Source organism: Methanomassiliicoccales archaeon, from assembly GCA_036504055.1.
GTDB lineage: Archaea > Thermoplasmatota > Thermoplasmata > Methanomassiliicoccales > UBA472 > DASXVU01.
Genome location: DASXVU010000047.1, coordinates 56,893 through 149,896, shown reverse-complemented (window position 1 = coordinate 149,896; position 93,004 = coordinate 56,893). Strand labels below are relative to the sequence as shown.

Sequence of the window (93,004 nt, the reverse complement as noted above, 5' to 3'; positions counted from 1 at the left end):
AACGCGACTCTGATATTCGGTTCTCTGGCGCTCCTGTTCTTGTCGTTGGCCCTGGTCTCCTTCATGATCGGGTACGCGTTCCTGAAGGGTCGATCGTGGGCGTGGGTCGTTGGGATAATCTTTGCGCTCGTCTCGATCTTGTCAGCTTTCGTCAACCCACTGCTCAGAGGTTTCTCGGATCCCGCCTGGATGATCGATCTAGCCGCCAATCTGGTCTTCCCTTGGCTGGTCATAATCTACCTGAACCGGCCCAATGTGAAGGAGTTCTTCAACCGGCATTAGATCATCGGAACGGGACGGGCGATCACTGGATCGATATCGGGGCACGGTCATGAGCGGCTTTCCTAAGGACCTCTTCCAACTTTTCCAGGGTCGGTACCCCGCCGAACAAGGCAAGCTTCTCATCCACGAATAACGCCGGTGCCACCGCCGAACCGTATTTCTGGAACATCGGCTGGATCTCCGCCATGAACAGGTACCTCAGTGACATCTGGGCTTCGGTCACCGTCACCAGGTCGATCTCCGCGTCCACGCCGGTGTTCTTGATCGCCTCTTTGATCCGGTCGACATACTGTTTGTCATAAACTGCCATCTTGGGATGGCAGCAGGAGAATGATAGCAGGGTCAGTCGGACCTTATTCGCCATACAGCCCCCTCCCGACCCGCCTCAGGCGGTCCAGTCCGTAAATGTCCGTCTCAAAAAGTGGCACCTGCACTCTCAGTTTGCTGCCGAAGCGCTCGTCTATCTCCTGCAGGTAGCGGTCCTGGGTGGCTCTCCTCTTTTCCAGGAACCAGTTGCCCTTCAGCACGTCCTGGGGGATCACCCCGTTGATGATCAACGAAGGCACTTGGATACCGAAACCTGACAGGTCCTCTATGGCCCGGGCGGTCTCCTCGATCGGCAGTTTCTCCGGCAGAAGGACCAGGTTGAAGGCCGAGACGGAACTGTCAGAAAGGCCTTTGACAGAGTTGTCGTAGCGCTGCTTCTCCAGCTTTAGGTCGTCGAGCATGTTGTCGTCATAGACGAAGCCCAGGGCCTCTGACAGCTCTTTCCGGTTCTTGATCTGGTTGGCAATATATCCTGACCAGTCGAAGGGCATGGACAGTTCTCGCAACGTGTGCCCCGTCGGTGCCGTGTCGAACACGATCTTGTCATGCTCCTCGTCGTCGAAGAAGGAGACGAACTGGTCGAAAGCGGCGATCTCCTCCGTGCACGGCGTGGACAACAGCTCCGAGCCGAAAAGGGTGGAGAACCCTTCCAGGGTCCCTTCCAGGCGCGTTTGGAACACGCCCATCGCCTTCTTGGGATTGATGTTGAGGCCGCACAGATGGCGTTCCGTTCCGATCTTGGTGATCTCTGTCTCGCTGATGTGCTGGCCATAGATCGCTGACAGGCTGACGGTGGGATCGGTCGCCACTATCAGGGTGTTGTAACCATGGTCTGATAGCCAGGTAGCGGTGGTGGCAGCCATGGTGGTCTTGCCGACGCCCCCTTTACCCCCAAAGAACAGGAACTTGCGGTCCTCGATGATCTCTCTGATGGATTCAGTAGTCATTCCAACCATCAATCGTATCTGCCGGCTAGTGCATTAAGGCTTCCCTAGTCCGCTTCGGTCAGGTCTGATGAAATATGTGCCCACAGGCCAGTAATTGGGCCATGATCGATCAGGTCTGCGATTCCAGGCTCCTGCGCCGGTACCTTTCCACCTTGCCATGTGTTCTAAGCTTTCCGGATTCCAGGACACAGATCGCTCCGTGACCTCCACAGATGAGGCACCTTTTACCCGCAGGAGCAAGTTTCGCATCCATCTCTGCCGCCAATGCCAGCAGCCCCTTCCTTTCCCGGCTGGCCTTCTCGCTGTCCACGTTCACCGAGGTCATCAGGTTCTTGGCCAGGATGTTGAACTCCTCTCTTTCAGGGGTGAGCGATTCAAAACCGATAAGCGAATCCGCCGAGAACAGCAGCCCTTCTTCCTCAAACAGCAGGAAGATCTGTCCATGCAGATGCCCTCCCAGGCTCTCCAGGACCTCGAAGTCCATTCCCGCGAACCGGTCATGGGCCACGATCCGGAAGGGTCCTCTTGTCCCGAGGTCTCCATCCAGAAGGCTGAACTTGGCCGGTGGCCGGAAATTGGAGAACATGTTGATGAGCCGTGTATACACCTCTTCAAGCACCGACGACTGGAGCTTTGAACCGTAGGCCCGGTTCGACCGCTCCACTATGTCCACGGTCCCTGGGTGCGCAAATGATTCGGCCTCGAACAGTCCCGCCCCACCGGAGTGATCGGCATCGGCATGACTGATGAACATTCTCTTGATCGATGAGAGATCGTTTATGCCGTGATCGGCCAGCATATGGACCACGTCGTCGTGGTAGACGCCATAACCGGTGTCGATGAGCATGACCTCCTCCGGAGACACCATTGCAAAGATGCTTCCCCCGCAGGGCAGCTGAAAGCAGTACAGTTCCGCTCCGTCCCCCAGTTCCAGATGCTGCACATCTGCATAGAACCCCTTGCCGGTGGTGGCCTTGAGGGTCCTTCCTGTCTGCAGGACGCTGTTGAACACGAGCTTCGGGTCCTCTCCCAGGTTATGCAGCTCCTGCACAATGTGGTTGATGTCAGAGAGCAGCCGCAATAGGAACTGGTCCTCGGCGTCCCCGATCAGCAGACGGAGCTCCTGGGCGAACCGGATATAGAAGACGGTGTCGTCCAGGTGTTTCCCGGTGGTGTCGTACTCGAGGATCTCCAATGGATACTTCGACTTCAGCTCATCGAGGAGGCCTTGGACCCGAGAGCTGTCCCCGATCGTCAGGCTGATCGTTACCCTTTCCGGGTACTTGCTCACGTCGTCGAAATCGAGAAAGGCGATGTTGCATGCGGCCGAGGTGGTGCTGTGCAGGAACTCGAACAGAGCCCCGGGCCGGTTTGGCAGGTACACGTTGAACTTGAGGAAACTGGGAACGGCAAGCGAGTCCTGGAGGTACCCGAGCAGCTCCAGCTCCTTCTTGATCCGCTCATAGGCGGCATCGTCGCACCTTATCTCGAAGAACACCGTATACGGGTCTATCCGCCGGTCGTAGTGGATCCGGTCCACATTGCCCTGGTATCGGGTCACGATCTCCGCCGCTTTGTGCAGCGCCCCCGGCTCGTCTGGCATGTGCGCCACGAAGTAGAACACCTTTTGCATCACGAACCCCCGGGCACGATGGCTGCATCTCAGCTTAATATCTTGGGCGGTCTCAGCGAACGAAATACGACAGGAGCCGATATTGAGATGCCGCATCACTGTCTTCTGTCACAGGGGGGATGGATAGTTACTAAAAGACCGGGACCGATACGATCAGGGGAATTGGAGATGAAGTGCCGGGTATGTGGTGAGGCCAGGGATTCGAGGCTAAAGCATTGTAGTAGCTGTGGATCGCGTCAGATCAGTGTCGTTGGCGCCGTCGATCTATACCTGATCCTGTGGTTTGTCATTCTGCTAATGGTTTATCTTGTCGAATCGGTCATTGGCCCGTCCGGAAGAGCCGCCGACTTTCTTTGGATCGCTAACTATCTCATCATCGCCGGGGTCGATGCTATCGTCGTGATAACGATCTATCTGTACGGCGGAAGGATCGCGGACCGTTTGGGGAGAGCCATGCTCTAACGAGATAATTGGACGAGCGTTTCGGATGCACTCTTGCAGATCCTTAAATTGTATTTACTGTTCCTTGGCGGCCTGACCGTTCTCTGTGGCTGCGACAATCGGGCGATTTCGTTAAATCGTTCCGCGTCATGCCTGGTCCGATGTGCCGCATCTTCGCCATGGCCGCCCCTCAGAGCGTCCCTCCAGTGATCAAATCGAGATTGCTCAGGGAATTCTTTCAATCCTCGGCGGAGACCTATTCCGGAGGATGGGGCATAGGATACTTCACAGACCATGGTCCCATGGTAATGAAGGAGCCGATCAAGGCCACGGACAGCTTTGCCTTGCCCGGCGCCATGCGCAGGACGGAACCGGGTTTTGTCATGGCCCACGTAAGGAACCCCACTTCAGGCGAAAGGAATCTGCTCAACACCCACCCCTTCCAGAAGGACGGGTGGCTTTTCTCCCACAATGGTACCCTGGGTGACCCGCACTCCTTCAGGGCCAGGCTGCTTGAGCGTTATGCGGACACTCTCCAAGGTGACACCGACTCCGAGGTCATGTTCCATTATCTCCTGCAGAGGATCGAGCAAGCGGGCCAAGCCGAGACCGGGGTGCTTTCGGCGGTTCAGGACATGTGCCGGGACCAGTCGGAAGGGACATCCTCGCTGAACTTTGCGCTGACTGATGGGGCCGTCCTTTTCGTGCTCAGGAAGGCCTTCATCAATGATGAGAAATATCCGATGAACTTCGCCAACCTGCAGACCCTGGATATGACGGGTAGAGGGGAAGCACTGCGCGGTCATGACCTATCGAGCGCCGTCGTGGTCTCGTCGGAACCATTCACGCCGGGAGAATGGAGCAGTCTGGAGATGGGAGAGATGCTGATCGCCAAGGCCGATGGTCATCGCGTGGTCAAGGTCTGAAAATCACTTCTTGGACGCTGTCTTCACCGCGATCTTCAATGAGTTGAGCATGCACGGTTCGGCATACGACCCTTTCATCGAACGCAGTTCCTCGTACATCCGTTCCGGGTCCTTTCCGATCAGATCCTCCTTCGACCTGATCCCCAGCCGATACAATGCCTCCGCCGCGTTCTCTCCTACTCCAGGCAACATTCTGAGCTCTGATATAACATCGTTCTTGGCCCTTTCCGTCATGGGATCATTCCTTTATAAAGGATGAAGAGCCAGTCATGAAGTAATAAAGGGATTGGTGGGATGCACGCATCCTAAAAGTGCCTACGGCCGGAACCTGGACGCCCTGCGGATGACCCCTCTGATCCCGATGGCGATGTCCATGAAGTTGATCCTTCCCACCAGCATGTAAGCGATGGTGAACGAGAAATAAGGCAGGATATAGATCCAGTCGAACATACCCAAGCCGATCATCCCGAACAGGGCGAAATCGCTGAACGGGCGGTAATGGCAGAACTTCTCGGCCACGAATCCAAGCTTGTGCTTGTGGGCGAAACCGTCCACCACTTCATCCACGAATCCGGCCAGCAAGAACAATGCGATCGGGATCCAAAGCAACGTAACGCTGGCATCCAGCATGAACACGCCCATGACCACGAATGCTATGCATGAGCCGGCAGCGAACGCGACGTTGTCGATCTTCTTCGCCAGCACCAGGCTGATGATCATTGCGATGAAGAACGCCGTGGAGAAAGGGCTGTCGAAGGCCATCAGGGTACCCATCAGAATACCCGCGGTGATCGCGACCAAGTTCGCGGACCGGATCGAGAACTCGTGTTCGTCGTATGCCTGGTCTATGTATTTTATGGCATATCCTAGAAAAGCGAATGTGACGATGAGTATGATCGGATCCATCTGATGACCTTTTTGATCTTTATCGAGCTCTGCCCCTTGACCGAACGGCCTCCGGCCAGAATTTCTGGTCCGAGGGTCTTGCCCGAGGCGTGCAAATCCGTTCCATATGAGCGGTGGACGCCGGAACCTTGATTGCCTAGGCATGCCCCATTCCGATATTAACACCTTGCGATGTGACTATCTCTGTTGCAAGAATCCAGCAATGTCAGCGGTCGACCTCGTATGATCCACCTCTGCACCATGAGTCCTACAGTCGGCCTCTAACTGTGAAGGACGACAAAGGGTCAATATGTGGAATAGGAGGTCATCGCTCGTCATTCTCTTAACCGGACCACTTTACCGTTATTCAATACCAGAGCGCTGACCTTAGCTGCGAAACCATAAATATGCCGGGCGGATTGGCAATCCCAAAGCGATCTGGGGAACATGGCTGTCGCTTCAGCGTTTACATCATCGGTCTGTCATGTCAGGCTGGTCCTTGGGGGTGTTCTAGATTGAGGACGCTTGGGATCTTTGTGGACCGGCAGGCATTGAGCTATTCGCGCAAGCTGACGTTACTGATCAAATGTCGTGATACGGCGGAAGGGATGGGATACCTTTCCTACTTCATATTCCCGGTCGAGATCAAGAAGGTCCTAAAGACCGATGCTTTGTTCATTCGCAGTCGGACCGATCCGCTGAACATCTCCTTCATAGCCTCCAAGATGGCCGAGATGCACGATATACCGGTCATAGACGATTCGAGATCGATCCAGATATGCTCGGACAAGGTCAACATGTACCTGCATCTGATCAAAGCCAGGGTGCCTGTTCCCAGGACGGAGTTCGTCAAGAAGGACGACTTCAGAGAAGATGGCATCAGAAACCTTCTGGAATCCATGGGTGGGTCGATGATATTGAAGGAGCCATCCACGACCCTAGGGAACCGGGTGAAGAAGGTGACGTCGCCAACGGATGCGCACCGCATCGCCGGAAGCTATCTGAAGATGTCGGACTGGATCGTGGCCCAGGAGTACATCGAGAGCGATGAGGACTGGAAGATCGGAGTATTGGACGGCAGATTGCTGTACGCCTGCCGATACGTTCTCCCCACAGAGTCAGAGAAGATCGTAGCCAGCGAAGAGGGCGAGATACCCGACTATGCCTCGGAATCGGTCCCGCCGGATCAGGTTCCCCGGGAAACGATCGACCTGGCGATCAAGGCGGCCAGCGCCATCGGGAAGGGGTTATACAGTGTCGACATCAAACAGCGTGGCGGGAGACAATTTGTAATAGAGGTCAATGATAACCCTTCTCTCGAGAGCGGTGAGGATGAATATTATCCTCAAATATACAACGAAATCATCTCGAACCTGATGGAAAGGTAATGGTATGAGCGACGAATGGTATGAAAAGGCCACCGAGGTTTGCAAACAGTGCGGTGGCCATTGCTGCAAGGACGCCCACCCGCCGCTGACGGATGAGCGTATCAATATAATGACCGAGAACGGGGTGTCTGGGGACAAAATAGAGTTCGCCGGGTACAAGAGACTGAAGGTCAAGGAGGACAGCATGTGCGTCATGTTCAACGAGAACGGACTATGCGCCATACAGGCCTTCAAACCAGAGACCTGTGTTGCCGGTCCATTCACCTTTGACGTAAAGGATGGGGTCATCGAGATCTACCTCAAGAAAGAATCCATATGCCCGTTGGTGGCGGTTCTCAAACAGGACCGCAAGGAGTACGACGAGCAATACAAAACGGCCGTCGAGAAGATCATCCGGGTCATTGCTTTCCTGCCCGAGGACGAACTTTGGACGGTTTGCGGTATAGAAGAGCCGGAAACCGAAAAAGTGGCTGACCTGACCATCGAGTGAGAGCACATGACCATCGGCACCGAGCATGAGTATTCGATCAACGACCGCGACTTTCGACCGCTGCCCATCAACGACGTTCTGATCGAAGAGCTGAACGGGGAGGTCGTCAACGAGTTCCAGTTCGGGGAGGTGAATCTTTCCAAAGAGCTGCAGAAGAACGTCATAGAGATCGTTCCCACCTTGCCCGGGACATCGGTCCAGGGACTGGAAAGGACTCTGTATGGCGGCCTGGAACGTCTGTATCAGGCGACCCAGGACCGGTACCGGTTCCTGGGGTTGGGGATGCATCCCCTGCTGAAGCTGGACCAGACATCGGTATGGGACCATGAGGACAAGGAGATCTACGAGGTCTACGACCGTCTTTTCGACATCAGGCAGCACGGCTGGCTCAACATTCAGGCGATCCAGATAAACGTCCCCTTCACGAACGATGAGGAGATGGTGCGCCTGTTCAACCGCACCCGGGCCATAATCCCTTACCTGGTGGCGATCGGTGCCAGCTCACCCTATGTGGAAGGCCGGCTGACCGGAAGCGAGGACAATCGCCTTATCTTCTATCGGGATAACCAGCGCAGGATGCCGATCATCGCCCATGGGGTGATACCGGAGATGCTGCGCTCGAAGCAGGATTACCTCGATATCCAGCAGGAAATGTACCGGGAGCTTAGAAAACATGACGCGGAGATGCTATGCCACGAATGGGTCGATTCTCGCGGCGTGATCGTCAGGTTCTCCCGGAACTGCGTGGAGATCAAGGCCATCGACGAGCAGGAGTGCCTGCATTCCGACATGGCGATCACCGCCCTGTCCCTGGCCCTATTGCGCTCGAAGGATTTTCATCTCACCGAGGATGACGAGGACCTGCGTTCGCTGACCGAGGCTGCCATCAAGAGCGGGACCGGACAGCTCAGGCAGGAATTGCGCCAGGTCCTGGCCATCGCGTCGAAGAGCGCCAATCAGGATGAGAGGCCGTACCTTGGGCTGATCGAGGAACGCATCGAGAACGGGAGCCTGGCCGAGCTGATGAGAGCAAGGGCCGATGAAGGGATCCGCGCGACATTGGAGGACATGGCAGAGTGCCTCCGGACGAACCTCCCCTATCATGGATGAAGGCGGAGAACCGTCGTTTTATTCGGACAAAGAGGCGTATCCCTAATCTTTTAGATCACAGGATATCGATGGGGACTCCCGGGACCGGCAGAGCCACCTTCCTGTCCAGTTCCTGGAAGAATTCCGGACGGAAGGTGTGCACCGGGATGACCAGGCCGGGGTCTATCGCCTCCACTACCTTTTCCAGGTCATCTGCCGAAGCATGCCCTGATGCGTGATAGCCGGGTTCGAACGTGATATTTCCTTTCTTTTCCTGGAACCCGCGCACCTCCATCCCGAACCTGGATATCCACCGATGCAACCGTACGAAATCGAATACTTGGTCCTCCGAATGGGCCTCCGAGGACGAATAGATGTACCGGCCCCCCTTCGGCCTTATGTCCAGCAGATTTCCCATATCGTAGGAGGAAAAGCAAAGGATGTGCTCCCAGGGATGCATCGATATCTCCATCGGATCCACCAGGCGGCCGATCTGCTCCTCGACGGAGTCCTTGACCTTGCTCCCCCTGCTTTTCAGTTCTCCGTAGACCAGCACCTTGGATAGCCGGTCCACGCCATCGACCAATCGCATCGCATCCAGGAAATAGGCGTCCTTGATCGTCACCACGAGCGACCTGCCCGTTCCCTTGGCTATCTCCATGAACGCATCCAGCCTTTCGAAGTTGCGCGCGGAGAAATCGGCGATCATGAGTCCGTCCACATCCTCTGCGGCGGCCCGGCACCTGCTCGCCACGTCCGCTTCCGAAAGCTGATAATGCGCGTCCTCACGGCTGGTCCTGGTACCTTCGACTATCAATGCCGCCGGTGAGAGCGCCTTGGCGTCCGCCATGAACTTCCTGGTCTTGTCTCCGCAGACACCGTGAAGCCGTATGTCGCCGCTATACACGATCCACCCGGCCGGCGTTTCCACCGCGTAGGCGGTCGCGCCATAGATGGAATGGTCCACCTCCATCGCCTTGATCTCCAGGTCGATGGAGGCCATGGCCCCCAGCTCTCCCGGCTCCAAGCCCTTGGTCTTGCCCTTGCTCCTGGCCCAGAAGTCACCGAGCCCGTTCGTGTGGCCCCCGGTCAGGAAGAAATCCCTGGCAACATATGATCCCTTTCCGGCGACAACGGTGCGGCGGTCCGTCCCTGGTCCTTTCACCGTGCAATACGCGCACTCAGCGCCAGGGTCGGCCCTCCCGCAGTCGTTCATCGCCTTTATCAAAGCGGCCGTCATCGGCGTGGAAACGAAAGGTATGTCCAGATCGAGGAAGCCCGCACAGCCGAAATGATCGATGTGCGCGTGTGAGATAAGGAGCGCGTCCACTGGGAGGTCGGGCGCACCGGAAAGGTCCACATCGTCAGGTACCAGATCCTCCCGGTACCAGTTCACCTTCGGGATCAGGCCCATGTCCAGGTGGTCATGGATGCCCCTCGAGGCGCGTGGCTGGAGGAACTCATCGTAATACAGGTTCATCTGGTTGAAGTTGGTGCCAAAATCGAAAAGAACGCCGCGGTCATCGAACCCAAGATGGATCTTGTTCCCGCCAATGCAGCCCGCCCCATCAAAAACCGTGACCTTGACCGGCATCCTTCCCACGCAGTTCGATACCATCGTGGCATGATAAACATGTCGAGATACCATTCAGGTGTTCCATGGAAATAAATTTTCAATCTGGGCAAACTTGATTTAGCCAACTATCGATATCTTTCCGGTTGGCCGATAAGAAGGAAAGGACCGTATGGACCAGAATGAGAAAACAGATTGTTTCCGTTGCGGAAGTGAAATGCCATCAGAATATGCCTTCTGCCCCCAATGCGGTGCGCCACGGAAGGACTTCTCACCCTCTGGTACGGATCCCGGAGAATGGACATGCATGACATGCGGCCGGAAGGTTTCCAATGAATTCAGATTCTGCCCCAACTGCGGGCGACCCGCGATCATCCCTTACTATGCATATCCCTTTCCGGTACAGCAGACGGAATACCCGGATGATCCCACAGTCGTCCATTACCTCCTTTTTGCCCTCTCGCTGCTTGTGCCTCTACTGGGATTCCTATTGGGATTCCTGCTCACCCGGTCGGACCAATCCCCCGAGGACCGGCACGTTGGCAAGATATGTATAATGATGGCATTCTTCTGGCCGTTGATCATATTCCTGTTCATCGTCAGGATACTGGTCTTTGTTTCAGTATATTGATTTCCTTATCACAATATTGATAATGCCATAGGGTCTTTGTCCTTCTATAGTTCCATCGTATTCTGAGGGATTTGAAAATGAGTTTGTTCAACAAAGATCAAGGAACGGCCTGTCCCGGATGCGGCAACCGGATCCAGCCCACAGACAGATTCTGCAAGTACTGCGGCCGAGCGGCGGCCCAGGCAGCACCGTCACCGACTCCCTCTTCGGACCAGAAGATGAGGCAGTGTACCGGATGCGGGAGGGAGGTCCCTGAAGGGCTGAATTTCTGTCCGTTCTGCGGGAAACCGACCCCTGGTGCCGCACCGGCCGAAGCTGCCCCCGCTGTGCAGTCGGCTTCGATCCAGCCACAACCCGTCCAGATGCCTCAATCGGCCCCCGGCCTCATCCCTCAAGCTCCAGCCCCTGCTCAAAATCCCATGCCTAGATGCGTCGGATGCAATCGAGAGATACCGGAAGGACTCAAGTTCTGTCCTTACTGTGCACGCCCGAATCCCTATGCGTTCTCGGCACCGGCTGCACCTGAACCTCCATACGCCTCCCAGGCAGCGGCTCCACAATCCATGGCCCAATCTTCAGGAATGGAGAAGTGCACGGCCTGTGGCAAGGAGATCCCCTCAGGCCTGAAATATTGTCCATACTGCGGAAGATTGGCCTCTGTCGAGCAGCCGGTCCAAAAGCAGGCCCCGGCACCCTCGCCCATGGCACCGCCCCAGGGACCCGCACCACTGCCACAGCCGACCCCCCTGCCTGAACCTACCCCCATGCCGACACCTGTTGCACCGACATCAACGCAGTCCACTTCCGTGCCGTCCACTGCTCCAGTAATTCAGTCGGCTACCAAGCGTTGCGTGGGCTGCGGCAGGGAGATCAATTCAGCGATGAAGTTCTGTCCGTTCTGCGGTACGGCGGACTCAGCTCCAACGCAAGCACCTCCATCACCACCGGGCGGGACCAGAATTTGTCCAGGCTGCGGCAAGGAGATATCGATAACCCATGATTTCTGTCCCGCATGTGGTTATCCGAAGAATCCTCGCTTCTATTGAACGAAGGCGGCCATTTCCGGCCCCTCGCTTTTCATTTCTTATTGAACAATATTTATCTGGGATTGAACACATGCTAAGGTCTGGCTCAACAACATTTAAGTATTGAATATGATAATAACAAACCACATTCCAATCAGGCTCATGCCTGGGTGGGAATACTAGGAGGATGAATTAATTTGACAGACCAGGAAATGAGGATGTGTCCCGGATGCGGCCGCCAGATATCAGCGGCCTATAATGTCTGTCCGCACTGCGGTCGGCCCGCTAACGCACCGCCACAGTATGGACCGCAGCCAGCCTATGGCCCGCAGCCCTACGGTCAGCCATACCCACCACAGGAGCCACTGGGAGCGCTGAAGTACATACTCTACATCATATCGTTCTTCAGCATCATCATCGGATTCATAATGTTCATCGTATGGAACAACGATCCGAACCCGGAGAAGCGCCATGTGGGTAAGAACTGTCTGCTCCTGGCCATCGCCGGAATCGTGCTCAGCGTCCTGTGCTGGGTCATCGCGGCAGTAATCTGGAGCGCGGCATTCTGGTGATCGCGCATCGGTTCTGACACGCAAACCCCTTACCTTTTATCCATTCATGTTCTTATCTGTAAAGAATGGGTCCGCCCACCGACGTTTTCGGTTCCATACTCTGGAATGTTGGCTATTCACTCTGCCACCAGTTACCTGAAAGGTCGTTCTTTCTCGGCGGACTGCAGATGCCGGTCTGCGCTCGTGACACCGGCATATACCTAGGATTCCTTTCCGCGCTAGGATTGTTCATCCTGGGCAGGCGGTATGAGAGCGCGAAGGCACCCGACCGCTGGGTGATCGGTTTCGCGGCCGTGGGTCTTTGTCTATATGCGTTTGACGCGTTGAGCTCTTACCTCGGATTCCGTTCCACGACAAACGATATCCGGTTGCTTGCTGGCTTGGCCTTCGGGACGGGCATTGCTTTTTTACTGCTGTCCGTGGCCTCCACGGTCATGTTCAAGGGGAACGTTCAAAGGAGGGCGTTCACCTGGCGCGATATTGCGATCATTTTGCCGGTCCTGGCGATCGTCTCTGTACCATTTCTTACAGACCTGGGCCCAGTGGCGTATTACATCATGGCGGCCGCAGTGATCGCCGGGTACCTCCTCATGCTGTTCCTGATGCTTGTATTGCTGGTCTCGATCCTACGCTCGTGGAGCCTGGTGGACTCAAACCGCTACAAATTGTTGCTGACAACCGTAGGTCTCGAGATCGTCATGGTATCGGTCCTTTGGATATCCAAGCATTATGCCTGGGCCGCGATCACGATACCGGACTAAGTTAATATTAGCCTATAACCCATGGAGCTCCCGTGGACGGGCTCGGGGAGGAGATCAGGACCGACAAGGACATCGACAGGGTTTTGGCATTGGCCTTTGCCAGTCTCGTGGCGGTATCCCTTTACAGCGCCCTGATCTCTGACGGATTTCTATTGAAGATCGAAGTGGCCTCGTCGATCCCGCTGAACGCCCTGCCGGCGGTGTTTTTCTGGACCCGGGAGCCAGCACGTGAATCTACCCGCAGGGGTGAGATCATCATTCCGGCCATGTCCGCTGTGTTGCCCTTCCTGGCGATGAACAACGCCACTGTCCTGGGGACTCCATACACGTTCTCCTTCGGGTTCGCCATAGCGCTCTTGGGGGCTGCGCTCAGTATCTACTCTTTCCTGCACCTTCGGCGGTCGTTCGCGATCATGCCGGCGGTAAGGACCGTGGTCACGTCCGGTCCGTACGGGATCATCAGGCACCCGCTTTACCTGGGCGAGCTGATTTACGCAACCGGTATGGTGATGTTGGCGTTCAATCTCCTGAGCGTGCTGCTTCTCGCGCTTTCAGTCGTGGTCCTAGGGTTGCGCATCAATATCGAAGAGCGGAAATTGATGCGTTATCCAGAGTATGAGAGATATGCCGGGAAGGTCCGGTTCCGGATGATCCCGCCGCTCTTCTGAACGGCCGACAGGCACTAAGTAATGACCGATACCGATATATCCAGTATCGGCATTCGAAGGGACATGGCGGCAATGACCTTCGCGGAGAAGGTGCTTACCCGGGCCAGCGGAAGAACGGTCGTTCCTGGCGACATCGTCAACGCCAAGATCGATCTGGCAATGTCCCATGAGAACGCCGCTCTGGTCCTGAGGTCTTTCCATGAGATCGGGGCGGAACACGTGTGGGACCGGGATAGGATCGTCCTGCTGTTCGACCATCGCATCCCCGCCAACACCACCAAGGCCGCTGAAGGCCACAAGACGGTCCGGGAATTCGTGAAAAAGGAGAAGATACCTAATTTCTACGATCTCCGCGAGGGGGTCTGCCATCAGGTGCTTCCGGAAAAGGGGCATGTCAGGCCTGGCATGCTCATCGTCGGTTCTGATTCGCATACCACCACCTACGGCGCCTTCGGTGCCTTCTCCACCGGCATAGGCGCCACCGAGATGGCCTCCGTCTGGGCGACCGGGGAGCTGTGGCTCAAGGTCCCGCAGACGATGCGGCTCAAGCTGAACGGGGTGCTCCATAAGGCGGTGGAGCCCAAGGACGTCATCCTGTTCCTGATCGGCCAGCTGACCGCCGATGGTGCCGACTACATGTCGGTGGAATTCACCGGACCGATCGTCGACGAGATGTCCATATCCGGCCGTATGGTCCTTGCGAACATGAGCATGGAGATGGGGGCCAAGAACGGCGTCTGTTTCCCGGACAAGAAGACCATGGATTATCTGGAAAGGCGGGTCAAGCAGGCCATGTATCCGGTGGTCTCCGACCAGGAGGCGCAGGTGGCAAAGGAGCTCGAGTTCAACCTCACCGACCTGGAGCCGCAGGTGGCCTGCCCTCATCAGGTGGACAATGTGAAGCCGGTATCCGAAGTGGCTGGACTGGTCATAGATCAGGCCGTCATAGGCTCGTGCACCAACGGAAGGCTGGAGGACCTGATGGCGGCGGAAGCGGTGCTGCGCGGAAAGAAGGTGTGCGATTCGGTCAGGCTCATCATCGTCCCTGCGTCCCGCGAGGTCTATCTGGACGCGGCCGACAAGGGCATACTTTCATCACTGGTCCGTTCTGGAGCGATCATCACCAACCCCGGGTGCGGTCCTTGCCTGGGAGCGCATCAGGGCATATTGGCACCGGGCGAGAGGTGCATCTCCACCACCAACCGCAACTTCCGGGGCAGGATGGGCTCTCCAGAGTCAGAGGTCTATCTGGCCTCACCGGCGACGGTGGCGGCGTCCGCGTTGGCCGGCAGGATCGCCGATCCAAGGGAGGTGCGGAGATGAGGGGCAGGGTGTGGAGGTACGGTGATCATGTCAACACCGACCTGATCATACCGGGAAGGTATCTGGACGACTATGACCCGAAGAACCTGGCCAAGCATGCCATGGAGGACATTGACCCCGGATTCGCCGGTAAGGTCGCCTTCGGCGACATCATTGTGGCCGGCCGCAACTTCGGATGCGGTTCCAGCCGGGAGCAGGCCCCGGTGGCGCTCAAGGGGGCCGGAGTTGGCGCGGTCGTCGCCGGGAGCTTCGCCAGGATATTCTACCGCAATGCCATCAACATTGGGTTGCCGGTGATCGAATGTCCAGAGGCGCACGACCTCTTCAAGACCGGCGACGTGGCGCTGATCAACGCCGACAAGGGCATCATCGTGAACGAGACGACCGGGAAGAGCGTCCGTTTCGAACCGATGCCGGAGTTCTTGAGGGACATTCTAAAGAAGGGCGGATTGGTCCAATACACACAGGAAAAAATGCGCAGGCGATAGGGAACGTTCTTGTACATGTTCCGCTTTTGATGCATTCGTTAAGGGACGCCCGGCGTCCGGTAGGAAAAGGCGAAAAAACACGCTGGCCTACTGGCTAATGATGCTTACAACGATAAATAAATTTATAAGCATCTCGCTAATATGGGGGTACTCCCTGCATGGTGATTTCATGAAATATACCAGATTCGAGAAGGCGCGCATTATCGGTGCAAGAGCACTGCAGGTCTCGCTGGGTGCGCCAGTCCTTCTGGAAATCCCTGAAAAAATGATCGATCCCATCCAGATCGCGATGTTGGAGTTCGAGAAGGGAGTTATCCCTATTACAGTCAAACGAGACACATGAGGTTGTTGAAATGAGCGACGAAGCGAAAACGGATCTTCTCGTACCAGAGGACGTATACCTTACTTCCGGCGTGCACATCGGAACTCAGCAGAAGAGCGCCGACATGAAGGAGTTCATATTCAAGGTCAGATCGGACGGCCTGTATGTTCTCGACGTCAAGCAGACGGACAACAGGATCAGGGCCGTAGCATCCTTCCTGGCCAGATACAAGCCCGACCGCATCCTGGTGGTCTCGGCCCGTCAGTATGGCCAGAAGCCGGTCCGGATGTTCTCCAAGACCATCGGGGCCATGTCCTTCGCGGACAGGCTTATCCCCGGATCACTCACAAACCCGAGGCTCGAGAAGTTCATCGAGCCCGAGGTCATCGTCGTCACCGACCCTGCCGCCGACCAGCAGGCAGTCGCCGAGGCGCTCAACATCGGAATCCCGATCGTTGCCCTGTGCGATGCGAACAACGAGACCAGGAACGTGGACCTGGTCATCCCGACGAACAACAAGGGACGCCGTGCATTGGCCTGCGTCTACTGGCTGCTCACCAGGGAAGTTCTCAAGTCCCGCGGCCAGCTGACCAGGGACGAGGACTACAAGCTGACCATCGACGACTTCGAAGCTTCGCTATAAGCTCGTTGTCGGTGCGCAAATCTCAATAAACCCCTTCCTTCTATTCATTTTCTGTATGGTAAGATATCCCGCCGTCGCTGGACAGTTCTATGCCGGGAAGGAAGCGTCATTGCGCCGCGAGGTCGAGGCTTGCTTCAATTCTCCGATAGGTCCAGGTCATCTGCCTAAATTGGAGTCCGGGCCGAGGAAGATCGTCGGGGCGGTCGTGCCGCATGCTGGTCTGGTCTATTCAGGTCCGGTCGCAGCCCATGTCTATGACGCGATGGCCAGGGATGGGTTTCCCGATACTTTTGTGATCATAGGGCCCAACCACAACGGGATCGGGGCCGGCGTGGCCACCACCGGCGAGGACTTCGAGACCCCTCTGGGTGTTGTGAGCATAGACCATGAGATCACATCCAAGTTGAAGGGTGTCATTTGCGACGATCCGATCCCGCACCGTTTCGAACATTCGATCGAGGTCCAGCTCCCATTCCTGCAGTACATTAAGCCGGACATCAAGATCGTCCCCATATCGATGGGCTTTCAGGACTATGAGACCGCCGTGGAAACGGCAAAGGCAATAAGGGAAGCCATCGCCGGCAAGGACGTCACCGTCATTGCCTCCTCCGACTTCTCACATTATATCCCGCCAGAAAAGGCCCGGCAACTGGACACGAAAGTGATCGAGAAGATATTGGCCTTGGATGCCAAGGGAATGTACGGTGCGGTCACATCCAACGACGTGACCATGTGCGGTTACGGTCCAGTAATGACCATGTTGCTCACCTGCGATGGCAGGGAGGCCAAGCTCCTCAGGTACGCAAATTCCGGTGACGTCCATCCAATGGACACGGTCGTCGGTTATGCCGGCGTGATAGTCACCAGGTAGGGCGGAATTATCAACCGTCGTAAATCGGAGGGCATGGGAAATATATCGGGTAACGACCTAGACCCGGTTCCGGGAAGGAGAGGTTCATGGAAGCGGGAAGAGCCTGCAGATTCTGCGGCAAAGGGGTCCAGTTAGATGCCATATGGTGCGCATACTGTGGGAGGAGCGTCTCTGGTCCGACCGAAACCGCCGCATCCCAACCGAGGACTGTCGAGATCGCATCGAACGTCCGTTCCCCCCAGGTCTCTAACCCCAAGCGGTGGCTAGCCACTTCCCTGGAGCTGAGGAGGAGCACGGACAAGATGATCGAGCATCGATGGCTCTTCATGCCATTGGTCGGGACCTCGATCGTCATGGCCGGACTGCTGGTCATGTTCTTTGGCCTGATGGGCAAGAGCATGGCCCTGGAGATAGGGGTTGTTGTCTACCTGTTCGGGGTCGTGGTGACCGGTGGGATATTGGCCCAGCTGAACTTCCGTATGCTGGAAAGGCAGGACGGTCACGCACGCAGGGAACGCGTTCTGCGCGACGGAGTACTGGCTTACATGAAGGATCAGGCCGTCCTCAAGAACTCGGTCCAGGCGATCCAGCCCCAGCTGAGCGTTATCGAGAACCTCAACGCCGAGTCAAGGGCCACCGAGAGGGACATGCCCACGCTGAAATGGACCTTGTTCTCCTATGTACCGTTCCTGCAGCTGTACGTGACACAGCGATTGACCCGGTTCACCGTCGAACACGACCGGCGCTGGACGGTATTCATTCAGCAAGTACAGTCGGGCGGGTCCGGGATCGGATTCAAGCCCACCTTGCCATCATGGAAGGCGACCGCACCTAAACCCGCAGCGGTATACCTCGTGATCTCCTTAGTCTTCCTTCCTTTCATCACCTACTGGTACACAGACCTGATCAAGGACCTCGAGGAGCATTTCAGGCTGCAGTGGCAGTTCGAGGACCAGCTAAGGGCCCATATGAAGTGAGAAAGAAGATCGGAAAATGTTTTCCGGGCTCAGATGACCTTCATCTTGCCCAGCACCGGTTCGTAGACCAGGCCCTTGTCCAGGAGTGAGTTCGAGATCTCGTCCAGTTCCTCCCGTTCGATGCCCGACTTCTTTGCCTCGGCCACGATCTCATCCCAAGGCGCGCCCTTGCCGCCCTTGTCCAGCTGCTCCACCAGGGCCAGGACGACCTTCTCCTTGTCCTCCTGGGTCTGCTGGGCTTCCGGGTCGGTGACCACCTCGTCGTCGATCTCCTCCGGTGCATCGCTGTTCATATCCGGCAGGTCCACGCCGGTGTGTTGCTCCGGCATCAGGAACTTGAGCGCGTCGACCGCCATGTTGCGGTAGTTCGCCAGGTCTACCTCGCCGTAGGCCTCGATGCTCTTGACCACGCCTTCTGCCAGCGCCTGTCCATAGCCAAGTTTGACCAGCTCGTCGACGGACGGTGTGGACATTTTTTTCGCTTCCTCCATGGCCGAGATGCGGCGAAGGGTCGCCTTGCAGGTCTCCATCACCCAGTAGTCCCTAAGTGCAATGTCCACCACGGTGACCTTCTCCGGACGTATCGAAACATACATCGTCCCCTCCTCCGGCGAATATGTCCGGATCTTGCCGACGACGGCCACGAACTTAGGGGGTTGGATCTTCGACAGCGCCATGGTCGCCTCGGGCTGGTACTGTCCCGAGGACAGGTAGAACGTGCCCGTCGGGTCCGATATCCTGGCCCGCCAAAACGGTTCGTTGGAGCCGATGTTCTCGATGTCGGTCAGAACGCCCACCACGAACACCCGGTTCATCATGGCGCCCAACGGAGAGACGACGTACGACGGCATCTTCTCGCCCTCTCCCTTTATCTCCACGCGTGAAGAGCTGAACTCTCCGGCGAACACCCTCCAGGCAACTTCCCTGTTCTTCACTGGAATCCCTCCATTTCCACCAGGAGATGAGTGGCCTCTTCCTTCACATCGATGGGGGCGATCTTGGCGTCGTTCACGATCATCATAAGACCGAACTCGTCGCTCATCACGTTGCCCCGTACCAGGAGCGGTTTGGCGAACAGCTTCTCGTCCATGTGTTCCTTGACGACCTCCATGTTCATCGCCTCACGCGCCTCGCGCATGCTGGCTTCAAGGGTGGTGTCCATCAGGGCCTCGGTGATCCCGCGCCCCATGACCGCCGTGATCGCCGATGTTCCGTCGTCGATCACCGCCTTGATCCTCAGGTCGGGGATCCCTTCCACCTTTCCATGGATGCGGCATGCTCCCTTCTGGACCACCCGCTTGCACTGGGGGCAGCGGAATATCAGCCCGCTCCCTTCCTTGATGTCGACGATAGTGCCTTCGACCAGCACGTCGGTCGCTCCGCCCACATGTTCGATGTCCTCGAGCGTGCGCTTCTTGGGGCGGGACGCCTCCACGTCCGGGAACAGGTCCTCTCTTAGCCTCATGACGCCAGAACGCTCACCGAAATTCAACTTTGGCACGCCCCTCCAGCCTTTCACGTACGCCCTGCTGATGGTCACCACCTCGTTGGGTTTCAGCCCGAAATCATGCCAAGCGGAATACTCGACCTTGCCCGTTTCATCCGCGAGCATGCCGGAGAAGACCACTTTCTTGGCTCCGCTGGCCTCGACCTCCTTGCTAACCACGGAAAGTATCTTCCCGGTCACTGTGACATTGTTCATGCCGTCCTGCAGCCCTGCCACCTTGACCGTCTCTCCACCTGCCGATGCTGCAGTCTGGATTATGCCAGCGTCGACGACCACCTCGTCCTGTCGGCGCATCTCGGCCGAGGCACGGTTGCCCAGGTTAACCTGCACCTTGCCGCCGAACTCTTTGGTGTAGGCATTGTGCAGCATGAAGACCTCTCCCACCTTGAGCGAGACCCGTTCCATGTCCCACAGCGTGTATGGTACTGCTCCCGACTCATCGGCCAGCATACCATAGACGATCTGTTTCTTGCCATTGTCCGTCTCTACCTCCTTGGGGTTGGCGGACATGACCTTGACCAGGAGGTCGACACTGCCTTCCGAGGGGCCGAGTTCGGCCACCTTCTTGCGCACGCCGCCTCTGGACAGGGCGTTCGGGTCTCCGCCGAAGTTCTTGACGATACTGCGTTTAGCAGTCTCCATCGAGACTCGGTAGACCTTGAGATAGGTCTCCATCTCTTCCGCGATCTTTGACTCTTCCACTTTGTTTCCAAGCACCCGGGCTACTTCTTTGACGTGGGGTGCGATATCTTCGTTTTCCATCGAATGACCTCCGTTACGGACAGTACCGAACTATTCCGGTGTCCCGACATCGCGGTTTCCCTTAATTGCATTATTCATCGGTGCATTGAAAGTGTCGAGGTAAAAAATCGGGAAAAATGATGTCCAGTAAATAAAACCGAAAATAAGGGATGATAAAAAGTGGTTTGCTTAAAGGGCGGAGTTCACTCGGTGAACGTCTCGCCCTTTTCGTAGGCGTTCTTGAGATGGTTGATGAGGGTCTCGCGGTTGTTCCGGAGATGGGACTCGAACCACGCCGTCACGACGTCTGCCAATCCCCCATGCATCTTGTCCATGTCGAAATCGGCCAGGGGAGCGTCATAGATCACGAACTGACCGAAGATCCTCTTCCAACCGTTGTACTTGTAGTAATGCTCGCCCTCACAGTAGACGAAGACCATGCGGACGTGCGGGGTGGAGTCAACATTGTAGTACCAGACCTTGATGGAGTCTCCCATCCGGCCTTGGTTCTGGGTCATGTCGACGATCTGCATCGCCCCGACCGCCTCGAGATCGAACGCTGGATTGAACTTCCAGACATCCGGGAACTTGTCCTGTTCGAACTTAGCGAACTCACTGTATGAAGGCTCCATGTTCAGCTGGACGTTTATCTTGCCGAACCGGTTGACGATGTTCCAGAAATCCTGGATTAGCGCCTTGTTGATGTTTGTCTTCTGGTAGGTAATCTCCTCGCGGTCCTTGGAGATGGCCTCTGTCTTCCTCTGTAGTTCGGCATCTAGTTGTGCGAACCATTCGTCCTTATCAGCAGGCGCCATAAGTGAATCCCTGAGACCGATAATTACCCTACCATGATAAAAAGATATCTCCCTCCGTTGGAAATCTGGATAGCATCGGGAGCACCGCTGGGAGGATTAATATTCTGTGGTTCTAACACAAACCTTTTTTAACGCATATCCGTGTCATGCCCGTCAATGGGAATCGTCGAAGACTTTAGCTCAATCCTTTCTGGACTGGCCGGCGATCCCGTTCTATATTCGATTATCTTCTTCCTCTATGCGGTCGCCGCGGCGATCATCCTGCCGATACCGGTAGAGATCGGTCTGATCCTAAGCCCACACACTCCATGGTATGTTCTGGCCATAGTCCTTGGCACCGGCAAGGCGGTGGGGTCGCTGCTGGTGTTCAAGATTGGCATGGAGATAGAGGGCCCCGTTCGCCGTTGGTCCAAGCGCATAAAGTGGTTCGGCAAGTTCATCGACCTGTGCGAGCGGTTCGTGGCCCGCTTCGGCTATTACGCTCTATACCTGTTGCTGAGCATCCCGTTCATGAGCGACACCGCCGTCCTTTATATCTTCTCCATCGTTAACAAGGACGGGGAGGCGATGAAGCTCAAATGGTTCGCCGTGGTGAACTTCCTGGCCGGGGTAACGAGGGCGGTCTTCCTGGTCACATTGCTGTACATTTTCAACATCAACCTGTTCAATTAGCCGCCGAAAGTTCGGCTGGTCTGATGTACAGTCTGAGCCGTAGGTAATGGAAATGTTTATATGAATAAGACAAATTCTAAGTTAATGGTTCCCAAGAACAAGATTCACAAGATTCTCAGCGAGTACGACAAGGACAAGATCACCATTGCTACCTTGTGCTCACACTCCTCTCTCCAAATTTTCAACGGGGCGAAAAAGGAGGGATTCAAGACCCTTGGCCTGGCCATCCGGGACAATAACCGATTCTACGACGCCTTCCCGCTCGCCAAGCCAGACGAGATCCTCAAGCTCAACAGCTACAGCGAGCTGGTGGACAATTACGATGAGTTCCTGGCCAGGAACGTCATCGTGGTCCCGCACGGTTCGTTCGTCGAGTATATGAGCGCAAACAAGTTCGAGGAGATGCCCATCCCCACGTTCGGTAACCGGAAGGTGCTTGCCTGGGAATCGGACCGGACCAAGATGAGGGAATGGCTGGAGTCAGCCGGAATTTCCATGCCCCGGGTCATCGAGGACCCCAAGATGATCGACCGGCCGGTGTTGGTGAAGTACAACGGTGCCAAGGGAGGTCGCGGTTTCTTCATCGCCAAGGATTACCCCGACTTCAAGCTGGGCATCGACATGGAGCAGCCCTACACCATCCAGGAGTACGTCCTGGGCACCAGGTATTACCTGCACTTCTTCTACTCCCCGATCAAGACCGACGGATACCGCGTTTCGGAAGGCTCGGTCGAGCTGATGTCGATGGACCGCCGTGACGAATCCAACGTGGATGAAATGTACAAGCTGGGCGCCGCCGAGGAGCTGAAGCGGCTCGGTTACTATCCGACGTTCGTGGTCACGGGCAACGTGTCGGTGGTGCTGCGCGAGTCCCTGCTGCCGAAAGTGTTCGAGATGGGCGAAAGGGTCATCCAGCGCTCCTACGAGCTGTTCGGCGGCATGATCGGTCCGTTCTGTCTGGAATCGATCGTCACGGACAAGCTGGAGTTCAAGGTGTTCGAGATATCATCCCGAATAGTGGCTGGCTCGAACCCGTTCGTATCCGGATCGCCCTACTCGGACCTGGTCGAGCCGGAGATGAGCACCGGCAGGCGCATCAGCCGTGAGATAAAGGTGGCCAGGGACACCGGGACTCTCGAAAAAGTGATCTCATGAGGGTAACGATCGTATTGGTCGATTCAGAGCTGGAGCGGATACCCGAGGGCGTCCGGGTCGAGCCGCGCTGCGACATCAACACGAAGGTACTGGAGTCGTATCTACACAGGGACGTGCTGGCCAAGATGCCTGAGGGCAGCCGGAGAGGGCGCCCGGATATGGTCCATGGTTTCCTCAACCTGTGCCAGAGCTCCATCGCCAACAGACGGGGCCATCTGCGCGTTTTCGTCCACACCAGGAACGACGAGATCCTGACCATCGGACGCAAGGCGCATGTGCCGCAGAACTACCTCGAGTGCCTGGCCTTCATCGATGAGCTTCTTGAGAAAGGTAAGATCGGTTCCGGAGAGGAGGAGATATCCATTTCGAAGGGGACCTACCTGGAGCTCATGGACCGGATCAATGTCGATGTCACAGTGGTCATGTCCCCCGAGGGTCGGCTCACGCCGCTGAGGGATCTGCTTACGGCGACCGGAGCGGAAGAGGTCGCGGTGGTGATCGGCGGTTTTCCCGAGGGTACCTTCAAGAGCCCGGTATTCGACCTGGCCGATTACGAGATCTCCCTCGGTCCGGAACTGCTCACCATAACCGCCGTGGGAAGCGAGGTTCTGGCCAGCATTCCACGCTGATCGTTTCCTAAAGAGGGGACCTGTAGATCCCTGGATTCACTGATCGATACGAGCTCTAGAATTAATAAGAAGTTTTTAAAGCGGGGCCTTACCAGCCCCGCTCCTGCATTCTATCTTCCGGCTTGATGGTGGAGATCTCGATGCCTTTCATCGCCTCCCCCAGTCCCTTCGACACCTCTGCGATGACCTTTGGGTCGTCGAAGTTGGTGACCGCATCCACGATCGCCTTCGCCCTTTCCGTCGGGTTGTTCGACTTGAATATGCCCGATCCGACGAAGACACCGTCGGTCCCGAGCTGCATCATCAATGCAGCGTCGGCCGGAGTAGCGATACCGCCAGCGGCGAAGTTGATGACCGGCAGCCTCTGTATCGCGGCGACCTCTTTCACCAGGTAGATCGGCGCCTCTATCTTGCGGGCGACGGCCACCATTTCGGTCTCGTCCTTTCCCCTCAGCTCCCGTATCTGGCCCATTACCATGCGCTGGTGACGGACGGCCTCGATGACGTTACCGGTGCCGGGCTCGCCCTTGGTGCGGATCATAGCCGCGCCCTCATCGATGCGCCTCAAGGCCTCGCCCAGGTCCCTGGCCCCGCAAACGAATGGTACAGTGAACTTCTTCTTGTCGACATGGTAGAACGGGTCAGCAGGCGTGAGCACTTCCGATTCGTCGATCATGTCGACGTTGAGCGTCTCGAGCACCTGTGCCTCAACGAAATGTCCGATACGGCACTTGGCCATGACCGGGATGGTGACCGCTTCCATGATCTCCTCTATCTTGACCGGGTCTGCCATGCGGGCCACTCCTCCTTGAGCACGGATATCCGCAGGAACGCGCTCGAGCGCCATAACGGCCACTGCGCCAGCTTCCTCGGCGATCCCCGCCTGCTCGGCGTTCGTCACGTCCATGACGACCCCGCCCTGTTGCATCTTCGCGAATCCTCTCTTGACCAGCTCCGTGCCGAACCGGAGCTTGCTGAGGTCCAAATCGAATACCATTTTATCTCACTAAGGCGGCTTAGTATTGGGACCTTATATATGCCTTATTGTCCCTTTTATTCACAATCGTTACATTTGTTCTGGGTCACAAAATGTTTCCGAATTGCTCGAGAAAAGGATATAGCCCTCATGCGCATTTGACGGTCAATGGTAGCCAAAAGGATGAGCAACGTCCCTGAGTCCGGAACGGTCAAGATGGGCAATCTGGTCAGCAGGTTGAAGGCGGAGGGGGCGGACATCATCTCATTCAACATGGGCGAACCCGATTTTCATACGCCATCTAACATCACCGAGGCATGCGTGAGAGGGCTGGAAGAACACTTCACCCATTATACTCCTTCTGCCGGCATCCCTGAGCTTCGTAAGGCGGTGGCCGAACGGTTGAACAGGATCAACCACATCCCTTGTAAGGACAGGCATGTATTGATCACTCCGACCAAGCAGGCCATATTCATGACCATGCTGGCAATGGTGGAGGAGGGGGACGAGGTCATCGTACCCGACCCTGAGTGGGGAACGTTCGATGCCTGCGCCAGACTGGCCGGTGCGACGGTAAAATACGCTACGTTAGACCCGGACGAACAATACCGGATGACCCCGGAGAGGGTGATGGCCATGGTCTCGCCGAGGACCAAGCTCATCGTCATCAATTCCCCGTCCAATCCATGCGGTGCCGTTCTGGAGGAATCCGACGTCAAAGGCATCGCGGACATAGCCAAGGACCACAACATCTCCGTCCTGACGGACGAGATCTATGAAAGGCTCGTCTTCGAGGGGAGTAACCATTCGATAGCCTCTCTCCCGGGCATGTTCGAACGGACCATCACCATCGGCGGCATGTCCAAGACCTATGCGATGACCGGCTGGCGCCTGGGATGGGCCATCGCTCCAGATCCGATCTTCAAAGAGCTGAACAAGCTCCAGACCCAATCCATAACCTGCGTGACGTCGTTCGTTCAATACGCCGGCGTCGAGGCCCTGAACGGACCGCAGGATTCGGTCGAGGAGATGATCCATGAGTTCAAGGCCCGCCGGGACCTGATCTACGAGCTCATGTCGGATATCCCATCTCTGCACTGCGATAAGCCCAGAGGTGCTTTCTACCTCTTCCCATCATTCGACCAGAACATGAGCTCCGAGGAAATGGCCACCTATCTGCTGGAGAAAGCACACGTGGCGGTCACTCCAGGAATAGCGTTCGGACCGGCCGGTGAGGGAAAGATAAGGATCTCCTACGCCGCCAGCAGGGATGAGATCACAGAGGGTATGAACCGGATAAGGAAGGCGCTGGCAAAGCTCTGAAAATGACTAATCCTTGACCAGCATGTTCGGGATCGATCTCTCGATAGGGTAGGTCCTCCCGCATTTGGGGCACTTCAACTTGCCTTGCACGATCTCCTTTCCTTCCTCTTTCTCGACGGTCAGTTCGAGCGGGTGCGCCTTGCAGGCGGGGCAGGCCAATATGTCCAGCAGGTCTCGCTTCATGAGAATCCGATATCTCATGTCGAATTGAGTATATTTTACTCGTCACTGGAATCGGACATGTTTAATAAATCGGACGCTTTTGCACCAGCCATGATGAAGGTCGGGGTCATCGGCGTGGGGGCCATGGGCCAGAACCACGCCCGGGTCTATTCGGAGATCGCTGAGCTGGTCGGTGTAACGGACGCGATCTCGGAGCAGGCCACCAAGGTGGCGGCCCGGCTTGGAACGAGATCATATTCGAGCGTTGACGCCCTCCTTGAGGATGTCGACGCGGTCAGCATCTGCACTCCCACCTCTTATCATTTTGACACCGCCATGAAGGCGATCCACAAAGGAAAGCACCTGCTGGTGGAAAAACCGTTCACCGGTGATTCGGTGAAGGCCGCTGAGATATGCAAGGTCGCAGAAGAGAAGAATGTCACCATCGCCTCCGGTTTCATCGAACGCTGCAACCCGATAGTGGCGGTGGCAAAGGAGACCCTGGAAGCGGGCAAGATCGGGAAGATCATCTCGCTGGCTTCCCGTCGGGTCTCGTCCTTCCCGGCCAGGATCAGGGACGTGGGAGTGGTCATGGACCTCGGGATCCATGATGTCGATGTCATGAGGCACATAACTTCCTCGGACGTCAGGTCCGTCTATGCCGTCGGCGGGAAGTTCGCCAATCCTCTGTTCGAGGACTATGCCAACCTGCTCATGGAGTTCGAGAACGGTGCGGTTGGATTTCTGGAGGTCAACTGGCTTACCCCGATGAAGGTCCGTAAGGTATCATTCACCTGTTCCGGGGGATTTGTGCAGATGGACTATACCGATCAGAGCCTTGAGGTCTCAACGTCCAAGGTCGGCAACATGGACCAGAGCGACATGTTCCGTATCCCTCTGGAATATGATGTGAGGAAGATCAGTGTCAAGAAGGAAGAGCCATTGAAGACCGAATTGACACGCTTCCTGGAAGCGGCCCTATCCGGCGGGATACCGGCCGCAGGCGGTGTCGACGCCGTACAGAACCTGAAGGTATGCGAAGCGGCCCTGGAGTCGCTGAAGACTCACGGAAAAGTGATGGTCTGAACTATTGTTAACTCCATTATCGCTTATTCCGCTAGATATAAATCGGCCATCGTGATGGTCAGCCGAGCGCTATGAAGACCATAGACCTGCGGAGCGATACGGTCACCCTGCCTACGAAGGAAATGATAGATTCAATATCCATCGATGGACTGGGAGACGACGTCGAACGCGAGGACTCGATCGTAAACGAGCTTCAGGACATTGCTGCCAAGATGTTCGGGGCGGAGGACGCTCTGCTGGTGCCGTCCGGCACCGGAGGCAATCTGATCGCCATGCTGGCGCATTGCCAGCGGGGTGATGAGATCATCCTTGAGCAGGATGCTCACATGTATTATTACGAGGTAGGCGGAATGTCCGCCCTCGTGGGCGCGATCCCCCGGCTTGTGAAGGGTCACCATGGGGTTTTCACCGGGGACCAGGTACGTGAGGCGGTCCGCTCTCCAGATCCGCTCCATTATCCGCCCTCCAAGCTGGTGGAGATCGAGAACACCCATAACCGGGCTGGCGGTTGCGTCTGGACACCGCGTCAGATGGAGGATGTGGCCAGAGCAGCCCATGAGCTGGGAATGAAAGTACACGTCGACGGTGCTCGCATATTCAACGCCGCGATCGCGCTGGATATAGACCCCAAAGAGTTCATGAGGCATGCGGACAGCCTCGACTTCTGTCTATCAAAGGGATTGGCATCCCCGGTGGGCTCCATCATGCTGGGCAGCAAGGAGTATATCGAAAGCTGCCGCCGCTTCCGAAAGATGGTGGGCGGGGGGATGAGGCAGGCCGGCATAATCGCAGCGCCGGGCATAGTCGCGCTGACCAAGATGGTGTCCCGATTGAAGGAGGACCACGTCAACGCGAAAAGACTGGCTCTGGCCTTGATCGGGTTTGACGGCATCGACATAGACATGGAATCGGTGCAGACCAACATTGTGATCGCGGACGTATCCGGCACCGGAATGAATGCCGAGGAGTTCGTGGAGAAATGCAGGAAGAACGGCATCCTGATATTCTCATTCGGTCCCCAGAGCGTCCGGTTCGTGACCCACTACGGGATCGAATCCAACGACATCAATGAAACGGTCTTGCGGTTGGAAGCGATGCTCAGATAGGACCCTTTCCAACCCCGGCGTAGACGAGGCCGTTGCGCTGCGCATCGTTCTGGTTGAAAATGTTTCGGCCGTCTACGATGGCTGGAGTGCGCATCAGCCTTTTCACTTTTTGCAGATCGAGCGTACGATAGGCGGTGTGGTCGGTCACGAACACAGCGCAGTCCGCTCCCCCCAGCGCCGCCTCCAGGTCCCTGGTCATTTCTACCTTGTACGGGTTCTTGACGAACGGGTCATGCACGATGAGCTCGAACTCACCCACCAGGTCATCGATGATCTTGATCGCCGGAGATTCCCTCACATCATCGGAGTCACGCAGGAATGCCAGCCCCATGATCGCCACCCTCGGCCTGGCCGCGGTGACCTTCGCCTTGGTCATCACTCCTTTGGCCAGCTCGGCGACGTGGTGCGGCATCGATTCGTTGACCTCCCTGGCATAAGGGATGACCCTTGCAGTGTTGTCAGGAGCTCCGCTCAGCAGCAGCCAGGAGTCCTTTGGAAGGCAGTGGCCGCCCACCCCGGAACCGGGGATGTGCATATCCCGGGAAGGGCATGTGTTGACCAATCGGCGTACCTCGAAGGCATCCGCACCAAGCTTCTCGCAGAGCAGAGCAACTTCGTTCGCGAACGCGATCTGAACGTCACGGTAGGCATTCTCTGAGGTCTTGGAGATCTCTGCCGATAGAAGGTCTGAAGGGTGTATCTCCGCTTGGACGATGCGGGAATAGAAGTAAGCCCCTCTCTTGATCGATTCCGAATCAAACCCGCCCAGGACCCGCTCCACCTTTCTCATGTTGTTTAGCAGCTTTCCCGGCATGACCCTTTCGGGGCAGTGGCACAGGAGGAAATCCCTGCCGACGCGCAGGCCGGATTCCTTCTCCAGGATGGGGATCACGACGTTCTTCATCGTTCCAGGGGGCAATGTCGATTCAATGGAGATGAGCGATCCCTTCTTCATCGAACGGCCAACGGTGGTGACGGCTGACCTTAGTATTTCCAGCCTTGGTTTCTTGTCCTTGTCGATGGGTGTATCCACGCAGACGAACACCGCATCGCACCCTGCCAGGTCCTCGGGCTTCGACGATGCTTTGAGACTGCCGGCAAGGATGACCTTCTTAAGGAGTTCTGGCAATCCCGGTTCCTCTCCCACTATGGGGCATTTTCCGGAGTTGACCAGGTCAACGCGATCCTTGTCAACGTCGATCCCGGTCGTCCTGAAACCGCTCTCCGCCAGAACACAAGCCAGCGGTAGACCGACATACCCGATTCCGACCACCGCGACCTTTTCGTTAACCATCGGGGGACGAAACATAACTGTTGACTTAAGGATTCCGACATGAACATAAGAATGACCAAACCAGTCCCTGGTGTTACATTCACCACAACGTTGATAATCGAACACATGAATCCTCACCACCTGGAAGGGCATGTTTTGACATCGATAGGGGTCTATGTTCTATCATACAACCGGCCACAGTACCTCCGGGAGGCGATCGATTCCGTGTTGGCACAACAAAGGCCAGCGGACAGGATCGTCGTCCTGGACAATGGGAGCGATCCGGGTGTGAAAGAATCGATATCGGCTGAACTGGACAAAGGTGTCATCTGGGTGGGGGCGGACCATAATCATTCGTCCATATGGAACCATGCCCGGGTGTTTGAGCTTGCCCAAGAGGACCTCTTCTACCTGATGCACGACGACGACCGGCTTCTACCCAATTTCCTTTCCACCCAGGTGGATTATATGGAGAGAAACCCTGAGGTCATCGCCTCCGGCTGCAACGGTTTTCGCATCGGTCCTGAAGGGAACAGGGATGGCAGGTATGTCCGAGAAAAGGGCGGGAAATCGGTCGAAAGATATCCGGACTCCGCTTCGATGGCCGAGCTCTATTCCCGTTCTTACATACCTTTTCCCTCGATCGTTTATCGGAACGGGTTCCCTCAGAAAATTGGATTGGAAGAACGATACGGTCAGTTGGCGGACGCGGTCTTCTTGGTTCTATTGGCCGGTCAAGGTCCGGTAGTATTCCTGGATGAGGAGCTGATGGAGTACCGGATGCATGCCAGTCAGGACTCGAAGGAGCTTAATGAGGATCAGTATCGGATGAAGGAAGCGTTCTTGATCGATTGCACGAAAGACCACCCACAATACTCCGGAAAGGTGGTTAAAAGGGTCAGGTCGAACCAGACGAGAAGGTGGATGGAAAGAATCCTGTCAGCCGCCATAGTGCACCGTTCTCTCAAGGCGGCCAAGTTACAATTGATCAGCTCCAAACCATCCAGAATAGATATCCTGACCCTGGTCAGCATCGTATTGTTCCCGGAGCGTTATCTAAGAAAGGTCCTTGACCGCCGTGACCGATGCTATTGAATCAATTTCCACGGAGCTCGGTGATTATGTATCTCCACATCTTCTTGAGGTTAATGACCTCTAGGATGTAATCCAGATCTTTCTTTGAGAATTCCTTGAATATTGCCAGAAATCCAAAAAAGAATCCGAAGCTCAACAGGCTGTACACTATGAGCTCAAGAATATGATTTACCGGCAAGACGGCATAGCTGAGCGACCATAAGAGCAGTCCAGATAGAATGGCCGCACTGATGTGTATCAATATTCTGGGATTGGAACGGGTATGGGTAAGTCTCCTTACTGTAGCTCTAGTGAAGGCCACTACCGTTATCGTTGTCACCAGGCCAGCATAGGCAGCCCCCATGTATGATAGGCCGAATAGACCGACGCCTAAGATACTACTGGGCACCAATATGGCAAGCAGCACTGAATTGAGCACAAGGCTGATTATGGTTATCCTCAGGTACATATCGTTCCTATTGATGGCGCTCAGCTGGCTTGTGTATGCCTGGGTCATCAGTCCCAACGTGGTCGATATTACGACAATTTGCAGAGGGCCCCCGGCTAAGGTGAAGTTACTTCCGAGCAATATCGAAGCAACTGCAAATGGGAAGACAATCACCACAGTGGCCAGCGGCATGACTATCATGGAGATGTATCGCTCCGCTTCCGCAGTCTTTTCCCTTATCAAGTCCAAACGACCTTCAGAGAAATGCTTCGAAAAGAGAGGGAATGTGACTATTCCAACTCCCGCACCCACACTGGTCAGAATGGTCATTAGGGAGAGGCCCGAGTTGTAAAGTGCCAGGTCCACCTTTGTTCCGAAGAATCCTAGTATGATCTTGTCGACATTGCCCCACACCACTGACAGAATCGAGGCTATCGCAAGTGGTGCTGCAAAGATGATGTATTGGCGAAAGAGAGTAGGCCTCTTCCATTTTATTCCAGAGCGAAGAAGCAAGAAGACCGAACCAACAAATACCGCGGCTGCCCCGATCAGAAACGCAATGGCAAGAGAATAGACGCTCATGCGATTCAGCGCAACGAATAAGACGATAGGAACACGAATTATCGGGTCCATCAACTGGATAATTTGGGATTTTGCCGTCTCCATTCTTGCATCAAATGTATATATGGCAATCCCAGCGAGGTCATAGAGGACATAATAACCAATGAAGATCAAAAGGAGCTGAACGGAGGTATCCGAGAGACCTCTCCCAAGAAATGTGGTATAAATGAGAACTATAACCAGGGTCAATAATGCCATCAACCCAGTCATGACAACTTTGATCACCGCAAAAGTGCTGAAACAATCATCAACATCCTTACCTTCCGAAATGCGTTTGGTGTTCGCGGCATTGAACCCCAGGTCCGACACGCAGTTGAATGTGGCAACGATCGCAAAACTAAAAGTGATGCTTCCATAAACGTCGGTACCGAGGTATCTCGTTATGAAAAGGAGAGCGATGAAGGACAACACTTGGGATGTAAGCCTTACCATCAGGATCAGCAAAGATTTCCTTGCAAGCACTCTAATCACCAAGGTTCCCTTTCAATGATAATGATGTGCCGATGAGATTTCTGGCCATTGTCGTCCGAGCATCTGATAGTTCTTGCAGGCATTTCTGAATGATGTAAATGAATATCCATCCCGGACGTTCATCATCGGTTCATCGTCAGCCCAGAAGCTATCGTTTATTTATTAATACTTGAGGTCCTCGGGAGAACAAGAAACGCGCTTGAGCATGACAATTTGAGCAGATCAAGCCGATATGTTGGTTTTCTGACCCATTCGCCCCGAAATGCGCGTCCTTAATCAGAAGGTCAAGGATCACCGGAAGATCTTCCGGTACAATGTTTGACCCATACGGATGGAGTTCAACGGCAGGATCAACAGCGGCATGTCAACGAGCCAGAATCGGGGAATCTTAGAAAATCTTCCAGTGAATTCTCTCAGCAAAGTCCCATCAACTTTCAGACCAACCATTCTTGCACGAGGAATGTTCATGTAATAGGGATCCTCGATCGCGTGCAGGGCCGAATCACTAACACTCTTGTGGTATCCCAGCGCCGTCATTCCTTTGAAGATGTCGACGTACTTGAATCCATAATAGATGAATTCTCCTCTGTCTCCCCAGGTGGAGGCGCCGATCTTTTTGAAGAGAAAATCCTTCATTATATACCCCGTCCCGCCACTGGATGGGGCCATCGATTCCATTGAGTATGCCAGATGAATCCATTTGCTTTCATGATATCTTTCCATATGTAATGAAGACCATCTGCTCTTGGAAACAATATTGCTGGAGATGAGACTATTCTTGAAATTGACCAGACGGAAGTAGGAATCACCGTCGCAGACCGTATTTCCTGTCAGAGAATCGCTCACCTTGTAAACCGAATCGTAGTTGACAAAGATCAAATGGATCGATTCTCGATATTCCATTATGACGTTCAAGACCTTGTCAATTGAGCCGTCAAGCAGCAAATCGTTGTCCGATAGGAGCCATACAAATGCCCCTCGAGCCCGGGTCACAACCAGATCTACATTTGCATCAAACCCAACGTTCTGTTCATTTCGATAGTAGGAAATCAATTCCGGATGCTCGAGTTGGTATTCCTTCGAAATGTCTTGAGTGGAATCAGTCGAAGAATTGTCTGAGATCAGGATCTCGATACGGTCAGAGACCTTTTGCGAAAGGACGCTGTCTAGCACCTGCGCTAGGTGGTTTGATCCATTGAACGTTGGAATACCGATTGTGAGATAAATATCATCATCTTGCTTCATTTGAGTGTGTCAGCCAATCGAAGCGATTATCTGTTCTTTCTCTTATCAATGTTCAATTCAGGATACTACAATGGCTCTTGATTTATTTCTTTTCATATAATGTCTTCTCCGGTATTATGTCCGATGGATGCTCTCGATTGACATACTTCCGATGATGATCCAAAAAGGAATGACCATTTCTATAGGCATTTTCACCGTAATCGATCAGGGGAGAGGAAGTATCTCGAGCAGAAAAATCTGGATGCTCGATAAATGATTAATATTTACTATTAATATTTATATTTATTTATTCTGTATTTTATGCACGACCTCAAACCCGATTCGATATATGATATTGGGGGTCAGCAACATAGGAACATCCACCAACCAGAAATTTGGAAACGATCCAAAGAATTCTTTCATCGGACCGATCCGGCCCATACAATTTTTCATTCCCTTGTTTTTTGCCCATGGGATATCGCGCCGGTATCCTTTCTGAAAATCATTGGCCATTTGTTTGATCTTCGTTCTGAAGCCCAAAGTTTTGTCATACCCCAAATCATCGATCTCCTTCAACAGCCTAAGGAGCTTCAAATTCAGATCTATGAAGGCGCCTGGTTCCCCCCATCTTTGGATGCCGTCTTGCTTAACAAATTCCTCGACTATGATGTAGCCCTTTCTATCGTGTCGAGGGGCAAGTGCCTGCAAAGCGTACGCAAGATGTATCCAAGCACAGTGATTGTATTGCATCATGTTCAATTCTGACCAAAGTCTTCTGTTGACCACATTGCTGGAAATAAGCCCGTTCTTGAAATTTACGTCATGAAGGAATTGGGCCCAATCCAAGCATATCGTATCCTTTTGGACCTTAAGCGGAAGGGGGTTGGTGTAGTTCACAAAAACATAGCACAGATCTGGATGTTGACCGATCACCTCGAGAACCTTGTCTATTCCACCCTTCCTTATGAAATCGTCATCGCTCATAAGCCAAACGAACTGTCCTTTTGACAATCTCACCACTTGGTCCACATTCGCGTCGAACCCGATGTTTTCCGAGTTCCTGACGTAAACTATGTTTGGATGTTTTAATTTAAAATCATTAATTATATTTTGAGTGTCATCGGTAGAAGCATTGTCAGAAATTATCAGTTCCACATTCTTGTCAGCGATTTCCTCGGCAGCGGTTTCTAAGACCTGCTTGAGCAGGAATTGCCCGTTATAAGTGACAATTCCAATCGATAATGTCGGATCATTTAGCATCATACACCCCAATCTACAATCCATCTAATCTGAGCCGTAATGGATGTCCCATCCCAATAATATGATAATATTCCCATGCTTAACCAATGTGACAATATATTTCCTTTTCACTCACTCTATGGGATCGGACAAACAATCACGAGGAATGAAATGGAATCACAGACATGGGCATAGAACCCAAAACCGCTGGATCCATCGGGAATGATTCGGGAGTTCGCTTTGATCCCTCAAAATAGAGTCCTTCCCAACATCTGATTTGGATTAGGATAATAACGGTTGAATTCCGATACGAGATCCTGTAAAGAATTTTCATCTAGAATGCAATGGGGATTCTTGTGTGGAATGCCAATCTATCAACGGTTGTCCTGATAGGGCATGTGGTTTAAGGGGTCGTTGTGTTGAAGATACTTCATGTTGAAAACCTGGCAGGCGTTCCCGCAATCCTGGCAAAATGTCAAACCAGTTCAGGACAAGTGTCTAAGGTGCTAGAGACACACAGGAACCCGTACAACTTCCCGCACGATATGGAGCTGTACTATGGCGGGGCGGGGATATTCCATGATATCGCCACCATGAGGAAAGTGTCAAGGGTCTGCAGGGATTTCGATCTGGTCCATGTACATGGTGGTCTGAACAGAAAGCGTTTCGACGTTCTGGCTATGAGATTTGTCCATAGAAAACCGATCGTCGTTCATTATCACGGAAGCGAGACGCGAATGGGCTACGGTATGGCATACCGTTCCATCGCGAGGGCGAAGATCGTTTCCAGGCCAGACCTCCTAAGGTGGCATGCGGATGCTTCATTCATCCCGAATCCGATCGAGATGGTTCCAGAGTGCCTTTTCGACACGGGAACGATACCGAAGGTGGTCCATGTGTCCAACAATCCTCTGCTAAAGGGCACTGAGATCATCAAGGAGGCAATGGATGAGTTGATCATGGAGGGGCTGAACTTCAAGTTCGAATTGGTGGAGAACCAACCGCACGAAGAGGTCCTGAAGAGAATTGCCAGTGCACAGATTCTCATCGACCAGGTACTGCCAACGAGCGAAGATCTTCCCAGCATCATCGGAATGGTCTCGCTGGAGGCAATGGTAAGGGGCAGGGCGGTAGTGTCGACCTTCGACCGAGAATTCCGTTCCTATTATCCGGAGTGTCCAGTGCGGGCGATCGAATACGGTAAAGCATCGCTCAAAGAGGAGGTAAGCCGATTGGTCAGCGACATGAACTTGACCATGAAGCTCGGCGCACTGGGGCGTAAATATGTGGCTGACCATCATTCCCCGAAGGTCATCTGCGATAAGGTCCAGAGCGTCTATGATAAAGTGCTGGATTGATATCCATATATGCGGTCAGCCCCTAAAACGTTAATATTGCACGGTTATTATGGTTGAACCGTTCAAAGTCTCGATAGTGATGGAAGAACCCATCGACTCAAGCGGAACCGGTCGCCGTGACAGCCCCGGAGGCGTTGGGCAGATATCCTGATTATCGTCGCCTTGGACTCTCTACACATCAGGGGTTGATTCACTTTGACACGAAGGTTGTTCACGGTCGGACCGGTCGAGGTCTTCGAGGATACTTTGAAAGCGATGGATAGACCGATGATCGTCCACCGCGGCAAGGACTATTCGAACCTGCAAAAAGGCATAGTGGAGAAGTTACACAAGGCACTGGACACAGACATGCAGATACTTTTGGCGCCGGCTTCGGCGACCGGGTTCCTGGAATCCTGTGTACGCTGTGGCGTCAATAAGAAGATGTGCGGCATATCCAACGGCTCCTTCGGCGACAGATGGCAGGGCATTGGTACGGCGAACGGGAAGATGGTCGACAAGATCGAAGTGGAATGGGGCAAGGGCATCAAGCCGGAGCACATCAAGGGCAAATTGATGAAGGACATCGAGGCGGTCACATTCATCTCCAACGAATCGTCGACCGGCGTTTACAACCAGCCGACAGCGGTATGCGACGCCATCAGGGCCGAGAGCGATGCCCTCATATTCGTCGACGGCGTCACTTCGGTAGGTGCGGTCGATCTTAAGCTCAAGCAGATGGCCCCCGACGCGCTGGTGTTCGGGTCCCAGAAGGCCCTGGCTCTACCACCGGGCCTGGCAATCATCGCCTGCAGCGAACGCCTGCTCAAGAAGGCCGAGAAGGTGGAGAACCGTGGCTACTACTTCGACCTGCTCGAATACAAGAAGTACGCGGACAAGGACCTGCCGCTCACCACTCCCCCGGTCTCGTTGATGTTTGGGCTCGATCACCAATTGGACAAGTGGCTGAGGGAAGGCTCATCCCAACGATACCAGCGGCATCAAGAACTTGCCGACATCACCCGAAGCTGGGCCATGAAGCGCTTCGGTCTGTATGCCGAGCAAGGTTACCGGTCCAACACCATTTCGGTGATCGATAGCGGCCGCTTCGATTTCGCTACCTTTGACAAGAAGCTCAAGGAGAAGGGCTTCGAGATATCGCCTGGCTATGGAAAGGTGAAGGATTCGTCATTCCGCATCGGCCACATGGGCGACCTCACCGTCAAGGACATGAACGACCTGGTGCATGTAATGGACGAGGTCATGGAGGGAATGCAATGATGAAACTGCTTGTAACCGACGAACTTTCGAAGGAAGGCATCGACATGTTGACCAAGGACGGCGGGGTCCAGGTCGATGTAAAACCGAAGATACCCCAGGAGGATCTGATCAAGATCATCGGCGAATACGACGCGCTCATCGTGCGCAGTGGCACCAAGGTGACCGCTCAGGTCATCGAGGCGGGCAAGAAGCTGCGCGTTGTCGGAAGGGCCGGTGTGGGCGTCGACAATGTGGACGTGGAAGCAGCCACCCGGCGTGGCATACTGGTCATGAACACCCCGTCAGCGAACATCATCTCCGCCTGCGAGCACACCATGGCGATGATGCTCTCCCTGGCACGCAACATCCCCTGGGCTGACAAGTCGGTCAAGGAAGGCAAATGGGAGAAGAGCAAGTTCATGGGCGTCGAGCTGAGCGGCAAGACGCTCGGGATCATCGGCATCGGCCGCATCGGCGGCGAGGTGGCCAAGCGTGCCAAGGCCTTCGGCATGAAGCTGATCGGCTTCGACCCGTACATATCTCCTGAAGCGGCGGTAAAGCTCGGTGTCCGCCTTATGCCGTTGGACAAGGTCTGCGAGGAGGCCGACTTCATCACCGTACACGCCGCCCTGACACCGACCACCCACAACCTGGTCAGCACGGCCCAGTTCAACATGATGAAGCCGACCGTTATGATCGTCAACTGCGCCCGCGGCGGGATCATCGACGAGGCCGCCTGGGTCGAGGCGTTGAAGACCAAGCGCATAGCCGGTTCGGCGATAGACGTGTTCGAGCAGGAGCCGCTGCCGAAGGATTCACCGTTCCTAGGATTGTCGAACGCCGTGCTGACGCCTCACCTGGGTGCGTCCACGAAGGAAGCCCAGGAGAAGGTCTCCATCGAGATGGCCGAACACGTGAAGATGTTCCTGGTGGACAACAGGATCACCAACGCGGTCAACGCCCCCATGAGCAAGATCGACCCGAAGGTGGCGCCATACATCGGCATCGCCGAGAGGCTCGGATCGTTTGCCATGCAGCTGGTCGACGGACCGGTCAAGAAGATCGAGGTGGAGGTCCACGGAGAGATCGCCAACATGGACACCAGGATGGTCACGGTATCGGCATTGGTCGGAGTGCTCTCGACGGTCAAGGGAGAGAACACCAACATCATCAATGCCGGTTCCATCGCCCGCGAGATGGGCATCCAGGTGGTCGAGTCCAAGGTGGACGAGATGACCCACTATGTGAACATGCTCATCGTCAGGGTATCCTCGGACGGCGTCAAGCGTGAGGTGCGCGGCACAGCGTTCCCGGCCAGCGAGCCGAGGCTTATCGGCATCGACGAGTTCGACGTGGACGTCCCGCTCGAGGGCGATTTCGTCATGACCAAGCACAACGACATGCCTGGAATGATCGGAAAGGTCGGCATGATGCTTGGCAACCGCCACATCAACATCGCCAACATGAACGTGGGGCGCGAGACCAAAGGCGGCCGCGCGATCATGATCATGTCGGTCGACGGTGCGGTCGGAAAAGAGGTCCTGGACGAGCTGAGGGCGGAGAAGAACTTCCAAGAGGCGCGGTCCATAACCCTCAGTCACATGAGGGCTCGCGAATACATGAGCCTCTGAAACCAATTCCGCCCCTCGCAGGGCGCCATCATTTTCTAGCCAAGATTAATTAGCGTCCGGAACGTTCCAGCGGCGATGCGCATCTTCTCTGTCGTGGGCGCCAGGCCCCAATTCGTCAAGTTAGCTCCGCTGCACAAGGCCATCACAGTGCGACATCAGCACATCATCGTCCATACCGGTCAACACTATGACTACAAAATGTCGCAATCATTCTTCGAAGAGCTCCACATACCCGATCCCGATTACAACCTGGGTGTAGGCTCAGGTCAGCAAGGTGCGCAAACAGGTAAGATGATGGAAGAATTGGAAGCGGTCTTCACCAAGGACAGACCGGAAGTGGTGGTCGTCTACGGAGACACCAACTCCACCTTGGCGGCGGCGATCGTGGCGGCCAAGATGGGCCTCCCGCTGGTTCACGTCGAGGCCGGGCTCAGATCCTATCGCCGGGGAATGCCAGAGGAAATCAACAGGGTGGTCACTGACCACCTGTCGGACCTTCTACTATGTCCCAGTCCCCCTTCGTTGGAGAATCTCAAAAAGGAGGGCATCACGAGCGGTGTTGTTATCGTCGGTGATGTCATGACCGAATGTCTCCTGAGCATCGAACCCACCCTCGACAATTCCGTACCTGAGAGGCTGGGCGTGAAAAAGGGAGAATATGTCCTGGCCACGATACACCGTCAGGAGAACGCTGATTCCAGGGAGAACATGGACGCCATCATCGGTGCCATGTGCGACTACCATGGTGATGTGGTCCTGCCATTACATCCACGGACGTCCAGGAACATCACCACCTGGGGGCTGATGGAGAAGCTCAGAGCCTCGAAGAACGTGAAGGTGTTGGAACCCCTGGACTTCCTTTCCTTTACCGCCATGGAGCGGAACGCGAAAAAGATCATGACGGATTCCGGCGGGGTTCAGAAAGAGGCATATTTCTGGGGAGTGCCCTGTGTCACCGTCAGGGACGAAACCGAATGGATAGAGACCTTGGAGGGGGGATGGAACATCCTGACCGGGGCCGATAGGGAGCGGATCATGACAGCTTTGGGCCGGCCGAGACCGGATGCCGGGCGTACCGTGGTCTACGGGGACAGGCAGGTTTCATCGAGGATCGTGGCCGAGATCGAGAGGATGATGAGCAAACGTCTCCGTGCCTGACGAACAGACGAAGAAGGCATCGCGTCATCTTAGACGAAGTGGGTGCCGATCGTCGTTTGAAATATGGCACGATCTATTACAATTCGATGATCTCATTTCAAACAGATCTTCCGGTCGATCGATACGATGCATCGAAAAAAGGGTGCGTTTCATTGCATTCCTGCGGTACAAATCATCAATAGACGGTCTGCTATAACAAAATCCTTAAATAGTGTTTCCTGAATGAATACAAACTCAATTTACTTTATTTATTAATAATAACGACAAGGGGCAACTCAATGAAAAGCAACGGAATCGCTAAGTCCCGAGCTTTACCTGCCGAAAAAGGTGGCAAGGCAAAGACAGCCGCACTCCCCGCTTTGGGGGGAGTAAGTGTGAAGACCGCTGAGCCTGCGACCCACGGAGGTAAATCCGAGGAACCTTCTTTCCAGATCTGTTTTGATGATAAATGCACGACCTTGACCGTCGATGACCTGACTCATGCGATTAAGAATAGCATCGACCGCAGCGGTATGCCGGATGACCAGGCGCGGATGATGGCTCAGCATGTCATGAACTTCTTCGGATACAGTGAGCGCATCATAGACAATATCCTTGAACCGGAGGACCGTGACGCCTTCTACATGCTGGAGGACACCGGAATCCTGACCACCGAGAGGGAAGAGACGACCCTTTATGATGGCAGGGAATGGAGGATCCATTACTGGCTGTTCAGGAAGGAACGCATCTTTGAGCTCATCAGCGGCAACGGGCATTCCGGCGCGATGTGCGAAGATGCACAGTCCTGCTATGACGAGGTTCCAGAGGACATCTGGACCAGACAGGATGTCAAGAAAGAGTAGGCGATCGCAACCCTCTTCCATAAATCCCTTTCCAACTTTTCCAATAATGTCACTGCAGTTTCGATGAGGTCACCGAAACCCTATTTATGCTATCCCCCCTCGCAGGAGGGATGGATGTCTTTCCTTATCCTCCCCGACCGAACCAGCTTCAGTTCGTGAAATTGGTGGAGGAGGTCTCCAGGAACAAAGGACACCTGGTATTGGAAAGCGGGACCGGGACCGGCAAAACGGTCTGTGCGCTCTCCGGGACGATCCAAGAGGCCCTCTCCCATGGGCGAAAGGTGCTCTACCTGACCCGCACCAACTCGCAGGAGGAGCAGGTGGTGCGAGAGCTTCGGCGCATCAATGAGAAGACGCCGGTGTTCGGTCTGGCCATTCAAGGGAGGCAGGTCACATGCCCCCTCATCAGGCGGGACCAGGAGCTCAAGGGCGGCAATCCTGAGGAGCTGTCCCGGATCTGTGGCGAGAAAAAGAAGAAGGTCCTGAGCAACCAGCCCGGCGGATGCCGGTTCTATGCAGAGCTGATCAATGTGGACCATGAGGAGGTGGAGAAATATTGCCGTACCAATCTTCCCACTGCCGAAGAGTTCGTGCGCTACTGCGACTCGAAGAACGTCTGTCCCCATGAGCTGATGAAGGAGATGATCTCCTCAGCGACCGTGGTGGCCGCCCCCTATGCCTACTTCTTCGTCCCGTTCATCAGGCATTCGCTTTTGGACTGGATGGGGGTGCGACTGGACGAACTGATGGTCATAATCGACGAAGCCCACAACATTCCCGATTATACTCGGGAGATCGAGTCGTTCGAGCTTTCCCGGGCCATGCTGGACCTGGTCCAGAAGGAGGTCGACGAGTATGGCGATCCGGAGATCCTCCAAGGGGTGAGCATCATGGACACGGTCATCGAGCTGCGGAAGCTGCTCCAGGGGGCGTTGGAGGAATACCTGATCGAAGAGGATGGCCTGATCCCGCCGTCGTTCCTTGAAGAAGGGCTCATGAGCGCATTCACCGCATCGTCCCGGGCCATAGAGATCGCCTCCAAGGCGCTGATGGAGCACGGCGAGATCGTCAGGGAGCAGAGGATCGAGCAGGGCCGCCTGCCCCGGTCGTACATATTCTCCATGGGGGCATTTCTCAGCAGCTGGTTCTCCACGGACGAATGGACCTTTGTGAAGTTGATCGTGGGAGGCGAAAACCCCTATTTCAAGGCGTATTGCATCGACCCGATCGTTACCACGTCGGTCCTTCTGGGTTGCGGCGGCACCGTCCATATGTCCGGAACGCTGTCGCCCTTGGCGGAATACCGGGACTCGATCGGCCTGCCGTCGGAGACGGTGATGCGCACCTTCCCCTCCCCTTTCCCGAAGGACCACAGGGCGGTCTTCTATACCGAGAACGTTACCACCAAGTTCGAGGAGATGTCGCAGGATGACGAGATCATCCCTAACATGGAGGAGACGGTGGTCAGCCTGTGCAACGTGGTGAAGAAGAACACGGTCATATTCTTCCCCTCCTACTCGCTCATGGAGCGGTTCTTGGCGGACAAGATCCTGACCAAGATCAGGCGCAAGGTCATGCTGGAGGAAAGGGGGATGGCCCAGGCGGAGCTGATGGACGTGGTCACCCGTTTCAAGGGAGAGGCAGAGGTGGGCGCCGTTCTGTTCTCGGTGGTCGGCGGTCGCATCAGCGAAGGCATAGACTTTCCAGACAAGGAGCTGCAGCTGGCGGTGATCATCGGGGTGCCTTACCCTAAGCCGACGGCCAAGCAGCGGGCGCTGTTGCACTATTACGAACGCAAGTTCCACAAGGGCTGGGAGATAACCGTCAAAGCGCCTACGAGCCGTAAGATGCTGCAGGCCATCGGAAGGCTGATCAGAACCGAGACGGATATCGGAGCGGCGGTCATCCTGGACCGCCGGGCCAAGCAGTTCACCGACCGGATCGAACTGCAGCTCACGGACGACCCCCTGTCCTCGGTGTTGGAATTCTTCGACCAGGTCGATCGGTGCAAAAGTTCTTAATCGGTCGTCAGAATCTGCTGCCGATGGATGCGATCATCGTCGCCCTGAGCGGCTTCTGGTTGATGTTGCCGGCGTTCCTGCCCAACTCCGCGGCTGTGGTCTTCGGGGGAGGCAGGCCGATCGACTTCGGTCGCTCGTGGAACGGCAAACGGATACTGGGCGACGGAAAGACCTGGACCGGCCTGATCGGTGGGATATCAGCCGGCGTGGCCTTGGGGATCATCCAGATGATGATAGCAGCGGGGCTGGGGGATAAGCAGGGCCTCTGGGGGTTCGGGTCGCTGCCGACCGCTTTCGGCATCGTATTGGCGCTGGCGGTCGGCTCCCTGATGGGCGATCTGGCCGGCTCCTTCATAAAGAGAAGGCTGAACATAGGCAGGGGGGCCAAGGCTCCGATCCTGGACCAGTATAACTTCATCGGTGGTGCGTTGATCGCGGTGATCATATTCTTCCCCTCCTGGTTCATGTCCTCCTTCATAGACGGCGCGAGCATACTGGCGCTATTGACGGTCCTGATTGTTACGCCCATCCTCCACCGTTCGGTCAATATTATCGGCTATAAGGCAGGCTTGAAAAAGGTACCCTGGTGATTGAAATGTCCAGCATCAAAGACTCATTGGTGCGCTGCGGCGCGATACTGTACGGGGACTTCACCCTGTCCTCGGGAAAGAAGAGCAAGTATTACATCGACATCAAGAAGGCGAGCACCGACCCGATCATACTGGAAGAGGTGGCCGATGAGATGGCCCACATCATCGAAAACGACGATATCGAGGTCGACCGGATCGCCGGGGTGGTGCTCGGCTCCGTACCGCTGGCCGTCGCGCTTTCGCTCCGTACCGGGATCCAGTTCGTCATGATAAGGAAGGAGCCGAAGGACCACGGCACGGGCAAGCTGATCGAAGGTTCCCTGGAACCGGGAATGAAGGTTCTGGTGGTGGAGGACGTGGTCACATCGGCCGGGTCGGCCGCATACGCCATCGAGGTCCTGCGCAAGAACGGGGCATCCGTCGACCATGTGCTGTCAGTGGTGGACCGCGAGGAAGGCGGCCGGGAGAAGCTGGAATCGATGTCCACCAAATTGCATGCCCTTGTCACCGCCAGTGATGTACTGGGGCCACGTTGATGAAGTTGGACCGGAAGTGCAAGAGATGCATCCTGTGCGAAGGACGGGCTAACGTGGTCGGCCCAAGCGGGGACCTCAGTTCCAGGCTGGTATTCGTCGGAGAGGCCCCCGGGGCGACCGAAGATCGGACCGGAAAACCGTTCGTGGGCAAGGCCGGCAAGATGCTGGACCGGTTGCTGGCGGAGAATGGACTCCCGCGTGAGAGCATCATGATAACCAACGCGGTCAAGTGCCGGCCGCCGAACAACCGCCGTCCCACGAAAGAAGAGGTGGAGGCCTGCCGTCCGTATCTGAAGGAGGACCTGGAGGGCAGATGTCTGATAGTGGCGCTAGGGCTCACCGCTTCCGAAGGGCTCCTGGGCAGAAAGGTGTCGTTGAAGGTCGACGCGAACCAGGTCTTTGAAGTGGCGTGGGGGGATGGGACGATTGATGTCATGCCGACCTACCATCCATCGGCCTGCCTTTTCAACCTTACCGCCCGGAAGGGGCTCAAGGAAGGGATCGCCTTAGCCATGGAGCGATGCGGTTTCACTCGTACTCAAAACATTTCTTGAAAAGGAACCGGATGTTCTTGTAGCCGTCCTTCCAGGATGACAGTTTCACTTCCCCGACCCGCTTGCGATAGTAGATCGGGATCTCTTTGGCCCTGAGCTTCTTGAAGGCCTCGATCTTGATCTCCTCGGACATGGCCATCCCGTCGTCCTTCAGGTTCATCTTGCCCATCCGGTCCTTACGGAAGACCCACATTCCACTCTGCGAATCCCTGACCTTCACCCTGAAAAGGAGGTTCATGGTGATGGTGAGCAATTTGTTGCCGACATGATGTTCGAAGGTCATCGCGCCCGGCTCAAGGCCGGCAAAGCGGTTGGTGGTTATGAAGTCCAGTTTTTCCTGGATCAGGGTATCGACAAGTTTGGGGATATCCTCCGCCGGATAGGTGCAATCCGCGTCCAGGGTGACGATTATTTCCCCCGCGGCGTTCTCGAATCCGGTCTTGTACGCCCGCCCATATCCCCGGCGCGGTTCCTCGATGACCCTGGCTCCCTTCCCTTTCGCGATCTCACGGGTGTGGTCCTTGGAATTTGTGTCAACTATGAGCATCTCGTGTTCTATACCGGCCTGTTGCAGGGTGCCGTGGACGGAATCGAGCACTTGGCCGATGGACTGTTCTTCGTTCATCGTAGGGATGACCACGCTGATCTTCAGTAAACGCACCAGCCAGTTCGGTATTCCCGGTTTTCGGTAATAAGGGTTTGTAATTCTCTGCGATTGGAGATATTCATTTCGAGACCGGCACCTTGTCCCCGAACAGCTTGAAACCGACATATCCCATCATGGCCACGAGCAACCTGATGAACGCCCACATGGTCATTCTCTGTTTGAACATCTTGAGCGGGTCATAGGAACCCCACAACTTGCCGTGCTTCAGTGTCAGCTGTTTCCGGCCCGCCCCATTCCAGAATGCCTGTCTGAAGAAACGGTACAGGGTCGCCTTGGTCCGGTGATAGATGACCGCGTTGGTGTTATAAACGATGTTGAAGCCCGCGTCCACCGCCCTCATGTTCAGGTCGATGTCCTCGGCCGTGATGAACCAGTTGTCGAACCCTCCAACCTCGGTGATCGCCTCCCGGCTGAAGGCCTCGTTGCAGCTCGGATAGGAGATGTCGTTGCCCTTATGGTACAGTTCGACCCTGTCCAGGCTTTCCCACGGTTGGTAACCGATGTTGATGGTCCTTCCCACAACGACGCTGGCCCCTGCTTTGATCGAGGCCCTCATCTCTTTCACCCAGAAGGGATTGGCGATGCAGGTGCCGCCGGTGAACATTATCATCTCGCCTTTGGCCAGGGACACTCCATAATTGGTGCTCTCCCCTCGCCTTCCCGGCTTGATATGAAGTGATATGAAGGGATACTTCTCGGCGTAGGCTTTCACGACGTCCCGGGTGCGGTCCTTAGAGGCTGCATCAACGACAATGATCTCGATGGGGCCCTCTTGCACCACGAGGCTGTCGAGGAGGTCGGCGATGTTCTTCTCCTCATTCATTAGATTCAGAACAATGCTAGCGAGCATTCAGTACCAGCTTCACGAACGTGCAGATACGTTAATACTCTTTCGGCTCCAGTCTCTTATTTTGCTTTCTTTCTGCCGCCTAGGAAGATGGCCGACGCACAGAGCAAGCCCGCGGCCAATGATAGGGATAGGACGTTCAGGGCAAAGGCATCGTCCCAGACCAGGCTTCCCCCGGGCCTCATCTCAATGGTCGTGGCGATGGTCACCATGTTCCCGGTCCTGTCGGTTGCCACCAGAACGTAGGTTCTGTTGCCCACGGCGACATGGTCCAGAAGTAGCGAGGCCTCTCCCGGCATTATCGAGTATGCGTTTCCAGCCTCGTCGGTAACGAGGACCGTCGCGATCCCGCTGAGGTTATCCCAGGAGCTGAATCGTAGGTGAACCTTTCCATCAAAGAATTGCTGCTTCTCAGGGTTGTTGAACCTTGCTTCGGGAGCCTTTTTGTCGATCAGCACCTCTTCCTGCTTGACGCTCTCAGCATTCCCGGCATTGTCCACCGAATAATACCGGACGGTGTGCCTTCCCTCGGATGCGATGGTAACCGTTCTGGTCCATACCTTCCATTGGCCGTCATCGACCGCATAATTGATCACCATCACCCCGCTGACCATATCAAGTGCCGTGAACCGGATCAGCGCCGACCTGTTGACCCAATGACCCACGTCCCCCGATATCGCCGTTGTCGGCGGGTCAAGGTCTGGAGGCTGCCAGACGATCAGGGTGTAGTTGACCGAGCTGGAGTGCAGCCCGGAACTGACGGTGAGGCTGACCGAGAAGTTGCCCGGAACCGTTGGGGTTCCGCTCACCAGGCAATGGGTCCTATCGGTCCATTGAATCGATAGGAAGGGGGCATCGGTGTTCAGTTTCCAGACGATATCTCCTATTCCTTCCGTGGCAGTGGCGTTGAACGAATATGCATCGCCCAGGGGCATTGCCAGTCGTGGCAGGTTCAGGATCGTTGGGTCCTTGGGAACATAGTGGATCCTGAGCTCGCTGCTGGCGTTCCAGAAAGCGGAAACGTAGAGAACTCCATCACGGATGTCATATCCGACATCCATCACCCGGGCCCCCGAAAGGTTGCGAAGTAATGGATTGGATGAAGGGACGGAACTCGATGTGCCTTCCATCCCCACGACCTCCACGCTCTTGATGGCAGCATCCTTCAGCGGGACCGCAATGGTGATCGGGACCAGCCAGTATCCCGCTTCTTTGGGATCCTGGCGGCTGACCTCGTACACCTGGTCGTCAAGGGTCGTAGCCTCCGGTACGGCCCTCACATCGGTGGTCATGCGTCCATAGTAATAGCTGGCCGCCTCGCCATCCGTTGCCTTCCAGTTCTCCAATTTCGGATCGGTCTTATTGTCGCATAACCAATGCAGGATGTCCGGTTGTTGGATGATGCCATGGTTGTAGACACGAGCCAGTCCGCCTCTTTGTGCGATGAAGATCAACGTCGAATAATCTTGTGCGTAGTCCGTGTTGACCTGCCTTAGGGCATCCATCAGGTCTATGGGGGCCGTCGGGTCCCATTTGGCCCATTGATCTACGCCCCAGGCACTGATGAGGGAATCGTTTCCCGGCGCCCCGTTGGCCTGATTCGAGGAGATCCCCTCGATCCTTATTCCTGCCAGGTACTGGGCGTATTCCATCTGGAACGTCGCCGTGTTGCCCGGATTCGCCAATGATATGTACGTGTCACCGTTCCCCACATAGGAAGGGTCGTCCCACCGGCTGGCAAAGATGTAGGCTTTCTTCAGAGCCTGTTGTCCCTGGTTCGCCGACTGCACAGATTCTGCCCAGGTCTTCTTCATCCAGTTATAATAGTCATGCGGGCCGTGTTTGGCGATCTCTGATTGAGTGGCGAGGATCAGGGAGGAATTGCCGACCGGGTTCTCAGTGAAGATGTAAGCGGTCACTGGATGATCATATCCTTTGAACATGTCGAGCGCTGTTGAAGGTCCGCTGCAATCATCCCTTGCCAGGACCGTCGCCCAGTTCCAGCCGTTCCACCATTTCGTCACTGCCGCGGTGCAGAGGTCAGGAGTTGTGGTCACCTTGACCAGGCCTTGCGTTATGACCCCTCCTGCGGTCACCGAATAAGCCGTCGGTACCGCCCATTTCACCTCTGGAAACCCAGAATCCGCAATATATCGGCCATTGGAAGGATTGAACGCTGCCTGGCGGCCGGCTATGGTCACCGAGGCGTTCGATATCGTGTTTCCGAACGGGTCGACGACCTTCACCCATACGGGTTCGGACCGGGTGTTCGACTCAACGTTCGGTTGGACCTCGGCGAAACCGGTGCCCACCGGCCTGATCTCGAAGTTGTCCAGCATCCACCCTCCGCTTGCCGGGTAGGGTCCATGGATGTCCGGGGTGGGGATGAACCCGACCGTGGCATCCGAGTAGAACTGGAGCACAGGAATGCTTTCCGGATCGTTATCCACTCCGATGTTCTTGACAAATATGACACCGAACTTCGAATGAATGACGGTCAGCTGTATCGAAGTGGCAGAGGTCCTCGCCATCGACACCAAGTACCGGTCGGGGGCCGATTCCTGGTCCGAGCTTCGGTTGGAGAGGGCAGGCAATATGCCCGCCGATTCCCTGTTCCAGGAACCGGATATCGGGTCGTAGGTCAGGATCCCTTCCATGTCCGAAGGTCCGACCAATAGCTCGATACCGGTGATGTTCTGTCCGGCCCCGTTCACCAGCATGGTCCTGAGGCCATAGGTGCCGCAGGTCAGGTTCTTCATGTGGTAAGAAGCTCCATTCCTTGGTGTGAAAGCATCGAATGAGATATTCCAGGTATTCTGGATGGCGTGAGGGGAATATCTTGCTACAATGGCGGAATCGTTTCCACGGAACATGATCCATAGCCGTCCGTCAAGGATCACGGTGTCGGTGTTGGTGTTTGGCATAAGGAAAAAATCATTGAAATGGCTGGTTGTGCCGGTTGGAACGTTGTCGAAGGTCTCGGCCGATCCCCATCCGTTCACGACCGACGCTGTCGTGGCGGTCCCCCCCACAATGTCGGCGTTGACAAGACTTGACAGAGGCAGCAACATGAGGCAGATCAAGAGAGAAATGAGGGGTGACGCGAGCTGCCTCTTCATCTATTGCTGAGCTCCAGACATTCCTTGAACGACACGTTGACTATATAATCGTTAAGAGAATCATTTCACTAATCGACAAGTGTCATAGAGAACGGTAGACCGCCATCAGCTTTTCCTTCATTGCGGCCCAGTTGTATTCTTTCTCCGCGGCCACCCTCCCGTTCCTCCCCATTCTCCTCCTTGCTTCGGGGTCTTGAAGGGCGGAGATGGCATAGGACATCCCCCTGGTACTGTATTCGACTGCCACTCCACAATCCAGTCCCTTGACGAGGTCGCCGCTGTGGGTCCCTTCGGTCACGATCGCCGGTACTCCATACGCCATGGCCTCAAACAGCTTGTTCGGGGTACCTATGATATTGTTCCCATTGCCGGGTTCCATCATGCAGACCACTGCGTCACTGCGGGATACGTTCAGAAGGACCTGTTCCTGAGGGATGTATCCGAGGAACTGGACTTTCTCCGATTCTGCCGCCGCACGTCTCACATCCTCGGCAAGGCGACCGTTCCCGGCGATCCTCAGGACACAATCCTTACTTCCCTTCACCGCTTCCAGCATCTCGCCGATGAAACGACCGGGCTCCAGGCTTCCTCCGTAGAATAGGGAGATCTGGTCCTTCTCGCGGTACGCATCGCGGGGCGCGTCCGGGGGCAGATCGATGCAGTTCATGACGACGGTGACATCGATGGCACCGGAAGCTTTCAGGTGGTCCGCGATGGCATCATTTGCGGCGATCACCGCATGGCAATTGGCCAGCAGCAGCGATTCGGTCCTTTCGATCACCTTGCAGGCGAATCCGGGCAGGTCGTCCTCTACCATCTTCGAATACCATTCATGTGAATCATAGACAAGCGGAACATGGCGGAGACGGCATATGAACGCCCCCAGCATCAACGTGTCATAATCGTGGCAGTGCACCGCGTCGAACTTGAGGCTACGGGAAAGGAGATAGGCCCGAGCGAAGAAGAGAGGCATGTTCAGGCCCAGTCCAAGCGATCCCCGGACCTTTCCGGTTCGCACCCTTTTGATGATCATGCCGCTATCATCCTGATGGTCGGCTACCTTGTGCGAGCGGTTCCAGCAGAGGACGGTAACCCTATGGCCGGCATCGTGCAGGGTCATCGCTTCTTTCCTGACGCGGGGGTCCGGGCGGTATTCGTTGGACAACAACATCAGGATATCGGCGCTCATGTGACCAGCCGGTCTCAGACCGTTCTGCCCTGCGCCAGCGAATCCTTCGCCCGTTCGATCATCTCGACCGTCTTGACCCCTATGGTCCCGGAGTTCCTGGTCTCGGTCATCGGATCTGATATGGATTTGATGAAGTGGAGCAGTTCGGTCCTGATGGTGTTGTTCCTTTCAACCCCCAGCCGATAAGTGTAACCCGATTCATAGATGGTGACCTCCTGGCCGACTGCGTCGATGACCGCGGACCGGTTCTCTCCCACGAGCTCTATCGACCGCACTTTCTTCGGTGAAAGCCAGTTGAGGTGCGCATGGGCGATGGCCCCGTTCGGCATCTCGCAACAGATATAGGTCGCCTCGGGGTTCTCCTTCTGCCTGTACGGTTTGGCCACGCAGGTGATCTTGGCCGGCCAGGCATCAAGCATATAGTTCACTATGTCAAAATAATGCGGTGCCAGGTCGACGATCACATCGCGATCGTTGAACACCGGTTCCAGGTTGGTCCAGGTTAGGTTGAGGAGGAAAACGCGGCCGAAGAAGTTCTCGCTTATCAGGCGCTTGACCTCTGCCAATGCATTGTTGAAACGGTAGATGTGCCCGACCGATAAGGTCAGCCCCTTCGCCTCCGCCAGCTCCACCAGGATGTTGCCCTCCTTGCTGGATAGCGTGATCGGTTTCTCCACCAGGACGTGCTTCCCCGCCTCTAACGCTTCCTGGCAGGCCTGGAAATGGAGCGAGTTTGGAAGGCAGATGTGCACCGCGTGCAGGCTTTCCACATTGATGACGTCGTGATAATCGTTGACCAGCACCGGCACTCCGTACCGGTCCTTACAGTGCTGCAGGTTCTTGTCCATCAGGTCGGAGACTGCCTGGACCTTCACGTTCTGGATGGCGCTGTACTCCTCAACGATCTTCCTTCCCCAATATCCGACCCCGAGCACACCGACCTGGAACTGTTTCATTTTACTTCGACCTCGAATAGAATGACCGGACCTCTTCAGATACCCGCTTGACCTCGTCATGGTTCATTTCAGGGAACATCGGCAACGAGATCATCTCGTTCGCCAGCGCTTCAGAGACAGGGAACTCTCCTCCTTTGAACCCGTAGAGCTGCTTGTATATCGGTTGCAGGTGGATCGGTACCGGGTAGTGCACTCCCGCCTCAATGCCATTCTTGTTCAGATGCTCCGCCAGCTCATCACGCTTGGTGCATCTGACCGCATAGAGATGGAAGACCGGCGTGATGTCCTTGTCCCCCTTCGGCGGCAATGCGATATCCTTTATGCCGTCCAAATGCCGAGCGTACATCTTGGCCACCTCCCTTCTCTGTTCGTTCCACTCGTCCAGATGCTTCAGCTGCACCAGGCCGAAAGCGGCGTTTGCAGAGTTTAGCCGAGAGGTATAACCCACCACATCATGCACGTACCTGGATATCCGGCCACAATCCCGATACTTGGCGATGTTCCTGGCCAGATCGCCGTCGTTCGTGGTGATCATGCCACCGTCCCCTCCGACGGTCATGTTCTTGGTCGGGTAGAAAGAGAAGCAACCGATGTCGCCTATCGCCCCGGCCCTTTTTCCCTTGTAGAGCGAACCATGCGCCTGACAGGCGTCCTCGACCACTTTCAGACCCTTGTCCGAGGCGATGTCCATAATCTCGTCCATCCTGCATGGACGTCCGAACAGATGTACTGGCAACAGGGCGGCCGTTTTCTTAGTCAGTTTGCTCGAGATCTTCCCCGGGTCCAGGTTGTAGTCCTGGTCCGATGCGTCCGAGAAAGTGGGCTTGCCTCCGGCCTCGATGACCGAGTTGGCGGTGGCTATGAATGAGAAGGGGGTGGTCTGGACCTCCTTGTCCATGACCTCCAAGGCGATGAATGCCAACTGCAACGCATTGGTTCCGGAGGAGACCGACACCGCATGTTTGACGCCGCAGTATCTCGCGAACGCCTCTTCGAACTTGTGCACGCTCTCCCCGCCCACCAACCTCTCATTCTGGAGGGCGTTGGTGACCGCATCTAGCATTTCTTTGTCCACGACGGGTTTAGCGAATGGAACTTTGTTCAATTTAATCACCGTTATTTGAGCTTCTTTGTCACCCTGGCGGGGTTTCCGACCACGAGGGAATTGGCAGGGACATCCTTCGTCACGACCGCTCCAGCGCCTACCATTGCCCCCTCACCGATGTTGACCCCACATACTATTACCGCACCGGCTCCTATGGAGGCACCCTTCCGCACGACGGTCGGTGTGACCTCCCAGTCCCCAACTGCGTGTGGGTGGAGGTCATTGGTGAAAACGGCATGCGGACCAATGAAGACCTCATCCTCGATGGTCACACCGCTGGGTATGAACGCGTAGGCTTCGACCTTGCATCTATCGCCCAGGACGACGCCCCTTTGGATCTCGGCAAACGCGGCGATCTTGCAATCTTTCCCGATGCTGCAGCCATACAGGTTGACGAAATCTCTGACGACCGTGCCTTCTCCGATGTCACAATCATGAATCGAATAGAAGTCGGCCAGTAGCTTGTAGCTTTTGGGGTTATCGTCCTTATTCATCCGCCCTCTCCAACATTCTAATTGATTAATAACCTTTTGCTGAAAAAATCATGCTGGCTGGAGCAGACCGGCTCGGTAGAAAAGGCCGATTTGTTCATTGATGGCCAAGTCTAGGATGCCACTAGGCGACCGTTTTCTTCATTCAATGACGCCCAGATGCGTTTCGTTCCTGATGGAAAATTCTGTACGGTTTCGGCATATTCATATCCCAGAAGGCTGGTCCTCCTGAACGAGAGGTCCGCCTCCGTTCGGATGCCACTTGTCCTCTCAAGGTTACTGGCTATTCTCAGAAAATTAGCCAACAACCTATATATATCATGTTCCACATACATTTATATGTCTGACACGTGTCGGACTCGAGGGATGGGATGCAGCTGGAGCTAAGGCTCTATTTGAGAGGTCGCTCCAAAAACCTCATTCAGGGAGGTTTTGGATGTTTCTGAAGCAGATCGAAGTAGAGAACTTCAAATCGTTCGGCAAAAAAATGACCATTCCGATGATGAACGGCTTCACCGCCGTTACTGGACCGAATGGTTCTGGCAAGTCCAACATCTCCGATGCCATTCTGTTCGTCCTCGGTCCAAGGAGCTCCAAGGCGCTCCGGGCCGAGAGGCTCACCGATCTAATCTTCAACGGCGGGAACTCGAAGCAGCCCGCTACCTTTACTAAAGTATCGCTCGTTTTCGACAACACCGACCGTCTGATCCCGGTAGATGCGGACATCGTGAAGCTCACCCGGCTGGTCAAACTGTCGGAGAGCGGCGAGGGTTACAACTCATACTTCTACGTGAACGACCGGAAGTCTACCTTGGCCGAGTTCGACTACCTTCTTTCCAGCGCCAGGATCAGCGCGGAAGGATACAACCTGGTCCAGCAGGGCGACATCACCCGCATCGTGGCCATGTCCACATTGGATAGGCGCAGGATACTGGATGACATATCCGGCATCAGCAAGTTCGATGAGGAGCTGTCCAAGGCGGAGGTCGAGAGGAAGGCGACGGACGAGAACCTGGACCGGATCTCTATCATCATGGCCGAGCTGGAGAAGCAGCTCCATCAGCTGGAGGCGGAGAAGGCCGCCGCCATCAAGTTCATCGAGACCAGGCAGCGTCTCACCCAGGCCAAGTCAAGCATGGCCTACAAGAAGAAGGACATGGCGGAGGCGGAGATCACCGCGGCAAAGAACCAGATAGAGGCCTATGGCCGCGAGATCGAAGCGCTCAGGCAACGGAAGGTCGACCTGATCAAATCCATAATCGACCAGGAAGCGATGACCGCGAAGCTCGAGGCAGAGATAGCGGCAAAGGGCGGCCAGGAATTCAAGGAGCTCAAGGAAAGGTCCGATGCGGCAAAGATCGAGCTGGCCCGGGCGACAGACCTTATATCCCGATCCAACGATGACATAGAGGACATAAAGCAAGCCCTGCTGGAGAAGGTGGAAGAACGCAAGAAGGTCACCGAGCAGATTTCCACCATTGGCGCAAAGATAGGCGAGCTGGAAGGGCAGATCGAACAGAGGAAGACCATCCTGGCACAGAGGAATGCCTCACTTTCAGAAGTGTCCAATAAGATCAACGCCTCCGATTCAGAGGTTGGCGCGCTGCAAAAGCAGGTGGCCGAGCTGGAGAACTCGGTGAAGGACAAGGAGGAGAAAGGCCACGCCCTGGTCCTGGAGAAGGAGCGTCTACAGGAAAGGTCGAGGCGGATCTCATCCGAGATGAACACCCTTCAGGAGATCAAAGGCCAACTGGAATTCGAGGTCAAGGACATCGACTGGAGGATCAAGGAATTGTCCAAGTCGGACAAGAGCTCCTCTGGCGAGCTGAAAGCGCTCCAGGACACCTATTTCCAGAAACGCAGCCTGGAATCAAAGCTTTCCAGGGAATCGAACGAGCTGGAACAGGCGATCAAATCCATCACCCGGGAGTACAGCCTCCTGAAGGCCGAAATGGATGCAGCAGAGAACACCTCCCGGGGCTACAACCGGGCGGTCCGTGCCATACTTGAGGCCCGGGACAAACACGAGATAAAGGGCATCCACGGAACCGTGGCCGAGCTGGCCACCATCGACCCGAAGTATGAACTGGCCTTGAACGTGGCCGCCGGGGCGAGGATGCAATCGATCATCGTCGACAGTGACGAGGTGGCGGCGACCGCCATACAATTCCTAAAGCGGAACAACCTGGGGAGGGCAACGTTCCTGCCCCTGACCAAGATGCTCGACGGAAACCCCCGCGGCAAGGCACTCCTGGCAGAGAAGCAGGCAGTGGGTTTCGCCATCGACCTGATACGTTATGACGCTAGGTATAGGCCTGCTTTCTGGTATGTGTTCGGCGACACCGTGGTGGTGGACAGCTTAGACCAGGCCAGGAAGCTCATGGGAGGGGTGCGTCTGGTCACCGGCTCTGGAGAGCTTATAGAAGCCTCAGGTGCCATGGTCGGCGGCACCATAGAGGTAAACCAGCTCAAGTTCGGGGCGTCGGCCAAGGGAAAGCTCGAGCTGTTGGCCGAGCAGATGTCCAAATCGATGGACCATTCGGCGAGTCTGGACGCACAGATCAAGATCCTCAGGCCGGAGATCGCCGAACTGGAAACCAAGATCCGCGAATTGAGCGGATCGGGCAGCAGCAACACCATCAAGATCGAGGCGCTGGACAACAATCTCAAAGAGGCGCGCACCAAACTGTCGAAATCCCGGGACGACTTGGAAGCATTGAACAAGGAGCGATCGGCCACGGATGCCAGCGTCATAAAGCTGGCGACCGATATCGATTCGATGCTTAGGGTAACGGGCGAGGAGCGGATGAAGCGCGAAACGGCCAGGAAGCGGCTGATGGAGATCGCGCCCAAGGAGCTTACGGACATGCTTCGCCTTCTCCAGGCAGAACTTCTCACCGTCAATACCGAACTTTCCAAGATGACCTCGGAGCGGGACACGGGTTCGACCCAGGTCTCCCTCTACAACAAGCGCCTGGAGGAGCTGGACGCCTTCGACAAGGAAATGATGGAGAAGGACCGCACCATAAAGGCGGCCGTCGAAGAGGCCAAGGTCAAGGAGGCCAAGCTCAGGATCGATCTGGCAGCCATGAAGAAGATCGAGGATTCGATGGGCAACGAGATGAACTCGTTGCGGGCCAAGAAGGACCAGTCGTTCCGGGAGAAGACCCGCCTGGAGGGCGAGCGGGACGCTGTCCAAACCAAGGTGGATACATCCGGGGACTTCATATTGCAGCTGAAGACCAAGCAGGTTGCCACCGAGGCTTCCCTGAAGGACCTCGATGCGGAGATACACCAGCATAACCTGCCGGCCAAGCGTCCGTTGCCTACGATGGATGAGATCAAGTCCGAGATAACCCGATGCGAAACGACCATGTCCGCCATGGGCAACGTCAACCTCAAGTCCATCGAGGATTATGAGCAGAAGAACGCCAGGCATATAGAGCTGAAGGGAGAGGTGAAGCGCCTGGAGGACCAGCGCGACGACCTGATCCGGCTTACCGGCGATCTCAACGAGAAGAAGAAGGTAGGACTGCTCAAGGTCTATGAGGGGGTCAATATCAATTTCAAAGAGGTCTACGCCGACCTGTCGCAGGGAGGCGCGGCCGAACTGATTTTGGAGAACCCGGAGAAACCGTTCGAGGGCGGGCTGATCATGAAGGCCAAGCCACGCAACGGGAAGGTGCTCCGGCTGGAAGCGCTGTCCGGCGGCGAGAAGAGCCTCACCGCGCTGGCATTCATCTTCGCGCTGCAGACGTGGCAGCCGTCGCCTTTCTACCTCCTGGATGAGGTGGACATGTTCCTGGATGCGGTCAACGCTGATATGGTGGCGCAGAGGGTCAAGAAGAGCAGCAAGACGGCTCAGTTCGTCCAGATATCGCTTCGGAAGGTCACGCTGAACAAGGCCGACCACATCATCGGTGTCACGAAGCCAGAGGGCGGCATTAGCAACGTCATCATACGGCCGAACCTGGGGGACATCCGTGAAGTGGCCGAGGAACTCAAGATTCCGGAAGAGAAGATCAAGGTTCTAGAGGAGGGGTCATAATGGAAGCAGGCACTAGCGGGATGGTTCTCAACCATCTGATGTTTCAGAAAGCGATCATCGACGAAGGGGACAGGAGCGAGAAGATCGACCGGTACCTGCAGCTGCTGGAGCAGGCAGAGGCCGGCAACGAGATGGTCCCATCCGACCCCATCGACCGCTCTGTACAGCTGGTCTTCGAGCTGGTGTTGTCCAACAACTACGATCCCTGGGACATCAACCTGATGGAGTTCACCCGGATGTACACCAAGAAGATGCACGCCGAGGAGGTCAACTTCATCGTGGCCGGCAAATTGATGTTCATGGCCTGGAGCATCCTCAAGATGCAGTCCGAAGAGGTGCTGTCGATCCACGAGCAGCTGCCTGCGGACGCCATGGGCGCCGATTGGGAAATGGACCCGATGGAAGGGTATGACGATCCGGTCCTGGCAAGCATCAATGTAGACATCCCGGGAAGCGTCGACCTCACCGAGGCCGTCCGTCACCAGACCACCCGGCCGGTATCGCTCATCGAACTGCTGGACGCCTTCGAGGAAGCCAAGCGGGATGCCGAGATACAGGCCCACCGGCAGAAGGCCAGGGAAGCCCTCAAGCTCACCAACGAGAAGTTCGACGACAAAGCCCACAAGGAAGATCACGAAAGGGATGTGGCTGAGACCTGGGACCGCATATTGAAATGCGGTAACGGACCGATATGCATCGAGGACCTTTTCAACGGCGAGAAGGAGGACCGGATAATGGTCTTCGTTTCCCTGCTGTTCCTGGCAAAGTACGGAAAGATTGCCCTTTGGCAGGATGACCTGCCCTTTGGCCAGATATTCCTGGAGATCAAGCTGCCGTGGGACATCGGAACGATCGAAGAGACAAAGCCGGACATCGTGCCGGCCCCTCAGGCGAAAGCGGTGATCTGAAGTGGACCCCGACCGGGTCGTCGAGGCGGTACTGTTCTCCTCTCCCTCCCCAGTCAAGGTGTCAGAGATAGCGGACAAGGCACAGATCTCCCAGGACGCGGTCCGGAGGGCCCTGAAGCGGCTCATCGACGAGTATGCGGCAAAAGAATGCGCCATGGAGGTCCTCAAGACCGGCATGAAGTACTCCATGCAGCTCCGCAAGGACTATGTCCAGTTCTCTGCCAGCTACGCCGTGCAGGAGCTGGACGCCGGGGTGGTCAAGACCGCAGCCATAATCGCCTATAATCAGCCCATCCTGCAATCCGACCTGGCAAAGAAGCGGGGATCGAACGTCTACGACGACATACGGGCCCTTCGCCACCTGGGCCTGATCACAGGTAAGAAGACCGGACAAACGCTGTTGCTCACGACCACGAAGAAGTTCTCCGAATACTTCGGGATCAGCACCAGGAAGGAAGACATCAAGGAGTGGATGGAGTCATGCGCAAAGAAACAATGAATCCCAAAATGCCGAACTGGAACCTGGAACGTATCCCCGCCTCACCCACATATGACAAAGGGCGTTCATCGAACAATGGGGTGGTGGTGACCGAGATAGACTCCCGGAACGACGGTTCGAATCCGGTCGGCTCATGGACCGGATATCCCTATGTCTCCTTGAAAAAATGAACTAACGATGAAAGAACCTCCAAACTCTGGCCCGTCCCCCTTTCTGGTGGGGGCGGGCCGGAAACAAATATATTTTGCGTGGAAAAGCTTTAAATTGGTCAGCCTCAATCCGTGGCCTGAGTGATATAAATGGTGATGCCGCTTGCGCTGCTCGAGAAGTCCCTCAACAAAAAGATCTCCCTTCTACTGAAGGACAGCAGGGTGTTGGAGGGAAAGCTCACGGGCTATGACGAATACATGAACATGGTCCTCGAAGACACCGAGGAGCGCACCGCCGACCAGACCCGCAGGATGGGCGTTGTCATTCTTCGCGGCAACAACGTCGTGAGCATCTCTCCGCTCTGAAATCCTTGACCAAATCCTTACCATCATTAAGCAGTCTGCAGATGCGGGGTAGTACCTAATGAAGGCAGTAATTCTCGCTGGCGGTCTTGGAACACGGCTCAGACCTATCACTTACAAAACACCCAAGCCCCTGGTGCCTTTGGTGGGAAAGCCGCTCGTCATGCATATCATCGATTCATTGCCGCCCCGCGTCGACACGGTCGTGCTGGCAGTAAGCTACATGAAGGACGTCCTGGAGGAATACTTCCGGGTCAACGACTGCGGCAGGAAGATCATCCTGGTCAACGAGACGACACCCCTGGGAACTGGAGGGGCGGTCAAGAACGTGGAAGAGCACCTGGATGACACGTTCATCGTCATCAACGGAGACGTGCTCACCTCCATCGACATCGACTCCATGGTGAAGTATCACCGGGAGAAGGGCGGGATCGGGACCATCTCGCTCTGGCAGGTGGAGAACCCGACCGCTTTCGGAGTGGTCGGACTGGACCAGGACAACCGGATCACGATCTTCCAGGAGAAGCCGTCCCTGGCAGAGGCCGTCTCGAACATGATCAATGCCGGTGTGTACGTCTTCGAGCCGGACATGTTGGACAACATCGGCAAGGGATCCGTATCGATCGAGAAGGAAGTGTTCCCGAAGGTGCTCGATCAAGGTCTATATGGCTACCAGTACGGAGGCTACTGGGTGGACTGCGGGACCAGGGAAAGCTACCTGAAGGCCCAGAGGACATTGATGGACCTCAGGCCAAAGAATGATCAGCCCCCCTTCCTAAACGGCAACGTCAAGCTGGTGGAACCGCTGAACCTGGCCGGCGCCAAGCTGGACTCGTGTTCGGTAGGGCCCTATGTCTTTGCCGAGAAGGACGTGACCATCGGGGCTGGCGCCGTGGTATCCAATAGCGTGCTCATGCGGGGAGCGACCGTGCGCCCCGGAGCCGTTGTGACCAACTCGCTCATTGGGCCAGGGTTTGTGGTTGAAAAGGACCCAGGCGCCATCGACGTCATACTGGGCAACAAGTGAGTAAGGTCTCTCCGCCTGAAGTATATTCTAACGATAAGGATAAGGGGCCTCACGGCAGGTATATATCCGCTGATACAATTCCCCGGTCCGAGGCGGGATCAGGCTGGAACGCAAACCACTCGACAAATTGGTCGATCTAGTAAGTGGCAGGCGCTTCCGCAAGGGCTGGACCGGTTTCATTATCGTCTTTTTCCTCGTCTTCGTGATACTCCCTACGGTCTGGATCCTATCCTATGCCTTCACCAACTGGGGAGATATCCAGACGCACGTATTGAACGATCCGGCGATGATGACCCTCATCATCAACGCCATCCTGGCCTCCTTCGAGATCGCCGCCATCGTCACGCTTATCGATTTCCTCGTGGGGCTGCCGATGGCCTGGATACTGGTGAGGAAGAAGTTCCGCGGGAAACAATTGCTGGACACCCTGATCGATATGCCTTTGGCGGTGCCGACGGCAGCGTTGGGTTTTTCGGCCGCGATCTTTTGGGCGGTCACTCCGGCAAGCCTGAGCTCGCCCGGTCTGGGCCTGGTCACCAGTCCCATGTTGCTCATCATCCTTCTCCACATCGTCTTCTCGTATCCGTACATGGTCCGCTCGCTGGCAGCGATTCTGGAGCAGATCGATACCACCTACGAGACCGCTGGACAGACCTTGGGTGCGAGCAAGCTCACCGCCGCCCGCACCATCACCCTGCCCCTGTTCCGCGCCGGCCTGGTCACCGGCATCATCCTCTGCTTCGCTCGTTCCCTTTCCGAGACCGGAGGAACGATGATCGCGCTGTCCACCATGGCCAGTTCCCAAGGGTTCCAGACCGGACCTACCATCATCGGGACCTGGAAGCCTCTCCTGGTTACCCACCCGGACCTCACCGCCCCGCTGGCGTTCGTCAGCATCCTGCTCATCATCTTCGCCTTGGCGCTCTTGGTGATCTTGAAGCTGGCGGTCATGAAGGTCAAGCTTCCCAAGGGAAAGGTCTGGCCAAAGTGGGAACGGATCCTCTCCCGAGGCTTCGTGCCGAAGCTCAAGGACGGCTCGGCCACGATATTCTTGATAATCCTCGTTCTCATCCCTTCGTTCTTCATCTTCTCCTATGTTGCGACGGCCAGTCCCACGTCATCCGACTGGTCCCGGTTCTGGGACAGTCTTGCCTATTCATTCGTGATCGCCGGCGTGGTCACTCTGATCGACATCGTCCTGGGAGTGCCGCTTGCCCTGTACATCGCCAGACACCGTACCACCAAGTTCTCTGGGGTCCTCGACGTGCTGGTCAATGTGCCGCTGATCGTTCCCACCGCCGCTCTTGGTTACTCTCTCGGCGTCTTCTGGACCGGCCAGAACCTGATACCCACCGTGGATGTGCTGTTGATCATCCTGGCCCATGTGGCTTTCACCTATCCGCTGGTGGTCCGGAACGTGGCCGGTGCCGTGGAGGAGGTCGATCCTTCCTACGAGGAGACGGCCAGGACCCTGGGCGCCAGGCCTGTGCAGGCGTTCCGCCGGGTGCTGTATCCGATGATCAAGGCATCCATACTTGCCGGATCGATCATGGCCTTCACCCGGAGCCTGGGCGAGACCGGGGCGACCCAGGCGGTTGTGGCTTCGGCGAACACGGCTCCGGTCTATATCGTCGCCCTTATCAGTAAGCAACATGCCTATTACACAGCTGGTCTGGCCTGCATAGTGCTCATAGTGGTCTCTTTCGTATTCATGCTCGGCCTGCGCTACATCACCCGCAGGAAGACGGAGGCGAGCTGATGCCGTCCATCGAACTGAAAGCCATCAAGAAATCGTACGGCTCGATCAAGGCGGCCGATGGCCTGGACCTGGAGGTGAAGAACGGCGAGTACCTGTGTCTCCTGGGGCCGACCGGGGCGGGAAAGACCACCACGTTGCGGGTGCTTGCCGGGCTCATCAAACCAGATTCCGGGAGCGTCAAGTTCGACGGGAAGGACATGGGCAAGGTGGAACCAGAGGACAGGAAGGCCGTTCTGCTGTCACAGACCTATTCATTGTTCCCGCAGCTCACGGTGGCGGAGAACATACTGTTCGGCCCGGAGATAAATAGGGAAACGGAGGAGGAGAAGGTCAGGACCCTATCCGACATGCTGGACATGGTCCGGCTCACCACCCGGGCGGACGCCTATCCGAGGGAGCTCAGCGGGGGCATGCAGCAGCGTACCGCTTTGGCAAGGGCGATGGCATCTGGCGCGGACATCCTGTTGCTGGATGAGCCACTAAGGGCGCTCGATGCCAGGTTGAGGATAAGCCTGAGATACGAGCTCCGTTCCCTGGCCAAGGCCCTAGGGATCACCACCGTGCACGTCACGCACGATCAGGACGAGGCAATGGTGATGGCGGACCGCATAGCGGTGATTAGGGACGGGAGGATACTACAGATCGGAACACCGGCAGAAGTGTTCGATCACCCGAACTCCCCGTTCATCGCCAACTTCGTAGGTCAATCCAATTTCTTCGTTGGAAGAGTGGTACAGAAAAGGGAATCGACAAGGGTGACGAACGGTCGTTTTGAGGTTGAGGCAAGACCTTCCAACATCGATATCGATGAGGAGGCGGTGGTCGGTATCAAGGTGGGCAATACCGAGGTGTACCGGGATCAGCCAGGGTTCTTCTCCGGCACCATAGAGCGCATCCTGTTCGAAGGCCGCAACCTGCACGTCGACGTAGCCGTGGAAGGTATCGGTCGTTTCTCAGCCAAGGTCCCTTCATGGCGCATGGGCAAGATATCGAAGGGGGACAAGGTCAACATCAGATGGAACTGGGACAAGGCGACGGTCTTCAAGATGCCGGAAAAGGGACTCGAAGAGGAGCTGAAGGTGGAATAATGCCGGCCATCGAATTGAAGGGCGTTTCCAAATACTACGGAAAGCTGGCGGCGGTGGACCGTGTGGACCTCCGGATCGAGGAGGGAGAATACATCACCATACTCGGTCCGTCGGGATGCGGTAAGACCACGCTCATTCGCATGATAGCTGGGATCATCACCCCGACCGAAGGGACGGTCACAATCGGCGGCAAGGACATGAACGGTGTGCCCATCGAGGACCGGGACATCGGGTATGTGTTCCAGAACATCGCCCTCTTCCCCAATCTCACCGTCAAGGACAATGTGTCATATTCCCCCCGGGTGATGGGCAAGGAGGTGGAAGAGCAGGACGGCATCGCTCATAAGTATCTGGAGCTGGTCAAGCTGCTGGAAAAGATGGACATGTTCCCCAACGAGCTGTGCGGCGGAGAGCAGCAAAAGGCGTCGCTGGCCCGGGCACTGGCCACCGGTTCGAAGGTGATCCTGCTGGATGAGCCCCTCTCAGCGCTGGATGCCCGTGTCCGCGTTGACCTCAGATACGAATTGAGGCGCCTAGTGAAATCACTGGGAATAACCACCGTGCACGTCACCCATGATCAGGACGAGGCGATGTCGGTCTCCGACCGGATCGTCCTGATGAAAACTGGATCGGTGGTGGAGATAGGCACACCGGAGCAGCTATACTCCAAGCCGCACAAGATATTCACCGCCAACTTCATCGGCGAGACCAACCTGCTGGAGGGTTGGATAATATCCGTGAACGATGGCATTACCAAGGTAGCTCTCAGGGACGATTCCCTGGTGGAGGTATTGAACTCCACCATGAGGCCAGGCGATCCGGTGGTCGTCTCGGTGCGTCCGGAGTTCGTTTTCCCCTTTACCAGCGGATTGCACGCGACCATAAACACCATTACCTACATGGGAACTTACTGGCACATTCAATCCATGGCAGACAGTCAAGACAGGATGGATTTCGATGTTCCGACATCGGATGGAAACCTGTATCACTTAGGTCAGGAGATTTACCTTATGATCAACAAGAAGGCGGCAGTGGTCTATCCCAGGCCGATCGAGGGAATTGCGGAGGCTGTGAAACTTGAGTGACAACAAAGGGACAATACTGGACTGGTTCAAGGTACGCCGTGAGTCGGTCATCATGAAAGGTGTCCGGGATCATGCGCAGAAGATCGGGGATACGGTGTCCGAGCTCAATCGGGCGCTGGCTGCCCTATGCGACAGCGACAAGGAAAGGGCGCTGGACGCCATAAAGCGATTGATATATTCGGAGAAGGAGGCGGATATGTTGGAGGAGATGATATCCGAGGAGCTCTCCAAGGGGGACATGGAGCCCAAGGAACGCGAGGACCTGCTGCACCTGACCCAGAACATGGACAACGTGGCAGATTGGGCCAAAGAGGCGGGCATGAACCTGCAGCTGGTGATCGAGGCAAATGTCAGCGTGCCGCTTTCGATGTGGAGGAAGTATGCCGAGATGACCAAGGAGCTGGATTTCGCCACCAAACAGCTGCGCAACTGTGTCGATTCCCTCGGCGTCAACAACGATGCGGTGATAAACTATGGCCGGAGCGTCAGCATCTCGGAGCACAAATTGGATGAGATGTACTTCTCCACCAAGAAGGAGATCTTCTTCGCCGCGCTGGACCCCCGCGCCATTTACCTCATGAGGGATCTTCTGCACGGGATCGAGAACTCCTCTGATTCATGCAAGGACTCCGCAGACATTATCCATATCCTGGTCATATCCCAAATCCACAAGGCAAGGTGAACTATGACGGCTAGACTCTTCGGGACCAACGGTATCAGGGGCGTGGTCAATCAGGAAATGAACGCATCGTTCGCGTTGGAAGTGGGCGCCGCGATAGGCACGCACATGGGAGGTAAAGTGGCCATCGCCACCGACTGCCGCACCTCCGCAGACATGATCAAGAGCGCGGTGGCCGCCGGTCTCATGGCCAGTGGGGCCAATGTCCTCGACATAGGAATGGTTCCGACTCCCGCGCTGCAGTATTATGTCAAGAATTCCGGCGTCAAGGGTGGTGTGATGATCACAGCCTCGCACAACCCGCCGGAGTTCAATGGGATCAAGTGCATCGATTATGACGGGACCGAGATGCCCCGGGAGAAGGAGGAGAAGATCGAGGCGATCTACTTCAACAAGTCCTCCGTTCACAAGAACTGGAAGTCGGTCGGGACGATCGGTCTGGTCGAGGGGGCGGCCAGAACATATTCCGCAGCCATCAAACAGCATGTGGACGTGAACACAATCGCCTCCGCCAAGATGAACGTGGTCCTCGATTGCGCCAACGGCGCCGCCACCGCGACCTCGCCGGACCTGTTGGCTGACCTCGGAGTGCGAGTGATCTCGCTCAACTCGAACCCGCAGGGAACGTTCCCCGGGCATCCTTCCGAACCAACCGCAGATAACCTGAAGGACCTGATGGCCACGGTCAAGGCGACCGGTGCCGATCTCGGCCTGGCTCACGACGGTGATGCCGATCGTACCATATTCGTCGATGACAAGGGCAATTTCGTCTTCGGGGACCGGTCCCTCGCCATCGTCGCCCGCCACATCGTCAGGCAGAACGGCGGCGGGACAGTTGTCACCCCGGTAAGCTCTTCCTCCTGCGTCGAGGACGTGGTCAAGGCGGAAGGGGGAGAGGTCGTGTACACACGCGTCGGTTCCCCGGTCGTGGCCAGGAAGATGATCGAGGTCGGAGCCATCTTCGGCGGCGAGGAGAACGGAGGCCTGATCTTCCCTGAGCACCAGTATTGCCGGGACGGAGGGATGACGGCTGCCAAGATGCTGGAGATCGTCGCCATGGAAGGACCGCTGTCCAAGCTTCTGTCCACCATCCCCGAATACTACCTGGACAAGCGCAAGATGGAATGCCCCGAGGTCAGAAAGTCAGAGGTTCTGAAGCTCGTCGTGGAGGCCTTCTCCAAGGAAAAGGTCGACACCACGGACGGGGTCAAGGTCTACTTCGGGGAGGGATGGACCCTGATCCGGCCATCGGGAACCGAGCCGATCTTCCGGATATTCTCCGAGGGCAGGAGTCCCGAGGCCGCAAAGAAGTGCGGCGACCGGTGCGAGAAGGCGCTGAAAGAGATACTGGAGTAAACCTTTTATCCCGTTCTCCGAGAACCGGAGGACCAAAAACCTTACTTTTTACCGTTATGCTTCCAGACCACGCAGATGACCTCTTGGATCATCCTGGCACCGAGCGCTGCGGTGTTCCCGTGATCATATGGGGGTGAGATCTCGTTAACGTCGAAACCGACCATTCTCTCCCCGAGCATGTTGATGCACTTCTTCACGTCATAGGTGCTCAGGCCGAAAGGCTCCGGAGTCCCGGTGCCGGGTGCGTAGGCGGGGTCGATGCCGTCGATGTCCAGTGAGAAGTAGACCTTCTCCTTGCGCATCATGTTCATCGCCCTCTTCCACGAGGTCTCGAGGCCCTGGTCGTGGATCTGGTAGGCGTCGATGTAGTTGGGCATCTTGTGCTTCTTCTCTTCGGCCGAGATCGACCTCACGCCGAACGGCAGCACGTTCTCGATCCCGACGTGATCGGCCGCCCTCCTCATGACACAGGCGTGGGACATCCGGCTGCCCATGTACTCCTCCCGGAAATCGAGATGGGCGTCAATGGAGATGACGCCTATGTCGTCGAAGGCCTCGATGACTGGTATTGAGATCGAATGCTCCCCGCCGATGAATATGGGGAACTTGCCCGCCGAGACGATGCTTTTCGCCTCCGCCTTGGTGGCCTTGAACATCTCCTCCGGAGTGCCGCACTGTTCTATATTGCCAGCGTCGTGTATCGGAATGTCCACCAGGTTGGTGTCGTGTTCAAAAAGGTAGCTTTCGAAGTTGTAGGACGCTTCCCTGACCGCGTTCGGTCCGGCCCGTGTCCCGGAGCGGAACGAGGTGGTCCGGTCGAAGGGTACCCCGACGATGACGAAATGCGCCTTCTCGAATGAGGACCTTGCCTCGTTGAACGAGACGCCGGGGAGGACCATCTTTGGATACCTTCTGGGTCCGTTCAGACCTTGGTGATCTTCCGGCGGTCCATGGCGACGAGGTACATGATCTCCTCGCCGTTGTGGAACTGGCCAGCGAACTCCTCGGGCACTGGGAGCTGGAAGGTCTCATAGGTCTCCAGATCCATCAGCTGGACCTCATCGCCCATTACGGCCAGGACCTGGGCCTTCCGCTTGTCGATGAGGGGTACCTGCACTTTATGCTTAACCGGGTGAACGATCTGGCGCTTCTTGTTGTCGAAAACTCCAATGGCGTCGATGTTCGCTTTCGCTTCTCCATGCTTCCCTGGCTTGGATGTGGAAATATTGACGATCTTGCAAGGCTCATTGTCGATGAGCATGTAACGTCCTTCCTTAAGTTCACGGACTTCCTGTTGCGTCCACGACATATCAATCAGGCAAGGGAATTGAGCGAGTGCTTATATAACTTACCTTCTGCCCTTTCGGTCGTTATTCCATCTGGGTCTCGGGGCCGGTGCGCGCTTGGGCGGGTTGGGGTACTTCTTCTGCACCTCTTCGACGCGCAGATCCATCTGCTTCTTCAGCTGGTCGCCGATGAAGTCGCCCTTGTAGAAGTCGACCTTGCAGGCGATGGAGATCTTCCCGCCCAGGGAACGGGAGATCTTGCCTCTCTGCCAATAGGGCGCCCGGTTGACCCATGGGTGCTGGAAGATGATGCCATGCTTGGGGGGCCTCTTGCCCGACCTGAGGTGCATGAACATGGCCTTCTCCGCCCCTAGCAGCTGCACCGTGCTGGATGGTAATTTCGTAAGGCGGGCCAGACCTCCGGAGAGCGAGATCAGTCGGGCGGCTAGGTTTGCGGACAATAGGGCGGTCATGTTCGGGGCGACCTTCTGCATCCCCTCCGAGATATAATGGTCCAGGTCCGCCTTGCGCTGATACAGGTCGAACAGCGTCCCGGCCACCGAACGGATGATGTTGATGTCCTCCTCGGCCATCTCGGAACCGACCGATTCCAGTTCCACCTGGAGGACCTCCAGCACCTTGTCCCGGTCCCCATACTTGGATATCAGCTCAACATACCGCTCGTCCAAAGCGTAGTCGGAGAGCTCCGGGAAGTGAAGGCCGTACCATTCATGCATGCGTTCGTTCATCAGGTTGATGGTCACGATGATGTCGTCCTGTGCCCGTATGGCTTGGGCGATGCACTTGTCCTCGCTGAGCGGTTCGCGGGTACGCACCTTGCCCAGCTCAACCATGACCTTCTGCATGAAGCCAGGCTCGATGCCGTAGGCATCTGGACGGATGAAGGAGGAATCGAACACTGTCGGCTTGCCCAGCTTCTTCAGCCTGACGTCGGCGACCTTCATCCTTCTGACGGCCAGGCTGCGCTCCTCCGGGAGTATCTCGCCCTTTTGGATCGCGGCGAGCTTTTTCGCCACCGATTTTGGGTCTTTGTCGAACAGCTGGAACTTCCTAACTGTTTCATCTTCGCAGAGAAAGACGCCGAACCATTTGGTGACGAGTATCATCGTGTTGTGAATGGAATACGCTATTAATCACTTTGCCGCGAGGGTTGTTCGGGAGATAGGGAATTAGAGGGGATCGTCCTCTAGGCAACATTCCGCCCTTCCCGGCGGCTGACTATTGGTCGGGCATTCCCTTTCGCGTCCCCCATCGCAACCGGGCATGGAATTGCATGGCCATCTGGCCCGCCCTTGGATGATGCGTTTCATTCCTTAATCGACTTCTCATAGGCTTCGAAGAATGATTTCAGGGTGTTCAGCGATACGTATGGCTGCGCTCTTACCTTGATGGCATCGACGATCGGCGCCACCATTTCGAACAGCTCCTCCGGCGTTTCCGCCTCCATCAGGAAGAAACCTCCGCGTTCATCGGAGTAAATCCCGTATTCGGACACTTTCCCGGATTGCACCATTTTCGTCAAATGGGCGAAGATCATCTTCTGCACCGGGATCGCGTTCATCGGCTCAAAATTGTCCCTGACCGTCATCTCCACATGGAACTTCGTAAGATCACCAAAAGACACCTGCGGGGGCCTTCTATTATTAGGTTGCACGTCGTTTAAATCATGAATTTGTTCCTTTGGCAAGGAAAAGGCGGTTCCGATGATGGCCAGGTTGGATGGAATTCGTGAGCATCATCCATTTCTTCCGCGGTCGGATGTCCATCCGGCGATGGGCATTGAGCCCCCGATTCATCTCTTCAGGATCCGGTCGACCTCGGCCGGCGAAAGCTGTTCCGCCCCTCCCAGTGAACGGACGTTGCATTGCAGATGGGCCATGAACTCCAGGGTCTCCATGCGGTGGAACGCCTCGGACATGTCCTTACCCACGGCTATCGCGCCGTGCTTCTCCAGCAGGAAGGCCATGGCAGCGCTTGGTGCCTCGGAGAGGGCCTTGGCCAGGTCGGCGGTCCCTGGTGTGGCGTACGGAACCATCGGCACATCGCGTCCCAACACCAGTAGGCCTTCAGGTGTCAGGCCCGGTTGGACCTTGATGCCCTTGACCGCCAATGCCGTACAGTATGCCGGGTGAGTGTGGATGACCGCGTTGACCTCCGGCCTGGTCCTGTAGAGCGCTAGGTGGAAAGGGGTCTCGATGGAGGGTCTGCCTCCGCTCAGGACCTTGCCTTCGTCAAGGTCGATGAGCACCAGCCGGTCTGGGTCCAGCATGCCTTTGCATGTGCTTGTCGGGGTGATGAGCATCGTTCTCCCCTCGCCCCGGAGGCTGATGTTACCGGCCGTGCCGACCGTCAATCCCTTCTGGTAGAGTAGCTTGCCATACTCGACGATCTCTCGCCTTGCCTCTTCGATCATTGGAGCATCCTCCTGACCTTGCTGACTTCGTTGGGCTTGATGATCCCGATCTCGGTGATGATCCCGGTCACATATCTGCTCGGGGTCATATCGAATGAGGGGTTCAACGCCTTGCATCCCTTCGGGGCGATGAGATGGCCGTCGATCATCGTTACCTCGTCCTCGGAACGGTCCTCGATCGGGATCTGTTCGCCGTTCTCGATCGTGAAATCGAAGGTGGAGATCGGCGCGGCGGTGTAGAATGGGATCCCGAGCTCTTTGGCCAGAACTGCCTTTTCGTAGGTGCCGATCTTGTTGGCAAAGTCCCCGTTGGCGGCGATGCGGTCTGCCCCTACGATAATGAGATCAACGCCTTTTCGCATGAAGTGTCCGGACGCCCCATCCGGTATGATGGCGTGCGGAATGCCTTCGTTCAACAGCTCATAGGCGGTGAGCTTCATGCCCTGCAGCCTGGGCCGGGTCTCGGAAACGTAAACGAACATCTTCTTGCCTTTGTTCCATGCCACCCGCATGGGCGCCAGTGCCGTCCCGTAATCGACGGTGGCCAGCGCGCCGGCGTTGCAGTGGGTCATGATCCTTGCGCCGTCCTCGATGAGCGGTTCTCCGAACTCGCCTATCATCCTGCATTTGTCAACGATATCGTCAGCATAGGACCGGGCTGCCAGTTCCGGGTCCTTTCCGGAGCGGATAGCCTTCAGCATCGAGTCGACGGCAAAGAACAGGTCGTGAGCCGTCGGTCTGGTGACCTTCAGCATCTTCGCCGCGTCCTCCAATTTCGTCCCATCCTTGGTGGCCAGCAGCATCCCGTAGGCCGCCGCGACTCCGATGGCCGGTGCCCCCCTCACCGTCATATCCTTGATGCTGGCCGCCACCTCGCTGCATTTGGTGAAATCGACCAGCTTGAACGTGTTGGGCAAGAGGCGCTGGTCGATCATGGTGACCTTTCCCGAGTCATACCAGAGCGCTCTCATATCTCTCGGTTCGCCATCGATCGTTATTTTCATGGTGTTCCGTTCCAGTCAGAGGATAGGAGCTTAAAAAAGGTAAGGTTCGGCATCTGAGCGGGCATCATGGGATATATCGAATTCAGAGCTAACGATTCTTCGTCAATCTCAATAACATTTAATACTGCTCTATACCAATTTGATAGCTCGGGTTGAACTGATGCCAAAGAAGGGTACGGACTTCGATGTTTATTCTACCAGCAGTGGGTTGAGGCAGATATCGAACCCCGTCAGGCAAAAGATCCTGAGCGAACTGCAACGGAGGGACCTCAGCCTGAGCGAGATCGCGGTGCTGACCGGGAAGGCCCAGTCCACACTGTCGGTGCATCTGGAGAAGATGGTCCAGGAAGGTCTCATCGGATTCCGCGATGACCCGCTGGACAACCGTAGGAAGATCTTCTACATCATATCCAAACCGATCGGTTCGTCGGTGGTTCCCCGGGAAGAGCTGAAGAAGGCCATTGGAAGCACGATCTCCCGTTCGGTCGGCACTCCAAGTGCGTTTTTGAAAGGCACCATACGTTCCATCGTGATCGGGATGGAGGCCATCGGTTTCAACATGGACCCGGTCCTGAAGGACATCGGCAAACAGATCGGTACGGAGCTGGCCAAGCAGTTCAAGGCGGCCAAGGTGGAGGACCTGATCACCGAGGTGAAACAGTTCTACGGCACCCACGAGCTGGGAGAGCTGGTGGTGTATTCCTTGCATCCGGTCACGCTGATCATCAGGGACGAATACGACTGCTCCAAGAACCCCGATGTGGGCAAGACGCTGTGCCTGCTCAACGAGGGCATCCTGGAGGCGATATTCGAGGCGAAGCTGGGAATGCCCCTGCGCGTGGTCGAGAAGGATACCTTCGGCAGCGGTTTCAACATGTGCAAGTACGTCATCGAGCCATCGCTGTGACCGCTGGAACCACCGGAGGCGCCGGCGCCGGTTCCTGCTGGGTTATGCAATGAATGCCACCATAGCCGTACACCAGGTTGACCGCATTGATCGGAATGACATTGCGTTTGGGGAAACACGACCTTAGGATGGCGATGGCTTCCTTGTCATGGCTGTCGTTGAACACGGGCAGCAAAATGGCGCTGTTGCCGATGTAGAAGTTGGCATAGCTGGCCGGAAGCCATCTCTTCTCCTCTTCAAGCCACAGCGGCTTCGGCAGCGGTAGCTTCTCCACCTCAAGTTTGCGGCCCGCCTGGTCCCTGGCAGATTTCAGGATGTCCAGGTTCTTACGCAGGATGTCCTCGTTCGTCCCCTTCTTATACGTGGTGAAGGCGCAAAGGACGTGGTTCGGCGAGACGAAGCGAGCGAAGTCGTCGACGTGCCCATCGGTGTCGTCTCCGTCGATGCCCGATTTCAGCCAGATCATGTTGTTGGTGCCCAGGTACTGGTTCACCATGTCCTCGATCTGGAGCTTGGTCATCTTCGGGTTGCGGTTCTTGTTGAGCAGGCACTGCTCGGTGGTCAGCACCGTACCCATGCCGTTCACCTCGATCGAACCGCCTTCCAGGATGATGTTCGGCCGGAATACCGTTCCCCCGGCCGCTTTTACCACTTCGTCGCCGGTCTTCTCATCGTACATAAGGTCGTCGTACTTGCCCCCCCAGGCATTGAAATGCCATTTGACGGCGGCGCGCTGGCCGCTGGTCTTGTGAAGCAGGAAGCTCGGCCCATAGTCCCGGATCCAGACATCGGCGCTTACGATGCGCATGATCTTCACCCGACGCATGACCGCCCCCGCCTTCTCGACCTTCTCGGCCACTCTTTTCTCCGTCGCCTCGTCATTGACCAGTATCTTGACGATCTCTCCATCGCTCAGGGCCTTGACCATTAGGGAGTAGGTGTCCTCGACAGACGCGATGATCTCCTTGGGGAAGGTGAGCGGGTTCTTCGGCCACGATATCCAGGTGGCCTCGTGCTTGGCCCATTCCGCCGGCATGGCATATCCGAGTGATTTTGGCGTCTGCTCCATCATACTGAACCGCTCCCTGGCCGGGTCCCCGGCAGCTCCATTATCTTTCCATATTGGTCCGGCCGGCGGTTATGGAAGAACCGCCAACCCTCCCTTACGTTCCGGCCGTGCTCCAGGTCTATGGTGGCCGTAAGCACCTGCTCCTCGGCATCTGCGCGCACCAACGTCCTTCCGAAGGCGTCGCACACGAAGGAACCGCCCCAGAAGTCCATATGATCCTCGTTCCCTGCCCGGTTGACTGCCACCACCACCATCCCGTTGGATATGGCATGACCTCGCATCACATTTTCCCAGGCCTGCTGCCAGTCTCCCTCGGCCTGCTCTACGCCTCGGACCGTCCCGATCGCGGTCGGATAGAAGACCATATCCGCCCCCATGAGCGCGTTGATCCGTGCCGCTTCCGGGAACCACTGGTCATAGCAGATCAACGTGCCTATCCTGCCCTTCTCTGTGCCATAGACCTTGAACCCGAGATCGCCGGGGGTGAAGTAATGCTGTTCATAGAAGTTCTCATCATGCGGTATGTGCACCTTTCGATATTTGCCCAGCAGAACGCCGTCTTGATCGAAGGTCAGGCAAGTATTGAACAGTCCCGTCGGCGCACGCTCATAGATCGAACCCCCTATGACAATGACCTGGTTCTTTCTTGCACACTCCGAGAGGCGTTCCGCCGTGTCCCCTGGGATCATTTCCAATGGGACCCCCTCGATCTCTTCCTTGTTGGGGTTAGAGTATTGGGCAAAATATGTTGATGTGAAAAGCTCTGGCAGGCATACTACCTCGGCACCTTGACGTTTGGCCTCACCGATCATCTCCACGGCACGATCCAGGTTCTTCGATGGTTCAGGACGCATCTCCATCTGGACCAGGCCTAGCGTGACGGTTTGCTTCATTGATGTTCTCCGATGCTAGTCACGATATCGGTAGTGTTTATTTATTCTATCTCTGGAACCGTTGAGCCTTGACTGAACAGGAAATCGAGAAAAAAGGATGGTGGGCTCTCCCAGATTCGAACTGGGGATCTCCTCCGTTCAGATCCCTTTTGGGGGACTGTCAGGGAGACGTCATAACCGCTAGACCAAGAGCCCGGCTGGATTTCTCCGTAACACCTTCGATACTATATGCCTTTCGCTTCAGAAGGCAACCAATCTCAGGAAAAGGCCTATTGAAAGGGGCAAGACCATGAACACGAACGTCAGCTGCATCAGACGGTGGGTCGGGCGCCTGGTCGTCGGGCACCTCTTCATATCTTTCCCGGCGGCGATGAAACTGCCTATCATATACAATGACAGGGCCAGCCCGATCAGGCCGAGCGAGTGGTGGAGCAGGTCCACCCATCCTCGTGTCCCCAATCCTCCGCCTATCCCGGGTGCAAGCGCGATGAACACTGGGACCATAAGGACGATCACTGAGGCCAGATTGAGGAGCGTGGCCGCGCCCATCAGTTGCCAATGGATCTTCTGTCTCCGTTTGACCTTTGATTCATATACCGCTGCCACGAGCAGAGCCAGGACCGCCAACTCAGCGACGGTCCCAAGGTAGTTCAATAGATCAGTGGTGGCGATCGACAACGATGTATCATGGAAGCCATCAGTACTAACCTTTTGCGACTACCATTTTGCGGATATTGAGGTCGGCCGTCTTGCCTCGTGGAATATGTATTGGCTTCAGGATCGTTTGAATGCATTCCGGTGATGACCTTGATGCCCCAACATTTCAGGGGGGATATGAACGAGCCCGACGTCCCTCCTATCAGGTCATTGAATGGCCGATCAGAAGGGGTGTAGAAACCGTGTTTCGTTCATACCGTCGGGTAGGCTCAGATGCTTTTATTAGGGGAAGGTTCATGCGGATTGAGATAGCGATGACTGAGATACTTCTCTTCACCAAACCCGGCTGTCAGAAGTGCGATTACGTCAAGGCTAGGATACCGGACGGATTGGCGGTCGAGGTGGTCGACACGTCGCAGGCAGAAGGCCTGGCAGAGGCTGCATACTATGAGCTTCTGAACAAGCCAACGCCGGTCCTGGTGGTCGATGATGAGGTCGTCGAAGGTTCCATAAACATAATGAACAAGCTGAAGGCCCTGTCCGACGCCAGCTAAAAGTAGATATCCCAATCCGTTTCTTTCGTGCCTAGATGATCGCTCTAGGGATAGAGGGCACCGCCCATACGTGCGGCGTCGGCATCGTCGACGATTCGGGCAATATTCTGGCCAACGAGATCGATATGTACAGGCCGGCCACCGGTGGGATCCATCCCCGCGAGGCCGCCAACCACCATGCCGAAAAGCTCGTGCCCATGGTCAAGGCGGCGGTCGAAAAGGCCGGCATTGCCTTCAAGGACATCGACCTGGTCACCTTCTCCCAGGGTCCAGGACTTGGCCCCTGCCTAAGGACCGTCGCCACGGGCGCCAGGGCGCTTGCATTGACTCTGGACGTTCCCATCGTGGGTGTGAATCATTGCATCGCACACCTGGAGATCGGGCGCATCAAGACCCCGGCCAAGGATCCCGTGCTGCTCTATGCCTCAGGCGGTAACACCCAGGTCATCGCCTTCTCCAACGGTCGCTATCGCATTTTCGGTGAGACTTTGGACATCGGGATCGGCAACATGCTCGACAAGATGGGCCGGGAGATAGGTCTGGGCTATTACGCTGGACCGAAGATCGAGAAGACGGCGAAGGAGGGGCACAAGCTCCTAGACCTGCCCTATTCGGTCAAGGGAATGGACATGGCCTTCTCCGGCATACTTACCTCAGCGCTCTGCCTCAAGGCCAAGGGGGAGTCCCTCGAGGACATATGCTTCTCGGTCCAGGAGACCACCTTCGCCATGCTGACAGAGGTCACCGAAAGGGCCATGGCGCACGTCGAGAAGACCGAGGTGTTGCTTGGAGGGGGAGTGGTCCAGAACAAGAGGCTCCAAGAGATGGTGGGCATCATGACCAGTGAGCGGGGGGCAAAGATGTTCGTGCCCGACCGATTCCTCTGCATGGACAATGGTGCCATGATCGCCTGGACAGGCCTGATAATGCACAAGGGCGGGGTCCGGATGGGCGTCAACGATACAATGATAAACCAGCGCTTCCGGACCGATGAGGTCGAGGTCTCCTGGAGAGACTAGGCCCTTAGGACGCCTTCCTGCTCTTTGCCCGCTGTTCGCCGATGATCTTGTCCACCGCCGCGATGAACTCATCTTCTTTCCCGGCCGGGATCTTGCCTCCGCTGGCTACGTTGTGCCCTCCGCCCACCCCGCCGACGGCGCCTGCCGCCGTCCGGAGCGCGTAGGAAAGGTCGACCCCGTTCTCGATCATCTTCTTGTTCGCCCGAGAGGAGACCTTCACATCGCTGTTCTTCTGCGACAAAGCAATGGTCGGCTTGTCTCGGTCGCCGATCCATTGCATGATGATCCCGCACAGGTCGCTGGAAACGTCCGCTACTGGTGAGAAGAAGTATTGCAGGTTGTCCATCTGCTTGAGGCCTTTGAATTGGACCGACAGGACCGCTTCGAGGACTGTCTTCCGATAGTCCTGTCTGAGCATCTCCGCCTTCTCCCATGACTTGCTGTCCCCGAGCACCAGAGCGGCGCCCATCCCGGTCAGGTCGGAACGTCCGCAGGCGTTCATGAGGCCGGACAGCTCATGCCCGTAGAGTTTGCGCTCGGAAAAGTAGTACTTCTCCGAGGATGCCTCCTCCAGATTGTCCAGGGTCGCCCCCTGGGCCAATAACCTGAGAGTGACCAGTGAAGATAGTTTCATTTCCTGGGCCTCGTCCAGGGATTCCAGTTTCATGCTGTCGAGTATGCCGGCCTCGGTGAGCAGGCGGCTGACGCCGTCCGCATCCCCGCTGACCCCGGTTATGAACGGGTCGGTGCTGTTGAACAGGGATTCCTTGAGCTGTCCGCTGGGGATCAGGGAGCCCTTCCTAACCTCGACTATGCGCTTTTCCTGGCCTAGCTGTCCGAGATATTTGTTCAGGCCCAGAAGGCCCCGGATCGTTTGTCTGTCCCCGATGATCCCCCCAAAAGCGATCGGGAGCAGGTCCCAGTTCTTCTCCGAGACGGTGATCGAAAGCATCATCGCCACCGAGGCCGCGCAGGCGCTGGTAGCACCATCTATGCCGAACAGATGGGGGTTGACATGGATCACCTTGGTGGAATCCCGCTCCGGCTTATGGTGGTCCAGAACGATGACCTTCATCGGTAGCGAATCGAGCACGTCCAGTGAGGAGCTGCCCATGTCCGATATGATGAGCAGGTCACAACCTTGCGCGGTGTTGCGGACGACCGATTCCTCGAACCCCTTCAGCATGGTGCACTGGAACCGCTTATTCTTGCGAAGAAGGGTGGCGCAGACTATGGCCGCGGACGAGATGCCGTCTGCATCGTTGTGGGAAATGACCCGAACCTCGGAGGCCTTATCAACCTCCGTGGCTGCGGCTTTAAAACGGGATAAAAGGTTTGAAGGAATTTGGACGACATCGTCCATTACGCAATCACTCGATCAAGAGCTCAGCGTTCTTCAGGCTGTACAGCCAGTCCTGGGGCAGCAGGTCGTTGCGCTTGTAGTACTTCACAAGCCGCCTGATCTTCGCCTCTATGAGGTGCAAGCCCCTCTCGTTGCTGAGGTCCTTCTTGTTGTTGTTCATCATGTGCTCGTTCAGGTTGATGGCCTTCTTCATAAGGGCCACCATGTCCTCCGGCAACTTTGGCGCAAGGTCATTCTCTTTCAGGATCTGCAGTATCGTCTTTCCGGTCGCCAATTTGACGTCCGGTACGGCATACTGGTCTCTTAGGACCATGCCGATCTTCGCGGTAGGCATTCCTTCCTTGCCGTATTTCACGACCATCTGGTAGATCTCGTCCTTCGGAACCGGTACCCACTCAGGGTTCTCGGTGACCATTGGTCTAGCCGATCCGGCTTTGCCTCTTCTTCTGGCATGCATTCTTGCCATAATCATCATCCTCGTTACATGTAATTCTTTAAAGAGTTAGTTTCGAGATTGCTCTCGAGGCGGCGAAGCGGGTTAGCCAATTCGCACACTACTATTTAATCCTTGATTTCGGGGTGGCTCTTCTCATCGAGCCTGTCCTGGGTTTCAGAGCGATGCTTGGAAAGGACATCTCTGGCCCACAGCAACTGCGACTCGTATTCGACCGCTGGGAACGCCAGGTCCTTTGGTAGGTCCTTGAAAAGGCCCCAACTCATCTCGCCCTTGCTGTCTTCTTTGACGATCTCTCCGGCGAAGACCAGCCCGCCCTCATATTCCATGCATCCCAACGGTAGGAACAGGACTCCTGCCTCCTCCCGGAACTCCCGGACCGAGGCGTCCTGCGGGCTCTCCCCATCTTCGACCTTGCCCCCCGGCATCTCCCAGCCGCCCCTCTTCGGATTATGGACCATCAGAAAACGGTCGCCAGTGAAACCGATAGCGTAGACCCATCTCATTTTGATCCGACCGTGATCATCGCGTGGTCTTTCTCATAGCGGTCGATGTCGACCATATCGACAACCTTGAACCCTTCCTTGACCAGATGCGACTTCACCTCGCGGAAGATGTCATGGGGCTCCCTGGTGACATCCTCGCTCCTGGCCTTGATCACCAGCATTCCCTGCTTGACATTGAACGTCTTCATGTTCTTGATGAATATGCCGACCTGGTTCTTCTGGGCGATGTCTTGGTAGACGACCGTGGGCGATTCAACGGCGAAGACATACTCGTCCGGTTTCGTGGCATCGGCCAGGATGGGGACCATGTTCTTCCTGGTCTCGCAAACCTTGACCAGGTCACGGAAGGAGCGCTGTGATATCTCGACGCAGTACACCATTCCTTTGGAGACGATGTCCGCCACGTGTGACGATGTCGTGCCCGAAGCCGCCCCAAGGTAGAGCACCTTCGAATCAGCCTTGAAAGGGTCGAACGAACCGCCGCACTTGATGTAGGCGGCTAGCTTGCTCCGGCTCGGGACCCATTCCCGGTATTCGGTTCCCAGGTGATTGAAAAGCCTCTCCCCATACACCCGGTTGCCCGGAACAGCATTCTTGGTCAGGAGAAGATTCCCATCGGAGAACACCCCGCTGAACCTGGTCTCGATGATAGGCATCGCGGATTCGCTCATTGTCATGATGGATGGTCGCCAACATTTTAACCCTTTTCAATGCTATGTCTGGAGCGTGGCCGAGGACCAGTCCAAGAAGATCGAAGAGCTCACCGCCCGCATAGCGGAGCTGGAGAGCGCGGTCCGGGAGGTCGCCAGGCCATACTCCGAACTGGTCGAGCAGCTCTCCCGTTTCCAGGATACGGTCCAGAAATACTTCAAGCTCATGGACCTGTACCAGCGGCACGGGGTGATATCCATCGAGACCATCCTTCCAGGTGTCAAGGACCCGATCGCCAAGGACATCATGAGGCTCCTGTTGGATAAGCCCGGTCTCAATATCTCGGAGATCACCGAGGAGCTGAGGCAACGGAGGGGCAGTGCGTCCCGCAGGATCGTCAGGGACCGTCTCGCGGAGCTGCTGGAACGGGGAATGGTGGTCGAGCGGTCGGGAAAGAAGGAGAAGACCTTCGAGATATCCGAGGTGGTGGTCAGGAAATGGTCAGAAGTGCTCGGATTGACCAAGTAGGGTGGCCGGTCATTGGTGTCCACGCAGGCATCGGTTCCGGCACTGCGGAAGAGGTAGGCAAAGAAGGGTGAGAAGACATGGCGAACGATGATATGATACGCAACGTCGAGGACATGAGGAAACTGTTCGAGATACTGACGGAACAGGTGCCTAGGCTGATGGAGAGCATGACCAAGGTGCTCTACGGTGCCCAGGAGGGTGAGAGGTTCGGTCAATCGGTGGCGGCGTTCTACAAGTCGCTGCGCGCCGCCGGCATGACCAATCAGGAATCCTTCGAGCTGACCAAGGAATACATGTCGACGTTGAGCCTCGGCGGGCTATTGAAGATGATCGTCGGCTCCCAGGGCGGCAAGGAAGGCGCGATCGGAGAGAAGTTCCGCCATGAGATGGAAGAGTGCGAGAAATGACCGGCAGCGACAATGGTGCCATAGTCATTGTCGTTGCGAGCATGCCCTTGATGGCCTACCGGCTTCTACGTTCCTACCTGCGTGTCAAGGTCAGTGCCAAGAAGGCCTCGAAAGTATTCTACCGCTCACTATTGGCCAGTGGCCTCCCGAAGCGGGAAGCGAAAGCGCTGCGGGACGAATATGGCGCCGGAATGAGCCTTACCTCGCTCATCCGAGAGCTATCCGCCAAATCACGCTGAATCTTAAGAAAAATAAGAGATTGGGTTGGGGTTTATTTCCGGAGCAGGTACTCCAGCACTCCGTAGCCCACGTCGTCGTCCAACTTGAACTTCGCCAGGGTCTCGAAGATGACCGGGGTGCGCTTCTCGTCCTCGTTCATCGGGAGCATGACCTTGCGCTTCACGACGGCCTTGACGCCGTAGACATCTCCGTCCTTGTCGTACATCGCCAGGTACAGTTCGCTCGGTGTGCCTTCGGCGTCGAACTCGTGCGCCATGTCCACCTTGACGATCGGCAGCGTCACTCCGTCCTGATGGATGAAGCCGGCATCGATCTCGCCCTTGTCCGTGTAGAGCTTGGTGATGTTGAATGCGTAGCCCTCGTTGAACTGGCAGGTGATCCAGACCCATCGGCCGGCGGCGGACCAGTCGCGTACTCCCCAGGAATGGTCCCTCTCGCCCAGCGCATCGACGGCGTACTCGCGGTCACCGATCGTGATGGTCCCCTTGACCTTGCCGAACTGCTCAAAGTGCTCGGTGGCGAAATTCTGGGAGATGATCTCCTTGTCGCCGCTGACGGCGTTGCGGTAATCGAACATCTCGTTCAGACCTTCGTACTCCAGGTCGAACTTGACGTTGACCTTGGACACCTCGTCCTTCAGCTGCCGGGGCAGTTCTCCCTCGAACCTGATCGCCCATTTCTTTTCCGACTCGATCATCTCTAGCCTCAGTCCGCCTGCCGCTAGATCGTTGTCGGCCATCTCGGACTTCGCCCTGGTCCCGATGGTCGATCCATCCGGCATGAGGAAGTAACAGAACGCGGTCTTCTCCTTCTTGTTGGGCACCAATCCGATCCTCATGAAGCCGAGAATGTCGTTGCCTCTATCGTAGAGATTGAAGTAGAAGCTCTCGTTCCAGTCCTTGTTCTCACCGAATTCGTGTATGACGTCTGAGTCCAAATAAATCAGCCTTCCGATATGTATATTAGGCCTTCGTTCCCGTGAGGGTTATTCTCTGCCCTGATTTGAATATTTTCGTCCCGCCCTTGACGGCGGCGACCGCCGATGATGCAATATTCCCGGGAGACCACGCCCCCATGGGATAAAACCTCTCCGGTCTCGGTCATCGATCGGTGGGGATTCTTGGGTCGTCACTCTGTATGCCATCCCAGGCGCACCTTCATGTCCCATCGGTCGAGGACGTGGGGGGCGCCTCTATTGGATCAGGTCAACGGGTGCCGATCGAGGCCAACATGCTGGACCTGACCGTGGTCGGTCCTCCGGCCCTTAGGCGTCTACTTCCTTGCTTTCTTCATCCCTTCGCCTGATGGCCGCGGAATACGCCTCCCGGAGCAGGGTCTTCAGCGATTCCGATTCGGCATCCGCCCTTCCGGAGATGTTGACCACGGCATGCGACCGTCCGTTCCCAGTAAGCAGCCCATCCGGGTCGGGAAGCTCTCGGCCACGATAGAAACCGATTGACCAGCCGGTCCGGGAATGCCTGAGCACGACGACCGTTCCCTTGTAGCCTTCACCGACCATATAAGCCAGCAATGACGATCTTTCGTCGACTTCCTCTACCGTGCCGGGGATGACGCTGAGGATGACAGAACGGATGTGCAGCCCAAGTTTCGATGCTTTTCCCATGTGGGCGATCCACTCCTCTCCGGCGGACATCTCGGCCATGAACGGTCCATGACACAAGTCGTTGATATCCCTTGTTCTTGGTCGTGGATACGGTTGGTGATGGTGGTTCATGAAATGTTATATCCCGCCAGGTCCATTGAGCAGAACGTATGCGAGAAATGCTCGAGGACATCGCAGAAGAGGTCCGGGAGAAGGTCAACTCCCTGCCCAAGGACTTCGACCGGTCAAAGGAACTATGCATGGGTGCGGACGGGACCCCAACGCTGAGCATAGACAAGGTGGCCGAGGACGTCATAGTGGAATACATCACCGAGAACGAGGTCCCGCTTAACATACTGAGCGAAGAGGCCGGATACATCGACAACAAGGCCGAGAAGACCTTGGTGATCGATCCGATAGACGGCACTTACAACTCGCTCATGGGCATCCCTTTCTACAGCGTTTCCATGGCCATAGGGACCAGGAGCATGGCCGACGTCGAGGCCGGCATCGTCCAAAACGTGGTCACTGGGGAGCGGTTCTACGCCGAGACTGGCAAGGGGGCATTCCAGGACGGCTGCCGGCTCCGGGTAAGAAAGTTCGTCCAGAAACAATCGACCGTATTCGTCTACATGGGCAAACACTCCAAGATAGACGGATACAATGTGACGAAGAAGGCGAACCGGTCCCGCTCCATGGGCTGCGCGTCGCTGGAGATGTGCATGGTGGCCAAGGGGAGCGCCGACGGCTACTATTTCAACGCGGACCGGTATGATAAATCCATCAGGGTGATCGACATCGCCGCGAGCGCCTTGATCCTGCGCGAGGCGGGAGGGGATATCATCGACCTATCAGGCAACCGGCTAGACATGCCCTTCGACCTGAAGGTCAGAAGCAATTTCCTGGCATATGGCGATGAAGCGGTGAAGGAGGTGCTGCTGTGAAGTTCGGAATGAGCGTGAACATGGACGTGCCGGATGCGCCTCGCATGGCCAGGCGGGCGCTGCAACTGCTGGAGGGACACGAGGTCCTGCTGGAGACCGAGATCGCCGAGCGGTTCAGGATGAAAGGCTGCAGGATCGAGGACATGGACGTCGAGGTGATGATCACCATCGGCGGGGACGGGACCATACTCAGGACCTCACAGCTGAACAAAGCACCGATCTTCGGGATCAACGCCGGTGACCTGGGCTTCCTTACCGAGGTTGCGGATGAGGAGCTGGAGGAGGGCCTGGAGAACATCCTCCGGGGCAATTATGAGGTCGTATCCCGCCTGAAGCTGAAGACCACCATCAATAAGAAGCGCCTGCCCGACGCCGTCAACGAGGCGGTCGTGCATACCGCCCACGTGGCCAAGATCAGGCATTTCCAGGTGTTCGTGGACGACGAACTGGCAGTGAACGTCAGGGCAGACGGCATCATCGTCTCCACGCCGACCGGTTCGACGTGCTATGCGATGAGCGTCGGAGCGCCCCTGGTCGACCCGCGCGTGGAGGCGCTGGTGATAGCTCCCATGGCTCCCTTCAAGTTCGCCGCGCGTCCGGTGGTCGTTCCTTCCACCAGCAAGATCACCCTGAAGGTCGTGAGGCCGAAAGAGTGCGTGGTCGTAGTGGACGGTCAGGAGGAGGAGGCGATGGCCGGGAACGAGACGGTCGAGTTCGGCGTGTCGGAGACCAAGGCCCGCTTCGTATCGTTCGGCCGCAGCTTCTACTCCCGGACCCGCGAGAAATTGATGGGGTCGTTATGCTAGGAAAGAAGAGGAAGGTCTGGGGCATAGACCGGCAGGTGCTGGAGATGGTCAACGAATCGGCCAGGCAGTCCCTTCCTAACGAGTTCGTGGCGGCGATGCGGGCGGAGGACGGCGTCATCTCCGAGCTCCTGTTCCTTCCTGGAACGATCCAGGGAGAGGATAACGCAACGCTGTTCCTGCACATGCTCCCTATCGACTACTCGGTCGTCGGCACGGTCCACTCCCATCCCGGGCCAAGCAATCATTGGTCCGAAGAGGACCTGCATCTGTTCAGGCGCTTCGGGAACACTCACATCATTACCAAACTGCCGTATGACATGCATAGCTGGCAGGCATACGACATGGAAGGTAACAAGATCGAGCTCGAGGTGGTCGACCTCGATTAGAATATCCGGCTGTCCGGTCCGATCTCGCCCTTGGCCACCGCTCCCATTCCCACGATCGATCTTTCCCCGATTATCGTTCCCGGCTCGATCATGCTGTTGATGCCGGTCTTGACATCGTCGCCCATTATGACGCCCAACTTTCTGGTGCCGGCGTCTATCGAGCTTCCTTTGAACGAGACCTTCACCGTCTTGTCATCGAAACGGAGGTTGGCGACCTTGGTTCCAGCACCGAAGTTGCATCGTTCCCCGACGATGCTGTCCCCGACGTAGTTGTGGTGCGGGACATGGGTTCCGCTCATCACGATGGAGTTCTTGACCTCCACCGCCGCTCCAACTCGAACGTTCTTGCCGAGGCATGTCGACGGCCTTATGTAGCAGTTCGGCCCGATGTCGCATCCCGCGGATATGTAGACCGGTCCCTCGATATAGCTGCCAGCACGTATCAGCGCGCCCTTCTCCACCACGACATTGCCTTTCAGGACGGCTCCCTCCTCCACCGTGCCCTCGATACGCCGTTCGAGGTTGGCCATCAGGATCTCGTTGGCCTTGAGCAGGTCCCAAGGCCTGCCGACATCCATCCAGGGCCCCTGCAGCCGGTAGATGTTGATATCCATCTTGCTGGCCATCATGTTTAGCGTGTCCGTGATCTCGAACTCTCCACGGGGGGATTTCTCCGTCTTCCTGATGTAATCAAATACTTGGGGGGTGAAAACGAACATGCCCGCATTGATCATGTTGCTGGGCGCCACCTTGGGCTTCTCCACTATCCGTACCATCTTGCCATTGGATTCTTCGATTACCCCGAACCGGGTCGGATCGTCCACGGTGACGGTGGACATGATCGTCCCGCGATGCTGGCGGTGGGCCTCCACCACTGCCACTATGTCCTTCTGGGACAGCACCACATCGCCATTGATGCAGACGAAATCCTCGTCCATGACCCCCTCGGCGACACCGATCGCGTTCGCCGTGCCCAGCCTCTCCTTCTGTTCCAGATATGTGATGCGGATACCTTCCGAGGAACCTTCCCCGTAGCATTCCCTGATGCGGTTGCTCTTGAAGCCGACCAGCAGGGCGATTTCCTCGATTCCCGACGCTTTCAGGCTGGCGAACAGGTGGCTCAGATAAGGTTTTCCAGCCACCAGCAGCAGCGGCTTCGGGGTGTTCGACGTCAATGGTCTAAGCCGGGCGCCTTCGCCGGCAGCCAGAATTAGGGCTTTCATTTCATGCACCTCTTTACAATGGTACGGGCCTGACCCATCAATCGGTCCAGTTCATCCTTGCTGCGGGCTTCGGCGGAGATACGCAGCTTTGGTTCGGTTCCGGACAGTCTCATCAGGTACCACCCGTTATCGAACTCCGCCCGGAACCCGTCAACGGTTATCAGGCGGTTGCAGCTTACACCGGCCATCTCCTGTCCCATCCTTGCAGTGAGTGTCTCGCGGTTTGCCGCGGGGAAACCGAACGACTCTCTGGCCCTCGGGTATGACGGCAGTGAGTCGATCATCTCCGACAATCGCTGTTCCTGGGTATATTTTGCCAGCAACGCGGCGGCATAGACCCCATCGGGACAATATGTCTCCTTGGGGAAGATGAACGTTCCTGAGGGTTCGCCCCCAAAGGGTAGTCCGGTCCGCTTCAGGGCCTCGGCCACATAGACATCTCCGACCTTGGTGCGAACGACATTCCCTTTGACCATATCATCCAGGACCATGGAGGCGTCTATCGGTGCGACAAGCCCAGTGGCTCCCAGGACAGAGGCGAAAAGGGCCAGGAGCTTATCACCATCGACGAAACGTCCATTTTCATCGACGGCCACCATCCGGTCCCCGTCCCCATCATGCGCTATGCCCAAGTTAGCTTCACGGTTGATCACGTTCTTCATGAGGTCATTGAGCTGTTCCTCGGTCGGTTCCGGCATCCTTCCCGGGAAGTAACCGTCCGGTTGGGCGTTCAGGGAGAGGACCCCGCATCCCATCTCCCGCAGCAGCAGAGGGCTGATATTGAACGTGGCGCCACATGCGCAGTCCACCACGACACTGACGTCGGAAGTGCCCACAGAACTGATCACGTCATTCATGTGATCCCTTACCGCGTTCCTATGGACATATTCTTGGCCGACGTCCCTCCATGAGGGTTTTCTCGATCCACCGCTCATGATCAACCGTTCCACTCGCTCCATCTGGTCGGTATCGAACGCGCTTCCATCTGGATTCCACATCTTCACCCCATTGTACTCCTTGGGGTTATGGGACGCGGTGATCATCAATCCGCAATCGTAATCAAATGCAGCCCTGGCCAGCGTTGGAGTGGATAACATGCCTGCCATGTGGATATCGGCTCCTGAGGACATTGCACCTGCGGCCAGCGCCCTCTCCATCATGCCCCCACTGGTCCTGGTGTCCTTTCCGATAATTATCTGGCCATATTCGTTGCCTACGGCCATTCCTATTTTGAGCGCCAGGCTTGATGTGATCTCTTGGCCCACCAGGCCACGGATCCCTGAAGAACCGAACAGTGTCATGATTTCAGCGTTCAGGGAATCACTCTACCTTGATATATCATTACCTGACCGGTTATTGCCAGATGTCTCTCCGTCCCTGCCAGTACCTCACAGACAGACCTTCTGGCTGATGGTTTCCAACAGTGCGAAAATGCTTTTCTTGCTGGCTCCCGAACGGTTTCTACAACCGGATATATATGGGAAATGAATACTGGGAGCGTAACATTATGAGATAAATTTTATATATAGGTCATGTTCATTACTTACTGGATAGTTGGCCAGTATCCGGCCAAGTGTCAAAGGAGGGATATCATATGGTGATGGAACAGATTAGCCTCGACAAGGCCAAAGAGATCGCTAAGAAGAAGGGTCTCAAGCCGGGCCGTGTAAAGGGAACGAACGGGATTCAGTTCACAAAGGGATCCAACGCCCGCCTCGAGATCGTCTCATGGGAAGACTTTGAGAAGACTCTCGGCAAGAGGGGACTCTCAGTATACGAGTCCGGCGGCTGGATGAAAATAATGAAGAAGGCCAAGTAAGGGCCTTCCCTCACTCGGTCAAACCCGATAAACCCCTTTCTTACGTTTTTCTAATTCACAGCTTCATTATCAGCCAGTTCTTCGGTGAGCTTTCCCTCCCCTTGAACCGGACTATGGAGTATCTGCCCTTCAGTCTGTTGCCCTTCAGCTCAACCACCACCTTATCCTGATCGCGATGCTCAAGAACGTACTCGCCCCGGTCCCAGATCATTACCTTCCCGCCTCCGTATTGGCCCTTGGGGATCTCGCCCGCGAAGTCCGCATACTCCAGCGGATGGTCCTCGGTCTCCACCGCTAGGTGCTTTGTTCCCTTCTCCTCCGGCACCCCTTTGGGCACGGCCCAGCTCTTCAGAACCCCGTCCATGGACAGCCTGAAGTCATAATGGAGATGCGACGCATGATGTTCCTGGACGACGAAGATCGGCCGTTCCGGAACATCACCTCCTGAAGGTTCCTCGGTCTTGGAAAAATCTCTTTTGGAATGGTATTCGTTCAGGAGCGGGGATCGGTCTGGTGTCATGATCACCTTAACATTCCTTACTCCTGCGTATAAATACGCATCGTCCCGCTCAGGATTTCTCAATTCCGTGCCATTTCTTCGTCCCAACAGCCCAATATGCGATCGAGGTCTCGGGGAGATCGGAGCATCGATAGAAGATCCGACGGCCAGTCCTCCATTATGGTGGATGAGCGTTAGCTGTTCCTGTCCTTGGTCACCGATCTGATCATTTCCACCATATCTTTGATCAGATACGGTTTCTGGACCACTCCTGAGAATCCGAACTTACGGTACTCGGCCATCACTGGGTCGTTGGAGTAGCCGGACGAGACTATGGCCACGGCCTTAGGATCGACCCTCAGGAGCTCGACAATGGCCTCCTTTCCGCCCATACCACCGCGGATGGTCAGGTCCATGATGACCGCATCGTAACCCTTCCCTTTCCGCATCGCTTCCACATATAGGTCGATGGCCTCCCGTCCATCTTTGGCCGTGTCGACTATGAAACCACTAGCCTCCAGAAGCTCTTTTCCTACCTCAAGGATCGATTCCTCGTCATCCATGAGAAGAACCCTCGAACCCGTGTTCACGTTCTTCTTGGCGACTGTCTCCTTTGACACATCCAGCAAAGCCGAGGGAAGGTTCATGACGAAGGTCGTGCCACGGCCTTCTGCGGTCTCCACATCGATCCAGCCACCGTGCCGGTTGGTGATGGAAAGAGCAGTGCTCAAACCCAAACCTTTTCCCAGGCCTTTTGTGGAGAAATAAGGATCGAAGACCCTGTCCAGGTTGTCAATGGAGATGCCCGGTCCCTGATCGCTCACCGACAACGTGACATATTTTCCTGACGGATGTCCGTTCTTGTTTCGTTCCATGGAGAAATTTGCGATCCTTATGATGATCTCCCCGCGACCATCCATCGCCTCGCTGGCATTTCTGACAAGATTGCCTATTGCGTGCACCATCTGGCCTTTGTCGACCTGGACCAGATCGATGTCCTGGGGGCATTCGATGTGAACGGTGCTTAACGAACCCACCAGGCCAGAGCCGACCGCCTCCTGGACAATATCATGAATGTCCTGGACCTCTTTGACCGGCTCCCCTCCCTCGGAGAAGGTCAGCAGTTTGTCCGCCAGCTTCTTGGCCCTTATGATCTCCGATTCCGTTTCGGCCAGGCGGACCATCAGCGGGTCATTCTCCATTATCTTCATCTTGATCAGGGTAACATTGCCCACAATGGATGTGAGCACATTGTTGAAATCATGAGCGATGCCGCCAGCCAAGGTACCCAGCGATTCCAGCCTCTGCCCACGGAGCATCTCCTGTTCCATCTGGATGCGCTCACTTATATCCCTGCCTACGCTCTGAACCTCCAGGATGTTCCCATCGGTGTCGAAAATGCCGCGGAAGGTGGTCTGCATCCAACGCATCTTCCCGTCAGCCCTGATCAGACGGAACTCCCAGCTGCTGGTAGGATTCTCCGGGGTCAAAGACGACATCATTGTCGTCAGGTCGTTCTCCTCACCTTCTGGGATCCCCAGTTCGAAAACCCTTCCGACCAGGTCTTCCATCCTCTTGCCGAAGAAACGGCAGAAAGCCCCATTGACAAAGGTGATGGTTCCATCCAGTAGTACTCTGGATATGAGGTCGGTCTGATCCTCTACCACCGAACGGTATTCCGCCTCTCTCTTTCTCAAGGCCTGTTCCATCAGGTCATTGTCCGTGATGTCCCTGAAGATCGCGAACATGCCCAGGTATTGACCTTCCGGGCTTTTCCTCGGTGTAGCGGTCACCAGGAGGGTCTTGCGGGCACCATCTGGCCTCAACAATGTCCAGCGGTACGTTGATCGGACCTTGTTCCCGTTGACTTCGTCCAACAGCTTTTTCCTACCTTCATCGTCGGTGAAATCCATGATCTTTAGGTCCACCAGCTTGCCCTTTTGGATGCCAAAGACATCATCCGCCGCTGGGTTGGAGAATGTCACCCTGCCTTTGTCGTCCACCAACACTATGCCCTCTCCCTGGTTGTTCACCAGGTCACGATATCTTTCCTCGGAGACAAGCAGGTCCCTTTCCGCGTCATTCCTACGATCGATCTCAGATTCCAGCACCCTGTTCATTGCCAGGAGCTCTTCTGTTCGCTTCTCGACTAGCTCTTCGAGGTTCTCGCGGTGTTTTCTAAGATCTTCCTCTATCTGCTTCTTCTCGGTGACATCGTTCCCAACGACCTGGATCTCCCCAGGTCCGCTATCGTTCGGTATTCCGCGCAAGGTCCACTGGTGTGTGCGTTCGCGTCCCCGGTTGTCAATCACGTTGAACTCGCTGCTCAAGACTTCGTTGGTGCCGATCAGCGATTGCGCTTTCATTAGGAATCCGGCACGGTCCGTGGAACACAGGTATGTAAGAGAACTGTCTCCTATGACCTTGCCTGCTTCCTTGCCGAAGTAAATGCAGTACTGTCCGTTCGCAAAAGTGATCTTCAGATCCTGGTCGATGCGGAATATCAGGTCGGTCTGGTCCTCGACCACCATCCGGTATCGGTCCTCGCTCTTATGGACCTCGGATTCTGAGCTATGGAGGCTATCAAGCATCTGGTTGATGGATACAGAAAGTGTGGACAGTTCGTCTCGACCGTCGATCCTGACCCTCTTGTCGAAGGACCGATCGTCCCTGACCATCGCCACATCCCCATCCAGTCTGCGGACCCGTGAGGTGATGAACCTTTCAATGAACAGCACTGAGACCAGTGTGAACATCAATCCCACCACTATCAGGGCGGCATTCAAGTATCCGAGCGTGGTCTGGCCCTGGAGGTATACGTCCCGGTTCATTTCGGAACGTATGATCATGGAATATTGCCCCGAAACATCCTTGACCGATGAGAACACGGCAATCGACGATTCGTTGATGATCTCCACATGGTTATTGCCGGTCATAACAAGGTTCTGATCCTGTGCGCTCAATTCCGAGTTGATGATCGGGTCGTTGATGGGAAGCAGGGTGAATTTGGAGCCTGTCAAACCTTCGATGATTTCGATCTCTGTCGTGTCCAGGTATCTTCCCATGATTAGCTGCCCATGACTCGGCCCCTCCGCTTGGCTGGTCAGGATCGCGTGGCTTGAGACCATCAAAGGCCTCCCATCGATCTCCACGATTCCCGATACCCCGGACATATCGCCAGTTTGGACAAGCATAGGATCATCCGGCACCAGATGGTCCATGAACGATCGTGGAGGAGCTATCTTGGTGTCAGATCCGAGATCGAAAAATGTGACGTTGACGATCGAACCGTCACTGTCGACGACAACAAAGGCGTTGATCTTCAGGTTCGTGAAACTGCTGTTGTCAAGATCATTGGTCTCAAAGTCCGCGTTGTGGTCCTCTGCGTATTGGTACGCGACATCCCAGACCGCCCAGTCATAAACATTCCTCTCAAGCTGGTTTTCCTGGTTCTTCAACGAGCTAATGATGCGCTGGACATTGTCAGTGCAGTCCTTTTCCTCTATCCTAGTGTATCCTTGGCTCAAGACAATGGAGGAGAACCCGGCCAAGACGATGACCATGGCTAACATGATCATTCCTGTGACGAGGAACGTCTTGCTTCTGAGTCTCATCTTGCATCCTCGCGGGCCACATACGCGCTGGGGCCCGTTTTGTGGAGGCTAGGAGGGCCATTCAGTGTATATATCCACGGGGGGCTGTTTTCGCAATCCTGATAACGGAAGGTTCAGGTCCTTACGACGTTGGATTTGAGGGTGCGTCCAAAGGCCTTCTCGAAGGCCTTCGAATCGGACTCAATGCCCCACACTTCCAGTTGGACATCCTCATCGCTTTGGATGGCCAAGACAGTAGTGGACCTTTCCACCATGACGAACTCGGCATGCTTGACCAGGCCGGTGTGGCTCCTGTCCAGGCTTTCCGCCAGGCGCAGCAGGACCGACAGAAGGATGACAACCTTCTGGGAATGTTCGTCCAGATCGTCCAGGTCTGGATCCTTCTTCCTCGGTATCTTCTTGCGGTGGAAGCGTGCCAGGTCTGCCATGATCAATATCTCACGTTGATCGAACCCGAGCAGCTCTGCATTCCGTATGATGTAATGGGAGTGCAGATGGTGATTGTTGAATGAAATGAAATCGCCTATGTCATGAAGAAAGGCGGCGTAGCCAAGAAGCTCTCTTTCCCAATCTCCGAAATTGTGCAGACCCTGTCTGAACCCGCTGTCGAACAACGACAGGGCCAGGCCTTTGACCCGGTCAGCGTGCATTTCGTCGAGGTTACAGGAACGGCCCAACTGCAGCACGCTCCTCTCCCTCACCGACATTTGCCGGTATTCCTGGTCGCCCCCTTGGGCCAGGTACTCTGCGAGCAGGCCGTCCCGGAGCCCCCTCTCGCTGATCATCACCTCTTCCAGTCCGAACTCGTCCATCAGGGTCTCGAGGATGGCCCCGCCACCGATGATGATGTCCGCCCTTTCCGGGTTCATTCCCGGTACCTTCCTCCTCTCCTCCAACGGAAGGGAGCACAGCATGATCATGGTCTTTTTCAGCTGGGAACGGCGGAGCGTCAAGCTTCGGCTGTCAGCGTTTCCCGTCATCCGGCTGGATATCTCGGCCAGGTTGATTGCCGTCCCGGACGAGGCTACCGAGATGCTGATCTTCTCCTCCTTGACCCGGTGCATGGTCCTGATGACGGCGTTCCTGACATATTTCCGCATCTTGCTGTAGGCATCGGCAGAGACCGGGGTCTTGGCTCCTTCCGGAAGGAACAGGTTGGTGAGCCTTATAGCTCCCAGCTTCAGGCTGTCGAGGTAGGTGTAGTTCTCCTGGTCCCCGATGATGATCTCGGTGCTTCCCCCGCCGATATCGATGAAGAGGGCCTTGCGGCCCCCTATATGAAGCCCACTGGCCACGCCCAGGTAGATGAGGCGGGCCTCTTCTTTGCCAGAGATGACCGACACATCGACCCGCGCTTCCTCGCTAAGCCGTCTCAGCAGGTCGATCTGGTTCTTCGCCTCCCTGGCGGCCGACGTGGCGACGGCTATAACCTCTTCCGCCCCGTAGGCGCGGGAGAGCTCGGCGAACTTCTTGACGACCATCACTCCTCGGAATATCGCGTCCTGGGTGAGCATCTGGTCACGGAACTCGCCCTCGCCGAGGCGCACGACCTCCTTCTCCTGGCTCAGGACGGTGTACGACCGGTTGGGATTGATCCGGACGACCAGCAATCGGACCGAATTGGTGCCGATGTCAATGAAACCCACTGCCTTTGGCCCGTTCATGTCAGTCCAACTCAAACGCTAGCGCCCTATTGAATATCTTCTCGAAAAGGTCCTTCTTGACCCGGACCTTTTCCAGTTCTCGGTCAGGGTACCCGATCGTTGAAAGAATGACCGTTACACTACCCTTCTTCACAATGCACTCTACCGACCGGACCACCGATGAATGTGAAACGTCAAGCGCGTCGGCCACCCGGATCATCGATGCTAGGCGGTCCACCACCTTGCGGTCCGTGGAGTTCAACGTCCTGTAAGCCTTGTGACCCTCCTTGGGAAGGACACCCCGGTGATATCTTGCCACGCTGGCCACTATCGCCCTCTCCCTGTCTCCGAAGGGTAGTCGGTCCTCCCCCATTATCATCTGGAGCGAGTTCTTATGGTGGCCCTTCTGCCCTTCCTTCCAGCCGATGTCGTGCAATACGCCGGCGT

At 56.0% G+C, this 93,004-nt stretch carries 98 protein-coding genes and 1 tRNA gene (1 of these 99 cut by a window edge); 55 read left to right on the top strand and 44 right to left on the bottom strand.

Translation table 11 applies throughout. From position 1 onward, the window contains the following. Positions 1 to 282, top strand: a 282-nt coding sequence (locus tag VGK23_12210; protein HEY3421305.1) for a hypothetical protein, incomplete at its 5' end; no start/stop codon positions are given. A 22-nt stretch (positions 283 to 304) separates the two neighbouring features. On the opposite strand, the gene VGK23_12205 is transcribed toward VGK23_12210, so the two are convergent. The 3 genes from VGK23_12205 to VGK23_12195 all read right to left on the bottom strand — a co-directional run bounded on the left by VGK23_12205 (position 305) and on the right by VGK23_12195 (position 3,189). Continuing rightward, on the bottom strand, positions 305 to 646 hold the full coding sequence (locus VGK23_12205; protein ID HEY3421304.1) for a thioredoxin family protein: 342 nt from the start codon (positions 644 to 646) through the stop codon (positions 305 to 307). Next, the gene (locus tag VGK23_12200; GenBank protein HEY3421303.1) at positions 636 to 1,565 is read right to left on the bottom strand and encodes a TRC40/GET3/ArsA family transport-energizing ATPase; all 930 of its coding nucleotides are present in this window, start codon (positions 1,563 to 1,565) and stop codon (positions 636 to 638) included. Before VGK23_12200 ends, VGK23_12205 begins: the two co-directional genes overlap by 11 nt. Before the next feature lie 100 nt (positions 1,566 to 1,665). Further along, the gene (locus tag VGK23_12195) at positions 1,666 to 3,189 is read right to left on the bottom strand and encodes an MBL fold metallo-hydrolase (GenBank protein HEY3421302.1); all 1,524 of its coding nucleotides are present in this window, start codon (positions 3,187 to 3,189) and stop codon (positions 1,666 to 1,668) included. Between the two features lie 168 nt (positions 3,190 to 3,357). On the opposite strand from VGK23_12195, the gene VGK23_12190 reads away from it, so the two are divergent. Both VGK23_12190 and VGK23_12185 read left to right on the top strand, forming a co-directional pair. After that, positions 3,358 to 3,651, top strand: a complete 294-nt coding sequence (locus tag VGK23_12190) for a hypothetical protein (protein ID HEY3421301.1) — start codon at positions 3,358 to 3,360, stop codon at positions 3,649 to 3,651. 140 nt (positions 3,652 to 3,791) lie between these two features. Continuing rightward, a complete protein-coding gene (locus VGK23_12185; protein HEY3421300.1) occupies positions 3,792 to 4,556 on the top strand; it encodes a class II glutamine amidotransferase in 765 nt (254 codons plus the stop codon). A 3-nt stretch (positions 4,557 to 4,559) separates the two neighbouring features. Here the strand turns inward: VGK23_12185 and VGK23_12180 are convergent, their stop codons facing one another. Beyond that, positions 4,560 to 4,790, bottom strand: a complete 231-nt coding sequence (locus VGK23_12180; protein ID HEY3421299.1) for a helix-hairpin-helix domain-containing protein — start codon at positions 4,788 to 4,790, stop codon at positions 4,560 to 4,562. An 81-nt stretch (positions 4,791 to 4,871) separates the two neighbouring features. Further along, positions 4,872 to 5,462 (bottom strand): hypothetical protein, encoded by a 591-nt coding sequence (locus tag VGK23_12175; GenBank protein ID HEY3421298.1) that lies wholly within the window; start codon positions 5,460 to 5,462, stop codon positions 4,872 to 4,874. A gap of 494 nt (positions 5,463 to 5,956) precedes the next feature. On the opposite strand from VGK23_12175, the gene VGK23_12170 reads away from it, so the two are divergent. The 3 genes from VGK23_12170 to VGK23_12160 are packed head-to-tail and all read left to right on the top strand — an operon-like array spanning position 5,957 to position 8,429. After that, entirely contained in the window at positions 5,957 to 6,829 is an 873-nt protein-coding gene (locus VGK23_12170) for a RimK family alpha-L-glutamate ligase (GenBank protein HEY3421297.1), read from the top strand. A gap of 4 nt (positions 6,830 to 6,833) precedes the next feature. After that, positions 6,834 to 7,319, top strand: a complete 486-nt coding sequence (locus tag VGK23_12165; GenBank protein HEY3421296.1) for a YkgJ family cysteine cluster protein — start codon at positions 6,834 to 6,836, stop codon at positions 7,317 to 7,319. Between the two features lie 6 nt (positions 7,320 to 7,325). After that, positions 7,326 to 8,429 carry a glutamate-cysteine ligase family protein gene (locus tag VGK23_12160; protein HEY3421295.1) on the top strand — a complete coding sequence of 368 codons (1,104 nt, stop codon included), beginning with the start codon at positions 7,326 to 7,328 and terminating at the stop codon, positions 8,427 to 8,429. Between the two features lie 55 nt (positions 8,430 to 8,484). On the opposite strand, the gene VGK23_12155 is transcribed toward VGK23_12160, so the two are convergent. Next, positions 8,485 to 10,056: an MBL fold metallo-hydrolase gene (locus VGK23_12155; GenBank protein ID HEY3421294.1), complete on the bottom strand. Its 1,572-nt coding sequence runs from the start codon at positions 10,054 to 10,056 to the stop codon at positions 8,485 to 8,487. A 97-nt stretch (positions 10,057 to 10,153) separates the two neighbouring features. Here VGK23_12155 and VGK23_12150 point away from each other — a divergent pair, with 97 nt between their 5' ends. From VGK23_12150 to VGK23_12100, 11 genes are all read left to right on the top strand, one after another. Further along, entirely contained in the window at positions 10,154 to 10,612 is a 459-nt protein-coding gene (locus VGK23_12150; GenBank protein HEY3421293.1) for a zinc ribbon domain-containing protein, read from the top strand. A 77-nt stretch (positions 10,613 to 10,689) separates the two neighbouring features. Further along, positions 10,690 to 11,658, top strand: coding sequence for a zinc ribbon domain-containing protein (locus VGK23_12145; GenBank protein HEY3421292.1), 969 nt, complete (start codon positions 10,690 to 10,692; stop codon positions 11,656 to 11,658). A gap of 176 nt (positions 11,659 to 11,834) precedes the next feature. Then, the gene (locus VGK23_12140; protein ID HEY3421291.1) at positions 11,835 to 12,209 is read left to right on the top strand and encodes a hypothetical protein; all 375 of its coding nucleotides are present in this window, start codon (positions 11,835 to 11,837) and stop codon (positions 12,207 to 12,209) included. Positions 12,210 to 12,274: 65 nt separating this feature from the next. Next, positions 12,275 to 12,970 (top strand): DUF2085 domain-containing protein, encoded by a 696-nt coding sequence (locus VGK23_12135; protein ID HEY3421290.1) that lies wholly within the window; start codon positions 12,275 to 12,277, stop codon positions 12,968 to 12,970. 32 nt (positions 12,971 to 13,002) lie between these two features. Further along, on the top strand, positions 13,003 to 13,638 hold the full coding sequence (locus VGK23_12130) for an isoprenylcysteine carboxylmethyltransferase family protein (protein HEY3421289.1): 636 nt from the start codon (positions 13,003 to 13,005) through the stop codon (positions 13,636 to 13,638). Positions 13,639 to 13,659: 21 nt separating this feature from the next. Further along, complete coding sequence (locus VGK23_12125; GenBank protein ID HEY3421288.1) at positions 13,660 to 14,961, top strand: 3-isopropylmalate dehydratase large subunit; 1,302 nt, start codon at positions 13,660 to 13,662, stop codon at positions 14,959 to 14,961. Then, positions 14,958 to 15,449 (top strand): 3-isopropylmalate dehydratase small subunit, encoded by a 492-nt coding sequence (locus tag VGK23_12120; protein HEY3421287.1) that lies wholly within the window; start codon positions 14,958 to 14,960, stop codon positions 15,447 to 15,449. Before VGK23_12125 ends, VGK23_12120 begins: the two co-directional genes overlap by 4 nt. A 169-nt stretch (positions 15,450 to 15,618) precedes the next feature. Beyond that, positions 15,619 to 15,792: a DNA-directed RNA polymerase subunit K gene (locus tag VGK23_12115; GenBank protein ID HEY3421286.1), complete on the top strand. Its 174-nt coding sequence runs from the start codon at positions 15,619 to 15,621 to the stop codon at positions 15,790 to 15,792. Between the two features lie 10 nt (positions 15,793 to 15,802). Then, positions 15,803 to 16,414, top strand: coding sequence for a 30S ribosomal protein S2 (gene rpsB, locus VGK23_12110; GenBank protein HEY3421285.1), 612 nt, complete (start codon positions 15,803 to 15,805; stop codon positions 16,412 to 16,414). A 55-nt stretch (positions 16,415 to 16,469) separates the two neighbouring features. Further along, on the top strand, positions 16,470 to 17,285 hold the full coding sequence (locus VGK23_12105; protein HEY3421284.1) for an MEMO1 family protein: 816 nt from the start codon (positions 16,470 to 16,472) through the stop codon (positions 17,283 to 17,285). Between the two features lie 86 nt (positions 17,286 to 17,371). Next, positions 17,372 to 18,262 carry a hypothetical protein gene (locus tag VGK23_12100; GenBank protein HEY3421283.1) on the top strand — a complete coding sequence of 297 codons (891 nt, stop codon included), beginning with the start codon at positions 17,372 to 17,374 and terminating at the stop codon, positions 18,260 to 18,262. A gap of 29 nt (positions 18,263 to 18,291) precedes the next feature. Here VGK23_12100 and VGK23_12095 read toward each other — a convergent pair whose 3' ends face one another. The 3 genes from VGK23_12095 to VGK23_12085 all read right to left on the bottom strand — a co-directional run bounded on the left by VGK23_12095 (position 18,292) and on the right by VGK23_12085 (position 21,325). Further along, positions 18,292 to 19,197 carry a glycerol dehydrogenase gene (locus tag VGK23_12095; GenBank protein HEY3421282.1) on the bottom strand — a complete coding sequence of 302 codons (906 nt, stop codon included), beginning with the start codon at positions 19,195 to 19,197 and terminating at the stop codon, positions 18,292 to 18,294. Continuing rightward, entirely contained in the window at positions 19,194 to 20,531 is a 1,338-nt protein-coding gene (locus tag VGK23_12090; protein ID HEY3421281.1) for a hypothetical protein, read from the bottom strand. The genes VGK23_12095 and VGK23_12090 overlap by 4 nt, the downstream gene beginning before the upstream one ends. A 182-nt stretch (positions 20,532 to 20,713) precedes the next feature. Then, positions 20,714 to 21,325, bottom strand: coding sequence for a hypothetical protein (locus VGK23_12085; GenBank protein ID HEY3421280.1), 612 nt, complete (start codon positions 21,323 to 21,325; stop codon positions 20,714 to 20,716). Positions 21,326 to 21,481: 156 nt separating this feature from the next. On the opposite strand from VGK23_12085, the gene VGK23_12080 reads away from it, so the two are divergent. The 3 genes from VGK23_12080 (at position 21,482) to VGK23_12070 (ending at position 23,781) form a co-directional block, all read left to right on the top strand. Continuing rightward, positions 21,482 to 21,997 carry a hypothetical protein gene (locus VGK23_12080; protein ID HEY3421279.1) on the top strand — a complete coding sequence of 172 codons (516 nt, stop codon included), beginning with the start codon at positions 21,482 to 21,484 and terminating at the stop codon, positions 21,995 to 21,997. An 84-nt stretch (positions 21,998 to 22,081) separates the two neighbouring features. Continuing rightward, positions 22,082 to 23,152 carry a formate--phosphoribosylaminoimidazolecarboxamide ligase gene (locus VGK23_12075; GenBank protein HEY3421278.1) on the top strand — a complete coding sequence of 357 codons (1,071 nt, stop codon included), beginning with the start codon at positions 22,082 to 22,084 and terminating at the stop codon, positions 23,150 to 23,152. Continuing rightward, entirely contained in the window at positions 23,149 to 23,781 is a 633-nt protein-coding gene (locus VGK23_12070) for a hypothetical protein (GenBank protein ID HEY3421277.1), read from the top strand. Before VGK23_12075 ends, VGK23_12070 begins: the two co-directional genes overlap by 4 nt. Positions 23,782 to 23,869: 88 nt before the next feature. On the opposite strand, the gene pdxS is transcribed toward VGK23_12070, so the two are convergent. Beyond that, positions 23,870 to 24,778 (bottom strand): pyridoxal 5'-phosphate synthase lyase subunit PdxS, encoded by a 909-nt coding sequence (gene pdxS / locus VGK23_12065; protein HEY3421276.1) that lies wholly within the window; start codon positions 24,776 to 24,778, stop codon positions 23,870 to 23,872. A gap of 147 nt (positions 24,779 to 24,925) precedes the next feature. Between pdxS and VGK23_12060 the strand changes: the two genes are divergently transcribed. Continuing rightward, complete coding sequence (locus VGK23_12060; protein HEY3421275.1) at positions 24,926 to 26,080, top strand: pyridoxal phosphate-dependent aminotransferase; 1,155 nt, start codon at positions 24,926 to 24,928, stop codon at positions 26,078 to 26,080. A gap of 6 nt (positions 26,081 to 26,086) precedes the next feature. Here VGK23_12060 and VGK23_12055 read toward each other — a convergent pair whose 3' ends face one another. Beyond that, complete coding sequence (locus VGK23_12055) at positions 26,087 to 26,263, bottom strand: methytransferase partner Trm112 (GenBank protein HEY3421274.1); 177 nt, start codon at positions 26,261 to 26,263, stop codon at positions 26,087 to 26,089. A 93-nt stretch (positions 26,264 to 26,356) separates the two neighbouring features. Here VGK23_12055 and VGK23_12050 point away from each other — a divergent pair, with 93 nt between their 5' ends. Then, positions 26,357 to 27,328, top strand: a complete 972-nt coding sequence (locus VGK23_12050) for a Gfo/Idh/MocA family oxidoreductase (protein HEY3421273.1) — start codon at positions 26,357 to 26,359, stop codon at positions 27,326 to 27,328. 71 nt (positions 27,329 to 27,399) lie between these two features. After that, positions 27,400 to 28,434 (top strand): GntG family PLP-dependent aldolase, encoded by a 1,035-nt coding sequence (locus VGK23_12045; GenBank protein ID HEY3421272.1) that lies wholly within the window; start codon positions 27,400 to 27,402, stop codon positions 28,432 to 28,434. Here the strand turns inward: VGK23_12045 and VGK23_12040 are convergent. Continuing rightward, positions 28,427 to 29,728: a nucleotide sugar dehydrogenase gene (locus VGK23_12040; protein HEY3421271.1), complete on the bottom strand. Its 1,302-nt coding sequence runs from the start codon at positions 29,726 to 29,728 to the stop codon at positions 28,427 to 28,429. The two genes, VGK23_12045 and VGK23_12040, sit on opposite strands and share 8 nt — an antisense overlap. A gap of 39 nt (positions 29,729 to 29,767) precedes the next feature. Between VGK23_12040 and VGK23_12035 the strand changes: the two genes are divergently transcribed. After that, positions 29,768 to 30,802: a glycosyltransferase family A protein gene (locus VGK23_12035; GenBank protein HEY3421270.1), complete on the top strand. Its 1,035-nt coding sequence runs from the start codon at positions 29,768 to 29,770 to the stop codon at positions 30,800 to 30,802. A 1-nt stretch (position 30,803) separates the two neighbouring features. Here the strand turns inward: VGK23_12035 and VGK23_12030 are convergent, their stop codons facing one another. The 3 genes from VGK23_12030 to VGK23_12020 form a co-directional block, all read right to left on the bottom strand. Then, a complete protein-coding gene (locus tag VGK23_12030; GenBank protein HEY3421269.1) occupies positions 30,804 to 32,321 on the bottom strand; it encodes a flippase in 1,518 nt (505 codons plus the stop codon). Positions 32,322 to 32,612: 291 nt separating this feature from the next. Further along, a complete protein-coding gene (locus VGK23_12025) occupies positions 32,613 to 33,566 on the bottom strand; it encodes a glycosyltransferase (protein ID HEY3421268.1) in 954 nt (317 codons plus the stop codon). Positions 33,567 to 33,848: 282 nt separating this feature from the next. After that, entirely contained in the window at positions 33,849 to 34,808 is a 960-nt protein-coding gene (locus tag VGK23_12020) for a glycosyltransferase family 2 protein (protein ID HEY3421267.1), read from the bottom strand. 479 nt (positions 34,809 to 35,287) lie between these two features. Between VGK23_12020 and VGK23_12015 the strand changes: the two genes are divergently transcribed. The 9 genes from VGK23_12015 (at position 35,288) to VGK23_11975 (ending at position 44,713) form a co-directional block, all read left to right on the top strand. Beyond that, positions 35,288 to 36,142 carry a hypothetical protein gene (locus VGK23_12015; GenBank protein ID HEY3421266.1) on the top strand — a complete coding sequence of 285 codons (855 nt, stop codon included), beginning with the start codon at positions 35,288 to 35,290 and terminating at the stop codon, positions 36,140 to 36,142. Between the two features lie 195 nt (positions 36,143 to 36,337). Next, positions 36,338 to 37,402: an aminotransferase class V-fold PLP-dependent enzyme gene (locus VGK23_12010; GenBank protein ID HEY3421265.1), complete on the top strand. Its 1,065-nt coding sequence runs from the start codon at positions 36,338 to 36,340 to the stop codon at positions 37,400 to 37,402. Next, positions 37,402 to 39,012 carry a phosphoglycerate dehydrogenase gene (gene serA / locus VGK23_12005; GenBank protein ID HEY3421264.1) on the top strand — a complete coding sequence of 537 codons (1,611 nt, stop codon included), beginning with the start codon at positions 37,402 to 37,404 and terminating at the stop codon, positions 39,010 to 39,012. The genes VGK23_12010 and serA overlap by 1 nt, the downstream gene beginning before the upstream one ends. 75 nt (positions 39,013 to 39,087) lie before the next feature. After that, positions 39,088 to 40,170: a UDP-N-acetylglucosamine 2-epimerase (non-hydrolyzing) gene (gene wecB, locus VGK23_12000; protein HEY3421263.1), complete on the top strand. Its 1,083-nt coding sequence runs from the start codon at positions 39,088 to 39,090 to the stop codon at positions 40,168 to 40,170. Positions 40,171 to 40,448: 278 nt separating this feature from the next. Further along, positions 40,449 to 41,012 carry a DUF6015 family protein gene (locus tag VGK23_11995; GenBank protein ID HEY3421262.1) on the top strand — a complete coding sequence of 188 codons (564 nt, stop codon included), beginning with the start codon at positions 40,449 to 40,451 and terminating at the stop codon, positions 41,010 to 41,012. A gap of 110 nt (positions 41,013 to 41,122) precedes the next feature. After that, entirely contained in the window at positions 41,123 to 43,033 is a 1,911-nt protein-coding gene (locus VGK23_11990) for an ATP-dependent DNA helicase (GenBank protein HEY3421261.1), read from the top strand. Continuing rightward, complete coding sequence (locus VGK23_11985; protein HEY3421260.1) at positions 43,018 to 43,623, top strand: CDP-2,3-bis-(O-geranylgeranyl)-sn-glycerol synthase; 606 nt, start codon at positions 43,018 to 43,020, stop codon at positions 43,621 to 43,623. The genes VGK23_11990 and VGK23_11985 overlap by 16 nt, the downstream gene beginning before the upstream one ends. Before the next feature lie 5 nt (positions 43,624 to 43,628). Beyond that, a complete protein-coding gene (gene pyrE / locus VGK23_11980) occupies positions 43,629 to 44,159 on the top strand; it encodes an orotate phosphoribosyltransferase (protein HEY3421259.1) in 531 nt (176 codons plus the stop codon). Then, positions 44,159 to 44,713, top strand: a complete 555-nt coding sequence (locus VGK23_11975; GenBank protein ID HEY3421258.1) for a uracil-DNA glycosylase — start codon at positions 44,159 to 44,161, stop codon at positions 44,711 to 44,713. Before pyrE ends, VGK23_11975 begins: the two co-directional genes overlap by 1 nt. Here VGK23_11975 and VGK23_11970 read toward each other — a convergent pair. The 3 genes from VGK23_11970 to VGK23_11960 form a co-directional block, all read right to left on the bottom strand. After that, positions 44,688 to 45,374 carry a glycosyltransferase family 2 protein gene (locus VGK23_11970; GenBank protein HEY3421257.1) on the bottom strand — a complete coding sequence of 229 codons (687 nt, stop codon included), beginning with the start codon at positions 45,372 to 45,374 and terminating at the stop codon, positions 44,688 to 44,690. The genes VGK23_11975 and VGK23_11970 overlap by 26 nt on opposite strands. A 64-nt stretch (positions 45,375 to 45,438) precedes the next feature. Continuing rightward, entirely contained in the window at positions 45,439 to 46,230 is a 792-nt protein-coding gene (locus VGK23_11965) for a glycosyltransferase (protein ID HEY3421256.1), read from the bottom strand. Positions 46,231 to 46,286: 56 nt separating this feature from the next. Next, a complete protein-coding gene (locus VGK23_11960) occupies positions 46,287 to 49,151 on the bottom strand; it encodes a hypothetical protein (GenBank protein ID HEY3421255.1) in 2,865 nt (954 codons plus the stop codon). A gap of 13 nt (positions 49,152 to 49,164) precedes the next feature. On the opposite strand from VGK23_11960, the gene VGK23_11955 reads away from it, so the two are divergent. Then, positions 49,165 to 49,356, top strand: coding sequence for a hypothetical protein (locus VGK23_11955; protein ID HEY3421254.1), 192 nt, complete (start codon positions 49,165 to 49,167; stop codon positions 49,354 to 49,356). 72 nt (positions 49,357 to 49,428) lie between these two features. Here VGK23_11955 and VGK23_11950 read toward each other — a convergent pair whose 3' ends face one another. From VGK23_11950 to VGK23_11935, 4 genes are read right to left on the bottom strand one after another with little or no spacing between them, the layout of a single operon-like run. Then, on the bottom strand, positions 49,429 to 50,535 hold the full coding sequence (locus VGK23_11950) for a glycosyltransferase family 4 protein (GenBank protein ID HEY3421253.1): 1,107 nt from the start codon (positions 50,533 to 50,535) through the stop codon (positions 49,429 to 49,431). 14 nt (positions 50,536 to 50,549) lie between these two features. After that, positions 50,550 to 51,491 (bottom strand): Gfo/Idh/MocA family oxidoreductase, encoded by a 942-nt coding sequence (locus tag VGK23_11945; GenBank protein HEY3421252.1) that lies wholly within the window; start codon positions 51,489 to 51,491, stop codon positions 50,550 to 50,552. 1 nt (position 51,492) lies between these two features. After that, a complete protein-coding gene (locus VGK23_11940; GenBank protein HEY3421251.1) occupies positions 51,493 to 52,596 on the bottom strand; it encodes a DegT/DnrJ/EryC1/StrS family aminotransferase in 1,104 nt (367 codons plus the stop codon). Between the two features lie 11 nt (positions 52,597 to 52,607). Continuing rightward, positions 52,608 to 53,090 (bottom strand): acyltransferase, encoded by a 483-nt coding sequence (locus tag VGK23_11935; GenBank protein ID HEY3421250.1) that lies wholly within the window; start codon positions 53,088 to 53,090, stop codon positions 52,608 to 52,610. Positions 53,091 to 53,523: 433 nt separating this feature from the next. Here VGK23_11935 and smc point away from each other — a divergent pair, with 433 nt between their 5' ends. From smc to glmM (VGK23_11880), 11 genes are all read left to right on the top strand, one after another. Beyond that, positions 53,524 to 57,135: a chromosome segregation protein SMC gene (smc, locus tag VGK23_11930; GenBank protein HEY3421249.1), complete on the top strand. Its 3,612-nt coding sequence runs from the start codon at positions 53,524 to 53,526 to the stop codon at positions 57,133 to 57,135. Beyond that, complete coding sequence (locus VGK23_11925) at positions 57,135 to 58,043, top strand: hypothetical protein (protein HEY3421248.1); 909 nt, start codon at positions 57,135 to 57,137, stop codon at positions 58,041 to 58,043. The genes smc and VGK23_11925 overlap by 1 nt, the downstream gene beginning before the upstream one ends. Position 58,044: 1 nt before the next feature. Further along, positions 58,045 to 58,542 carry an SMC-Scp complex subunit ScpB gene (gene scpB / locus VGK23_11920; protein HEY3421247.1) on the top strand — a complete coding sequence of 166 codons (498 nt, stop codon included), beginning with the start codon at positions 58,045 to 58,047 and terminating at the stop codon, positions 58,540 to 58,542. Continuing rightward, positions 58,524 to 58,712 carry a hypothetical protein gene (locus VGK23_11915; GenBank protein ID HEY3421246.1) on the top strand — a complete coding sequence of 63 codons (189 nt, stop codon included), beginning with the start codon at positions 58,524 to 58,526 and terminating at the stop codon, positions 58,710 to 58,712. Before scpB ends, VGK23_11915 begins: the two co-directional genes overlap by 19 nt. A 129-nt stretch (positions 58,713 to 58,841) precedes the next feature. Beyond that, complete coding sequence (locus tag VGK23_11910; GenBank protein ID HEY3421245.1) at positions 58,842 to 59,057, top strand: LSM domain-containing protein; 216 nt, start codon at positions 58,842 to 58,844, stop codon at positions 59,055 to 59,057. Positions 59,058 to 59,115: 58 nt separating this feature from the next. Beyond that, positions 59,116 to 60,081 (top strand): NDP-sugar synthase, encoded by a 966-nt coding sequence (locus VGK23_11905; protein ID HEY3421244.1) that lies wholly within the window; start codon positions 59,116 to 59,118, stop codon positions 60,079 to 60,081. Between the two features lie 127 nt (positions 60,082 to 60,208). Further along, complete coding sequence (locus tag VGK23_11900; GenBank protein HEY3421243.1) at positions 60,209 to 61,840, top strand: ABC transporter permease subunit; 1,632 nt, start codon at positions 60,209 to 60,211, stop codon at positions 61,838 to 61,840. Continuing rightward, positions 61,840 to 62,928: an ABC transporter ATP-binding protein gene (locus VGK23_11895; protein HEY3421242.1), complete on the top strand. Its 1,089-nt coding sequence runs from the start codon at positions 61,840 to 61,842 to the stop codon at positions 62,926 to 62,928. Before VGK23_11900 ends, VGK23_11895 begins: the two co-directional genes overlap by 1 nt. Beyond that, complete coding sequence (locus VGK23_11890; GenBank protein ID HEY3421241.1) at positions 62,928 to 64,013, top strand: ABC transporter ATP-binding protein; 1,086 nt, start codon at positions 62,928 to 62,930, stop codon at positions 64,011 to 64,013. Before VGK23_11895 ends, VGK23_11890 begins: the two co-directional genes overlap by 1 nt. Beyond that, positions 64,006 to 64,695 carry a DUF47 family protein gene (locus VGK23_11885; GenBank protein ID HEY3421240.1) on the top strand — a complete coding sequence of 230 codons (690 nt, stop codon included), beginning with the start codon at positions 64,006 to 64,008 and terminating at the stop codon, positions 64,693 to 64,695. Before VGK23_11890 ends, VGK23_11885 begins: the two co-directional genes overlap by 8 nt. 3 nt (positions 64,696 to 64,698) lie before the next feature. Beyond that, complete coding sequence (gene glmM / locus VGK23_11880; GenBank protein ID HEY3421239.1) at positions 64,699 to 66,048, top strand: phosphoglucosamine mutase; 1,350 nt, start codon at positions 64,699 to 64,701, stop codon at positions 66,046 to 66,048. 41 nt (positions 66,049 to 66,089) lie between these two features. On the opposite strand, the gene speB is transcribed toward glmM (VGK23_11880), so the two are convergent. The 6 genes from speB to mtnA form a co-directional block, all read right to left on the bottom strand. Further along, a complete protein-coding gene (speB, locus tag VGK23_11875; GenBank protein HEY3421238.1) occupies positions 66,090 to 66,947 on the bottom strand; it encodes an agmatinase in 858 nt (285 codons plus the stop codon). Positions 66,948 to 66,970: 23 nt separating this feature from the next. Next, positions 66,971 to 67,357, bottom strand: a complete 387-nt coding sequence (locus VGK23_11870; GenBank protein HEY3421237.1) for a translation initiation factor IF-5A — start codon at positions 67,355 to 67,357, stop codon at positions 66,971 to 66,973. A gap of 39 nt (positions 67,358 to 67,396) precedes the next feature. Beyond that, a complete protein-coding gene (locus VGK23_11865) occupies positions 67,397 to 68,461 on the bottom strand; it encodes a ribosomal biogenesis protein (GenBank protein ID HEY3421236.1) in 1,065 nt (354 codons plus the stop codon). A 200-nt stretch (positions 68,462 to 68,661) separates the two neighbouring features. Further along, positions 68,662 to 68,979 (bottom strand): hypothetical protein, encoded by a 318-nt coding sequence (locus VGK23_11860; protein ID HEY3421235.1) that lies wholly within the window; start codon positions 68,977 to 68,979, stop codon positions 68,662 to 68,664. A 168-nt stretch (positions 68,980 to 69,147) separates the two neighbouring features. Continuing rightward, on the bottom strand, positions 69,148 to 69,768 hold the full coding sequence (locus VGK23_11855; GenBank protein HEY3421234.1) for a class II aldolase/adducin family protein: 621 nt from the start codon (positions 69,766 to 69,768) through the stop codon (positions 69,148 to 69,150). Continuing rightward, positions 69,765 to 70,739 (bottom strand): S-methyl-5-thioribose-1-phosphate isomerase, encoded by a 975-nt coding sequence (gene mtnA / locus VGK23_11850; protein HEY3421233.1) that lies wholly within the window; start codon positions 70,737 to 70,739, stop codon positions 69,765 to 69,767. The genes VGK23_11855 and mtnA overlap by 4 nt, the downstream gene beginning before the upstream one ends. A 193-nt stretch (positions 70,740 to 70,932) precedes the next feature. Between mtnA and VGK23_11845 the strand changes: the two genes are divergently transcribed. Further along, a complete protein-coding gene (locus tag VGK23_11845) occupies positions 70,933 to 71,679 on the top strand; it encodes an ArsR family transcriptional regulator (protein HEY3421232.1) in 747 nt (248 codons plus the stop codon). On the opposite strand, the gene VGK23_11840 is transcribed toward VGK23_11845, so the two are convergent. The 4 genes from VGK23_11840 to VGK23_11825 form a co-directional block, all read right to left on the bottom strand. After that, positions 71,660 to 72,748 carry an agmatine deiminase family protein gene (locus VGK23_11840; protein ID HEY3421231.1) on the bottom strand — a complete coding sequence of 363 codons (1,089 nt, stop codon included), beginning with the start codon at positions 72,746 to 72,748 and terminating at the stop codon, positions 71,660 to 71,662. The genes VGK23_11845 and VGK23_11840 overlap by 20 nt on opposite strands. Then, complete coding sequence (locus tag VGK23_11835) at positions 72,748 to 73,641, bottom strand: carbon-nitrogen hydrolase (protein HEY3421230.1); 894 nt, start codon at positions 73,639 to 73,641, stop codon at positions 72,748 to 72,750. Before VGK23_11835 ends, VGK23_11840 begins: the two co-directional genes overlap by 1 nt. 98 nt (positions 73,642 to 73,739) lie before the next feature. Then, positions 73,740 to 73,836: transfer RNA gene (locus tag VGK23_11830), tRNA-Val, on the bottom strand. Between the two features lie 45 nt (positions 73,837 to 73,881). Further along, entirely contained in the window at positions 73,882 to 74,319 is a 438-nt protein-coding gene (locus VGK23_11825) for a hypothetical protein (GenBank protein HEY3421229.1), read from the bottom strand. A gap of 275 nt (positions 74,320 to 74,594) precedes the next feature. Between VGK23_11825 and VGK23_11820 the strand changes: the two genes are divergently transcribed. Both VGK23_11820 and VGK23_11815 read left to right on the top strand, forming a co-directional pair. Beyond that, complete coding sequence (locus tag VGK23_11820; GenBank protein HEY3421228.1) at positions 74,595 to 74,852, top strand: hypothetical protein; 258 nt, start codon at positions 74,595 to 74,597, stop codon at positions 74,850 to 74,852. Between the two features lie 35 nt (positions 74,853 to 74,887). After that, positions 74,888 to 75,871: a bifunctional N(6)-L-threonylcarbamoyladenine synthase/serine/threonine protein kinase gene (locus tag VGK23_11815; GenBank protein ID HEY3421227.1), complete on the top strand. Its 984-nt coding sequence runs from the start codon at positions 74,888 to 74,890 to the stop codon at positions 75,869 to 75,871. 4 nt (positions 75,872 to 75,875) lie between these two features. Here the strand turns inward: VGK23_11815 and VGK23_11810 are convergent, their stop codons facing one another. From VGK23_11810 to VGK23_11795, 4 genes are all read right to left on the bottom strand, one after another. Further along, positions 75,876 to 77,234: a DHH family phosphoesterase gene (locus VGK23_11810; protein ID HEY3421226.1), complete on the bottom strand. Its 1,359-nt coding sequence runs from the start codon at positions 77,232 to 77,234 to the stop codon at positions 75,876 to 75,878. Positions 77,235 to 77,241: 7 nt separating this feature from the next. Then, on the bottom strand, positions 77,242 to 77,700 hold the full coding sequence (locus tag VGK23_11805) for a 30S ribosomal protein S15 (protein HEY3421225.1): 459 nt from the start codon (positions 77,698 to 77,700) through the stop codon (positions 77,242 to 77,244). A gap of 95 nt (positions 77,701 to 77,795) precedes the next feature. Next, positions 77,796 to 78,194: an NUDIX domain-containing protein gene (locus VGK23_11800; GenBank protein HEY3421224.1), complete on the bottom strand. Its 399-nt coding sequence runs from the start codon at positions 78,192 to 78,194 to the stop codon at positions 77,796 to 77,798. Next, a complete protein-coding gene (locus VGK23_11795; protein ID HEY3421223.1) occupies positions 78,191 to 78,865 on the bottom strand; it encodes a fibrillarin-like rRNA/tRNA 2'-O-methyltransferase in 675 nt (224 codons plus the stop codon). The genes VGK23_11800 and VGK23_11795 overlap by 4 nt, the downstream gene beginning before the upstream one ends. A 55-nt stretch (positions 78,866 to 78,920) precedes the next feature. Here VGK23_11795 and VGK23_11790 point away from each other — a divergent pair, with 55 nt between their 5' ends. The 3 genes from VGK23_11790 to VGK23_11780 all read left to right on the top strand — a co-directional run bounded on the left by VGK23_11790 (position 78,921) and on the right by VGK23_11780 (position 80,019). Continuing rightward, complete coding sequence (locus VGK23_11790; GenBank protein HEY3421222.1) at positions 78,921 to 79,373, top strand: helix-turn-helix domain-containing protein; 453 nt, start codon at positions 78,921 to 78,923, stop codon at positions 79,371 to 79,373. 77 nt (positions 79,374 to 79,450) lie between these two features. Continuing rightward, a complete protein-coding gene (locus VGK23_11785; GenBank protein ID HEY3421221.1) occupies positions 79,451 to 79,780 on the top strand; it encodes a hypothetical protein in 330 nt (109 codons plus the stop codon). Beyond that, positions 79,777 to 80,019, top strand: a complete 243-nt coding sequence (locus VGK23_11780) for a hypothetical protein (protein ID HEY3421220.1) — start codon at positions 79,777 to 79,779, stop codon at positions 80,017 to 80,019. The genes VGK23_11785 and VGK23_11780 overlap by 4 nt, the downstream gene beginning before the upstream one ends. Positions 80,020 to 80,051: 32 nt before the next feature. Here VGK23_11780 and VGK23_11775 read toward each other — a convergent pair whose 3' ends face one another. Further along, positions 80,052 to 80,957: a hypothetical protein gene (locus tag VGK23_11775; GenBank protein ID HEY3421219.1), complete on the bottom strand. Its 906-nt coding sequence runs from the start codon at positions 80,955 to 80,957 to the stop codon at positions 80,052 to 80,054. A 327-nt stretch (positions 80,958 to 81,284) separates the two neighbouring features. Continuing rightward, on the bottom strand, positions 81,285 to 81,683 hold the full coding sequence (locus VGK23_11770) for a hypothetical protein (GenBank protein HEY3421218.1): 399 nt from the start codon (positions 81,681 to 81,683) through the stop codon (positions 81,285 to 81,287). 110 nt (positions 81,684 to 81,793) lie between these two features. On the opposite strand from VGK23_11770, the gene VGK23_11765 reads away from it, so the two are divergent. From VGK23_11765 to VGK23_11755, 3 genes are read left to right on the top strand one after another with little or no spacing between them, the layout of a single operon-like run. Next, the gene (locus VGK23_11765; GenBank protein ID HEY3421217.1) at positions 81,794 to 82,567 is read left to right on the top strand and encodes an inositol monophosphatase family protein; all 774 of its coding nucleotides are present in this window, start codon (positions 81,794 to 81,796) and stop codon (positions 82,565 to 82,567) included. Next, positions 82,564 to 83,373: an NAD(+)/NADH kinase gene (locus VGK23_11760; GenBank protein HEY3421216.1), complete on the top strand. Its 810-nt coding sequence runs from the start codon at positions 82,564 to 82,566 to the stop codon at positions 83,371 to 83,373. The genes VGK23_11765 and VGK23_11760 overlap by 4 nt, the downstream gene beginning before the upstream one ends. Next, positions 83,367 to 83,759 (top strand): Mov34/MPN/PAD-1 family protein, encoded by a 393-nt coding sequence (locus tag VGK23_11755; protein ID HEY3421215.1) that lies wholly within the window; start codon positions 83,367 to 83,369, stop codon positions 83,757 to 83,759. The genes VGK23_11760 and VGK23_11755 overlap by 7 nt, the downstream gene beginning before the upstream one ends. Here VGK23_11755 and glmU read toward each other — a convergent pair. Continuing rightward, positions 83,756 to 84,982, bottom strand: a complete 1,227-nt coding sequence (glmU, locus tag VGK23_11750; protein ID HEY3421214.1) for a bifunctional sugar-1-phosphate nucleotidylyltransferase/acetyltransferase — start codon at positions 84,980 to 84,982, stop codon at positions 83,756 to 83,758. The two genes, VGK23_11755 and glmU, sit on opposite strands and share 4 nt — an antisense overlap. Then, a complete protein-coding gene (gene glmM, locus VGK23_11745) occupies positions 84,979 to 86,283 on the bottom strand; it encodes a phosphoglucosamine mutase (protein HEY3421213.1) in 1,305 nt (434 codons plus the stop codon). Before glmM (VGK23_11745) ends, glmU begins: the two co-directional genes overlap by 4 nt. A 293-nt stretch (positions 86,284 to 86,576) precedes the next feature. On the opposite strand from glmM (VGK23_11745), the gene VGK23_11740 reads away from it, so the two are divergent. Next, complete coding sequence (locus tag VGK23_11740; protein HEY3421212.1) at positions 86,577 to 86,801, top strand: hypothetical protein; 225 nt, start codon at positions 86,577 to 86,579, stop codon at positions 86,799 to 86,801. Between the two features lie 55 nt (positions 86,802 to 86,856). Here the strand turns inward: VGK23_11740 and VGK23_11735 are convergent, their stop codons facing one another. The 4 genes from VGK23_11735 to VGK23_11720 form a co-directional block, all read right to left on the bottom strand. Continuing rightward, positions 86,857 to 87,321 (bottom strand): DNA polymerase ligase N-terminal domain-containing protein, encoded by a 465-nt coding sequence (locus VGK23_11735; GenBank protein HEY3421211.1) that lies wholly within the window; start codon positions 87,319 to 87,321, stop codon positions 86,857 to 86,859. Positions 87,322 to 87,494: 173 nt separating this feature from the next. Continuing rightward, on the bottom strand, positions 87,495 to 90,914 hold the full coding sequence (locus VGK23_11730; GenBank protein ID HEY3421210.1) for a PAS domain S-box protein: 3,420 nt from the start codon (positions 90,912 to 90,914) through the stop codon (positions 87,495 to 87,497). A 113-nt stretch (positions 90,915 to 91,027) separates the two neighbouring features. Next, a complete protein-coding gene (locus VGK23_11725) occupies positions 91,028 to 92,593 on the bottom strand; it encodes a Ppx/GppA phosphatase family protein (GenBank protein ID HEY3421209.1) in 1,566 nt (521 codons plus the stop codon). Continuing rightward, positions 92,580 to 93,004 carry the 3' end of a CHAD domain-containing protein gene (locus tag VGK23_11720; protein HEY3421208.1) on the bottom strand. Its footprint extends 1,087 nt past the window's final position, so only the last 425 of its 1,512 coding nucleotides appear in the window; its start codon lies off the right edge, out of view; it ends in the stop codon at positions 92,580 to 92,582. Before VGK23_11720 ends, VGK23_11725 begins: the two co-directional genes overlap by 14 nt.

Coding starts and splice junctions, on each gene's coding strand:
- VGK23_12205 (HEY3421304.1), bottom strand. CDS start 646: ATGGCGAATAAGGTCCGACTGACCCTGCTATCATTCTCCTGCTGCCAT.
- VGK23_12200 (HEY3421303.1), bottom strand. CDS start 1,565: ATGGTTGGAATGACTACTGAATCCATCAGAGAGATCATCGAGGACCGC.
- VGK23_12195 (HEY3421302.1), bottom strand. CDS start 3,189: ATGCAAAAGGTGTTCTACTTCGTGGCGCACATGCCAGACGAGCCGGGG.
- VGK23_12190 (HEY3421301.1), top strand. CDS start 3,358: ATGAAGTGCCGGGTATGTGGTGAGGCCAGGGATTCGAGGCTAAAGCAT.
- VGK23_12185 (HEY3421300.1), top strand. CDS start 3,792: ATGTGCCGCATCTTCGCCATGGCCGCCCCTCAGAGCGTCCCTCCAGTG.
- VGK23_12180 (HEY3421299.1), bottom strand. CDS start 4,790: ATGACGGAAAGGGCCAAGAACGATGTTATATCAGAGCTCAGAATGTTG.
- VGK23_12175 (HEY3421298.1), bottom strand. CDS start 5,462: ATGGATCCGATCATACTCATCGTCACATTCGCTTTTCTAGGATATGCC.
- VGK23_12165 (HEY3421296.1), top strand. CDS start 6,834: ATGAGCGACGAATGGTATGAAAAGGCCACCGAGGTTTGCAAACAGTGC.
- VGK23_12160 (HEY3421295.1), top strand. CDS start 7,326: ATGACCATCGGCACCGAGCATGAGTATTCGATCAACGACCGCGACTTT.
- VGK23_12155 (HEY3421294.1), bottom strand. CDS start 10,056: ATGGTATCTCGACATGTTTATCATGCCACGATGGTATCGAACTGCGTG.
- VGK23_12150 (HEY3421293.1), top strand. CDS start 10,154: ATGGACCAGAATGAGAAAACAGATTGTTTCCGTTGCGGAAGTGAAATG.
- VGK23_12145 (HEY3421292.1), top strand. CDS start 10,690: ATGAGTTTGTTCAACAAAGATCAAGGAACGGCCTGTCCCGGATGCGGC.
- VGK23_12135 (HEY3421290.1), top strand. CDS start 12,275: ATGGGTCCGCCCACCGACGTTTTCGGTTCCATACTCTGGAATGTTGGC.
- VGK23_12125 (HEY3421288.1), top strand. CDS start 13,660: ATGACCGATACCGATATATCCAGTATCGGCATTCGAAGGGACATGGCG.
- VGK23_12120 (HEY3421287.1), top strand. CDS start 14,958: ATGAGGGGCAGGGTGTGGAGGTACGGTGATCATGTCAACACCGACCTG.
- VGK23_12115 (HEY3421286.1), top strand. CDS start 15,619: ATGAAATATACCAGATTCGAGAAGGCGCGCATTATCGGTGCAAGAGCA.
- rpsB (HEY3421285.1), top strand. CDS start 15,803: ATGAGCGACGAAGCGAAAACGGATCTTCTCGTACCAGAGGACGTATAC.
- VGK23_12105 (HEY3421284.1), top strand. CDS start 16,470: ATGGTAAGATATCCCGCCGTCGCTGGACAGTTCTATGCCGGGAAGGAA.
- VGK23_12100 (HEY3421283.1), top strand. CDS start 17,372: ATGGAAGCGGGAAGAGCCTGCAGATTCTGCGGCAAAGGGGTCCAGTTA.
- VGK23_12090 (HEY3421281.1), bottom strand. CDS start 20,531: ATGGAAAACGAAGATATCGCACCCCACGTCAAAGAAGTAGCCCGGGTG.
- VGK23_12085 (HEY3421280.1), bottom strand. CDS start 21,325: ATGGCGCCTGCTGATAAGGACGAATGGTTCGCACAACTAGATGCCGAA.
- VGK23_12080 (HEY3421279.1), top strand. CDS start 21,482: ATGGGAATCGTCGAAGACTTTAGCTCAATCCTTTCTGGACTGGCCGGC.
- VGK23_12075 (HEY3421278.1), top strand. CDS start 22,082: ATGGTTCCCAAGAACAAGATTCACAAGATTCTCAGCGAGTACGACAAG.
- VGK23_12070 (HEY3421277.1), top strand. CDS start 23,149: ATGAGGGTAACGATCGTATTGGTCGATTCAGAGCTGGAGCGGATACCC.
- pdxS (HEY3421276.1), bottom strand. CDS start 24,778: ATGGTATTCGATTTGGACCTCAGCAAGCTCCGGTTCGGCACGGAGCTG.
- VGK23_12060 (HEY3421275.1), top strand. CDS start 24,926: ATGGTAGCCAAAAGGATGAGCAACGTCCCTGAGTCCGGAACGGTCAAG.
- VGK23_12055 (HEY3421274.1), bottom strand. CDS start 26,263: ATGAAGCGAGACCTGCTGGACATATTGGCCTGCCCCGCCTGCAAGGCG.
- VGK23_12050 (HEY3421273.1), top strand. CDS start 26,357: ATGAAGGTCGGGGTCATCGGCGTGGGGGCCATGGGCCAGAACCACGCC.
- VGK23_12045 (HEY3421272.1), top strand. CDS start 27,400: ATGAAGACCATAGACCTGCGGAGCGATACGGTCACCCTGCCTACGAAG.
- VGK23_12040 (HEY3421271.1), bottom strand. CDS start 29,728: ATGGTTAACGAAAAGGTCGCGGTGGTCGGAATCGGGTATGTCGGTCTA.
- VGK23_12035 (HEY3421270.1), top strand. CDS start 29,768: ATGAACATAAGAATGACCAAACCAGTCCCTGGTGTTACATTCACCACA.
- VGK23_12025 (HEY3421268.1), bottom strand. CDS start 33,566: ATGAAGCAAGATGATGATATTTATCTCACAATCGGTATTCCAACGTTC.
- VGK23_12020 (HEY3421267.1), bottom strand. CDS start 34,808: ATGATGCTAAATGATCCGACATTATCGATTGGAATTGTCACTTATAAC.
- serA (HEY3421264.1), top strand. CDS start 37,402: ATGAAACTGCTTGTAACCGACGAACTTTCGAAGGAAGGCATCGACATG.
- wecB (HEY3421263.1), top strand. CDS start 39,088: ATGCGCATCTTCTCTGTCGTGGGCGCCAGGCCCCAATTCGTCAAGTTA.
- VGK23_11995 (HEY3421262.1), top strand. CDS start 40,449: ATGAAAAGCAACGGAATCGCTAAGTCCCGAGCTTTACCTGCCGAAAAA.
- VGK23_11990 (HEY3421261.1), top strand. CDS start 41,123: ATGGATGTCTTTCCTTATCCTCCCCGACCGAACCAGCTTCAGTTCGTG.
- pyrE (HEY3421259.1), top strand. CDS start 43,629: ATGTCCAGCATCAAAGACTCATTGGTGCGCTGCGGCGCGATACTGTAC.
- VGK23_11975 (HEY3421258.1), top strand. CDS start 44,159: ATGAAGTTGGACCGGAAGTGCAAGAGATGCATCCTGTGCGAAGGACGG.
- VGK23_11965 (HEY3421256.1), bottom strand. CDS start 46,230: ATGCTCGCTAGCATTGTTCTGAATCTAATGAATGAGGAGAAGAACATC.
- VGK23_11960 (HEY3421255.1), bottom strand. CDS start 49,151: ATGCCAAACACCAACACCGACACCGTGATCCTTGACGGACGGCTATGG.
- VGK23_11950 (HEY3421253.1), bottom strand. CDS start 50,535: ATGAGCGCCGATATCCTGATGTTGTTGTCCAACGAATACCGCCCGGAC.
- VGK23_11945 (HEY3421252.1), bottom strand. CDS start 51,491: ATGAAACAGTTCCAGGTCGGTGTGCTCGGGGTCGGATATTGGGGAAGG.
- VGK23_11935 (HEY3421250.1), bottom strand. CDS start 53,090: ATGAATAAGGACGATAACCCCAAAAGCTACAAGCTACTGGCCGACTTC.
- smc (HEY3421249.1), top strand. CDS start 53,524: ATGTTTCTGAAGCAGATCGAAGTAGAGAACTTCAAATCGTTCGGCAAA.
- VGK23_11925 (HEY3421248.1), top strand. CDS start 57,135: ATGGAAGCAGGCACTAGCGGGATGGTTCTCAACCATCTGATGTTTCAG.
- VGK23_11915 (HEY3421246.1), top strand. CDS start 58,524: ATGCGCAAAGAAACAATGAATCCCAAAATGCCGAACTGGAACCTGGAA.
- VGK23_11910 (HEY3421245.1), top strand. CDS start 58,842: ATGGTGATGCCGCTTGCGCTGCTCGAGAAGTCCCTCAACAAAAAGATC.
- VGK23_11905 (HEY3421244.1), top strand. CDS start 59,116: ATGAAGGCAGTAATTCTCGCTGGCGGTCTTGGAACACGGCTCAGACCT.
- VGK23_11895 (HEY3421242.1), top strand. CDS start 61,840: ATGCCGTCCATCGAACTGAAAGCCATCAAGAAATCGTACGGCTCGATC.
- VGK23_11890 (HEY3421241.1), top strand. CDS start 62,928: ATGCCGGCCATCGAATTGAAGGGCGTTTCCAAATACTACGGAAAGCTG.
- glmM (HEY3421239.1), top strand. CDS start 64,699: ATGACGGCTAGACTCTTCGGGACCAACGGTATCAGGGGCGTGGTCAAT.
- speB (HEY3421238.1), bottom strand. CDS start 66,947: ATGGTCCTCCCCGGCGTCTCGTTCAACGAGGCAAGGTCCTCATTCGAG.
- VGK23_11870 (HEY3421237.1), bottom strand. CDS start 67,357: ATGTCGTGGACGCAACAGGAAGTCCGTGAACTTAAGGAAGGACGTTAC.
- VGK23_11865 (HEY3421236.1), bottom strand. CDS start 68,461: ATGATACTCGTCACCAAATGGTTCGGCGTCTTTCTCTGCGAAGATGAA.
- VGK23_11855 (HEY3421234.1), bottom strand. CDS start 69,768: ATGATCGAAGAGGCAAGGCGAGAGATCGTCGAGTATGGCAAGCTACTC.
- mtnA (HEY3421233.1), bottom strand. CDS start 70,739: ATGAGAGCGCTCTGGTATGACTCGGGAAAGGTCACCATGATCGACCAG.
- VGK23_11845 (HEY3421232.1), top strand. CDS start 70,933: ATGCCAAAGAAGGGTACGGACTTCGATGTTTATTCTACCAGCAGTGGG.
- VGK23_11840 (HEY3421231.1), bottom strand. CDS start 72,748: ATGGAGCAGACGCCAAAATCACTCGGATATGCCATGCCGGCGGAATGG.
- VGK23_11835 (HEY3421230.1), bottom strand. CDS start 73,641: ATGAAGCAAACCGTCACGCTAGGCCTGGTCCAGATGGAGATGCGTCCT.
- VGK23_11820 (HEY3421228.1), top strand. CDS start 74,595: ATGCGGATTGAGATAGCGATGACTGAGATACTTCTCTTCACCAAACCC.
- VGK23_11815 (HEY3421227.1), top strand. CDS start 74,888: ATGATCGCTCTAGGGATAGAGGGCACCGCCCATACGTGCGGCGTCGGC.
- VGK23_11810 (HEY3421226.1), bottom strand. CDS start 77,234: ATGGACGATGTCGTCCAAATTCCTTCAAACCTTTTATCCCGTTTTAAA.
- VGK23_11805 (HEY3421225.1), bottom strand. CDS start 77,700: ATGGCAAGAATGCATGCCAGAAGAAGAGGCAAAGCCGGATCGGCTAGA.
- VGK23_11800 (HEY3421224.1), bottom strand. CDS start 78,194: ATGAGATGGGTCTACGCTATCGGTTTCACTGGCGACCGTTTTCTGATG.
- VGK23_11795 (HEY3421223.1), bottom strand. CDS start 78,865: ATGAGCGAATCCGCGATGCCTATCATCGAGACCAGGTTCAGCGGGGTG.
- VGK23_11785 (HEY3421221.1), top strand. CDS start 79,451: ATGGCGAACGATGATATGATACGCAACGTCGAGGACATGAGGAAACTG.
- VGK23_11780 (HEY3421220.1), top strand. CDS start 79,777: ATGACCGGCAGCGACAATGGTGCCATAGTCATTGTCGTTGCGAGCATG.
- VGK23_11770 (HEY3421218.1), bottom strand. CDS start 81,683: ATGGCCGAGATGTCCGCCGGAGAGGAGTGGATCGCCCACATGGGAAAA.
- VGK23_11765 (HEY3421217.1), top strand. CDS start 81,794: ATGCGAGAAATGCTCGAGGACATCGCAGAAGAGGTCCGGGAGAAGGTC.
- VGK23_11755 (HEY3421215.1), top strand. CDS start 83,367: ATGCTAGGAAAGAAGAGGAAGGTCTGGGGCATAGACCGGCAGGTGCTG.
- glmU (HEY3421214.1), bottom strand. CDS start 84,982: ATGAAAGCCCTAATTCTGGCTGCCGGCGAAGGCGCCCGGCTTAGACCA.
- glmM (HEY3421213.1), bottom strand. CDS start 86,283: ATGACACTGTTCGGTTCTTCAGGGATCCGTGGCCTGGTGGGCCAAGAG.
- VGK23_11740 (HEY3421212.1), top strand. CDS start 86,577: ATGGTGATGGAACAGATTAGCCTCGACAAGGCCAAAGAGATCGCTAAG.
- VGK23_11735 (HEY3421211.1), bottom strand. CDS start 87,321: ATGACACCAGACCGATCCCCGCTCCTGAACGAATACCATTCCAAAAGA.
- VGK23_11730 (HEY3421210.1), bottom strand. CDS start 90,914: ATGAGACTCAGAAGCAAGACGTTCCTCGTCACAGGAATGATCATGTTA.